Source organism: Rhizobium freirei PRF 81 (genome assembly GCF_000359745.1).
GTDB classification, from domain to species: Bacteria; Pseudomonadota; Alphaproteobacteria; order Rhizobiales; family Rhizobiaceae; genus Rhizobium; species Rhizobium freirei.
In genome coordinates this window covers 57,672-171,108 of sequence record NZ_AQHN01000083.1, presented here as the reverse complement: position 1 = coordinate 171,108, position 113,437 = coordinate 57,672, and the positions used below count along the sequence as shown (strand labels likewise).

Here is a 113,437-nt window from a genome sequence, read left to right as displayed (position 1 = left end):
ATGGCATCAATCTTTCGTGGTGGCCCAGGCCAGCATCCGCTCGAACAGCGTCTTGTAGCCACTCCATGCGATGAACTCGGGCGGCAGCCAGTGCGGGCCAACATCCGACGTCCAGACAAGTGTCTTGCCGGCACCATAGGTGCCCGTGACCAACAGGGGCTGAGAACCGTACTCGCCGGAAACCGTCGCAAGGACCTGGGCGCCCTGCTTGACGGCCACTTCGTTGAAGCCGAGGAGATAGGGCCAGTCGCTCCCCAGGCCCTTGAGGACAGGATGATCGGCACTTCCCGTGACGACTGGCGAAAATCCCTCGGGAACCTCGACACGATCATCGATCGCCAGACAGGTCACGGGCAGTATTTCTTCGACCGGGGTCTTGTGATAGCGCGCGCCACCGTTGATGCCTTGGAAGCTATAGTAACCGCCAAACATCAATAGCGCGCCGCCATTTGCAACGTAATCGCGCAGCAGCTTCAGCCGGTTCGGCGTCCTCCTGGAGTGGATCCAGGTATCCGGGTGCAGAAGCAAGGTATTGGCGCCGATATCGGACAGAACGATCGCCGAATATTCGGCAAGCGCCTCTGCCGTCAGCGGAAAATCGCGCTGTGCCTCATGGGCCGGCATGAAGGCGACGTCGAAGGCGCTGTCCTTCAAAGCCTTGAGAAGCTCGTCGGCGCCGGTGTGATAGGTCACCGTCGGAAACTGATCGAAACCTTTGATGTGAGTGGCGGTCGAAACCCATGATTCACCCGCGAGAAGAACCTTTTTCTTGCTCATGTCTGCTCCTAGAATGCGCCCGACCTTCAAGTGGGGGCGGAAAATACCGATTGGGGATTGGTGATCAGCATCTGGTCGATCGCCTGCTGATCGACGCCATGGCGTTTCAGCCGCGGCAGGAAATGCTTGAGAATGTAGCCGTAGCCGAAGCCGCCATAGCGGGTCAGCATGATCTTGAGAAAGACGTCCTGCGACAGAAGCAGGCGATCGGCAAAGCCCAAGTCGACGAGCGCCCGGATCGCCCTGGCGTTCTCTTCATCCGATGGCGATTGGGCATCCTGATCGGCGTAATAATAGTCCATGCCGATCATGTCATATTCCAGGAAAGCGCCACGGTCGGCGAGACTCTTCTGATAATCGAGATCATTGTGGCTCGGATTCATGTGGCAGAGCACGGTGTGACGCAGGTCCGCGCCTTCTTCCTCGATCATATCCAGCACGCGATGGGCAAGGCGCTCCCAGCCCGGCAGGTGGATGGACAAAGGCAGGCCCGTCAGCCGCGAGGCTCGCGCCGATGCCCGCAGGGATTTTTGCTCTTCCGCGGTAAAATCCTTGCTGACGCCGACCTCGCCGATGATGCCGGCCATGATGTCGGGTTGCGTTTCGCCGCCACCGACATCGTTGACGATGAAGGCCGTGACCTCGTCTAGATCCATGCCCTTCAGCCATTCGGGATGGGTATGTTCCAGATAAAAGCCAGTACCCATAATGATCTGCAGACCGGACATGCGGGCGATGCGGCGCAATTGTTCGGGATTGCGCCCAATGCCAAGGTTGGTGGTTTCCACCACGGTGTGGCCACCAAGCTTCTGGAAGCGGCCGAGTTCGGCAAGCGCCAGATCCCCATCATCCAGCGAGACGTTGTCGCGGTTCATATAGGGGTTCATCCGAAGTTCGCCGATGATCTCGATCCCCACCGGCTGTGCGGCGATCGCCTTTTCATCGGGATGGCAGGGGCATTTCCACGAACTCGCCCCGTCGAGAAAAATGTGCTCGTGCATGAGCGTCACGCCCATATCCGCGACCGGTATCGGGCCGAGAACGGTCATGGCGCAGCCGGTTTGAACGCTGATAGCGTGACGTGTTTTGGTCGTGTCCGCAAAGAGATGGTCCATCATGCTCAGCGGCTCCTCGTCGCGCCCTTGAAAAGGCGGAAGTTCAGCCAGATTGCCACCAGGATGATGACGCCAGTCACGATCGGCGTGAAGAAAGGCGACATGTGCGAGAGGATCAGACCATTGGCGATAACGGCAACGGTCAGTGCTCCAAGCACCGTGCCGACGACCGAGCCGCGCCCACCGAACAGGCTCGTACCACCCAGCACGACTGCAGCAATGACGTCGAGTTCGAAACCTTGCCCGGCATTTGAAGAGCCGGAGCCCAGGCGCGCGGCAAGGATGATGCCGGCAACCGAGGCTGCGACACCCGATATCACATAGACGAACAAGGTGACGCGCCGGGTATTGACGCCGGCTCGGCGCACCGCCTCGGCGTTGGCGCCGATGCCGGTGACATAGCGGCCGAAGGGTGTTTCATTAAAGGCGACATAGGCCGCGACGAGGGCCACGATCGCAATCATTGCAGGTGCAGGCACGCCGAAGAACCAGGCCTGGCCAATCGCCGTGAACGGGCTCTGCGGATCGACCGGGATCGAGTAGCCGCCGGTGATGAGGAGCGCAAGACCCCTGATGACCGACAGTCCGGCCAGCGTGACGATGAAGGCTGGGATCCGCTCGTAAGCGATGAAATATCCCTGGATCAGTCCGGTTGCGCCACCGAGAAGCATCATCAGAACGACAACAAGCGGCCATGGGATTCCGGCCTGAAGGCAGGCAGCCGAAAGCGTTGCGGCAAGGGCCAATACGGATCCGACCGAAAGATCGATGCCGCCTGTTGTGATGACGAAGGTCATAGCCGCTGCCACGATCAACAAGGGCGCGGATTGTCTGACGACGTTCAGGAGGTTGGGAGCCGTCAGGAAGACGTGGGTAAAGAGGGAGAAGAAAACGCAGACGACGATGAAAAACAAGGCGATCGAAACGATGCCGCCATTGGCTATCGCCTTGTCGTAGAGGCGCGCCTTACGCAGGCGAGACGACGGGCTGGTTTGGGCATGAGAAGAGGTTATGGTCATATGGAAGCGCCTCGCTCAATAGATTGGCCGGCCGAGCGCGCAGAAAACTTGCGACCGACGATCAGGTTGACGACCTCTTCGATATTCGTTTCAGCGATGCAGCGCTCGGCCACGTTCTGCCCCTCGTACATCACCTGAATGCGATCGCAGACGAGGAAGAGATCCTGCAGGCGATGCGTGATCAGAATGACACTGACGCCTCGTGCACTGACCGTGCGAATGAGCTCCAGCACCGCCTCGACTTCGGCAACCGCCAGGGCTGCCGTCGGCTCGTCCATGATGAGAACCGACGGGTTGAATGACGCCGCGCGTCCGATCGCAATGGACTGGCGCTGGCCGCCGGAAAGATTTTCGACCTTGAGATGCGTGTCCGGAATAACGATGCCGAGCCCTTCCAGCATATGGCGCGCCCGTTCATGCATGGTCTTCTTATCGAGGATCGGGATGCCGGCAAGCTTCCATTTCGGCTCGCGCCCGAGGAAGAGATTTCCCGCCACATCGACGGTGTCGCAAAGAGACAGGTCCTGATAGACCATCTCGACATGCGCGGCGCGTGCGTCGGCCGGCGAGGTAAAGGAAACCGGTTTGCCGTCAATCTCGATCGTTCCCAAATCCGGGATCACCGCACCCGAGAGGACTTTGCTCAAGGTCGACTTGCCGGCGCCGTTGTCGCCGACAAGGCCAAGGACCTCGCCCGGCTTCAAGGTCAACGATACATTGTCCAACGACTGCATCGTGCCATAGCGTTTGGAAATACCGGTCATCCTGACGCGGTAGGTATCAGCGTTTGTCATATCAATGCTGCCTTGCGGAAATGGCCTGAGCCATGATGCCACAACGTCATGGCCGAGGCGATCGGCCATGACGTGACGAGGTGCTGGAGTTACTTGAACATGCCCCGGAACTTGTCGACATTTTCCTTGGTGACGATGGTCACCGGCACATTGATGATCGGGTCGATCTTATCGCCCTTTTTCACCTTGACGAGCGCTTCGACGGCCGCCTTGCCCTCGCCGGCCGGATCCTGCTGAATAACGGCCGTGACCCAACCCTGATCGATGCCTTCGATCGCCTGCTTGGTCAGATCCCAGCCGAAGACCTTGACGCTACCCGTTTTGCCCTGGCTGGTGACCGCCGCAACGGCACCGAGGAGTGCCGGCTCGCCGGTCGCATAAAGCGTTGTCATGTCGGGATTGGCGGTGATGAGATTTTCCGCTGCACTGAGCGCGACATCCTGGACGTTCTGGCCGTCCACGGTATCGAGGAAGTCGACCTTCTGGCCGCCAGCCTTTACCGCCGTCTTGAAGCCGTCAAGGCGCTGGTTCTGGATAAAGGAATTAAGTGCGCCGACGACGCCGACTTTGGCGCTACCGCTCATCTTGCCCTTGACGTAATCGGAATAGAATTTACCGATCTCCCCGCCCGCCTTGGTATTGTCGACGCCCACGAAGGCGATGTTGTCACCGTTTGGAATCTGCGCATCGATGGCGATGACCGGGATGCCGGCCTTCTTGGCGGCGGTGATTGCCGGCTTGACGCCGTTCACGTCGATGGCAACCAATATGATGCCGTCAACCTTCTGGGTGATGTAGTTCTCGATGGCGTCGTTCTGCGCGCTCGGCACGTTGTTGGCATTGAAGATGACGAGATCGGCGCCAGCCTTCTTTGCCGCCTCCTTGGCGCCATCATTGATCTGATTGAAGAAGAGGGCCTGCTGGTTGATCGTTACCAGAGCGAGCGTATTCGCCGTCACAGCGCCAGCGCTGCAGGCAAGTGCGATGGTTGCGCCAAGCGCGCAACCGAACAGGTATTTCTTAAGACGCATGATCGTTCCCCATGTTTTTGGATTGCATGGGGAGTATTCAAGTAACTTGAATTCTTGTCAAGTGACTTGAATTATGATTTTGAAAGCGATCGTGAGTTCGCTCCGACAACAGCGGCGAGCGCTAGAAAGTCGCAGGCGTGTTGACCCAGAAGATACTCGCGCGCTCCGTTCCCACATTGCGATACCAATGGGGCAGTTCGGAGTTGAAGACAAAACTATCGCCGGAAGAAAGCCGGAACGTGCGCTCGCCGACCATGAGCTCGACGTCACCCGCAAGGACGTAACCGACCTCCTCGCCGACATGCTGGATCGGCCCGGCACTTTGACCGCCGGCCTCGATATGATGGATATTGCATTGGAGCAGATGACCTTGCGAATAGGGGATAATTCGTTCGAGAGAGATCCCCTCTCCCCTCCGCAACGGATCCAGTCCGATGAGTGGTCTCGTCCCCGAGCGGAAGACGATTCCCTCCTCACCATCGGCCTCCTCGAACATCCAACCTATATTGGTGCCGAGAACACCGACAAGCCGATGGAGCATCGGCAAAGAGGGTGAAGCCTTGCCGTTCTCGATCTTCGACAGCAGGCTTTCAGAGCAATCCGCAGCCAGGGCAAGAGCCTTGAGGGTCAACCCCCGCGTCTGCCGGGCGAGCTTCAAGCGACCTCCGAGCCGCGCTGGATTGGTCAGTATCTTTTCCTCGCCGTCGTCTGCCGATTTACGCGGGGGTTCTATCATGTTCATGGTTTTGGTATCGCCGTTATCAAAGCCAAAGCTTAACGCCAGCCCATTGCTCATGTCTAGGCATCGCATTTCGGCCCGTGCAAAAGGTCATCACGCCACCTGCGCCGTTGCGTATGGGGGAGAGCATCGCAAATGGTCATTCTCAAACCATGGTCGCGCGCAGGCGCTGTGAGCAACATTTGCATTATGCTGGCCATGGAACCGGATATCGCTCAGGTTTCGCACCGCACTCGGATGTCCGGTATTTCGTTCGAAAACCTCGGCACGTCGGGCAACCAGCAACATCGGGCGGATATCGACTGCTGGCCAGATCAAAGCGTCGGGCAGTTTGATGCGATGCAGCTGGCGCAGTGATAGCGCACGTTCAACTATTCAATCATCGACGGCAATGACGCCAAACCAAGACATCGGCTTGAAACGTGGCTTCCTGACGATCTCCACAAAAGCTTGCCATCAGCATCGACACGGCCCGCCTTCGCACCGCCAAGCGCAAATCGGCGCGAAATTTCGCGCTTGTCGTACCAGATGCAGCCGCGCCGGACGGGGTGAAACCGGTGGCCGCCGTTTCGAGCATAGAGCCTGGCGATGACAAACATCTTATGGCATTTGCGCGCCAGTCGCTGTTGTGAAGACCCGATAGACTGACCGCGTCGCGGTGATGAACAGCTGATTTCGGCGTGGGCCACCAAAGGTCAGATTGGCGACTGTCTGCGGAATCTTGATTTTGCCAATCAGGCTGCCATTAGGCGCGAAGCAATGAACGCCGTCACCGGCGCTTGTCCAGATATTGCCGTCGACGTCGGCGCGGAAACCGTCCGGGATGCCGGTGTCGATGCGGCAGAAAACGCGACCGTTTATGAGCTTTCTGCCATCAACGAGGTCAAACACACGAATGTGCTTTGGGGCATTGACGTCGTGGCTTGCAGCAGAGTCGGCCACATAGAGCTTTGTCTCATCAGGAGAAAAAGCCAGGCCGTTCGGCTGGGCGAAATCCTCGACCACAGCATCCAACTCTCCTGTTGAAGGATCAAGCCGATAGACATTTCGGCTCGCCTGTTCGGGCCCTGCCTTATAGCCCTCGTAGTTTGAGAGGATGCCGTAGGTCGGATCGGTGAACCATATGGTCCCATCAGAACGGACAACGACATCGTTCGGCGAATTGAGGCGCTTGCCTTTGTAGCTATCGGCAAGAACAGTAATCGAACCGTCGAGTTCGGTCCGTGTCACACGACGTCCGCCATGTTCGCAAGATATCAGGCGTCCCTGACGATCGCGGGTATTGCCGTTGGCAAAATTGGACGGTGCACGAAAGATCGACACGCCGCCGCCAGGGACCCAACGCAGCATACGTTCGTTCGGAATATCGCTCCAGATCAGACACCCGGTATCGGCAAACCAGACGGGGCCTTCTGCCCAGCGGCAATCCGAATAAAGCTCCTCGAGCCCAGCGCTTGGAACCACGAGGTTGCGGAAGCGGGTATCGTAGATTTCATAGAGCGGCGATGCGTCGTTCGGCATTTCGAATGTCCTAAAAACTGCGGGGGATCGGTGTCAGCGTCCGCCGGTTGGTCGACCGCCTGCAACCAGGATGACGGCGATGATGATAAGGCCGGTGAGAACAAGCCTGGAACCAGCGCCAAAGCCATAGGTATTCAGCATAGACACGACCAGGAACATGAGCAGGGAAGCGCCCCATATGCCCGGAACGTTCGAGTCTCCGCCGGCGACCGCCGTTCCGCCGATGATGACGACGGCGATCGACATCAGCAGATATTCGGCACCCATGTTGAGGGCAGCCCCACCGGAAAAGCTCGCCAACAGATAGCCACAGATCGAAGCCAGCACGGCGCAAAGCACGTAGGTCGCAAGCCGCGTTCCATCGACGGGAATGCCTGCCATGCGCGCCGCAAACATGCTCTGTCCGATTGCCGATATCCACCGGCCGTAGATCGTCCGCTCGAGCAGGACCCAGGCAAGCACAGAGAGCAGGAGCGCAACGATGGCAACGTTCGGTATGCCAAGAAAACCAGATGTCGTGAAATCGGCGAGTTGCTCCGGCGGCTTGATGCGCAAGCCGCGATTGCTCCAGATTGCCGTCGACTGGATGATAAAGCTCATCGACAGCGTCGCGATGATCGGTGGGATGCGCAAAAGCTTGATCAGGGCATAGTTGCCGATGCCGATGCCAAGACCGATCAGGATCGACACCAGCAGGCCTGGCACGACCATTCCGTCCTCGACATTCATCAGCTTCAGCGCCAGGGTGCCGGCAAGCGTCATTGTGGCCGGTACGGAAAGATCGATATTGCCGGGGCCGAGCGTGATGACGAACATTTGTCCGATCCCGACAATCACGGAGAATGCTGCAAAGGTCAGTGCTGCCTGCGACAGGCCAAGGAAGCTTGCGCCACCGGTAAAAAGAACCGTCACAAGCCAGACAATGATCGCGGCAAGAAAAGACCAGACCCAAGGTTTTCTGCCGAAGGCATGAAGAGTGATCAAGAGCGTTTCTCCCGCTTTTCGACGCGGTCGAGCAGGAGCCGCAGGGCGAGCACGATGATCAGGATGGCGCCTTGGGCACCGATCTGCCAGTCCGGCGAGATCCGTAAGAATGACAGGAACGAGCCTGCCAATGTCAGGGTCAACGCGCCGATGACGGCACCGATCGGCGAAACCCTGCCGCCAATGAACTCCCCGCCGCCGAGAATGACACCGGCGATCGAGAGCAGCGTGTAGCGCAACGCGATGTTGGCATCCGCCGAAGTGGTAAGCCCGACCAGGGCAATGCCGGATAGCACTGCGAAGAGACCGGCGAGCCCGTAGGCTGCCGCGCGCAAGGTGACAACGGACCAGCCGGCGCGCTGTAGCGACCGTTCATTGCCGCCGATGCCGCGGATCAGCACGCCGACGGAAGAGCGCATGACTATCAGGTGGGAAATCAGCGCGATCACCACGCTTGCGACAATCGCGATCGGAACAAGTGGTGGCTTGGACGTCATCAGAAAGCGAGCCCAATCCGGCGCGGTCCCTCCCGGTGCAGGCAGGAGCAAGACGGCAAAGCCGCCCCAGACAAAGCTCATGCCGAGGGTGACGACGATCGACGGCAAATCCCTGATGTAGATGATCACGCCCATGGCGATGTAGATGGCAATCGCGACGGCAAGGATGAGGATGCCGAAAAGCGGTGACGAATGCAGGTAGGTTGCCGCCACGCAGGCGGTGAAGCTGACGAATGTTCCCATCGACAGATCGAGATCATTGACCGACATGATCATCATCTGGGCAATCGTCGCCAGCGCAATCGGCACGGCGAGATTGAAAAGTAGATTGAGGCCGACATAGCTCATGGCCCGCGGCTGAAGATAGAAGACTGCGATCAGCAGAACGGCCAGCGACAGCGCCGGAATTAGCAGACGCAAGGTGGAGGGCGATGGTCGGATCATGCGCCCTCCCCTGCAAAGGAAGCTGCCAGCACGTTTTCCTCCGTGATGTCTTCTCCGACCAGTTCCGCGACTATTGCGCCGTCACGAAAGACATAGGCGCGGTCGCAAAGGCAAATCTCGTCCATTTCGGTGGAGTACCAGATGAAGGTCCGCCCGGTGGAGGCCTCGTCATTCAGGATTCGATAGACCTCCTGCTTGGTGCCGATGTCGACGCCGCGCATGGGATCATCCATCAGCACGATCGGCGAGGTGGTTGCGAGCGCACGCGCGAAGAGAACCTTTTGCTGATTGCCGCCGGAGAGTGACAGGATGCCGTTTTCCATCGTTGGCGTCCGGATTTCGATCCTTGCCTTCCAGTCGGCGCCGAGGCTGTCCTCCTCCTGCCTGTTAACCAGCGCCATCTTCGATAGATCGCCAAGCGATGCGATACTGAGGTTCTTCAGGATGCTCCATAAGGGGAAGGTCCCGTTCAGGCTGCGATCGCCGGCAACGAAGGCAATATTGTCCCGCCTGCCCGGCAGCAAGCTGCTCGATAACGATCGATGAAGATCAAGCAGCATCTCGGTCTGGCCATGACCGGCAAGACCGGCGAGGCCAACGACCTCTCCTTTGCGGACTTCAAAGCCAAGCCCTTTGCCGCCGCGCGGAGGCAGAGCAAGGATCGCAGATGTGGCAGCACGCTCCTCGTTACGGCGCTTGCGGTCCTGTTCTTTGACGACGCTGCCCATCGCCTGGACGAGGCTGTTGACGCTGAAGTCCTGCGCGGCGCGATCAGCGACGACGCGACCATCCTTCATGACGAGGATGCGATTGGCAGTCGAAAGGATCTCGCCGAGAATATGCGAGATCAGCATCACGGCGCCACCGGCTTGGACGAAGCTGCGCACATAGGTCATCAATTGCGCCGCAAGCCCCGCATCAAGCGAGGACGTCGGCTCATCGAGAATGACCAGTTTCGGCCCCTCACTGACGGTCGAGAAGGTAATCGCGATCTCGACCATCTGCCGCTCGGCAATAGAAAGCTCACCAACCGCGCGCATGACATCGATCTTGTGACCGGCAAAGATCTCGTCGAGCTTGGCCCGAACGATCGCCGCCGCCCGCCGCCGCCAGTTCCAGCCGGAAAGACCGTGGTGAACGACCCGCATGTTCTCGACAACGGTTAGATTGGGCGCGAGCGAGAGCTCCTGGAAAACACAGCGGATGCCATGCGCGCGCGCCGCATTGATACCATGGACCCTATCATTGCCGTCATAGGCAACTGTTCCCTCATGGGGGCTTAGGCCGCCATTGATGACGTTGACGATCGTCGATTTCCCGGCACCATTGTGTCCGACAAGACCGATACATTCGCCGGCATGAATGGTCAGGTCGGCACCGTCGAGCGCCTTGACGGCATCGAAACGCATCTTGATGCCTCGGGCCGAGACGACGGCTTGCCGCTCGGCATTCTCTCTCATCAAGCTATTGTCTTCGACTGCAATCATGGATCGTCCGGCCGGGCGTTGGGTCCAACCGGCGCCGCCTTTGATCGGCGGCGCTGGCCTTCATTTGCTGGCTGATATCGACTACTTCGCCGTAGCGATCACCTTCTTGGCGTCGTCGAGTGTGTATTCGACATTGGCGACGCCGCCCGCCTGCGTCGTGGAAAGGTTGGTTTCGAGATTAGCCTGATCGATGCGCAGGAAGGGGACAACCAGATCTTTCTTCACCTGCTGACCGTCGAGGATCTGCTGGGCCACCCAGAAGGCGAGAGTTGAGACGCCTGGCGCAATCGAGACCGACATGGTCTCGTAGCCGCTGGCATCCTTCTCCTTCTTCCACCAGGCAAGCTCGTCCTGTCGGTTACCCATGACGATCGTCGGCATCGTGCGCTTTGCGGCCGCGAATGCCTGAGCAGCGCCATAGCCGTCGCCGCCCTGGGTCACGACAGCGGCAATGTCGGGAAGGCTTGGGAGGATCCCGGCAACGGCGCGCTGCGCAACGTCCTGCGCCCAGTCGCCATGGACCGAGCCAACGATCTTGAACTGCGGATATTTAGCGGCAGCGTCATGAATACCCGCCGAAATCTCGTCATCGACAGAGACGCCGGCAAGTCCGCGAATTTCGAGGACATTGCCGCCCTTCGGCACCTTCTTTGCGAGATATTCGATCTGGCTGGCGCCCATGCCCTTGAAATCGACGGCGATACGCCACGCACAGGGTTCAGTGACGATACCGTCAAAGGAGACAACGACGATCTTGGCATCGCAGGCTTCTTTGATGGCACCGTTCAAGGCAGTCGGAGATGCCGCGTCGATGACGATCGCGTCATAGCCCTGCAGGATCATGTTCTGGATCTGCGCGGCCTGTTCGGTTGCCTGGTTTTCCGCCGTCGTAAACGGATCGGCGGCGGCAACGACACCCGTCTTGACTGCTTCGCCGGTGACCCTCTGCCAGCTGGTCAACATGGCCTGGCGCCACGAATTGCCGGCATAATTGTTCGACAATGCAATCTTCTTGGATGCTGTATCAGCAAAAGCGGAACCCGGCACGGCAACGCAAGCGAAGACGGCGGATGCCAGAAGCATCTTGGCAATATTCATATTTTCCTCCCAATGAGCCCGTACTTCCACTTCCAGGCCAAGATTTTCGAACGCGCTCCTCAACGACCGATCGAAAATAATATTTGCACTGAAGGTTCCCCTGTCAGTAGAAACAGGATGTCCGAGATTGTTGCGCTTGTACAGGCGCTTAACGTGCGGGACATTGCGGGATCCCGCAGAAAAAATGCGCAAGTCCGCAGGACGGACAGCTCGGATCGGCGCTTAATAGCGCCGGAAATTCGCATGCTGCGATCGACCGGAGGAGAAACCGTCGACGCTCTACCTGGGAGGGCGTGTTTTGCGCAATTTGGCGCCGCAATCGGTCTTCGACCACTACCTCAACATATCGAGGCTACTCGCCGGCCAACTCGACTTTCACTCCGTCATTCAGTCGGTCGCTGCCGAGATCAGCCATGTCATCCCACATGACCATCTTGATGTTTGCATCATCCTGGTGGACGAGCAATTCCACACCGCTTATGAGACCGGACTGGAGACGGATTGGGGCCGCCGCTTTCCTGCGCCTGTCAGCAACAGCCCTATTCGCACGCTCCTCTGGGGCGAGAGCGATTACCTTCTCACCGACGATGCTTGGAGCGATCCGCAATTCCATTTCCAGGGCGCCTTCTCGCATCCGATCTTTCATCAGTCGCTGCATAGTCGCTTACATGTGCCCCTCAAGGTTCAGGGCCACATCATCGGCGCCCTCTCATGTTCAAGCCACCGGACCGGTTTCTACACCATGGAAGATATCGAAAGCGCCCGCGTGATCGCCGATCTCCTGGCGCCGCATTTCTTCGCTATACGCGCCGCCGACCAAGCCAAGCGTTCGGCAATCGTGGAAGCGGAAGCGCGCGCCCGCGAAGAGGGCCTGCGCCTTGGCGCCTTGAAACTGACGGAAGCTTTGGAAGCTGAGCGTCAACGCATCGGCATGGACCTGCACGACCAGATCCTGGCCGATCTTACCCGGCTATCGCGGCGGCTGGAGCGCCTTGCTCGGCAGCCCGATGTCACAGGTGACGCACTTGAACCGTTGTTTCGTGGTTTGCAGCATAGCATGCACGACCTTCGCCAGATCATCGAGGAGGCCAAGCCCTCGGTCCTTCAACTGTTCGGCTTTGCGCAGGCGGTGGAGAACCATCTGGAACGATCAATTCAGGAGAGCGGTGCCACTTTGACCTGGACCCTTAAAGATGAGACGAGCGGCGCCATCGATAGCCTTGAACAATCAGTATCTATTGCTCTTTTCCGTATCGCCCAGGAAGCCATCAACAATGCAATCCGGCACGCCCAGGCGAGCTGCATAGACGTCCAACTGAAGGCTTGTGAAGGCACGCTTGCCATCGAGGTCATGGATGACGGGCTTGGGCTCAAAAATGCCCGGAGATCATCGGGCGGCGGCATTGAAAACATGAAGACCCGCGCGCGGCTGATCTCGGCACGCTTTGCAATCAAGACCGCGGCAGCGTCTGGTGGAACAATCGTTAGCGTCAGCTTGCCTTCCAAGGTGCAATCTGCGGGAGGTGCTGCGGCATGAAGGTTCTGATCATCGAGGACGATCCACTTCATCGCTCTTACCTCAACGAAGCGATCCGCGCTGCACTTCCCGAATGCGCCGGCGTACTGGAAGCCGAAAACGGCAATGCCGGCGAACGGCTGGCACGGGATTTGAAATCCGCTCATATCGTCATGGACCTGCAGATGAGCCAGCGTAACGGCATCGAAGCAGCCCGCACGATATGGAAGGAACGACCGGAGACGCGCATCCTTTTCTGGTCGAACTATTCGGATGAGGCCTATGTTCGCGGTGTCTCGCGCATCGTGCCGGGCGGTGCCGTTTACGGCTATGTTTTGAAATCGGCCTCCGACGACCGATTGAAACTGGCACTCCGCAGCGTCTTTATCGAAAGCCAATGCGTGATCGACCGCGAAGTGCGGGGCATGCAGCAAAAAAGTCTCGGCAACGTCAACGGCTTCACTGAGACCGAATATGAAATCCTGGTCGACATTGCACTCGGACTGACCGACCGCGCTATCGCGCAAAGGCGTAACCTCTCGGTCCGCAGCGTACAAAACCGTTTGCAGCAGCTCTATGTCAAACTCGGAGTCCATCAACCACTCGGCAACCAGGATGATGATGGCCGTTTCAATCTCAGAGCGCGGGCGGTTGCCGTGGCGTTTTTGAGAAAGCTGCTCAATCACAATGCGCTCGAGCGGGCGGAAGCCGATCTTACCGTGTGGCTCGCCCGCCAAGCGCACGACTGAGCGAAAGAACCTGACGAGCAATATCGATCACGCTTGACGTCTCCCATCGAATAATTGTCTATTGCCAGCAATAGACAATTATTCGAGCCAATGGAACTTCACATGTCCGCCGTTTCTCCTGTCATATTGCTCAATCCCATCGACGACGTCGCGGTTGCGCGTGTCATGATCCGCGCCGGCGGTCCAACCGGTATTAGCGGCTTGGTCGCGGCAGACCAGATCCCGCGCGGCCACAAGGTGGCGGTGCGTGACATTCAGGCAGGCCAGGAGATCCGCAAGTTCGGCCAGCCGATCGGCGTTGCGACGCAGTTCATTCCAGCCGGCGGCCATGTCCATCTGCAGAACCTCGCGGTGATCGAATCCGACCACCCTTATCAGTTCAGCGTCGATATCGAAGAGGCGGGCATGCTGCCGCAAGAGGACTGTCGGACCTTCATGGGTTTCGATCGGGGTGCAGGCGGGGTCGGCACCCGTAACTTCATCGGCATCATCACCACGGTCAACTGTTCGGCAACCGTCTCGAAATATATCGCCGAGCATTTCAACCGCACCGGGGGTCTGGACGGCTTCGATAATGTCGATGGTGTCGTGGCCCTCACCCATGGCGGCGGCTGCGCCATCAGCACCAATTCCGAAGGCTATCGTTATCTGGCGCGCACCCTGCAGGGCTATGCCCGCCACCCGAATTTCGGCGGCATCCTGATGATCGGCCTCGGCTGCGAAACCAATCAGATCGCTCCCATTCTGGAGCACTACAAGCTCGAGGAGGGAAACCGGTTGCGCACCATGACCATTCAGGATCTCGGCGGCACCCGCAAGACAATCGCAGCCGCATCCGAAATGATCCGCGACATGCTGCCGGAGGTCAACGCCGCCAAACGCACCGTCCAGCCACTTTCGGGCATCAAGCTCGCCTTGGAATGCGGTGGCTCCGACGGCTATTCGGGGATTTCGGCAAACCCGGCGCTCGGTTATGCCTCCGATCTGCTCGTGCGCAATGGTGGTACGTCGGTTCTGGCGGAGACCCCGGAGATCTATGGCGCCGAGCATCTGCTGACGCGCCGCGCCGTCACCCCCGCGGTTGCAGAAAAGCTCCTTTCCAGGATCGATTGGTGGCGCGACTATACCCGCCGCAACGGCGCGGAACTCAACAACAACCCATCCTATGGCAACAAGCTCGGCGGCTTGACGACGATCCTCGAGAAGTCGCTGGGCGCCGTCGCCAAAGGCGGGTCCATGCCGCTGAAGGCCGTCTACGAGTATTCGGAGATCGTCGACGAGTCCGGTTTCGTCTTCATGGACACGCCTGGCTACGATCCTGTTGCCGTCACCGGCCAGGTCGCCGGCGGCTGCAACGTGATCTGCTTCACGACGGGTCGCGGGTCGGTCTCCGGCTTCAAGCCGGCGCCCTGCGTCAAGGTCGCCACCAACACCGAGATGTACAATCACATGCGTGAGGACATGGACATCAACTGCGGTGATATCGTCAGCGGAGACGACACGATCGAGGCGGCCGGCGAACGGATCTTCGAAGAGATCATTGCGGTGGCCTCCGGCAAGAAGACCTTGAGCGAGACCTTCGACTATGGCGACAATGAATTTGTTCCCTGGCAGGTCGGCGCCATCACCTGACGCTAAATCAATTCCAGCAAAAGTGCAAAGCGGTTTTGCGTTCGGAATTGCGTAAAAACAAAGGCATAGAGCGTTTCCGTGACTCTGCTTAAGAACGGAAATGTTCGCAATTCGGGGTTCTTCCTGACTTTGTGTGGTTCACTCGCTGTTAGCGGCGGTGTCGCTAGGGGCGGGCATGCAAACGAAATCAAAAGGTCGCCCGGTCCAGGAGTTAGAGTTCTGGGTGTCGCGCTCACCAATGATAACAGTTAGGTTGCTTCCGCTCGCGGACCAATGATCGGCATCTGCCCCGATTGCGGACAGCGAAGCCGACTGCCGTACTGAACGTGCAACACTTGCACGGCGAAGGAGACCTTCTATTTTGAAGTCGCGCCTTCAACCGCTATCACACAGGTTTGGTCGCTGAACGCGACATCCGTGTCGTATCCCAAATGATTTCGGAGAAGGTCGTTATTTCGGCCAAGTTGCCGAGACCAGGCTTACCGGAAGTACCCAATTGCTCTTGAGCGGTATCGAACCTGCGACCCACCACCAATGTATTTTTGTTTGCGTAACGCCCATTTATGGCACTACCGCGAAGGCACTCCTCCCGGAAAATATCCACCCTGCCCTGCCCTTATACAGTTCATACCGGCAGCTTAATGCTGCCCATCGGACGCAGCAAGGATTTGTGCGGAATGCGCGAGCCGGTTTATCGTTCTTGCACCGTCATCCGGAGTAGCTTGATTGGAAGCCTCGCTACTTCATGACCTTGATATTGATTCTTGTGATCGTGGCGCCAGTGCGAAACGTGGCGTAGTCCTCTCCAGTGAAACCGGGACCAGGACGATAGTAGACGAAAGCCACTCCTGCCACCTTGCCGGCGCAGCCCCTGAGGGGCCTTCCTTGCTGGGATATATCGCCATAGTTTCACTCCTTCTGACTATTTGAAACTACAGCATTGACCAATTGAAATTCAAACTACGACGATTTGAAATTCACGTGGCGACCAATTGAAATAGGCGACGCATACCGCTGGACGACTCGATACCAATCACACCGCTCCGAAAACGCCCAATAACTCATCGACAGCTTGTCGCATGCCGCTGGTGAGTTGGCGCCCTCGTTGCCAGAAGACCACATAATGATAGATGGCACCGGGTTCGAACGGCCGGAACTCCAGCCCGAATTGCCGATATTCCTGGGCAATCAGGCTATTGATGATCGAAATTCCGACGCCGGCCGCGACGAATCCTACGTCATGACCGTTGGCGTCGTATTCAACAGCTAGGTCCGGCTCCACGCCCCGATATCGCAAGGCATTGATATTCATCTGATGGGCCGCAAACTGGGGTTCTATATCCACCAATGCCTCGCCGATGATGTCCTCCGGCGTGATCACTTCTTTGGTCGCCAACCGATGCCCCGCCCGGAAGAGGCAGACGTTCCTGGCCGTGGCGGCCGGCGCCCACTCGAAGGCACGCTCGTCAAGCGGCAGGCGCGAAACTCCCAGATCTGCCCGGCCATTGAGAACGTACTCTGCAATCTGCTGGTAGCTGCCGGACTTGATCTGAAACGATAGAGGATTGCTCTTACGGACGGCCTGGATAGCCCGGGGAATGGCGTTCAGACAGAAAACGCCCGGAGCAGCCAGGCTCAACGAGCTCGCCTCATCGTTACGCAAGGCAGCAATCGACTTCTCGATCCGGTCAACGCTCTGTAGGGCTCCGTCGACACTGCGCAACAGATCCCAGGCACGATCCGTCGGTACCAGCCGACTATTTTCCCGCGCAAACAATGAGAGACCCACTTCCACCTCAAGCTGCCTGATCTGCTGACTGACCGCCGGCTGGGTGATCTTGAGGATCTTTGCGGCGAGCCGCTCCGAGCCCGTGCGCAAAACCTCGCGAAAAATCTGTAGCTGTCGGAGCGTCACGCCCGTCGTGGTTCTGCCGACCATCCTTTCGGTCCCGTCGTTTGGCCGACCGAACGTCATCGCACCTGAAGGGTTATTCTTCAGCGACGGCGCACAGAGGCATATAAGTCGCACTTATCGTAATTAAGAGCACCTTATAGATTGACGAGGCACAGTCAAAATATAAATCTTGATTACAAGCGAATAATACTTGGAATTATAAGTACTTATAATGCTATTTCAGGTAGTATCCGCATCATTGATGAGAAACCAGATATAGGGCGACCTTATTTCGGCAGCACTCCGACGTAAGGCGGAGAGGACCTGCGTGCTCAATTTTGCACTTCAATTCTTTAATGGTCTCCAGATCACCGTTGTACTGGCGTTCGTCAGCGGCGTACTCGGATCTCTTCTCGGTCTGCTTGTCGCCGTGGTCAAACTATCGAAGCTGCGTGTCTCAGCCCTCGTTGGACAGGCATACACGACGATCGTGCGCGGCCTGCCTGAGCTGCTCGTCATTCTCGTCGTCTATTTCGGAGGAACGGCGGCCATCACTGCGCTGACCGGTCGCTATGTCGAAATCAATGCCTTTGCCGCCGGCGCGGCGGCGTTGATGATCGTCTTCGGCGCCTATTGCGCCGAGATTTTCCGCGGTGCGATCATGAGTGTTCCGCAAGGACAGGCGGAAGCCGCGCGCAGCCTCGGCCTGAAACCGTGGCAGATCTGGCTGTTCGTCATCCTGCCGCAGATGATGCGCGTCGCCCTGCCCGCTTACGGCAATCTCTGGATTTCCCTCGTGAAAGATACATCCCTGGTGTCGGTCATCGGACTGACCGACATCATGCGCGTGGCCTTTATCGGGGCGGGATCGATGAGGGCGCCGCTCACATTTTATCTGATGGCCTCGGCACTTTATCTCACCCTCACCAGCCTGTCGCTCGCGTCGTTTCGCGCCCTGGAGCGGCGCATCCAGATCCCCGGTCACTGAGGGAGCTTGAGCATGGACATCAATCTGATCGCCGAAAGTATTTCCGTGCTTGCGCGCGGTGTTTTCCTGACCCTTGCCCTGACACTCTTGTCGCTTGTGATCGCATTCACTCTGGCAGTGCCGCTCAGCCTTCTAAGGGCATCGCCGAACAGCGCCCTCTCGGGTTCGGTGCTGGCATATACCTATGTGTTCCGTGGCACACCGTTGATGGTACAACTCTTCCTGGTCTACTACGGTCTCAGCCAGTTGGCGGTCGTCCGGCAAAGCATCTTCTGGCCTCTGCTTCGCGATCCGTTCTGGTGCGCCCTCGCCGCCTTCTCGTTGAACAGCACCGCCTACACGACGGAAGTCTTCAGGGCCGGCATATTGGCGGTGCCACGCGGCATCGTCGAAGCCGCCCAGGCCCTCGGCCTGTCGAGACTGATGCAGATAAGGCTGATCATATTCCCGCTGGCATTCAGGACGGTCCTTCCCTCCTATGCGAACGAAGTAATCGGCTTGATCAAGGCGAGCTCGCTCGCAAGCACCGTCACACTCCTGGAAATCACGGGACTGGCCCGCCGGATGGTCTCGGAGACATTCGCTCCCTACGAGGTCTTCCTGGCGGCAGGTCTTCTCTATTTGCTTCTGAACTTCATCGTCTCGGCATTCTTCCGAATGCTGGAGAAGCATCTCGCCCGTCCACCCACCAGCAATTCGAGGAACATCATCGCCGGCCCAATGGCTTCGAGGCTTTTGCGCCTGAGAAAGGCGATGAGCAGGCGAGCCCACACGAAACAGGGCAATCAACCATCCACCGATGCACCATAAAAAAGGGAAACAGCAAATGCTCAAATCGATTCTCGTAGCATCGCTCATCGCTCTCATGAGCCAGACCGCCCTCCATGCCATGGATCGCAAAGTGCTTACGGTTGCGACCGAGGGCGCCTCTCCGCCCTGGGACATGATCGATACGGAAGGAAAGCTGGTCGGCTTCGACATCGACGTCGGCAACGAATTGTGCCGGCGCATTGCGGTCGAATGTAAGTTCGTCGCGCAAGATTGGGATGGGATGATCCCGGCGTTGACCGTCGGCAAGTTCGACGCGATCATGTCGGGTATGGCGATCACGGAAAAGCGCAAGAGGTCAATCGCGTTTTCGCAACCCTATGCCGGCGGCTTCAATCAGCTGGTCATGCGCAAGGACCTTCAGCTCCCCGCAGCCGATACCAAGGTCAAGATCAACCTGACAAGCATCGGCGCCCCACAACAGGCGATCCTCGAAAAACTCCAATCCGCCCTTTCCGGCAAGACACTCGGCGTGCTTAGATCGTCGAATTCGGAAGCGGTCCTCAACGAGCTCTTCGGCAAAGTGGCGACAATCCGAAGCTATGACACGCAGGACAATCTCCATCTGGATCTCGCCGCCGGCCGTATCGATGGCGGCCTTGCCGATTATTTCACATGGAAGACGTTTCTCGACGGTAAGGATGGCGAGACGGCTGCCTTTTATGGTCCGGAACTGTCGGGCGGGTTATGGGGTCCAGGCGTCGGGGTTGGCATCCGCAAAGAAAATACCGATCTCGTCGCAGCCTTCGACAAAGCCATCGATGACTGCATCAGAGACGGAACACTGAAGGCACTTAGCCTGAAATGGTTCGGGATCGATATTTCCCCATCCGTGACACCGTGAACCGGCGCAGCTGATTGAAACGAGAAGTCCTGCCAGCGGCCAACCGCTGGAACAGGACATCTGAGTTCCCGGTTGAAATCCTAATTGAACATCGCAGGTAAACCGATGCCCTCCCCTTTTACCGTGGCCATGACCGGCCAGTCGCTCATCCATCGTGACATCAGAACCTGCCGTGATCCCGGCTTTCTACAAATCGTGGAAATCTTGAAAAAGGCCGATGTCGCCTTCACCAACTTCGAAGGGACCATTCTGGGGCGCCATGGCGGATCACCCATGAAAGGGTCTTATTTCGGATATTCCGATCCCTTTGTCCTGGATGCCTTGAAACAAATAGGCTTCAACGCCCTGGCGCTCGCCAACAATCATGCTTTCGATCTTGGTCCACCGGGCATCCTGTCTACGATCGAGGAGGTTCGTGCTCGCGGTTTCCTCCACGCCGGTATCGGTCTTGACCGCGATCATGCCGCGGCGCCGGGCGCGGCCGCCTTCGGCCGCCGTCTTGTAGCCTTGGTGGGAATGGATGCCGGGCCTGGTCCTCGAAACATGTATGCGGAGAATGCACGCTACCGCCGGCCGGCCAAACCCGGTGTGAATCAATTGGATGTGACCAGGATTTTCGAGGCGGATGACGCCGTATTCAACATGCTGGAGACAATTCAGGCGACGTTTCAGAGTTCCACGCTGGAGCGGGCCAACTATGCCCAACCCGACGATCCTCCGATGCTCGACGATGACAGGGAAATCGATTTCTACGGCACCATATTCCGTCGGTCCAACGGCAATCGGCGTGTAATCACCATTGATCCCGATAGTGCTTCCAATCAGCTGACGGCAATTGCGAAGGCCAGATCGCGCGGCCAATTCGTCATCGCTTATCTGCACCATCATCACTGGGAGCCGAATTGGCGCGACGTGCCGGACTGGGTCAGGGCTTTCGCTCACGCTTGCATCGACGCCGGTGCCGATGCCTTCGTCAGCCACGGGACACCGGTTCTGCAGCCGATCGAGATCTACAAACGCGCGCCCATCTTCTTCGGCCTTGGAAATTTCTTCTTCCACACGGAAAAGGGCGAAACGGAATGGAGTTCGCCCGATGTCTGGAAGAGCGTGGTCGCCACCTGTATCTTCGGCCCGACAGGATCGTTGCAGATCGACCTTCTACCCATCGCACTCGGTGGAGAGGAACAGCTCGAAGAGCTGGACTTCCATGAGCGGCATGCACCGATGGTGGCGTGCGGCAAGACAGGAGAGCAGATCATCGACGATCTCGCCGAACGCTCGGCTGCATTTGGCACCCTCATCAAGCGCGATGGTCCGTTGGGCAGAATTTGCGTTGGCTGAGAGCAGGTATAGAGCACGGGCTTCGACTGCTTTAGAGATGCCGCACCTAAAGGGAAAAAACACGAAATATTTGTGCGCGGTTTCGGTATCTATCGAAGTCGATCGCCTATCGAAACGGGTTTTCGGCTGCCTAATGTCGCTCTGCGGCCCGCCGAAAAATACCGTCATCTCTCTATAGCGGATTTCACGCGCCCGATTGAGAATTCCTGCCCATGGATCGTGGTCGCCTCAGGTGCTGCTAGCGCACTCCAGCACGATGCCGTGCTGGAGAGGTGGACTCGGGCGCGTCGACAGCCCCTACGCTTTGCCGCTAGCTTTCTGGCGGAACCATTAGTCCCGCAGCTAGTAAACATCGGGACCGACTTTAGTCTGGGCTGGATAGATTGTAATCTTGGTGCTACATATTCGTCTAATCTGTAGTGCGAAGGTAGCAAATGCCTACTCCCCATACCCCACCGGCAGCCGTACGCCGCGCCTTGCGGAAGCTCGGCGCGGACATCCACGACGCCCGCCGCCGTCGCAAGCTGCCTATGGCGGTCGTGGCGGAGCGTGCTTTCACATCCCGCTCTACCCTGCAACGGGTCGAAGCCGGCGACACCAATGTCAGTATCGGCATCTATGCAAGTGTGCTTCAGGCTCTCGGTCTGCTCGAAGGTCTGAGCCAATTGGCCGACATCAGTAACGACAGCGTCGGACAGGCGCTGGCCAATGCCGATCTGCCCAAGCACGTTCATCTTAAACGACCAGCCGGATCGTCCCGCGATGGCTGACTTCGAGGTGCATATTGATCTGTACGGCCGCACGCGCCCAATCGGATTGGCTAGAAGCAATCGCGTCCGCGGCGCGGAAACAATTCTCTTCGAGTACGACAGTGCATGGCTTGAGGATCCGCATCGCTTCTCGCTCGAACCAGCACTTGCTTTGACGCGTGGCGCCTTCGCTCCTCCTGCCGGACTGACCACCTTCGGTTCGATCGGGGACTCCGCGCCAGATACCTGGGGCCGCCGCCTCATGCAGCGCGCCGAGCGTCGTCTTGCCGAACGCGAGAACCGCACCGTTCGTACGCTCGCAGAAAGTGACTACCTGCTCGGGGTGGCAGATGAAACGCGGCTCGGCGCGCTACGGTTCCGCTTGGTCGGCGATGAGACCTTCCAGGCGCCGATAAGGGCCGGCGTGCCAGCCTTGATTGAGCTTGGTCGTCTGCTTCAGATCACCGAGCGGATTCTCCGGGACGAGGAAACGGACGAAGACCTTCAACTCATCTTTGCGCCCGGCTCCTCCCTCGGCGGTGCGCGGCCGAAGGCGTCGGTCATCGACCAACATGGCCATCTCGCCATCGCGAAGTTTCCGAAGGAGACCGACGACTATAGCATGGAAACCTGGGAGGAGATTGCGCTGAGGCTGGCGGGCCAAGCCGGCATCGCCACCCCGCAACACGAACTTGTCGAAGTCGCCGGCAAGTCGTTGATGCTCTCGCGACGCTTCGATCGCGATGGCGCGATCCGCATCCCGTTCTTGTCCGCAATGGCGATGCTGGGCGCGAAGGATGGTGACGGTGGCAGCTACCCCGAGATTGTCGACGCCTTGGCGCAGTATGGCGCGCGCGGAAAGACGGACGCCCACGCGCTCTATAGGCGCGTTGTCTTCAACGTGCTGATCTCCAACATCGACGATCATCTGCGCAACCACGGCTTCCTCTGGCTCGGCAAGGCTGGATGGTCCCTCTCGCCTGCTTACGACCTCAATCCAGTGCCGACAGATCTCAAGGCACGTGTGCTGACGACGAACATCGACCTCGACGAGGGTACCTGCTCGCTCGATCTGCTCGAGCAGGCGTCGGAGTATTTCGCGCTGACACTGACTCAGGCCCGCGCGGTCATCAAAGAAGTTGCGACGGTGACCGCGACTTGGCGCGAAACCGCAAAAGCAGTTGGCGCCCGGTCAGCCGAAATAACCCGCATGGCCAGCGCTTTCGAGCACAACGACCTCACACGGGCGCTGGCGCTATGACGAGGACTTTCCTGCACAGCTTGGGCCAGTGATAAAGAGCCTCATCACCGCTGCCACCGTCGATCTAGACGTTTCAGACATTGAGGATGCTGGCATTCGGGAAGCGCTGTAGACTTCGGGCGCAACCAACGGTGCGTAGTCGACCTTCACCCAATCTCGGCAGCCGAACGATTGATCTCGATCGGCAGCGGCCAGCACTTGACCGAACCTGGGCTCAAGCCGGACGGATCAATGTCACTGCACAAGGTCGCGAGGTCACGGTTACCCCTGGATAGGCCCGAACCATTCCTTCTCAATCACCTTTCAGAAGCAGCTTCCTTGATGAGCCGCTTCAATCACTCTCGCCGTTGTCTTCATCTCCAGCGATCGCCTTGATCACCGCCAACGTCCGGGTTCTGAGCTTTGGCGGCAGCCGGAGGATTTCCTCGACAAATCGGCGTCCTTCCGCGGTGGCAAGATAAGCGATCCGCTCATCTGCCTCGGGAGCGATAGCCGCCCCCTCCCCTGAACCCGGCTGTGGCAACCCGTCGAAAAAGCAGCGCACCGGCACATTCAGTCCGCCAGCGATATCGTAGAGCATCGACGCGCTGATGCGGTTTTTGCCACTCTCATATTTCTGGACCTGCTGGTAGCTCAGGCCAACTTTCTGACCGAGTTCGGTCTGAGACAGGTTGGAATGAACCCGCCTGATGCGAAGCTGCTGCCCCACATGAACATCGACCGGGTGCGACGCTTGGTTGCTCTCCTCTTCGGCTCGAAAGCCGTTGCGCCGAGAGTTGCCCGCAAACTTTGCTACCCGATCGTGCATTGCTGTCAATCTCCGCGTCAGAGCGCCTCATACCTTGGAAGACCGATCACGGTGCCGATCTCGGCTACAACCATTCTTAGATAGTTCTCGCGCTCAGTTGAGATTAATAAGGGACTATCAGTCCGTCGATTGTCAAGCCTCTAATATGCATCTGTTGCACGATGGACGCGCGACGGACCATCGGCTGGAATCTTAGGCGACTTCGGGTGGATAGAGGCCTCTCGCAAGAGCGTTTGGCATTAGAAGCAGAAATCGACCGTTCATACGTTGGTCGAGTCGAGAGAGGCAGAGAAAACGTCACTGTTGCGACGTTGGAAGCCCTCGCAAGAGTCATGTCAGTAAATGTTTCTGAGCTTTTTGCGGAGGTTGATCCCAAAGGCGCGCGACCGCCGTCTCTTCGTTCCGGGCGAAAGCGAAAGGTCACCTGATCCCTTCGAGATTGCAGTCTTGCTAGGTATAGCGGCACGTTCTCGCCTACGGTTTTTACTCGATCATGCATCGCACCTGATTCCTTGATCTATGCGGGCAGCGACGCAGGCATCATCCAGCAGCAAAGCTGGCCGCGCCTAATGCCACAGAGCCGACCCAAAATATCTGAATTTAAGATAACTGAAAATCAGATATAATGAAAGAGCCCATCTCAATCGCTGGTGGGTGGAACACGTGGCGAAGACACTCGGCACGGAACGGCATAAAGCGCTGATTGCGCTCATAATTGAAAAGCGTGAAGCTGCCGGCCTGACGCAGCTCGAGCTTGCCAGAAAACTTGGAGAATATCAGTCCTTCGTCGCTCGGCTGGAGAGCGGTCAACGCAGAGTTGACGTCATAGAATTTTTGGAACTGTCGGAGATTCTAGATTTCGATCCCTACAAAGGCCTGCGGACCATATCGCGTATTGAATAGCGCCTTCTCGAGACTGCATTTGACCTCGTTGCACGCGCATCACGCGCTAGCCGCATAGGCTTATATTCGAAGGTATTGGCCTTTGGATGCTTATGATAGATGCGCAGAAAGCCGAAGCTAACGATTGATCATGAAGTGCACTACGAAAACGCCCACTCGGGATCATTCACGGCCACTGCCCCTTCATTATGACGAGCCTTGAGCGAGGCCCATAAGGAATCGCCAGCAAAACTTTCGAGAGTACCGCAGGCTCCCTCAAGTGACAGCCTACCGTATTTCCTCAGCGCCGCCCGGATATTGCCCGATCCCAGCATATCGAGTTCCGAGAAGGGCTCGGCATTCTCCAAAAGTACGCGATGTCCCCAGATACCCGGATTTCGGTCAGCAGCAATCGTCTCGGATAGCTCCCGATCTTCGTTCATATCGAGTCCGCGACAAAAGACATAGCGCATGAGAGGGTAGTACACGATGTGCCGGCTGCCGCCGAGGACACGTACGCCGGGCAATATCGCCGTTACAATAAGCATCAAAAGAAGGTTCGGGATGATCTTGCGCGCCTGCAGCGCCTCGATCACAGCATCCGCCACAAACTCGAGCGAAAAATCCTCCGATCCTCTTGCCTCAAGCCGGGAACCCGCCAGCCGCAAGGGAAAAAGGCGGCCGCGATCGCTGCCCCAAAACAAGTCTGTGGTATTCTTGAGCCAACCCTGCCAGTTACCGCCTGCAAGGGCTTCGATGGAGGAGAGCACGCTCTGCAAGAACCCAGTTTTCTCAAACAGATTTCGAGCCAGCCAGGATAATTTATCCTGAAGATGTTCGACCACGAGGTCGGCCACATCTTCATCGTCAATCTGCAGGAAATCGATATCCGGGTCGAAATATCGGCTCCACAATTCTGCATTGGCCTGCTTGATCGCGACCGCGGCGGACGCGAACTCACATTGCGGCAATATGGACCGCAGCCGCGCAACCAGATCTCCATCACGCCCGGCACGATCGACGTTTTTAAGAGCGAAGCGATAGGGACCATTTTGCGCGAGAATGCTGTAGGGGATCATCCGGCTCCGGCTCAGCCCGAACACGTTGATCGCCTCACCACCAAGTTTTAACCAACCGGGACCTTTTCGACCTCTTTCAACGAATTTGACCGTCGACACTGCATAAGAGACATATGCCGAACGACGATGCGCGCTCAGCCCCATCAGACTAAAGAGATGTGTGTAATAGGCATCTGGCTCGACCAGCAGATGCAGATGTGGGCCGGCTTGCATGACGGGGGCATTGGCGATTTCCGCCGCAATGGCATTGGCACGGTGGTCCGCAAACCCCGCAGTTCTGGCTGCCCTGCGAATGCATCGCCGAAAGTGAGACATCGCGTGACGCCGGGCTTCACAACTCCTTGCATGCGGTTCGACATCGAACACCGCCCGAGCATAGTCCGCCAGGTCCTGTTGCCGGAATTCGGCGATCCAAGGAAAAAGCGCACCAATCAAATCCAATACAGCATGTTTTGTGAGCTGGGAAAGCTCCGCATCCATTCGCTCTGTCATGACGGCATACTCCGACGTGATGAGGCTCTATGTTTCGCAAAGCTCAGTGCATAGCCGGCGACAATGCAGGCCATCATTCCACTTCCAAAAATAAGGAACGTAGCCGAGGGATCGAGCGCGTCACCGGAAATTGCGAGCCCTGCATAGACAAGAAGACTCAAACCCATACAGGCGGCGTGTATCCAACCTTTCGCTCGTCCCAGCTTTGCGCTCGATACGAGCCCTTGTATCTCGACATCGATCAGGACCCTCGACAAGTTATAGCCAGCACCGAGGAGCGCCATCAATGCGAAGGCAATGTCGAGATTCCGCGTTGGATAGAAAATTGCCATGGCCGCGCCCGACAAAAGAACGATGATCGGAATCGATCGGCCATCGGCAGCGCGGAACCGCCTGAGCGTCAAGATCAGCATGCTGATGATCGCACCGGCCGACCAGCAGAATTCCAGCATGCCGAAATCCAGGGAAGTCCCCCGGAGTTCCTGCTGCACAAACTTCGATATGACCGCGCTGATCAGCATGCCCATCGCGTAAATCAACACATAACTGACAACAAGACGCGGCGGCAGGCGGTTCGTCCCCTCGCCTTCGGACGTTTCCAAGGAAGCTTGCGCAGGTTTGCGACGATCGGCCGGCGCAATTCGATGGCCGCTAGTGGTTCGGAACATGCAGAGCATCGAAACGGCAAATGTGCCTGACGCAAAGAGGAAGCACGACGTCAGGGGTGAGACGACGAGAAGCCAGCCGGCTGCTATTGCTGCCATCATGTTGCCTGCCTGCATGGCGACATATGCTAGTGAATTGAAGGCCACTAGGCTGTCAGATCGCGTAATCGACGGCACGATTGCCGAGGAGGCCGTAAGATACAGCCGGTCGGCCATAGCGTAGAAAATCACTGAGCCATAAAGGGCGTAGTCGGGCTCGTGCAGGACAAGTGCAGCGGATGTCATCAGCAAGATTGCGATCCTGAGCCCATCGCTCGCCATGCAGAACCCCCGGCGATCAAAGCGATCGACGAGATATCCGGCCGGCGCACTCGCCAGAAATTCCGAGATGCTACCGAGGGCCAGGAACAGGGCAATGGAACCGGCATCGCTACCCGACGCCGCTAGCACCCAAATTGCACCGACATAGTAGGCGTTGCGCCCTGTTGCCGCAAAGAATGCGCTCAGCAAAAAGAAGCGCCGCGCGGGGCGCGATCCGCTGCGGTCTGGGCCGAGGTCCGGTGCAATGTTGGCATCTTGATTCATGTGGGTGCCGCCAAAAATGGAGACGCATCGCGTGCGCGGCGGTGAAGTTAGAGGATGACGCGAAACGCCACTTTCAAAATCCTGCTGTAATCTGTTCAGATCCTTTGGCGGGGTTAAGTCTTCCAGTCAGCCCTATATTGCTTGGGCGTGATGCCGATCACACGACGGAAAGCTGCCGCAAGGTGGCTGGGGCTGGAAAAGCCGCATGCATAGGCGATCTCGGTTATCGTGCGGCTCGAGTACCGGAGCATTTCGCTCGCCCGCTCCAATCGTCTACGAATGATGAAAGCGTGTGGCGGCAAACCCATCGAAAGCCGAAACGCCTTCGACAAATAATGCTCGCTCAAACCCGCCTCCTGGGCAAGTTCGGCCATGCTCAATGAACCGTCCAATGAAGCCTCAATCCTGTCGATCACACGCTTCAGAACCGCAGGCGACAGTCCGCCCTTGACATAGTGGCGCTTCTGACCCGAGCGACGGAACAGGCGCCCGAAAATCGTCCTCGCATGGTCCTCGACCATCATATGACTCAAGGGATCCCGCTGCCCAATCTCAGAGCGAATGCTTCTGGCGGCGTATTGGATCAACGGATCCTCAAAACCGAGCGCCGGCACTAGCCGGTCAAGATCCGTTCCGGGTACATGCTCGAAGTGATCCAGGATAAACTTCTTGCCAATGGTGATGAACAGGTAGGCGGCCGTCGGATCACCATCGTCCCAACCGCTCCAGCTGTGGTCAGCCGGAATAAACGACAGCGATCCTGTCTGCCTTTGCGTAAATGCGACCCTGCGGTCATCCACATAATCTTCGCCCACTTTTGCAACACCCAGCATGTTCAAAAGGACCGCATGGTCGTCCGCGGCAATGCTTGTTTCCTGTCGTCCAACACCGGTTCTGCTCACCAGGTCCGCACGCACGGATCGCCAGCAGCTGTATTCATGGGCAAATGCGGAATGGTCTGCGCGCCTGATCGTACCTGGGTCAAACGCTGCAGGACCAACCATCCAAAGCTCTCCAAATCAACAGACTCACGGACGCCCGCTCACCGGCGGCATCCTCCTCTACGAACTATGGCGGGATTTCCATTTGTCTGCTGCAACGTAAAATTTTATGACAGTTTTTTGAAAGAATAACAGAATTATGACGGTTGAAGGCGAACCGTCCTGCAACTGTGCCCCCGCACATGCTCGTTCTCCTCGATGGAGCAGCAGCTATCAGCTCTCGCAGCAAGAGCATCGATACGTGCCGAACAATGGAGCACGACATGCGGGATTTCTCCTTATTCTTCGAAGAGTGCGAACGCGCGCCGCGTTTAAACGAACTCGCCAGTTTCTTTGCCGCAACGGCTGCCGGCCGGTCGGGAAATCCGATCATTCAGCCGCAGGTGGACCGGAGACTGTTGGGTGATGACACGCTTCTCGACCGCTTCATCCGACTGCACGAACAGCGCCGCGGACCATTCGACCAACATTACCATGCAAGCATTCCCTACCGGTTGGAGGAGGAATGCCGTCTCGGGCACGCGATCCTCCGATATGCTCGGGATATGCCAGGACCGCTCAACCTATATTCGCTCGGCACAGCCGAAGGCACAATGGCGCGGACGATTTCCGAATTGGCTGAGGGCCGTGTCGAAAGCCTGTCATGCAGCCCCAACGTCGAAAATCATCGAAGCTTCATGGCCTACGGCGATCCACCACATGCCACGTTTTTTCACGGCCCGTTCCATCATCTGAGGAGAGATCTGCTGCGTTTACGGCAGGATCTGGCCAAGTTCGCTTCCGGCTTCGACATCATTCTCGAGGATACGACATTCCAGATGTATTCACCGAACCGACCCGATCAGATCGACTTCGTCTCGCAGCATCTGAAGGATGATGGACTCTTCCTCTTCGTCGAAAAGTTCAAAAACGCTGAAATCGATGAATATCAGCGCCGCGAATTGCAGAAAGATCACGGCTTCAAAGCACGCTTCTTCGACCCGGCTGACATCATGGAAAAAAAGGCGGCGGTGTTGACCGTCATGAACAGGAACGAAGTGACGCTTGCGGAGATGTCTGATGCCGTCAAGCGGCGTTTTCGCCACTGTTACGCAACCTGGAACAGCGGGAATTTCTGCACCCTCATCGCGAGCAACAGCCTACCGAACATCGACCGCTTTATGTCGGGCCTGATCAGGCCAGCTACGCCCGTCAGCGCCGTGGATGATGTAATGGATGGTCTTGTCTTCTAACGTGGTCACAAAGCTACCTCTTGAAGGCGGTCGCGACGATGTTGCTTTCCCGCCAGCCGATGTTGTTGTTCGGGCAGTAAATCTGCAGCGTGTAGACGTGATAGCCGGGGCCTGGGGCGTCATAGAGCGCGGGCACGCCGACAAGGCCCGCCGTGTAGGTGTATTGCGTGGTGGTAATGCCGGTACCGTTCGAGCTGCCGCCACCGCTCGTCTGCACGATCGTCTGAACGACACCGAGGTAGTAGGTCTGGCTGAAGATCGCCAAACCGTCTCGGAAGATGTTGCAGCCGATCGGCTGCGCATTCTGGCTGCCGCCATTCAGATTGTATTGGCCGAGCGTCATCGCGTTGATCATCACGCGGCTGTCACCGTCGACGGAGATGCCGACAGCAGCAAGATTGACCGTCGAGCCGGCACCGATCACCTGTTGGTCCGCAACGCGGCCGGCATTCATCGCTGTAACCGCGCCGGAAGCGATCTTGTCATAGGTAACGCCGCCCAGGATCAGCTTGTCGGTGGTGATTGCGCCCGTTGCGATCTGCGCGGCAGTTATTGCATTGGCAGCGATCTTGTTACCGGTGATCGCACCGTCAACGATCAGCTCGCCCGAGGTGGCACGGCGCATGACGGGCTTCGACCAGTAGCAAGAGCCACCAGTGCCGGCTGTCTTATCGACCTGCAATAACATGGCGAGCTTCGCGAAGCCGCTCGGAATCGTAAAGCGACCTTGTAGTCGCACCCAGCTGTTCTTGGCCGTAGTCGATACGACGGGATAATAGCTGATCGCACCAGCGCCGGTGTAAAGGGCAGCATAGATGTTCGCTGTGTTCGCGTCTGTATTATAGACCCAAACGTCGAACGCGTAGGTTTCGCCGGGTGTGACGGCGATGGACTTTGACCAGCAGCAGTCTCGGCCGAGCGATTGCACGACGTAGCCCGCCTGATCACCCGACGAGTTGTCGGGATAGAAATTCTGAAGGTTCTGTATGCCCCAACCGTCAAGGTTGCCGCCCTGCCAGCCGTTGTCGACCATGTTGGAAAAGTCAGTCAGGACGAGCGACTTGGCAGTGATCGCGCCGGCCGCGATTTGGTTGGCACCGATCGTGTTGGCAGCCAGCTTGTCACCAGTGATCGTGCCAGCGGCGATCGAGGCGGCAGTAACGGCGCCGGCAGCGATCGCTGTCGCCGTCACCGCGCCGGCAGCTATCTTGCCAACGGTAACGGCGTTGGCGGCGATCTTGTCGGCCGACACTGCGCCGGTGGCGATGTTGCCGCCATTTATGACGGTCACGCTGCCATCGCTCCAAGGCGACGCCTCGGTTTGATTGGCGTTTGCTTCGCCGAAATACATACGGGTCAGCCAAAGATAGCTGTCGCCCTGGCCCGCCACGGTGCCCTTCATTCGAAAGAAGACCATCGCCTTGGCGGCGTTTGCAGGCATCTGAACCTTGCCCCAAAAGCGGCTGTAGTTCGCCAAGCTCTTCTGAGGATCGAAGTTCTGATAGGCTGGGAAGATGCCCCAATTCGGATACGCGATCAGGTTCCCGGCAGCGTCGAAAACCCCGAGGTAAGGCTGCACGCCGTTGCAACGATGGCCGAAGTAGTAGACAGACAGCTCATACCAGCCATTCGCCTTGACCGCGAATTCACGGCGGTTGCCGTAGGCGTCGGTAGCCATCACACCGTATTCGATCCCTTGGTTGGCATTGGTCTGGCGAATCTCGATCGCGCCGGGGACCGGAGCATAGGTGTCGGTCCTGAGCCCAATGGTGAAGCTGGACGCATCGTTCGAATACTCAGCCGCCCATCCGGTCATCCCTGCCAAAAGGTCGGAATTCGACAGGAAATTGCCACCGGTGCCAACGGCGAGAGCCTGAGTGGAGACCGAGCCAGCCGCAAGCTTGTCGGTCGTGATCGCACCGGCCGCGATCTGAGCTGCCGAGACCGCGCCGGCCGCGATCGTGCCGGCAGTGACGGCATTGGCCGCGATCGTGCCGGCCGTCACGGCGTTGGCGGCTATCGTGCCGGCCGTCACCGCATTGGCAGCAATCTTTCCAGCCGTCACAGCGTTAGCGACAATACCGCCACTCGTGATCAGAACGATGCCGCCATCGCTCCACGGCGTTGCTTCCGTCGCCCCAGCCGGAATGCGGCAAAGCATCGGCTTGTTGATAAAGGCATAGCTATCCGCGCCGCCTGCCTGAGTATCGCGTTTGCGGATGAGGATCGAGGCGGCAACCGCGTTCGCTGGTGCGGCACCTGTCACCCGCAAACGCAGCCACAGGTCCGGATTGTTTGCATCTCCCGCGATAGCGTTATTGGTGTTGCTTCCGGTCGAACTATATCCGACTTCCGTGCCATCAGCGCCGATCCAAGCGATGTACAATTCTACTTGGCAACGGTGAGCGGACACATATGCGGTGGTTTCAAACCACTCCCCTGGCACGCAAGGAACCGCGTACTTCAAGGAACCGGCGAGCGATCCCCCATCGGCGCGCAGCCAGCGAATATCAGCATAGGTGTTCGAACCGGCTGGCCCGCTGTTCTGCCATAGCCGCAGGGTCGGATTGGTCTTTCCCGACCATGACCAGCCGAGCGGAGTAATGGCTAATGAGAGATTCGGAATGGTGCCCCATGGCACATTGGCCCAGCAGTCCGTTCCCATGGTGAAACTGGAATTCTGGAGCAAATTGACGCCTGAGCCGACTGCGAGCTTGTTGGTGCTGACGACGTTCGCTGCAAGTTTGTCCGTCGAAACTGCACCAGCAGCGATCTGGGTTGCCCCGATCGCGCCGGCTGCGATCTGACCGGCTGTGATGCTATTGGCCGCAATCTTGTCGGCGGTAACGACGCCTGCACCAAGCTTCGGGGTCGAGATCGCACCATCCGAAATCTGCGTCCCGACGATCTGACCTGCGATATCGTCAGCCGCCGTCGCGGAAGTCCAAGCGCCATTGTGGTAGCGATAAAGCTTGCCGTCCGTCGTTAGAAAAACCTGCCGGCCTTCTACGTTGCCTGTCGTCGGAAAGGCATCAACGACTTCGACTGGCTTTATGCCGGAGGCAAACTTCGTCGCATCCACGGCACCCTGGGCAAGCTTGCTGATCGTGATGGCCGCATCGGCAATCTGCGCGCTGTTCAAGGTGCCGTTGACATCGCCGGCATCGACTGCGGCTGTCCACGCACCCTTGGTATAGCGATAAAGCTTGCCAGCGCCTTTGTGATAGACAATACGTCCCTCGACATTGCCCGTTTGCGGGAAGGTGGTAACGATTTCCACCGGTCGAATGCCGGAAGCGAACTTCGTCGCATCTACCGCGCCCTGGGCCATCGCCCGCGCCGAAACCGCGCCATCGGCGAGCTTCTCGTCAATCACCGCGCCGCTCGCCAGTACATCGGCCGTGACGGCGGCGACCTGAAGCTTTGCGGTCGAGACGGCCTGATCGGCAAGTTTGAGGCTGGTAATCGCCGCGTCCATGATCTTAGCGGCCGCTACGGCAGCGTCAGCGATCTTGGAAGCGACAATGGCACCGTCGAGTATATCGGACGCCTGGATGAGGACGTTAACCTGCCAGGGCCAGATGGCGATTGGTGGTTTCCGCCCAGGCGATCTTCCACGCTTTCATCGTCTCCTTGTCGCCAGCCCACAGCTTGTAGACGATCTTGCCATTCGGGCGATCCGGCGTGACGACACGCAATGGTTCGCCGCCCTCGCGCATTGCTGCCACCTTTTTCGGCCCGAACCCCTCCTCTGTCAGCGGCCTCAGCGTCGTCATCAGATGGATGTGAGGATTTCCGTCCTTGTCATGGAACACCCAATCGGCAACCATGCCCTTGGATGTCAGATTGTCCCGAACAAACTCGCGGACAAGAGCGATGTTTTCCGCACGTGTCAGCTCTTCCGGCAGGGCAATGATCAGCTCCCGGGCGAGCTGCGCGTCGGACCGCTTCTCGAAAGCATCGACCGCATTCCACAGCGCCTCACTGGAACCGGCGACGGATTTTCCGTCGATCGCGCTCGTCAACCAGACCGGAATATCCCCCGGCAACGCCAGTTCCTCATGCACGAGCTCGGATGACCCGCCCCTGTAGCTGAACGAAGTGCCGGCCTGTTCGTCCATCATCCGGGCGCGATGGCGATAGGCGGCGGCCGAGACGATGCTGCGCCCCGCTCCCCTGCTGATCACCTGCGCTCTGACGAACATGATCGCCACTGCTGCTCTCCAAGCCTTCCAAGCACGTCGCGTCAGCGACGTATATTGCGCCCTCAAACCGATTGGACCGAAGGGCCGATGTCGCTTTTCCGGAAGACGGCCATCGGCCGGATTTCCGGCTACGATGTTTTGAGTCAATGCAAATAGCCTATTTAACTATCTTATTCTAGTTAGTATAATATCCGTGTTGAGGTTATTTTTGTGAAGGGAAAAAGCACATATGGCCGTAAAATCATCGATCTCCGATCTCGATACCCAGATTGAGAAACTCCGAGAACGCAGGCGTTTTCTGATAGTTAAATCCGCCGAGCGCTTTGCCAGGGCCGCGACAAAGTCGGGGCTGGCAGAGATGGAGATCGCAGACGAAGAGGTGGATCGGATCTTCGAAGAGATCGCCGCGCGATTTCGCAGCCAAGAGAAGAAAGGGGCTGGTAGCGCACCTGCTCCGGCGCGTCGATCGTCAGATAGTGGGGCTGGAACGCCGGAGGCGCTTTCAAATGACGGCTAAACGGAAACAGGAAGCCCGCGAAAAATTCCTGCTCGGCGGCATCGTCGTGAAAGCAGGTCTGTCACAGGCCGACCGGGCGTTCCTGCTCGGCGGACTGCTCGAGTTGGCGCGGGTCGCAGCAGGCTCGCCGGAGCATCGGCGGCTGCGCGATATCGGCAAGGAGGCGTTCAAGGCGCGTTCGCTGAATGATGAGGTCGCACATGCCGAGGAGATGCAGGAATGGCACTGAAGGGAAAATTGCATCCGAGCCTGCTGCTTGTTCTTGTGCCGATCGTGGTGACGGCGATCACCGTCTACATCGTCGGCTGGCGATGGTCGGAGCTGGCCACCAGCATGTCGGGCAAAACCGAATATCGGTTTCTGCGTGCCGCGCCCTTGCCGACGCTTTTGTTTGGGCCACTTGCCGGGTTGTTGGCGGTCTGGGCCATGCCACTGCATCGCCGGAGGCCAATCGCCATGGCAAGCCTGTTGTGCTTCATGGCTGTTGTCGGCTTCTATGGTCTCCGCGAATATGGACGGCTTGCTCCGTCCGTCGAGCGCAGCATCGTCACCTGGGACTATGCCCTCTCCTATCTCGATATGGTTGTCGTGATCGGGGCTTTATGTGGCTTCATGGCTGTCGCCGTATCAGCCCGTATCTCCACCGTCGTTCCTGAGCAGGTCAAGCGGGCGCGTCGAGCGACCCTCGGCGACGCGGACTGGCTTTCGATGTCGGCGGCGAGAAAACTCTTTCCAGCCGATGGCGAGATCGTTGTCGGCGAGCGTTATCGCGTCGACAAGGAAATCGTTCATGAACTACCCTTCGATCCGAACGATCCGTCGACCTGGGGACAGGGTGGCAAGGCGCCTTTGCTTACCTACAGGCAGGATTTCGATTCCACCCATATGCTCTTCTTCGCCGGATCGGGCGGATATAAGACCACCAGCAATGTCGTGCCGACGGCCTTGCGCTACACCGGACCGCTGATCTGCCTCGATCCGTCGACCGAGGTCGCGCCGATGGTGATCGAATATCGGACCCGCGTTCTGAAGCGCGAGGTCATGGTGCTCGATCCGACAAACCCGATCATGGGCTTCAATGTGCTCGACGGGATCGAGACCTCGAAACACAAGGAGGAAGACATCGTCGGCGTCGCGCATATGCTGCTGTCCGAGAGCGTGCGCTTCGAAAGCTCGACCGGCTCGTACTTCCAGAGCCAGGCGCACAATCTTCTGACAGGGCTGCTCGCCCATGTCATGCTGTCGCCGGAATATGCCGGAAGACGAAACCTGCGCAGCCTGCGCCAGATCGTATCCGAGCCCGAGCCGTCTGTACTGGCGATGCTGCGTGACATTCAGGAGAACTCGGCGTCGGCGTTTATCCGCGAAACATTGGGCGTATTCACCAACATGACCGAGCAGACGTTCTCCGGCGTCTATTCGACGGCGTCGAAGGATACGCAATGGCTTTCGCTTGACAGCTACGCGGCTTTGGTCTGCGGCAATGCCTTCAACTCCAGCGATATCGTAGCTGGCCGAAAGGACGTGTTTCTGAATATCCCGGCGTCGATCCTTCGCTCCTATCCGGGCATCGGCCGGGTCATCATCGGCGCATTGATCAACACCATGATCCAAGCCGACGGCGCATTCAGGCGCCGGGCGCTGTTCATGCTCGATGAGGTCGACCTGCTCGGTTACATGCGCGTTCTCGAAGAGGCGCGCGATCGCGGCCGCAAATACGGGATCTCGATGATGCTGATGTACCAGTCGTTCGGTCAGCTTGAGCGGCATTTTGGGAAGGATGGTGCAACCTCATGGATCGATGGCTGCGCCTTCGCCTCCTACGCGGCGATCAAGGCGCTCGACACGGCCCGCAACGTCTCGGCGCAATGCGGCGAGATGACCGTGGAGGTGAAGGGAAGCTCTCGCAATATCGGCTGGGATACGAAGAACAGCGCATCGCGCAAATCGGAGAGTGTCAATTTCCAGCGCCGGCCGTTGATCATGCCGCACGAGATCACCCAGTCGATGCGCAAAGACGAGCAGATCATCATCGTGCAGGGACATAGCCCGATCCGCTGCGGGCGGGCGATCTACTTTCGGCGAAGGGACATGAATGCGGCAGCGAAGACCAACCGCTTCGTCAAGCCCGACCCGTAAAAGATCAGGCCTGCTCGGCGGCGGCGTATTCAGCCTCAGTCGGCCATTTTGTAGCCTTCATCAATTCCAGCGCCGGGTCGATTGCCTTGCGCGCTTCGAGAAGGTTGCTATGGCGACCCGAGGGATCGGTGTAGATGTCGAAGCCGTTTACGATCCGGCCATTGAAGCCATACTGCAAAACGTCCAAAGCCTTACCGGCTTGATCCTGTATCGCGGTTGTTGCGGCTGCGGCTTTGTCGATTACAGACATTAATATGATCTCCTGGGACGTTGGTCCTGTTTATTCCTCAGTGGAGAATGCAACCGGCGAATACGCCAAAAGTGAGCGGTACGACGCACCTATCGACCGGATCGGCGATAGCGCTCGAACGGATCCTCAGCGCCGGGCGGCGTGATCTAGTCGACAAAAAGCGTGTAGCCGAGCGCAAGAGCGACGAAGCCAAATCCCATCAGACCAAATGCCCAGAACGGCATGCCGCGGGCGGCGTCCGGATGCGCGAAGACGACGATCGACATCGGTAGCATGACGATTGCCGCCAGATCCATCATCCCGGTGAATGGCCGAAACATGCAAAGCACATAAAAGGCCAGATGCTGCAAAAGGGCGTGCGGACAATGCCGCGCAGGATGACAAAGGGCAATCGCGCGAAAAACCGCAGAAGGCAGGCGAGAGGATTTGTATCGGACGGCCGGTTGGCGACGTTCCCGGATGGCAGCTCCGTACTCATCGGTACATCCTCGCTGACAAACCGGGGCTGATTGGTTCGCTTCCAATCCTGTTTAACTCTCTCGTTTACGTGAGTCTAATCGTCGCTGGCCTATAAAGCAAGGATTGCGACATCCATCCGGCAGCCCCGCTCCTGCGAAAGGGATCGTGACCAGAGGCGGAGCTCGCAAAGCGGGCTCCGTGAGCGACGCGAGTAGAGTCAGACGCCATAGGCGGCTCGCCCTGAAGGTGGGTCCGACCTGATTGCCAATCGATCACAAAAATGAATCGCTGCGGCAAAACGGATTCAAAACTGTCGTTGGACCTGCATTTCTCGATCGGCGATTCTGTCGCCATGCTCGCTCAACCCTACCACCTCTATATTGAACGCACAGACGCAACAAAGAATATGGCGAGATTCTACTCGCTGTCCATCGAACCAACGCTGTTCGGCACACCCTGCCTGACACGCCGTTGGGGACGGATCGGCTCCGGGAGACAGTCGATGGCTTACCATTTCGATCGGAAAGAAGAGGCCGTAGCTATGTTTCTTGACCTGTTGTGGACGAAACGAGCGCGAGGAGATGTTGTCTTTTGCCGCGATTGAGGCATGGCGAGGCTCCGTTTCAGTAGGAAATGTGTACACATTTCCCAGAAGTGCAAGCCTAACCTTAGTGAAAAGAGAGATGGCGGTTGACCAGCGCCGGCCTACTCCGTTCGATTGACACGGCGGCCCGATTTGCGCGAGGCCTCGCCGAAAGCTGTGGCAATTTTCATCACGAAGGCTTTGCTGAAGCGGTCGAATGGTTTTCCGTCCGGCTCTTTGTACCAAGACCTTTCGGCGACATCGTAATTGTATTCGTCAACGACGATCCAGCAACGCTTGAGGTCGCTGAGGCCAGCCCGTCGACACTCGATATCGGAAACTTCCAAGGCGATCCGATCGGCCTGCGGCGGCTGAGTCGTGATCGCTAGCAGTGCGAGATGGGTGGGGCCGTCATTCGCTCCTCGAACAGCGACGACAAAGGTGGGCCGGAGCTTCCGGCCCTCGGTCTCTCCGCGCTCGCGCTGCCATGTCCAGAGATAGGGGCAGTCGATCACCTGACCAGGCAGGAACTCACGGCTCATCGTCGTAGCCCTCGCCGCGCGCCAGTCGGTCGATCTCTGCCAGAAAAAGCTCGCGGTGCTCCTCCGGCATCTCGGAAACGTCATAGGCTTGGCGCGGGTCACCACCGGTGCGCATGCGCTTGTAGTGCTCATAGCTCATCAAGACAAAACGGGGTTTCCGGTGCTTGGTGAGCACGACGGGTTCGCGTGCAGCGGCGTCGGTGACGTCGCCCACCTGCTTGTTGAGATCACCTGTTGTGAATTGCCGCATAGCCTTGCTCCTTCATCGATCTCCATAATATCCAGATTTTCCAGATTTTCCAGATTTACAAGAAAACGGCGCTCACGCGCCATCTCCCTTGAGTTCCCAGACATTGATGCCCAACCGACGGGCCTTGTCGCGAAGGTTGTCGGTGATGCCGGAACCCGGGAAGACGATGACGCCTGATGGCATGACCGAAAGCATCTCATCGTTGCGCCGGAATGGGGCAGCCTTTGCGTGCTTGTTCCAGTCGGGCTTGAACGCAATCTGGGTGACCTTGCGGGCCTCCGCCCAGCAGGCCGCGATGCGTTCGGCGCCTTTCGGCGAGCCGCCGTGCAGTAGGATCATATCTGCGTGCTTGGCATGGGCCTTGTCGAGAGCGGCCCAGATCCGATCATGATCGTTATAGTCCATGCCGCCGCCAAAAGCGATCTTCGTGCCGGCCGGGATCAGCACTGTGTTTTCGGCGTGCCGGCGGGCAGAGAGGAAATCTCTGGAGTCAATCATCGCCGCGGTCATGTTGGCGTGGTTGACCTTCGAGCCGGTGCGCGGCCGCCAAGCCGATCCAGTCTCAGCCTCGAAGAGGTCGGCAGCATAGTCGCGCATGAATTCGAAGGCGTTGCGGCGTTCGAGAAGCGTGATGCCTTCAGCGATCAGGCGCTCGAGCTCGACGCTCTTGACCTCCGAGCCGTCCTGCTCGCGCTGGCCGGTACGCTGCGCATCCTCGTTGCGCTGAAGCTCGCGCTGGATGCGCTCGCCGGCGCGGTGGAAGAGATTGACCGTCGACCAGAGAAGGTCCTCGAGATCGGGCTCCAGCCGCGTGTCGCCGAGCATCTCGAACAGGGCGTCGAACATCGTGGTCAGCGCCGACTGGACCGTCGGCTCCTCGGGCAACGGTCTCGGATCCGGCTCGTCCTGGAACGGGCGGTAGCCAAAGACTTGTATCTCGTAGATGACGCGGTCGGTCGGGGAAGACGCGTGGTGGGGCTCGAAGGTGTCGTCGATGGGAAGCGTCAGGTTCATGATGGTCTCCGTCGGTTTGGGCCGCGCCTCTCGCGGCCTGACGGCGATCCCTGTCCAGGCGGCGGGCGGGCCGGAACCGCGAGCGCAGCGAAGCGGCCCAGCCTGAGCGCCGGGCGGTTGAGGGAGGGTTTCTTGTCCCGCGAGGAGCGCCGGCTGCCGCATCGGCCCGAAAAGCGGGGACCGGTTTTCGCAGCAAGCCGATGCGCGGAAAAGCCGGCGCGGGGAAGAAACCTGACCGACCCGCTGAAGGCCCGACCGCCGCATGGTAAGGGGTCGCCTCTCGGCAGGCGCGCGGGCGCGCGCCATCCGAACGGTGACCGGCAGGGGACCGGCGTTCCCACAAGGCCGCCCTCGCGCCTGTCCTCCCTTCCCGGCAGCATCACACGGACAGAACGGTCTGAGCGTCCTCAGGTGCGAGCTGGGCGCTGAGATTTGCGATCAGCCGGCCAGGACCAAGCCGGCGCAGATCCTCGTTGAAGTCGCCAAGCTCGGGGGTCAACACGAGCGGCAGGATGCCGAGCGACTGCGCGTGGCGGCTCAGCCCCTCGATGCCATGCCGGCCGGCCGCATCAGCGTCGGCGGCCACGTACAGGCGTAGGCATCCGTTTGGCGGGCGAAAGGCTGCGAGGTGATTGGCCGTCAGCGCCGAGACCATCGGCATACCGGGCATGACGTGCGCGAGCGACAGGATGCTTTCTAGACCTTCGCCCGCGACCATGACAGGCACCGGGCCACGGGTCGGAAAGCGAAAGCGCACTGCGTTGCCAACCAGCCCGCCGAGCGCACGGCGGGGATCATCGATCTTCGCCTTGCTGTCTCCATCGGGATCGAGCCAGGTGCGATGGACACCGGTGATCTCACCAAAGGGATCAGTGACTGCGGCGACCAGTGCGGGCAGGATGTGCGTCTCGTCGGTCTTGAGCTCCCGATAGTAACATGAGGGATGGAAGCGAAGCGCTGGGTGCAGTGCTGCGCGCAGAATGCCGCGCTGGCGCAAGTAGCTGTCGGCCAGCGTGGCGCCGAGCGGCTGCGCCATCTGGAAGAGACGCTTCGCGCGCTCGCCAGCCGGTCTATCGACCAGCGGGTCGACATGAGCATCGCTCCTACGGGACGCCGCCGGAACGGATTGGGCCGGGCTGACCCGTGGTTCGTTCAGGAAACGCCGGGCCTCATCCGCAACATCGCGGAAGTCGACCAGCCCGCAAGTCTCCCGCACAAGGTCGAGCAAATCGCCATACTCCGCTGTCGCCGCATCAGCCCACCGTCCGGCCCGCGGGCCGGAGAGATGCACATAGAGCGATTTACCCTTGCTGTTGGCGGTATCGCCAACGATCCAGTAGTTGCCGGCCCGGCGGCCGGCGGAGAGGTAATGACGGCAGACCGCCTCGGCATCGCGCGCGAGGCGGTCGGCAAGTTCTGAGGCCGATAACATCGCGGTCACCCCCGGCCGGCGACATCGACAATGCGATGGCGTTCGATCAGGCGCGACAGGACCGCCTGCCCGTCATCCGAGGCCGGGATGAGGAAGCGGCCCTTCCAGGCGATCATTTCGGAAAACAGACCGAAGGATCGAAGCCTGTCGCGCATGCCATCGGTAAAGCCGACGAGCTCAATGCGATAGTCATTCATCACCCTGACACGCCGGAGCGTCATGTCGCCGGCGAGCGCGACAACAGAGGAACCGCCAAGCAGCGATTGCCACACCTCGGGGCTTACGTCGGATCTGCATCGACGCCCTCTCCATCGTCGGCAGCTGACGGATACTGCCTGAGCCGCCGTTAGAAAACCCCGTGGATCATCAGGGTCCGGCGGGAAATAGGCCTCGTAAGGGTTCCCGCCGATCAAATGCCCAAAGGGTGTGAAGACACGGTCCGTACCGTCGTGCCCGACGGCACACAGGACATAGCGAGGTTCCTGCGTTCGGGAATCCAGGCACTCCATGAGCGCGAGGTTGCCGTCTGTGGCTGCACGCAGCAGCGTCTGAAAGTTGGTCTGTACGTAGCCAGGTATTGCCATACTATCCTCCTCAAGCGGGAAAAGCCCGGCTTACGCCGGGCGAGCAGGCGAACAATTCGAGTAGTCGGAAGAAACCGTCCAACCGGCAGGCGGAAGCCTCTCCTTCAGCCCGACTCGCCTAGTCTTCTGCGGCCGATCTCTCCCTCCGCCGCCCAGTGCCGGCGCGTCCTCTTCACAGCCTGGTCCTGGGCAGAATTGAGGCTCCCCGTGTGGGTTTCCGCAGCGCACTGGATTTTTACTGACTAATATACGGTAGTAAAACGCATCGTGGCCGTGTAGCTTTGACCAAGGAACTGGGAGAATTGTGATGCGAACATTCAAGATAGGCGATCGGGTGTTCGAGGAATCCTCACCTGATCTGCAGGCATTCCTCCCGCAGGCTTACGAGCAACGACTGCGGCCGATGTGCATGTGCAAGGAGTCGCCGACGCCGATGTATATCGCGCGGGTCGAAGACCAGTATCTCATCAAGCGGATGCCACTGTCGGGGCGCGGTCACGATGCCGCCTGCCCCTCTTATGAGCCTCCCTATGAGCTTTCCGGCCTTGGCCCGCTGATCGGCAGCGCGATCCAGATCGATGCGAGTGGCAAGGCCGAACTGAAGCTGGACTTTTCGCTGACCAAGCGCGGATCTCGCGCTGCGCCCAGCGCATCGGCCGAGACGACCGAGCATGGCATTCGTAGCGACCCCAGGAAACTGTCGCTGCGGGCGATGCTGCATTATCTGTGGGAAGCGGGCGAATTGACCGAATGGCGTTCGACCTGGTCAGGCAAGCGCGGCTGGGGCCGCGTGCGCGCAAGCATTCTCAATGCCGCGGCACAGATGACGGCGAGAGGCGCTGCTTTGGGCGAGATGCTCTTCGTGCCGGAAGTGTTTCATGGCGAGGACAAGGATGGGATCGCCGCACGGCGCGCTGCGGCGCTCAAGGACGTGCAGGCTACCGGCTCGGGTCCGCGCAAGCTGATGATTACTGTGGCCGAAGTGAAGGAGTTTTCCGCCGCACGTGAGGGCCAGAGGATCATCGTGCGGCATATGCCCTTTCCGCTGGTGATCGAGGAGGGCGCATGGCGGCGGCTCGCTGCCCGCTATGAGACAGAGCTCGAACTGTGGCGCGCGAACGAGGCATTCCATCTGATCGTTATCGCCACCTTCGGCGTCTCAGCCGCCGGCATTGCAACGGTCGAAGAGGTCGCGCTGATGGTGGTCAACGAGCACTGGCTGCCGTTCGAGGATATTCACGAGCTGCGGCTTCTGGAAAAATTGAGCCACCTCAAGCGAAAGAGCGTCAAAGGATTGCGTTTCAATCTGCCACGCGATGCGCCGATCGTGTCGGTGACATTGCCGGAACAGAAACCGGCTCCCATCGCCATGTTCATCGTGCCGGCAAGCGCCGGAGACGATTATGAGCAAGCGCTTGCGGACATGATCGAGACACGGCCCGAAATTACACCCTGGGTCTGGCGGGTGGCCGAAGGCGAAATCCCCCGCCTGCCTTGATTCGCAAATGCGCCGATTGGCGGCGTTGACAGAACGGAGTGAATAAGAGCACCTCTACCTTCTCAAAGCTTTGTCTGTGCAGTGGATTGCCATGAAACCTGAGAAGAATCCGTTCGTCGTGGAGATCAAGAACCGGCGTCGCCTGTCCCGGCGAGAACCGTCGATCTGGGAAAAGGTCGATCTGAAAGCAGCTGGCTATCAGGTCGCCGCCGAACAGGCGACTGGCGAGGATGATACCCCCGCGCCTGCCAGGCGCTGAAGCAGCGGCGGAAGAGAGTGGCGCCGAAATCAGTGCTTGATTACGTCTTACACCGGCTTGGGAACCACCCATCCAGGTAGAAATATCGCGTCGCCTGGAGGCCCGCGATATAGGCTTCCTGCTTCGCATGCGAGCCGAGCCGGCGGTCAGGCGGCGCTTTCAAGCAGTTTCTTCGCCTTGCCTTCGAGTTCGAGCCGGGTGTCCTGATGCGACTTTCCCCGCGCCAGCGCAGTGATGCCCTGCACAAAGTCAAAAATGCTCTCGGGCGGCCTGCCCTCCTCGGACAAGACGGTCTCGATGATCTTGCCGGTTTCGGCCTTCGAGAAGCCGCGCTTTCGCAAGAATTCCGAGCGATCGTCCTCGTTTCGGGCGACGATGCGCTCGCGAGCGGCACGAATGCCGGCGACAAACCGGGCGGGCGAGGAATTGGCGAAATTGGTCAACGCCGGTGCCGCTTCGTGGGCGAAACGTTGTGCGGCGAATTTCGAGTGGCGGATCGTAATTTCCTCGAAATTTTCGGTGCCCCAGAGGTTTCGATTGGCACAAACGGCCCGCAGGTAAAAGCTCGCAATTCCTAGAGTTTTCGACCCGACCTCTGAGTTCCAGGCGTAGAACCCACGGAAATACAAATCAGGTTCGCCGTTCGGCAGTCGTCCTGCCTCGATCGGATGCGTGTCGTCGCAAAGAAAGACGAAGATGTCGCGGTCGCTAGCGTAGAGGGTCGTCGTATCCTTCGTGATGTCGACTAAGGGATCGTGGGTCATGGTCGACCAGTCGAGCAGACCGGGAACTTTCCAGATCGTATCACCTGTGCCATCGCCTGCAATGTTCATAATGGCGGCGATCAAATCCTTATCCCAGATCCGGCCGTATTCCGGGCCGGTTACAGCCCGCAGTTCGACGCGGCCGTCGTCCATCTCTAGCGTTTTGACCATTTCGGCATTGTGATCGAGCAACCCGTGCTGGAGATTGATCGCGGCCAGCGGCGCGGGCAGTTGGCGCATATAGCTTGCCGGTGCGCCGACCAGGCTGCAGAGTTGACCGTAGCTCCAATGGGTCGGGGCCAACGGCTCGCGCCCGCCTGGCACGATCAGCGACAAGCGTTCGGCATTGCCGCGGGTCGCCTCGACGCGGATCTCAGCGGTCTCGACCGTGCGGACGTGAGCGCGCTCCGTTCTGGCGCTGACGGCGCGATGCAGATCGGACAGCGACAGATAGCGCTCGTCGTCGGGACGCGAAAACCATTCCGACGAAACGCGGCCGATGCGCTCGCCGCGGGATATATCGACCTCGAATCCTGACGATGCCGGTCGCGGGTTGGAAATCATGGTGCTCATGATGAAGTCTCCTGAAACGAAGGAGCCCGACTGACCGCTTTCGCGGCAACGGGCTAGTGAGGGGAAGTGTAGATAATTTGCTGTCAGACTGGCGCAGCGATGCAGGCGGTTCCGGATGGCCTTTTGCCTTCAACAGTCGCCCTGCCGCGAAACTGCCCTCCTCTCCCTCTTGCAGCCGCGCAATAATTGCTTCCAGTCGGACCATTAACGGTCTATATTCTGGTCAAAAGGAGTTCGGATCGATGAAATTCTCAGAGCAGGTCAAGCCCATCAGCTACCTCAAGGCTCATGCGCCGGAAGTCATTCGCCAGCTTGGCGATGACCGGAAGCCTGTCGTGATCACATTGCATGGCGAGGCAAAAGCCGTGCTTCAGGATGTCACGCAATATGAAGAGACACAGGAAACGCTGGCGCTTCTGAAGGTGCTTGCCCTGACCAACAAGCAGGTCGAGGACGGGAAGGTTCGCCCCGCGAGAGAAGCCTTCGCGCGTCTTCGCGCCCGCCTGTCAAAACCCGAAGCCTGATGCCCTATCAGGTTCTTTTTACAGAAGACGCGGAGCGGGACCTCGAAGATCTCTATCGGTTCCTCGCCACCCGGGATAACGTCCAGACAGCCGAACGTATTCTCGGAGAAATCGAGGAAGCCTGTCTAGGGCTCGAAGATTTGCCCACTCGAGGGAATGTTCCAAAGGAACTTGTAGGCCTGGGCATCGCTGACTATCGGGAACTGCACCACAAACCATGGCGGATGATCTATCGCATTATCGGAGAGGATGTGGTCGTCTATTGCATCGCCGACGGTCGCCGAGACATGCATTCCTTCCTCGAACGGCGGCTGTTGCGCTAAACAGCACGACTGCTGATATGCCCTGTCACCAGTCATGCCAAGGCAGATCATCGACCTGCTCTGCATCGCGATCGAGCAGGACATGGCTGAACCCTTTTTTGGCGCCCCCATGTCATGACGGCGAAGAGATCGTCGGGAATGTGCTGGTCCCCCTCGCCGGCGTTTTCGTCATGGACGTAGAAGAACCAGCCGTAGTCGGCATAACTCCCTCCGACGCAGGGCCATTCCGCGCGGGGTGTGCTGCCGAGCATCTTCCGGGTTGCAGCGCTCACATGACATGTCGAGATGGTCGCGAATGTGCGGCTTTCCAATGTCGTCATCGGGTTCGATCTTTTCGGATTGTGGGAGGGCTCGTCTGGACGGCAGGCCATCCGGATCGATCCGCTCAGGTTGCTGGATAGTTGCGCCAATCGAGGCGGACGCACATCGACACTTCAGTCGATCGCCTGAAAAATCTCGGAGGCTTCGGGATGCTCGGCCGAATAGGCGCAGAGGCGGCCATAGCCTTCCGCGAGATGCTTGGATTGATGCTGGAAGGAGAGGTGGGAGAAGGCAAAAAGCGTGGCGATGATCCCCGCGGCTTGCGCCGTCACCTCACCTTGAAAGCCAGTGATCTCGCTGGTGATCCGAAGACTTGATTTCGATCTCGGGGCCAGAAACAGAGGTTGTCCCGCAAACTCGTAGAAGTCCCAGAACCCGCCGCGATAGTCGAGCGGGCTCAGACGTTCCATCAGGCTGTAGACAGCGTTCTCGCCGATGATCAGAAGCGAGCGCCCGAAGAGACCGGGCAAGAATTCCAGGCGGCGCTCACCAGGGGCGATGGAGGCAACACGGGGGGTAAGTTCGGATAACGACATCGATCTTTCTCCAGAGAGGCAACAGGATTTTGGCCGGGCGCCCCTCTCTCCACGGACCGGCCCCGCCCCTCTCCCCAGCCCCACTCTCCTCTTTCAGGTTGGCCGAAGAAGCCCACCGCGGCGGTCGAGCTTGGTCGCATGGAAGCGTGGCGCAGGATTGGGAGGGTGGACCGCGTTGAGACGTGAAAGCGAACCAACAACTCTTAATCCGGATGGAAGCGACGGTGGACCGCGCGGATTGCCGCCATTGCCGCGAGAAACTCAGCGTTGCCCACTGCATCCGAAAGATCCATCGTCGCTACGATGGACTCACAAGCCAACTGGATTTCCTCATCGCTGACCCCATCTGGTGAAAGCCCCTTGAAGTTGCGATCGACATCAAGGACAGCAGCTATCGCGCTCCGCACGCGTTCCACCCGCACAAGCGCGAGGACATGACTCGCCTTTGGTGAGTCGGCCGGCTCGGTGGGGTCGGGTGTATAAGCGAGGATCGCCTCTCCCCGCGCAATCGCCCAGGCCGATTTGGCCAACCAGTCGGTTGTGGGGGGACAGTCGGCTTGAACATCGTGAAGCAGGATCTTCAACAGACCGAGCAGGATCTCAAAATGGTGGGAACGGCGCTGAATTGCTTCATCATACTGCGACGGAACAGTAATCGGCGATCCCATATAGGCAGAGTTCTCGCCATCTCAGATGCCGGTCACATGGATTTCGCCTGAAGAATCATAGTCTTTCTTGAGGGAGTCCCAGTTGTCGTCCCCCAGGGCCATCTTGCAGGCCGCGTCGGGCGTATCGGCGGTGTAAGTCCCATGCCGAAATATCGGCAGGGTATAGGTCGTTTCGATTGTGTAAGCGGGCATGACAGTGCTCCTGAAAACAGAATAGCCCGACGCAACGGTCGGGCTACCCTGAGCAAAGTTTAGGGATGGTTATTCGGCGGCCTTGAGATGTTCGCGGTCGTCATCGATCGGGTCATTGGCCCCGTCTCCAGCGCGCTCATCTTCCGTCAGGAAAGCGGGCAGATCGACATCAGCGGCTCCAGCGGTATCACGCTCGACGACGGCGTCCACAGCCGTCGCATTGCCCTCGGCTTCCGCCGGAATTTGGTCGATCGGAAGCCGCAGCACCTCGGGGAGCCACCCGCTGCCTTCCAGCAGCCGGGCAGCCTCGCGCGCCATATCCGGCTTCTTCAGATGATCGATCAATTGCGCATCCCGCTCGCCCTTTCCTTCGCGGACAGCCTGCAGGATATGAGCTTTCGTGACGCGGCCGAGATAGTTGTCGACCGTCGGCGTCCAGCCAGCCGTGCGCATGCCGAAGCCGAGTGACCGGGCAAGCTGCATGGCTTGACCATTTTCCTTGGCTCGCCGGTTCCATGCCTGAACGGTCGCGTTCACCGAGAGCGAGACGCAATGGGCAAAGAGCGCCATGCGGCTCGCCTCATCGAGCCCAATCAGATAGTCCCAGACGTCGTCGGCATTCCCGGGGAGGTCATAGCCCCAGGATTCCTGCCGGTGCTCGATCTCCTTTGCCCAGACCGTGTCGCCCAGCCCCTGCGTCTGGCTGAACGCGGTATGCTGCAGCGTGATCTCCAGGCACGAGCTACCCCCGTATCGGTAGAAGATCTTCAGGACGGCGACATGCAAGGCGGCGATGAAGGCCATCACGGGGTCGTTCGCCAGCGCGTTGCGCAGCGCGACGGTGCGGGCCGCCGTCAGATCTTCGATGAGGCGATCGGAGAGGGGGCGAATCTTTCCCGTCGTCCTCTTCCGGCTCTTCGACGCCGATCGGCTTGCCGTTGACCGCGACGCCGCCGTTCGCCGAAGCCGCAATGCTCTCATCATAGCCTTCCCAATCGCTATCGCCGTCATCGCCGTCACCACCTTCCGTCTCGGTAGCCGGTTCGTCCTCGGGCCGGACGAAACCGCGTTCGATCTTCACGTCGCCGTTAGAGGCGAGCGAGACGAAGGCGCCGCCGCGAGCGACATCTTCCGGATTGAAGACATAAGGCCGGTCCGTCAGGACTTCGAGCTCTTCGCCAAGTTCCTCGAGCCGGGCCTCGGTTTCTTCGGAATAGTCCCCCGCCGCAGCATATTCCGCTTCAAGCTGGTCGAACCCCGCCTTCAGCACGTCATGACGCGCAAGCTCTTCCTCCGTAAATTCGGCGCGCTCGCCGTAGAACCGGCGAAGACCCAAGGTGTGGCCGTACGGGAAGTCGAAAGCGGCCTCGACCCACTTCCAGCCCTCTTCGGCCTTCAGCGTTTCGGCGTCGGCAGTCAGCTTTTCGAGCACGAGCTGCTCGAGCAGCGCCGGATCCTGCAGCCATCCGCCATTGTCCTGCTCGAACAGGTCGCGCATCACGACGCCGCCAGCTGCTTCATAGACGTCGATGCCGACATAGACGGCGCGGCGGTCGGAGACCCGGACAGCCGTTTCGGTGAGTATCCGGCGGATGTAATAGGCATCCTGATTATGCGACCGCAAGATCGAGTCCCAGATCTGCTCCTGTCGGACATGATCGTTGCTGATCGTGAACGCCATGACCTGGCTGAGCTTCATTTCGTCATGGGCGTAGATCTCGAGGAGACGCGGCGAGACCGAGGCAAGCCGCATACGCTGTTTCACCGTTGCAACCGATATATGGAAGCGAGCGGCAATCTCCTCCTCGTCGAGCCCCTGTTCGCGCAGCGCCATGATGGCCCGGAACTCGTCCAACGGATGAAGATCGACACGCGTGACGTTCTCGGCAAGCGAATCCTCGACTTCGAGGGTATCGCCCTTACTGACGATGCAGGGAATGTCCGCAGTCTTCGACAGCTTCTTCTGGTTGACCAGCAGCTCCAGCGCGCGATAGCGGCGGCCGCCGGCCGGGATGCGGTAGATGCCGGTCTCATTGCCGTCACCATCGACTTCGGCGCGAACGTTGAGGCTGGTCATCAGCCCGCGATGGGCGATATCGTCGGCGAGTTCCTCGATCGAGACGCCGGCCTTCGTCTTGCGGACATTCTGCTGGCTGAGCACCAGCTTGTTGAAGGGGATGTCGCGCCCGGTATTGAGCGTGATTTTCTGAATGGCCTGTGCCATATTGTTTCTCCGCAGCGGACCGGCCGGGGCCACTCCCCGACAACCACAATCCGCCGCGAACACCCCTTCCCCCCTCTCCCTCCGGCCAGATCCACCTGCCCTCACCGTTTCCGGCCGGCATCCATGTCGTCGCCGGCCGCGGAGAGAGGCCCGTTCAGCCAAGCGGCCATCTGCTTTCGCATGATGCCGAACGGCCCGCAGATCTCGGTGACGGGCGCACTCTCCGTCACAAGAGCACGACGGTGACGGTGCTGAGCGCTGCTGCGCGGTTGGCGACATCATGGACAAACTGGTGGAAAGAGGCCGTCTTGCAGCGACGATGGGGAGAAACGCGCTGGGGTGAGGCAATGCCCGACAGTTCAGCATCGGCTAGGCGATATTTGGTGCTGCGCAACGCTAAGCCGTCTGGGCGTGATCGTCATGAAGGCGTCCTCGCACTGTCCCGTCGACGCGAGAGGCAAGCGCGCCACGAAAATAGATTTCGGCGATGCGAAATCGCCCGTCGACCCGTTTGCATTGGACAATCACATCGATCGCAATCGTAAGCATCTCGCGAATGTCGTGTCGTTCGAGATCGCCACCGCCTTCCGATTCCTTGACCAGCAAGGTGAGTTGCTCGAACGCCAGGCGCGCGGAGTCCGCGTGGACTGTGGTGATCGAGCCCGGATGCCCGGAGTTCACGTTGCGAATGTAATAGAAGGCCGTCCCGTCCCGCAGCTCCTGCAGCAGGATCCGGTCAGGGCGCATACGCAGGCAGGATTCGAGCAGGTCCTTGGCACCAATCCTGGCCGTTCCCTGACCGCCCTTCGAATAGAATAGCCGGACATGGTTCGGCTGGGGGATCACCAGCTCCGGTGTGTCCTCGATGGAGATGATCCGCTCGCTCTCGGGAATGTGGCGGATCAGCGCCTTGGACAAGGTGGTCTTGCCCGATCCGGTCGCACCCGAGATGATGATGTTTTTCCGCGCCAGCACCGCCTCTCTGAGGAACTGCTTGTAGGCGCCAATCCGATAGAACTCGGCCAACCGCTGATCTGACCGGCCACCACCCTCATCGGTCCGGACGACGTCGGCGAACAATCCCCCATGATCGAGATCGTCGAGGCTGAGAGAGACCGACGAAGGCTTGCGTATGGTGACGCTCACGGTTCCCTTTGTCGTCGCCGGCGGGATCACGATCTGGACGCGTTCATCGTCGGGTAAGGTCGCCGACAGGATCGGCCTGACTTCATCGATCGACTGGTTCGAGAAGCTCGCGACCGCGCGCGCGAGGCGCATCAGCCTGTCATAGGTTAACTCGGACATATCGTGGATATGCCACCCCTCCGTTCCCTCCGTGATGACCTTGCCGGGCGCATTGATGATGACCTCGTAAAGCGCCTTATCTCGAAGGAACCGCGATAGCGGCAGGAGAAGCTCACGCACGACACCGGAGTCTGCAGCTTCGATCATTTTGGCCCCTACTTCGTTACCAGCTTCGAGGCGGAACTGAAGTCCCCGAGCACGCCCCGGTCATAGATGCGGTTGCGAGGCTCGGTGACACGCAGCCGGTAGACGCTGGAAAAATCGAGATCGCGTGCCACGAAGATGGAAACGAGATCGCCCTGGTGCTTCTCGAGCATCGGTGGAATGTTGATCGACTGTTCGACAGCTATCGCCGCAGCCTGCTGGCCAGCGCTGGTGGTATTCTGGGCTCCGACATTGCTGTCCCGCAGCTGGCTGCTGGCATAAGAGCTGGCATCGCCGACGATCGACAGCAATATGGCGCTGCCAAAGCGCTCCCACCAATGCGTGTCAATATAGCCATCAACGCCGGCGCGACCAAGGGCATCGGTCGCGGGCGACGCCAGGGTGATGATCACACCCTTTGGGGTCTTTGCGCGGTTCCAGAGGACAAACAGTCGTTTTTGTCCGCGGCGAACTCCGCCACGATATTCGCCGACAACCTGCGTGCCCTTCTCCATGAGAACGACACGGCCGTTGTCCGACAGGACATCGCGATTGATGACGCAGCTGGTGAATCCGGGTTGGTCGGAAGAGAGCGCCGTCTCGAGCACGCAGGGGATGGACGTTCCCATGGCGACGATGAAATCTCGGTTGCCGAGCGTGCCGGCGCGCGAGCCCTGCAATTGCGTCGGGGTCAGCATGCGGTTGAAGCGCTGATCCTCGTTCTCTCCCTGCCCCGTAAAGCTGCTTGGCGTGTTTCCGAGCGGGACATAGTTCGAGTTGGAGTCGGTACTAGCATCATCCCGCTGTCGTCTGGCGGTCGGTGTCTTTTCCGCGCCATAGGCCATGACAGGAGCGCGACGCGCGGCGTCCAGCAGCTTGTCGTCCTTGGTGGGCGCCTTCTCGCTGACGCCAGGTGTCGGAAGCTGGACCTCCGCCGGCGCCGTTACCGGCTGGACTGGTTCCTTGGTCGGCTCGAAATCCGACGTCTGACGGATGACGACCCGCTCCGGCTTCACTCCATCCGCTGGTTTGTTGTTTCCGCGCATTGACCAGAGGGCGAAGGCGACAAAAGCAACAATTGCCACAGCGACGGCGCCGCGCTTGAGGATCGGATTGTTGTCGAGACGTCGACCGGTCGACGTCTCGGCGCGCTCGCCAGGGATCTGCGTGATTTCTTCATCGGCCATGACACCTCCTATTGCTTCGCGCGGGGCTCAGTCTTGACGACACGCTCGACCGACGGTGACGTCGTATTCGTCTCAGGATTGATGCCGACGCGATCATAGGCTTCGTTAAAGATGCAGAGGACATCGCCACCCCGGCGCAGAATGAACTTTCGGCTGACGGCGTGAACCAGCACGAGATTGCCATCGACGGACTTCGGGACCAGGCTTTCTGTGCCGTCGGAGTTCTCCATGTAGATCGCCGGCATTTCCTGGTTGCCGACAAAGGCGAAGGTCGTAACCTTGCCGTTGTCGTACACGGCTTGCGGCTCAAGCGCCTGCGCGCCCTGCGCCGAGTATCGCCAGTTGCGCAGCCCATAGGTCTCGTGCAGAGACAGGACGCGATCGGCTTCTCCAGCTTGCGCGGCCTGGGCGCGAGCAGCAGCGTCCTGCTTTCGCCGCTCCGTTTCATCGGCCGGATAGCGGTATTTTACATAGAAGTAGGTGTTCTGCCCGGCTTCGACGCTTCCGTCTCGGACGGTGAGTTCCATCTGGTAACTGCGGGTGGAGCCGTCGCGTCTGGTCGTCACGACCGAGATATTCGTCACCGGCTGGTTCTCGCGCGGCTTAAGGAACAGGATGTTGCCGGCCGGCGCCACCTCCCATGCGACGCTGTTGCCCAACGCCACATGAGCGATCTCCTCGTCAGCTGCAAACTCGATCTGCACGGATGATCTCAAGCTGCCGACGATCTTCGTAATGTTATAGGGCTGAAAGTCGACAAAGCGGATGCGGCTATCCTGTGAGGCACTGCGTGGCGTGTCGAGAGCAAGCGCCGGCGAAAAAGCTCCAGCAGCCAGGGCAATGGAAATGAGGAAATGCAGTCTCAATTGATGGCCTCCGGATCGGAGCGATACTCGCTGACGACGAAGCCCAGGGGATTGACTAGCCGGTCGGTGGAAGACATCGGAGCGTTGACATAGGAAAAGGTGAGCGTGGCCACCCAATGCGTGGTACGCACGTCGTCGCCGCGCGTGACGGTGCGCATGTATCGGACGGAAGCCACTGTGGCGTTGATCAGCGAGATCGAGACGATGTTAATCCGCGAGGTTGCGCTCCTGCCATAGATATTCTGCGGCGAATCCGGATTGCTGCCGCGGTAGACGGCCGCAAACCGGGTCTGCTCGGGCTGGGTGGACAGTAGCGCCACGGTCCGGAAACTGTCCTCGGCTTCGCTCGACACATAGCCTTCGCGGGCGCGCACATATTTTGCCGCGAAAAACTTCGTCACGGCCTCATCATAGGTGCCGGCAGTCGAGGTCAGCGCGGAGACCACATCGACAATACCGGTCGAGTTGTCGACCCGCACGACGAAGGGTTCGACGGTCTTCAGAGGGGTCAGGCCGGCGATGGCGAAGACCGAGACAACGGCGATGATACTGGCGCAAATGGCGACGAACCAGGCGATGCGAGCGGAGCGCTCGACCTGGATCAGCCGGTCCTGGTCGAACCGGCGGGCCTTCTCGAAATAGCTCTTCAGACTATCGGTGCTCACCATATCAGTTGCCCTCGCATGGACGATAGGAGGCGGCGAGGTCGAAATGCGCAAAGGGAGCAGGCGTTCTGGCAATTCGTTCCTCTGCAAAGGAAGCACCACGGCTCGGCGGATCCGCGGGAATAGCTCCCGTGGTCGACTGGTCCGCTTTTCTATCGCCCTCCCATTGCCACATAGAACGGTTCAGCGGTCGGCGGGAATAGCCGTCACATTTGGGCAGAGGATGGGAGATCGAGCTACAGCCAGCGAGGCTCGCGGTCAGCAAAAGCGACAAAAGCATACGGAGCATCTAAAATAACCTGTCCAATTCCATTGATATCGAGGCTGTCATTCCGCCCGGTTCGGTGTCAGCCGGCGGCCGACAGCTCGAGTTCCGCGACCGACCGCTCGGGCCGTGTGGGAGGCAGCCCAGGCGAGCGTGCTTTCATGCGCATCACGAGCAGCGCCATAACCGTAGGTCAGGGATGCGCCGCCTGCGGCAAGCGCGGAGGCGATGCCGGGCAATTGATAGAAGACGTAGAGAGCGGCGATGCAGATGGCGCAAAGCGCGATCGGGCGCATCAGGACGTCGCTGTATCCCTCTATTGCGGTAAAAGTCGTGTCGATACAGGTGATCAACAGCGAGCCAATCGCCACGACCAGCACCTGTAGGATGACGAAGTTTGCGAGTTGACCGATCCAGGATTCGGTAAACCGCCGCGTCGACTGGAACATGGCAAGTGCGATGAAGATCGGACCGATCGCGAGCACGATGGCGAGCGCGAGGCGCGCATAGAGCGAGACGATGTAGCCGATCGCGGCGACAAGGAAGCTCGCGCCAATTACCAGCAGGCCACCGACCCCGGTCACGATATCGATTGGCCACGAGGCGCGGGACCAAATCTCACGGGCGCATTTCTGGCCCTTGTCCAGGAGGCTATCAAAGGTGGATGCGCTCGGCGTCGTCCCGGAATTCAGCGCCTGCGAAATCTCCTTTGGCAGGATGTCGAAAAAGATGTTGGTGACGTAGGTCTGGTAGTCGCTGGCGTTCCTCACCAGCATGACGATGACCGCGAGCTTCATCGCCCGGAAGGCGAATTCGAGGATGGGTTCTTGGACCGAGCCGCGCAACACCAGATAGCCGTAGAGGATGACATAGAGTGTCAGCGCCGCCGTCAGCGGGCCGGCAACCCAATTGGCGATGTTCGAGGTGCCGGAGGAGATGAAGTTTTCGAGCGGCGCCTTGAACTGGCCGTCGACGAAGCTGAACACCTGATACATCGGTCAGCCTCCGAGCGACTTGCGCATGCGTTCGAGACGGAGCTTCCCGTCGGCGGCCTCGGCGTTACGGCAATTGGGGGTATCCCGCAGCTCGCCAGGATTATTGCGGCATTCGCCGATGATCTTCGTCAGCAAAACCTCATCGCTGACAAGCTCATCGACGGTGTAAACCTTCTCGCCAGGAGAGCAGGCCGATAGCACAAGCACCATAGCGCAGAAAACAGACCACTTCATTTGAGCGCCGCCCCCATCGTATCCATGCGCTGGCGCCAGTCTTCGGCCTTTCGCTGATCATCGACCTGAACCTGCGCCTGCTGGACCATCTGCAGGCCCTGCATGCGGAGAACGTCGGTTTGCAGGAAGGCGGTTTCGGCTTGCAGGCGAGCCTGCAGATCGGCGATATCCTTTGCATCGGCGGCGCTCGTTATCTGTTGGCGGAGCTGGTCGATGCCGTCGATGCGCTTGGTGGCGGCGTCATAGATCTGCTGGCCGAGACTCATCTGCCCGGCGTTCTGATTCTGGATGCGCGATAGCTCCTGCGCGTAGAAATCATTCGCGTCGGTCCGATAGGTGGAATTGTCCTGAAGGAATTTCGAGGCGGAGCTACCGAAGACACCTGTCCCCGAGCCTTTGAACAGGCCCTCGATAGCATTGAAGTCCTGCGGAAGCGCCTTGCGGATCGAAGGATCGTTGAGCAGACCAGCGACGTCGGCCATGGTGGTGATCTTGTTCAGCGAACCATAAAGCTGCTGTGCTTGCTGGAGTTGCTGGTTCAGCGTATCGAGCTGCGACTTGAGCTGCGTGATGCTCTCGATCTGCTTGGCGATCGACGCCTGGTCGCTGACCGGAATCCCTTGAGCATGCGCAAGGTCAACGGAAAGCAGCAAAGCCATCGACAGAATGGCGTTCCTTGTCGTGTTCATCCGCATCAGCCTGCCCTCCTCCGTTGCTGGAATACTGAAAGCCAATCGTCACACTCCTCGCCGAGTTCGGCGCGGATGGCGTCTGCGAGCTCGACATTCGCGGTGCGGCCCGACAGGATGGCGAGCTCATCGTCAAAACCGTTGAGGTTGAGTTCGGCGACGACACTGTTGTGTCCCTGCTTGACGATGAAGCGCCGGCTTTCGACGGACAGTTCGCGCGAGATCAGCTCGAATTCGCGCTCGGTCAGCTTGAAACCATCGACATAGTCGGCACGGTCGCCGCGCGGATTCGGCAGAAAGATCTGCGTCGGGGATTGCTCTATGATCGTGTGGGCGATCGGTGAGACGATCGCGTCGCGCGGGCTCTGGGTCGCAAACAGCATGAGTCCATTCTGTTTGCGGATCGTCTTCAGCTTGTTCTGGGCGAGATCACGAAAACCTTCGTCCTGCAGTGCCTTCCAGAACTCGTCTATGACGATGATGATGCGGCGTCCATCGATTAGCTGCTCGATGCGATAGAACAGGTAGGCCATGAGCGGCGTGCGGATCTCCTCGTTGTCGAGGAAATCGGTCATGTCGTAGCCAATGAACTTGGCGCCAATCCCGATATCGTCTGCCTCGTTGTCGAAGACCCAACCGAGCGGCCCTCCCCTCTCCCACCGTCGGAGCCGTGAGGCGATGCCTTCGGGATCGGTGTTGTTGAGGAAGGTCCGCAGGGCGCCGATGGAGCGACGCTCGACAGGAAGGTCCGCCAGACCGTCGACAGCCGAAGCGATGTCGCGCAGCTCTGTGACGGTCAATTCCCGCGTTGCCGCTCCCACCAGTTTGCCGATCCAGCGCGTAAGGAAGACCTTGTTCTCCGCGGTCAGGTCGAGCGCCTTCAGCGGCGCACAGCCGGTCATGACACCGTTCCTAAGCGGCAGATAAGTGCCTCCGGCGGCGCGAACGAACAGGTCGGCGCCTCTGTCCTTGTCGAAGAACACCATATGCGGATCATGTTTCTCGAGCTGTGAGAGCATGAAGTTCAGGAGCACGGTCTTGCCTGCACCGGATGGGCCGCAGACAAAGCTATTGCCGAGATCGCTGTGATGGAAATTGAAATAGAACGGCGAACCTGATGCGGTCTTAAGCATCGCGACTGCTGGCCCCCATTCGTTGCCGTCCTTCTGGCCGGTCGGATAGGAGTGATAGGCCGAAAGTGCCGCGAAGTTGCGGGAGGTGATCGCTCCCGAGCGCGCCCGATAGCGGAGGTTGCCGGGCAGTTGCGCCCACCAGGCGGCCTCGAGCCCGAGATCCTCGCGGGCGACGACCGCGCCTCCGCTGGTGAGATGCACGCGTGCCTTGGCCATATGGTCGGTCAGCTCCGTCACCGACGGTGCAAAGACCGTGAGGCCAATATGGTGTTCGCCGACGACGAAGCGGTTGGACTCCAGATCATCCATAGCCTCGCCGAGCTCGTCGATCTGGGATGCGGCCTTGTCGCCAGCGCTAACCATCTGGTTCTGCTTGCGACCCATGATCGTGCGCGCGTCCGCCTTCGACGTGAAGGCAAAGGACTGCGTCAGGATGAGCTCGAAGGGCGCGGTCAGGATACCATCGAGCATGCCGCTGCGCGTGGTCGCCGGATATTCCTTGAAGCCGAACATGCCGGCGTACCGGGTTTCCGCCTCATGGCGGATTTCGACCGTCTCGCGGCCGAAGATGACCCGGTCCGAATAGATCGCCGATGAGATTCGCCCCTCCGTCAGGGGCAGAGGCTCTCGGCGTCCACCGACAAGCTGGTGGAGAAACTCGCTCGGCTGGGAGAACAGGATGCTGTTCTGATCATAGAGGGAGAGGACACGGGGCGCGAAGCGCTTCAGTCCGGCGGTGACGTCGATGACCTTGTCGCGAAGGTGCTTGAGCGCCGTCTGGTCCAATTCGATGCTGGATCGGCGCGCCTTGCGCAGACGGGAGAGAAGATTGGCGGCTTTGTCGGCAGGGTCTCTGCTCGGATACCAGACGAGGGTGAGATAAAGGTCGTTGCGAAACAGGTCCTCGCGCACCATCCGCTCGCGATACTTGGCATTGAGGCCATCAGAAAAGCGATTGGCGAAATGTCCCTCTGGATAGCCGTTGTCGCGCCGTCGGATGACATGTGTCCAAAGCGCCAACCGCTCGTCGGCGATATTTCGGTAGAGCGTGTTCAAGCTTCGATGCAGGCCGTTGAGATCCAGGACGTCCGCGGTCTCGAAGGAGATGCCTTCTAGCACGAGCATGGTCATCAACGCGCGGGAATCGAGCACGACAGTCGTCTCGTCGACGTGGCGCACGTAGGGGATGAAGGTCTCCGGCCCGAGCTCGCGGGATCGTAATGTCGCTATGCTAGGCAAGGCTCAGGTCCCTTTCATCATAACGTCTGGTTAGCTTCAGGGGCGAGAGAGTGGCGCCGCCCCAGTAGGTGGTGTTGCGCGAGCGGCCGCGGGTCTCGATCCAGGCGAGCAGGATCCGGAACATGTTGTGGTCATGCATGACGAGCGCCCGGAAGACGAGATGGAAGATCACACCAATGAGCGCGTAGGCGATCGACCCGGCGATGATATAGAGAATGGTCGTCAGCATGATGTTGATGCCCATTGCTTCCACGGTCACACCGGCAATCATCGCCGGGCGTGTGCAGGCCAGGAACAAGGTGTCTTCTTCAATAGTAGGAGAGCCCGCCATCGGTGGTCAGCCGCCGACGATGGTGTTGACCAGTTCGGTGGCGCCAAAAATGCCGCCGATGCCGATGATCCAGAAGCCGGCGCGACGGAGATCCATGTAGCCGAACATCCAGGCGATGCAGATGATGATGACCGCGATCACCGCCAGCAGTTTGGCAATGTTGCCCGTGAGCATCGTGACGATGTTTTGCAGCACGGTCTCGATCCCGGCGGACTGGGCATAGGCCGGCTCGACTAGGCAGGCAATGATGGCGAACGCCATGAGCGTTGAGGCGGCAAGGGGTCGAAGGCTGCTTTGGGACATCATTTGCTTTGCTCCAATCGGTCGTTCTGGAAAACGAGAACCGATGATCGCCGTTTGGAACTGAACACGTCCCACGATGCGGATTCTTCGGCTTGAGAGACTTGTCTTGGGAGGGGTTGGGCCGGTTGATTGCGAGGCTGCTCGACCGGGGCGATCTCCTCATCCGGTCCGGCGATCATGAGCGATGCCAGTTTCGGAGCAAGCCGCTTGGCCTCCCTGCGTACCTGTTCATCGTACTTGACCATCGCCCCAACGGTCGGATCGTCGCGTCCGTAATAGGACTGCAGCATCACATTCTCCGCCTGTGACGGATCGGCGCCGTCTCTCAAAGCGAGACGGTAGTAGCCGTCGAGAACGGTCGCGGTCGCTTTAAGGTTCCGGCACTGATCGAAGGCGTCAGAAACGGAGAGGTTCAGTTTCCGAAGTTCCTCGACACCGATACCGCCAAGCCCGATCTGGATATCCTGGTGATCGGCGATCAACGACGTCGCTTGTTCGATCGCTTCAACCTTGCTCGCAGGCTGCGAGGGCAGCGGGTTGCCGCTATTGATGCGGATGGCGAAGGGAAGGAACTTGCTCTCCAGACTCACGACGCCGGCGAGCGTTTCCACCTGGACCATCGGCGCGCAGCTTTGCGCGATATCGACGAACGCGGTACCCATCGCTTAGTACCAGACGCGCTGCTGGCCGACACCGTCGATGGTTACATCGACATAGTGCGGCTGCGCCCGCATGTTCGGGCGCACTATCGGATAACCCATGCATTGAAGTCGGCCGCCTTCGCGCTGCCAGCGTGGCGACAGGACCGAGCTGGTATCGCCACCGTAGCTGCCGCGATCATAGGAGCAAGGCGAATTGCTCACACGCCGGAGCGAGGTCGAAACACAAGTTGCCTCCAGACCTCGCGCGCCGTAGCTCCCCGACAACTGATAGCCAGCATCGCAATAATAGGGCTCGTAACCGGAGCGCGAGCTATGAAACCCGACGCCGCTGCACGTTGGAAACGAGTGTCCCTTAGCAAGCTCGCTCCAGAGCTTCTGGATCGGAAGCCGGCATTCCGCATATTGGGTTGGCCCACCCGGATTGGAAAGGCACAGGATAACCTGACATCCCCAATCATCAGCCCGCGCATTGCTGATGGAAATCAGGTAGAGTGGTAAGATGCACGAGATCGAAAGCAGTATATTCAGCAGAAGGCTTTTCATGGACTTGACCCTCCGAGACGATGACGACGCATTGTCGAAGCAGTGTCCTGCTTCAGCGAAGCGCCTTTTAACTGACGTATATAGCACAGTTAAATAGCATGACAAGAGCGCTCAAGACACAGTGGCACAACCTTGCCTTCTCCGGGCTCATTCTCCATGAGATCCTCGATCACCCACTCGAAGACGAGACCCCGCAAGCACGGCTGAAAGAGATCGGCATGATGACGATCCTCTACACGATGACCCAGGCTCATCGGACGCTAACTCTTTCAAATATCATCGAAGTTACGGAATTGACGCGGAGTGGGGCAAAGGAGACGGTCAATCTTCTCGTAAAGCGGGGAATGCTGAATGAAACCATGGTGACAAATTCCATGGGCCGTGGAACTGCCCGTCAATTCGAGATCTCTACCGACCTCTTGAAGAAACTGAGCTCCTTCGCAGATTGACAAAAGATCCGGATTAAACTGGCTTATTTTCGACAGAAAATGGGATGTATCGCCGAATCAATACGCCGCGAGGTACAGGGCATCGGATGCCTGGTCCCAAGGGGAGCAATATTCCTGAAAGAACCACGACTCAGCGAGGTCTGAAGAAGACCCTTATGATTGGCGATCATCGGATCGCAGATACTTGCGCCGAGGCTCGCGCATCCTTTCGGCGTGGTGCATAGCTGCAATGCACAATAAATGGTTGCGGATGGCACAAAGAGCGAGTGGCCTCCAGTTCAGCCAGCTTTACCTTCAGTTCTTCGACGACCGACACCATACAATCCAACTCCATCGATGGAGCTCGAGGGATTAACTTTTGCCCTCAAAATCTTGTGGCATTTGCTAATTCCGGAAATAGTCTAGACGATAAAGCTGTATTCGTCCGACTTGTAGTTCTCGCGGATATAGGCGGCGCGCGCCTGCACATTCGGCTGCGAATTGCGGATATGGTCTCGCATGGCTTTTTGCAGCCCATTCTCGTCGCGCTTCTGCACCATCTTGAACACACCCATGTGCTCGGCAAAGAAGGGCTCATATTCCGGCTTTTTGATGCGACTGCCAACGACATGCTTGCTGAGCGTGAGGATGCAGCGGGTCCGCTTCAGGATGTTCAGGAATTCCTTGTTGGGGCAGGCCTGAAGACTGCGCTGATGAAGGTCGAGCTCCAGCTCGTACATCGTCGAGGCCGAGACATCGGGATAGTCGGCAAGTGCCTGCGACAAGCGGGAGAGCATCGCGTCGACATGCTCGGCGGAAAGTCCGCCGAGAGCGCCTGAAAGCGCCACCGGCTCGATCTGCTCACGCACCTCATAAAGGTCACGGATGCGCTGGCTGTCGAGCGGCACGATCGACCAGCGAAAATTGTCATCCTTCTCGGTGATGCCGAGCGTCTCGAGCTTCACAAGCACATCGCGCGCCACCCCACGCCCGACGCCGAAGTGGCGCGCCAACTCGTTTTCATTGATGCGATAACGGCCAAAGAAAGAGCGATGGACGACGATGCGCTCGACATCTTCATAAAGCGCCTGCCAGGCAAACATGGGCCTGTCGCCATCTTCATCAAACAATCTGCCGAGATAATCGCCAAGCTTGACCCGCTTCGGCTGCGCCCCGCCCGCGCCGACAACAAAGCCGCGCCCATCGAACCGCGCGATCAATCCATCATCGAACAGAAGCTGCAGTGCCTGGCGAACCGGCGCCCGGCTGCTGCCGACCAGATCGGCAAGAGCAGCCTCAGTTAACACCAATCCTTCGGGTAAGGTTCCCCCAAGGATCTCGGCCCTCAACCGCAGATGAAGTTCCTCATAGAGGCTGGTCTTGCGTGGGCTGCCGCCCTCTAGCTGTGATACACTCATCTCATCCCATGTTTCGCTTCCGCGGCCATGACCTCTGTGGACAGCATTGCACGAACAACAGGAGTGCAACAGTCCCGAAGCGGCTTCGATATTCGGCAGGACCTCTTCCAGAAAAGGTCGTGTCTGTCAAAAGAAGGAAATATGGCCGCGATGCGCCGTCGACGGGACAAACGCGTGATGCATCCCTTGATTCTGATCCATGACTTTACAGCGCCTCACCGAGCGGCAGGTTTTCAGCCCGCCGCAGCAGCCGTTTTGCGCTTTCACCCCAGGTGCGCACAAAAAGGCAGCGGTGCGGCCGCAAATTGATGCTTTCCACCGTCACCATCCGTGCCGTATCCGTTGAGCCAAGAGACGCTGAGAAGAGGACACGGCGATGGCAAAGCCATTCTATTGGAATGAACTCAACACCTACGATTTCGCCGAGCTCTCGCCCGATACTATGATCGCGATCCTGCCGATCGCCTCGACGGAACAGCACGGCCCGCATCTGCCGATCGCGACGGATGTTGCGATCGCACAAGGCATGCTGGCGGAGCTGAAGGTTCAGCGCCCCGACGATCTCGATATCCTTGTTCTGCCGACACAGGAGATCGGCAAGGCCAACGAACATGTCCATGGCCCGGGCACACTGTCGCTTGGTGCGGAGCTGCTGATCCCTGTCTGGACCACCATCGGCGCGAAGGTGGCCGAAGCCGGTATCCGCAAGATGGTGATCGTCAACTCGCATGGTGGGAACCTCGACATCATGGGCATCGTCGCGCGCGAGCTGCGCGTGCGCTACCAGATGGCGGTCGTTGCCACGCAATGGACGCGTTTCGGTACGCCTGATGGTATGATCGACGAGCACGAGCAGCGCTTCGGCATTCATGGCGGCGATGTCGAGACCTCGCTGATGCTGCATTTCCGGCCCGAGCTCGTGCGGATGGACAAGGCCGAGAATTTCGCCTCCAAGGCGGAATGGATGAAGGAACATTCCAACTATCTGCAGCCGCTACCGCCGCATTCGCTCGCCTGGATCGCCCATGACCTCAATCCGAACGGTGTGGTCGGCAATGCCGCCAACGGCACGGCGGAAAAAGGTGCGCTCATCTGCCGCCACGAGGTTGCCGGCTTCATCGAGATGCTGCGCGATCTGCGGGATTATCCGCTCGCCAACCTCTATTCGAAATAGGCGTCCGGGCGGCGACGTTCCGAAGGCAGAAGGATGTGCCCCTTCGCCTGCAGCTCTTCCACCATTCCGGCCAGTTCGGCGAGCAGATATTCGACGAAAAGGCTGGTGGCGGCATCGAGCGGCGCCCGTGTGCGAGCAACCAGCTTCATCGGCTGAGACCGTGAATGCGGCTCGGCGATCGGCCGGAAGACCAGTTCGCCGCGCCGACAATCGGTAATGACGTCAAGCGGATTGAGCAGCGTCAGCCCCGCCCCGCATTTGACCAGCTGCTTCAGCATTTCCGAGGCATTGCTCTCCAGCACCGGCTCGACCTGCACGGCCAGACGGGCAAGCGTCAGGTTTATGACGTCCCTGAGGCTCGTGCCCGGCTGCGCCAAGAGCAGGCGTTCCTCGACGACGTCAGCGAGGTTGATCGGCCCCGGTCCGATCAGCCGATGGCCGGGCGGCAGCACGACACCGATCGGTATGTCGAAATTGCCGAGCGAGCGCAGGCCCGGCGTCGCCGGAATGTTGAAGCCAAGACCGATATCCACTTCGCCTGACACCACCGGCGCCATCGTCGTCGAGCCGGAATCGTTGCGGAGCTGAATGAAGACGCGCGGATGTTCGGAGAGAAACCGGGCGATGATTTCCGGCAATGGCCCTGAGGCCAGCCCGACCGTCGCGACGATGCGGACCTTGCCGGCCTGCTGCATCTTGAGGCTGCGGATGCGGCCCTCCAGCCGTTCGTAATTCTTCAAGACCTCGCGAATGTGCTCGATGCAGAGCTCACCTGCAGCCGTCAGCCGCAGACCGCGCGGCAAACGCTCGAAGAGCGGCGCTCCCATCTCCTCTTCCAGCGCCAGGATCTGGCGGTTGATGGCCGACGAAGCAACATTGAGCCGCGCTGCCGCCTTGCGGATCGAGCCGCAGCGAGCAATCTCGTTGATGTAAAGAAGTCGTCTCGAGTGCAACATCGACGTTCCTATTGCATAAATTTTATCCAGGTCGCACAATTTAGGCACAGACCCGGGAACAGATGCCGAAAAGGCATCAATGCGCACGAATTTTGATGCTTTTCAAAGCGCAACGCAATCGCTCAAATGCAGGAAATGGGCCTCAACAATGACGTCCCAAGGCAGATAAGGGGAACAGTCAGCCATGTACAATGCATTGAAGACAAAAGCATTTTTCGCCGGGATCGGCCTGGCCGCCGCGATCGTCGCGGCTGAGCCCGCAAATGCGCTCGATAAAGTCACCTATGGCACAAACTGGCTTGCGGAAGCCGAGCACGGCGGCTTCTATCAGGCCATCGCTGACGGCACCTATAAAAAATACGGTCTTGACGTCACCATCGTGCAGGGTGGTCCCAATGCCGCCAATCAGGCGCTGCTCATCTCCGGCAAGCTTGATTTCTACATGGGCGGACCGCAGCAGGAGATCGACGCGGTCAAGCAGGGCATTCCGATCGTGGACGTCGCAGCGATCTTCCAGAAGGACCCGCAGGTTCTGATCGCCCATCCGGATGCCGGCATCGAGGCGTTCGGGGATCTCGCCAAGCTGCCGACGCTCTTCCTGAGCAAGGACGGCTACGTCACCTACTTCGAATGGATGAAGGCGAACTTCGCCGGTTTCAAGGACGAGCAGTTCAAGCCCTATAATTTCAGCGCGGCTCCGTTTCTGGCCGACAAGCAGTCGGCACAACAGGGCTATCTGACCTCGGAACCCTATGAAATCGAAAAGCAGGCCGGCTGGAAGCCGAAGGTCTTCCTGATCGCCGACGCCGGTTATTCGCCCTATTCGACGATGATCACCGCGCAGAAGGCACTGGCCGACAAGAACCCCGATCTCGTGCAGCGCTTCGTCAATGCCTCGATCGAGGGCTGGTACAACTATCTCTACGGCGACAACAAGGCGGCCAACGATCTGATCAAGAAGGACAATCCTGATATGACGGATGGCCAGATCGCCTACTCCATCGCCAAGATGAAGGAATACGGTATCGTGGAGTCCGGCGATGCGCTCGACAAGGGCATCGGCTGCATCACCGACGCGCACTACAAGAAGTTCTTCGACGAGATGGTGCAGATCAAGGTCTTCGATGCCGGCATCGACTATAAGAAGGCCTTCGATACGCAGTTTGTCTGCAAAGGGTTTGGAATGGCCCTGAAGAAGTAAGCCTTAACACCTCCCCCTCGAGGGGGAGGTCGCCGCAAAGCGGCGGGTGGGGGTGATGTTCTCGGATTTGCAAAAGATCACCCCACCCCGGAGCTTCGCTCCGACCCTCCCCCTCAAGGGGAGGGTGAATCAGCAAAGAGCCGAACAATGACCCTATCGGAAACCATCACGACAAACCGAACGGAAGCACGCAGGCGGCCGCTTGTCGTCATGGAGCAGGTCTCCAAAGTCTTTTCCAATGGCACGCTGGCGCTTTCCGGCATGTCGATCCATGTGGAGAGCGGCGAGTTCATCAGCCTGCTCGGCCCGTCCGGCTGCGGTAAGTCGACGGCCTTGCGCATTATTGCCGGCCTCGGCGGCACTTCCGGCGGCAGGATCGACTGGCCGAGTTCGCGCATCAACGCCAAGGGGCTGCCAGAAGGCGATATCAGCTTCGTCTTCCAGGAACCGACGCTGCTTCCCTGGAAGACGGTTTTCGGCAATGTCCATCTACCCTTGAAGCTGCGGGGCGTGTCAAAGGCTGCCGCTCATGAGCAGATCATGGAGACACTGGCGACGGTCGGCCTTCATGATTTTGCCGATGCCTATCCGCGAGAATTGTCCGGCGGCATGAAGATGCGGGTCTCCATCGCTCGCGCGCTGGTGACGAAGCCGAAGTTGCTCCTGATGGATGAGCCCTTTGCCGCGCTCGACGAAATCACCCGCCAGAAGCTGAACGACGACGTCCTGCGCCTCTGGCAGACGACGGGCATCACCGTGATCTTCGTCACGCATTCCGTCTACGAGTCCGCCTATCTCTCCAACCGCATCGTCGTCATGAAGGCGCGGCCAGGTCGCGTTCATACCGACTTTCCATTGGAAACCAGCGGCGAGCGCGACCCGCTCTACCGCTCGTCGGAAGAATACCGGCAGGTTTGCGAGAAAGTGTCCCGTTCCCTGATCGAGGCCATCGGCTGGCCGGAGGCCCATTGATGAGCGACAGCACCAGCCTGCCAGTCGACCTTTCCGCCAAGGCCTCCGAGGCACCGTTAGCGCCGGCAAGAAATACCGAGCGCGTCCTTGGCATCACCGTGCCGGTCCTGACCGTCCTCCTGCTGCTCGTCCTCTGGCAGTTTCTCGTCGTTGTCGCCGAAATTCCGCAGTATATCCTGCCGAGCCCGATTGCCGTCGCCAAGGCGCTCGTTTCCGACTGGGGCATCCTCTTGCCGGCTCTGTGGGTGACGACGCAGATCACCTTCATATCGCTGATCCTGGCGCTGATCGGCGGCGTCGGTTTTGCCATCTTCCTCGTGCAGTCCCGCTGGATCGAGCTTGCCTTCTATCCGCTGGCCGTCATCCTGCAGGTGACGCCGATCGTCGCCATCGCGCCGCTGATCCTGATCTACGCGCCAACGCGCGAGGCCGCGCTTCTGATCTGCGGCTTCCTCGTCGCCTTCTTTCCGATCCTGTCGAACATGGTGCAGGGATTGAAGAGCGTCGACCACAACCTGCTCAATCTCTTCGATCTCTATGGCGCCTCGCGTTGGCAGGCATTGCTGCATCTGAAGCTGCCGGCTGCCCAGCCCTATTTCATGACGGGACTTCGGATCGGCGGCGGCCTGTCGCTGATCGCATCGGTCGTCGCCGAATTTGCCGCTGGCTCCGGCGGCCCCAATTCCGGCCTGGCTTTCCGCCTGCTCGAAGCGCAGTACCGCCAGAACATGCCGCGCCTCTTTGCGGCGCTCCTGCTCCTGTCCGCGCTCGGCGTCGCAATCTTCGCCTTCACCTCCTTCATCTCATGGCTGAGCCTGCATCGCTGGCATGAAAGCAGCCTCAAGCGGGAGAACTGATGTCCCACGCCTTCATGTCGCCGCCGAATGCCGCCCGCTTCGTGCTCAGCCATGCCACCGTCCCCGCCGTAACCTTGTCCGGCTTTCGCGCTCCCGCCAGCGAGGGTCTTGTCAAAGCCGATATCCTCGTGGCCGACGGCCTTGTCAGCGACATCGTCGCCCCCGGCACTGCGCCCGTCGAATATGCCAAAGTCGACATGAGGGACGGCATGATCTGGCCGACCTTCGCCGACATGCACACCCATCTCGACAAGGGCCACATATGGGAGCGGCGCCCCAACCCGGATGGCAGCTTCATGGGCGCGCTCGATGCCGTGCGCTCCGACCGCGAGGCCAACTGGTCGGCCGATGACGTGCGCAAGCGCATGGAATTCTCTCTGCGGTCTGCCTATGCCCATGGCACCGGCCTGATCCGCACCCATCTCGATTCGCTCGCCCCGCAACACCGCATTTCCTTCGAAGTATTCACCTCGGTTCGCGAGGCCTGGAAAGACAGGATCGCGCTGCAGGCCGTCGCCCTGTTTCCGTTCGACAGCATGGTGGACGAGGCCTTCTTTACCGACCTGCTCCGCGTCGTTCGCAACGCCGGCGGCCTGATGGGCGGCGTCACGCAGCTGAACCCGGACATCGGCGCGCAGCTCGACAAGCTCATCCGCGCCGCTGCCGACAATGGCCTCGACATCGACCTGCATGTCGACGAAACCGAGGACCGGGAAGTGCTGACGCTGAAGGCGATCGCCGAAGCCGTGCTTCGCAATGGCTATGAGGGCAAGGTGACCGCCGGCCATTGCTGCTCACTCGCCCGACAGGACGAGGACGTCGCCCGTGCCACCATCGACCTCGTCGCCAGGGCCGGGATCTCCATCGTCTCGCTGCCGATGTGCAACATGTATCTGCAGGACCGCCATTCCGGCCGCACGCCGCGCTGGCGCGGCGTCACCCTCCTGCATGAGCTTGCCGCCGCCGGCGTGCCGACCGCCGTTGCCTCCGACAATACCCGCGACCCATTCTATGCCTATGGCGATCTCGATCCGGTCGAGGTGTTCCGCGAGGCCGTGCGCATCCTGCATCTCGACCATCCGCTGGATACGGCGGCACGGGTCGTCACCACCTCGCCCGCAGCCATTCTCGGCCGTCCGGATATCGGGCGTATCGCCGTCGGCAGCCCGGCCGATCTCGTGCTCTTCAGCGCAAGGCGCTGGAGCGAATTCCTCTCCCGTCCGCAGTCAGACCGCGTCGTCCTTCGCAAGGGCAAGGTGATCGACCGCAGCCTGCCGGACTATCGTGAACTCGACAGCGTCATTGGAGCGTAAAATGCCGGATTATCAGCGCATCAAGAAAGAACTCGAAGGCATTGCCGTCGAAGACAATCCGGCGCTCGTGCGCCAGAAAAGCCGGGACTTCTATTGGTACTCGCCGATCCTGAAAGCCCAGTTCGAAAATGTGACGGCCGATCTCGTGGTTACCCCCAAAACCGAGGAGGAGGTAATCCGCACGCTGAAAGTCGCCTATGCGCATGACGTGCCTGTCACGCCGCGCGGCGCCGGCACCGGCAATTACGGCCAGGCCATGCCGCTCTCCGGCGGCATCGTGCTCAACCTCGCCGCGATGAACGGGATCAAGGAAATCCATCCCGGCCGCGTCATCTGCGAACCCGGCATCGTCATTGCCGAACTCGACCGCCAGGCCAAGGCTCATTCGGGCCAGGAACTGCGCTTCCATCCTTCGACGGCGCAGACCGCCACGATCGGCGGCTTCATTGCCGGCGGCTCGGGCGGCGTCGGTTCGATTACCTGGGGTGGCCTGCGCGATCTAGGCAACATACTGCGTCTGCGCGTCGTGACGATGGAAGCCGAGCCGCGCGTTCTCGATCTCACCGGCTGGGACCTCACCAAGGTCAGCCATGCCTATGGCACCAACGGCATTATTACCGAGATCGAAATGCCGCTCGCACCGGCCTATGATTGGGTCGATGTGCTGGTCGGTTACGACGATTTCATGGATGCCGTGCGGTTTTCCGACGCGCTTGCCAAATGCAACGGCATTCTGGTCAAGGAAATCGCGCCGATCGCCGCTCCCATTCCGCAAGACTATTTCACCCGCCACAAGCCCTTTATCCGTCAGGGGCAATCGATCGTGGCGTTGATGATCGCGCCGCATTCGATGGATCCTTTCCTTGCCTTCACCATGCAGCAGAAGGGCGAAATCACCTTCCGCTCCGATAAAATGGAGAGCATGAAGGGCATCCCGCACGCCTATGAGCTCGCCTGGAACCATACGACGCTGCGCGCCATCAAGGTCGATCCGTCGATCACCTATCTGCAGGTCCAGTATCCGGGGCCGGATCATGTCGCCAAGGTCCGGAAAATGGTGGAGATCTTCGGCGACGAGGTGCCCGGCCATCTCGAATTCATCAAGTTTGACGGTCAGATTCAGTGCTCGGGCCTGCCGCTGGTGCGCTACACGTCCGAAGCGCGGCTTGAGGAGATCATCAGGATCCATCAGGATCACGGCTGCCCGATCTTCAATCCGCATCGCTATACGCTGGAGGAAGGCGGCATGAAGCAGACGGATGCCGTGCAGCTCGCCTTCAAGAGGGAGACAGATCCGAAGGGTCTGCTCAATCCCGGCAAGATGATCGCCTGGGACGATCCGAATTTCGATTTCAAATCCGGCAAGAATTACCTCTTTCCGGGCCTTGCGGCACTGATGGAGGCGTCATGAAGGTTCTCGTCCTTCATTCCCATCCGGTCGAAGAAAGCTATGGAGCCGCGCTGCACCGGCAAGCCATCGAGAGCCTGAAGAGCGCCGGCCACGAGGTCGACGATTGCAACCTTTACGCCGAAGGCTTCGATCCCGTGCTTTCGCGCCACGACCGCGTGATCTACCACGACTTTCCGGAAAACACCGAGGCCGTAAAACCCTATGTCGAGCGGCTGCAGCGCACGGAAGCCCTGGTCATCGTGACACCGATCTGGAATTTCGGCTTTCCGGCCATTCTCAAGGGCTATTTCGACCGGGTCTGGCTCCCAGGCGTTTCGTTCGAACTCGTCGACGGCAAGGTGCGCTCCAAGCTGCAGCACATCCGCAAGCTCGGCGCGGTCTTGACCTATGGCGCCGACCCATTCCGCGCCTTTATCGCCGGCAATCCGCCGAAAAAGATCGTCAAGCGCGTCCTGCGGGCGCAGATCAAGCCTTTCGCCCCGGTCGTCTTCCTCGCGCACTACGACATGAACCGGTCGACCGACGAGACAAGAGGTCGCTTTCTTGCAAAGGTGAAGGCAGAGATGGCTCGGTTCTAGAGCCGCTCCAGCAAAACTGCGAAGCGGCTTTGCGTTAAGAATTTCAAGAAAACAAAGAGATAGAGCAATTCCTTGATTCCATTTCAAACGGAAATGCTCTGGACTGCTCCGGCAGTGCCTATGCCGGCTCACACTATCGGCGCCGAGCATCAGGACCGAGCAGGACTATGAACCTTGCGTTCCCGAATAAGAACGAGGCGACCAGTAGCAACTGCTCAGACGCCGCGCTTGTTGCCCCAGATAAGGACATGCAATTGCGGCAGCACTCGCGCCTCAAACCATCTGTCATCGCTGACCTTATCGACCAACCAGCGCATGCGTTCGACGATACCGTCGATGTCGACAAGAGCGTCGTCGGCGTCGGCTGGCGGCGGCGTGTGGTTGCCGGGCTGCAGATAGAGAGGCAGACTAGGATAGCGCGACGCGGCTTCCTGCGCGTAGGCATAGTCGAGATCGTCGAACACGACGATCTTCAGCGCGATCTGCGGCTTGCCGCCTGCCATGCACAAACAGTCTTCAAAAACCGCCCAATCCGTCATCATGCCGCTTGAGGGCGGCTTCGGGCTCAGCACCAGCACATCAAGTTCGGCGAACCATTCCTTGGCCACGCTCCCCTGCGTTTCCAGCGCGAACCGGTAGCCTTCCGCATGACCGCGCGCGATCAGCGGACCGAGAGGCTGGATCGCGGGATTGCCACCCGAGAGCGAAATCGTCAGCGGCTTGCCGCCCGAGAGCCGTGTCACCTCTTGCCAGATCTGGTCGACCGACATCGGCTGCCATTGATCGCGATAGTCGCTGTCGACTGCATGCAGCGTATCGCACCAGGAGCAGCGATAATCGCAGCCGCCGGTGCGCACGAAAATCGTCGGAAGGCCGATCAGTATCCCCTCGCCCTGGATCGTCGGCCCAAAGATCTCGCTGATGCGGATGCGCGCTTCGCTCATGGCCGGTATTCCGCCCATGTCTTCGGCGTCTCGCTGACACGCACCGCCGACGTCTCCGGCAAGTGCGCCTTGCACCAGTCATAGAAATGCTTGGCAAGATATTCCGACGTGACGCGATCGTGGCCGAGAACATCATTGAGATGACGATGGTCGAACTCGTCATCGATGTAGCGCTTCAGCGGCTGAAGCTCATGATAGTCCCGCACAAAACCATTCTCATCGAGTTCGGCCGCCGAAAGCTCCACCACGACGATGTAATTGTGCCCATGCAGGCGCGCGCATTGATGATCGTCGGGAAGATGCGAGAGCTGATGGGATGCGGAGAAATGAAACTCCTTGGTGATGCGGAACATCACTTCACCTCCGCGGCGGAAAAGCCCGATGTCGCCGATCTCCAGAAATCGGGATCCTCGTATTCGGTGGGATCTTCGATGCCGGCGAGATGGAAGGCTTCGCGGCGCTCGACGCAGGTGCCGCAACGGCCGCAATGACGCTCACCGCCCTTGTAGCAGGACCAGGTTTCGGCAAAGGGTGTGCGATGCTTCGCGCCGTCGGCAACGATATCGGCCTTCGAGATCGTCACATACGGCGCATAGAGCGAAACGCTGGCATAGCCTTCGAGCGCATGGTTCTGCATCTGCTGGAAGGCGGCGATGAAGCCGGGCCGGCAATCCGGGTAGATAAAATGATCGCCGCCATGAACGGCGACGGCAACAGCATCCGCCTTCTGGGCAGCCGCAAGCCCGAAGGCGATCGCCAGCATGATCGCGTTGCGGTTGGGGACGACCGTCGCCTTCATGGTTTCTTCGGCATAGTGTCCGTCCGGCACATCGACATTGTCAGTAAGCGCCGACCCGGTCAGATGCTTGCCGATCGCGGTGATGTCGATGATCTGATGCGGCACGCTGAGACGCTTGGCGCAGGCGGCAGCAAATTCCAGCTCTTTGCGATGCCTTTGGCCATAGTCGAAGGAGACGAGCCCGATAAGCCGATGCTCGGCTGCGACCTTATGGGCGAGCGAAACGGAGTCCAATCCGCCGGAGCAGATGACGATAGTCTTCATAATACAGGATCCCTTGTTTTGACCGGGTGGGCTGCGACCGGATTTCATGGCTCTCAGAAGCCAAGGCAGGCTCCCTAGCAGCAGAAATCGGAGGAAACAAGGCATGCATCCACTTTATTTCATGGCAACACGCCGGCAGAGCGAGATGGAAGGGCTGCATGTTGAAGGATCGACCGTCGAGGAGCCGGTCACGGATGATTGGGATTTACACCCGCATTAGACTCCGATGCGCATTCGGCCGGAGTCCGTCTGAGCCCAAGCATTTCCGTTTAAAATGGAGTCGAAGAAATGCTTCTATCTCTTTGTTTTCACGCAATTTTGATAAAATAGCTTCGCGCTTTCTGCCGGAATTGCCTCAAGTGACGCCTGCAGCGTCGATATCCCTTTCCCCGGTCAGGCCGTCCATGTGCCGATCCACCTTACCAAGAAATCCCGATCTATGATTACACCGCAAGCTCGCTAAGCCGGCGGCGCCCGCAAACCAAACCTTGCCGCAACACGATCAAGCAGAATGATCGTTCCTCCTAGCGCCAGGAATAACACGCCCAGGAAGGCCATATTGATCAGAACGGCCTGCAGGCCAATGTCGCGCACGTCCAAAAAGGGATAGGGGTAAAAGCGCGATAAATAACCGTGCACGAGCGAATATATCGAGTAGAGCGCGGGAAACAACAGCCACCAGATCGCATCGCGCCAGGCAAGCCTGTTGCGCTCGACAAGGAACAGCCAATCCACTACGGCCAATAAAGGGACGCAGTAGTGGAGTATCTGATCGCCCCGCAGCTGCCAGCCGCTCGGATGCCAGACATCCTTTAGCAGCCACGCATAGATGCAGCCCGCGACCCCTACATATATGAGCAGGGCCGTCTTCGTTGAGGAACGGCCGGCCCATCGCCCAAATGCCGACGACGGTGCGATTTCCGCCGACAACAGCGCAACGGCAAACAGAATGTTCGCCTGGATTGTAAAGTAGCTGAGAAAATTCGTCGTCAACTTCAGTCGCGAGACATGCGCTGCCGGAGAAATGGCAACATATGATATGACAACACCTGACAGCGCCAGCAACGCGATCGCCCAGCGGTAAAGGCGGACTGAAGCTCTCATGGACATCGTGGACTCGCAAAACTCTGAGGCGACCGAACGGTCCGCGAAAGGCAAATGGCCTACGTGGATCGTGCCGGTCAAATCGGCAGAGCCTGTCTGTAGCGCATCAACTCCAAAATCGGAATCTATTTTCAGCTTGATGACTGGAGATCACCGAGCGCCGAAGCGCAAAGCCACTCAAAATGAGCCTCTGCGTTCCCGGCAAAAGATGCGATGTATGCTTCATACCAAAACCGCCCATACGATTTTCTCAAGGATCAAAATGCGCCGCTTTCTGCTTTCCTCTTTCCTGACGATCCTCACCGCATCAGCAGCATCCGCCCAACAAGCGGATCACTATACAGCGACGAGCAATACAGCCATGAGCATCACCGGTGATGTCTGGCTGGACGATTTCAGCATCAAATTCGAAAATGGCGAGGTGCTCGAATTCTCCGATCTCGTCGCCGATCATTTCAACGTCGATGGTCAAACGGTGCCGGCATCGGTCTATCGCGTCAAAGAACCCGCCGATCCGGAACTGCAGAATGGCAACCAGCTCTGCGGTTCGGGCGACGTCACCTTCGTCGCATCGTGGGCGGGTGGATCGGAAACGACGGCAATTGCCGTCTTCACCAGCAGGCGCGCGCCCAGAAGCAGCGCTGAAATGTGCGCGCTTTATACCTATGAGGACCCCAAATAAGGTTCGGTCAGACAACGCTAAGGCTGCGGCGAGGTTTACCTGGCTGTCGGGACGGATTGAGCAGGCGTCAGTCTGATTGGGCCTTGCCGATATCAATCTTGTCGCCACTACGTGGCCACGAGATCGGGGAAGCTTGAGTGCGGCTACCCTCTTCAGGCGGCAACCTCCCTGGCAGATCGGGCGCCGCAGCCACGCCTTGGCATTCGAAGTCTTCCTACGCAAAGCAGCCCGGCTACGGCATGGGCTAGGCCGTGAATCCATAAATCTGCCGGGCGGGCGGCTTGCCAGAGTCCACTATGCACCGATAGCAACCAAATTCTGCAGCGCAGCTGAATGACGCGAAGGGCCAGGAGCTGAAGTCGAGGCCTCACGTTTGGAATGCTCACGCGTCAGATTGCGAATATCTTTCCGACGGCCAAGGGTGCCACGATGCTGTCACCATAGGCGTTCGCGAGGGCATTCACCGCCCGCCAGCCCGTGCAATGGCCCGGCGCGATCAAGGTAAGACCGAACGTTCCGATGTCGCGCACGGATTCGGCAATGATCTTCTCGTTGCCGCCCGCCAAGTGGAAGCCGCCAGCAACAGCATAGAGCGGGATCGCCGGGAAACTGGACTGCGCATGTTTGAGAACGTTGATGATACCTGCGTGCGAGCAGGCCGTGAGCACGACAATGCCTTTGCCGCCCACGTGAACGGCCAGAAAGCGCTCGTCCATGATGAGCGGATCATCTTCCCAAGATTGGCCGTCCTCGCTCCGCCGCTTGTGGCCGGGGAACCCCTTCTCGTAGCTCGTCATGCGGGGAATCTCGCCGCTGACTAGAAACATATCGTCGAGCAGGACTTGCGCCTCAGTCGTGACGACCGGAACGGCTCCCTTCGCAACGAGATCGTCCGGCGAGGGGATCTCGCGGATGGGAAGTAATCCGCCGCCCGTGAGCGGCAAGGCGCGCTGGCGGAACATGCCGGGGTGCAAATAGCAGGGAATCGCGCGGCCGCCGTTTGCTTTGGTGATGAGGTCAAACGCAATCGGCAGCCCGCCGGCGTGGTCCCAGTGCCCGTGCGAGAGCACCACAGCATCGATGCTGGCGAAGTCGATGCCCAGCCGGGTCCCATTATATTCGACCGCGAACTCCACCGGACCGGCATCGAACAGAACGACGCGGCACGCCGCGCCGCGAAACGCTTTGACGACGACCGCCAAGCCGTGATTCGCACAACATTGGCAGCGGCCGGACAATTGCCGCATGCCCGCCCGCATAAGTGCCGTCCACTCAAGCGTGACATTCGGCGGGGCCGTGGACAAGCTATCGGTCAGATTGTCGATCAGGATCTGAAATTCCAACCGATCCACGGGCTGCAAAGTGGGCATGGGCGGTTTCCCTCATTCGGCCGCACGAGACTCTCTTCCGAGCCATGCGTCCTCAGGCCGAGGATAAAGTCTACCACATTAGCGAGCGGAAACGACGCTCACATGGGCTCAAGAACAAGCCGCCAATGTCGGAGTCGGGTCATTCGCGACCGGGTCGCGCCAGTAGCAAGTCCGGCCACGTCCGCTATACCGCCGAAAGCGGAAGTAAATTCAGAGCATTAGTGGCACTGCCGTAGGGCGTGGCCGGTTGATGGCGCGGCCCGAGACGTGATTCAAGCTCCGAAACCGGAGTCACGAATCATGCGCTACGAACTCAGCGATCACGAATGGACCGCCATCAAACCGATGCTGCCGAACAAGCCGCGCGGCGTTCGGCGCGTAAATGACCGTCGCGTGCTCAATGGCATCTTTTGGGTACTGCGTTCTGGTGCGCCATGGCGCGACCTGCCGAAGATCTACGGTCCCCGCACCACTTGTTATAATCGCTTCGTTCAGTGGCGGCGGGCTGACGTCTGGGACCGGATCATGGATGCACTGGCCGCCGGTCGTGACGCGGCGATGCAAATGATCGATACCTCGGTCGTCCGCGTGCACCAGAACGGAGCTTGCGTCGCCGACAACAATCATCAAGATATGGGTCGCTCACGAGGGGGCCTGACGACCAAGATTCACGCGGTGGTGGACGCCAATGGCTTGCCGGTCCATCTCGCGCTCACGCCCGGTGAGGTGCACGACAATCGATTGTGTTCGGTTCTCCTCAGCGCCTTGCTTCCACAAACGATGTTACTCGCGGATCGCGGATACGACGCGGATTGGATCAGGGAGCTTGCCCGCAGCGAGGGGCATGGGCGAACATTCCGCCGAAACGAAATCGCAAAGACCCGGTCTGCTTCAGTCCGTATCTGTATCGCGCGCGCATGTTGATCGAACGGTTCTTCAACAAGATCAAGCAATGTCGGCGCGTTGCAACCCGATATGACAAGCTCGCAGCCAACTATCTGGCGTTCGTCAAACTCGCATCAATCCGAATTTGGTTGCGCGCTAATGAGTCCGCGCCGTAGCTGGACCGTTTTGCTTCCAAGCTCTCATTTACGCAACTTCTTACGGTGCAGGTTCTCGAGGGCCGGGCAATGCCGACCCTCGAGGGTTGCGTCACTCACGCTGCAAATTGATTCATTGTGTTGTGTTGTCCGCCGGCCTTTAGAGCGGCCTCGCCGGAGAAGTAATCCTTATGGTCGTCGCCGATGTCGGAGCCGGCCATGTTCTGGTGCTTGACGCAGGCGATGCCCTGCCGGATTTCCTGACGCTGAACGCCGGCGACATAGCCGAGCATGCCTTGGTCACCAAAATATTCCTTCGCGAGATTGTCGGTCGAAAGAGCGGCCGTGTGATAGGTCGGAAGGGTGATCAGGTGATGGAAGATGCCGGCGCGGGCGGCTGCATCACGCTGGAACGTTCTGATCTTCTCGTCGGCCTCGGCCGCCAGCTCGGTTTCATCATATTCCACGCTCATCAACCTCGCCCGATCATAGGCGGCAACATCCCTGCCCGCCTGCTTCCATGCGTCAAAGACCTGCTGGCGGAAGTTCAGCGTCCAGTTGAACGACGGCGAATTGTTGTAGACCAGCTTCGCATTCGGAATGACCTTGCGCACCCGATCGACCATTCCGGCGATCTGCTCGATATGAGGCTTCTCCGTTTCGATCCACAACAGATCGGCGCCGTTCTGCAGCGCGTTGATGCAATCGAGCACGCAGCGGTCCTCACCCGTGCCCGGGCGGAACTGGAAGAGGTTGGAGCGCAACCGCTTCGGCCGGACAAGCTTGCCGCCGCGGTTGATGACGACATCGCCGTTGAGGCTGGCCGCATCTTCAATGTCCTCGCAATCGAGGAAAGAATTGTACTGGTCACCGATATCCCCCTCTTTGGCGCTGAAGGCGATTTGCTTCGTCAGGCCGGCGCCGAGCGAATCCGTGCGGGCAACGATGACGCCGTCATCGACGCCAAGCTCGAGGAAGGCGTAGCGGCAGGCGCGGATCTTCGCGACGAAATCCTCGTGCGGAACCGTGACCTTGCCGTCCTGATGGCCGCATTGCTTTTCGTCGGACACCTGGTTTTCGATCTGCAGGGCGCAGGCACCGGCCTCGATCATCTTCTTGGCGAGAAGATAGGTCGCCTCGGCGTTGCCGAAGCCGGCATCGATATCGGCGATGATCGGGACGACATGCGTCTGAAAATTGGCGACCTGATGCCTGAGATTGGCTTCGCGCACGCCTTCGCCCGCGGCGCGTGCCTTATCCATCTCGCGGAAGAGCATGCCCAGCTCGCGCGCATCGGCCTGGCGCAGGAACGTGTAGAGCTCCTCGATCAGCGCCGGAACGGAGGTCTTCTCATGCATCGACTGGTCCGGCAGCGGGCCGAACTCCGATCGCAATGCTGCGACCATCCAGCCAGAGAGATAGAGATAGCGACGTTCGGTGGAACCGAAGTGCTTCTTGATGGAAATGATCTTCTGCTGACCGATAAAACCGTGCCAACAGCCGAGCGATTGCGTGTATTTCGCCGGATCGCGATCATAGGCTTCCATATCCTTGCGCATGATGGCGGCCGTGTAGCGAGCGATGTCGAGGCCTGTGCGGAACCGGTTCTGCAGGCGCATGCGGGCGACCGCTTCGGCCGTAACTCCAGTCCATTGCGGGTTCGACCCGATCAGCTTCCCGGCGCTTTCGATCAAGCTTTCGTACGACATGGTTCCTCCAAATTCGTCATGTTGCGATGCAAAAACATATGACGGGATTTTCCCTCGTGGGAGGGCAAATGAAGTCAACATGTCAAACTTTACAAAGGAACCTTGTAATGTTGTAATGTCGATGCACTGGGAGGAGATCGCGTGGAAAAGCAAGGCGTCTATCTTGGACCGCGGCTGCGCCGCCTGCGGCGCGATCTGGGCCTCACCCAGGCCGACATGGCCGCGGATCTCGAAATATCGCCATCCTATATCGCGCTGATGGAGCGCAACCAAAGGCCCGTTACCGCCGAAACGCTCCTGCGCCTCGCAAGAGCCTATAAGATCGATTTCAACGAATTCGCCAATGACGCAGGGCCTGATCTGGCGAGCCGGTTGCAGACGGTGGTGCGCGATCCGATCCTGGCGGATATCGATTTCGGCTCGCTGGAAATCACCGATGTCGCCCATAGCTTTCCCGGCTTTGCCGAAGCCATGCTGCGGCTCCACGCGGCCTATAAGGAAGAGCAATTCGCGATCGCCGATTACAGACAAGGAGCGCTGGAAGACGGGATCGCCGGCGATCCCGTGGCTGCCGTGCGCAATTTCCTTTCAGCGCGGCGCAACTGCTTCCCGCTGCTTGACGCCGTCTCCGAAAAACTCTCGGCCAAAATCACCGAGGCGGGCGGACTTGTCGCCTATCTGAAAGCACAGCACGGCCTGCGCGTCCGCCGCATGCCATCCGATATCATGACCGGCTCGCTGCGACGGCTCGACTGGCATCGAAAGGACCTGCTGCTGGATGAAACGCTTGATGTGGCCAGCCAGAATTTCCAATTGGCGCAACAGCTTGCCTATCTGGAGTTCGAGCAGGACATTCAGATGGCGGTCGATGAAGCCAAATTCGAGAATGACAACAGCCGCCGGCTGGCGCACAGGTCGCTGGCCGCCTACTGCGCCGCCGCCATTATCATGCCTTATGCGGCCTTTGCCCGCGCCGTCGAGAGCCGGCGCTACGACATAGACATCCTGTCGCGGCAGTTCGGCACCAGCTTCGAGCAGACGGCACATCGCATGACGACGCTGCAGAAGCCGGGACAGGAGCGCATTCCCTTCTTCTTCATCCGCGTGGATGCCGCCGGCAATGTTTCGAAACGGCTGAACAGCGGCACCTTTCCCTTTGCCCGCCATGGCGGGGGCTGTCCGCTGTGGAGCGTTCATCAGGTTTTCACCACGCCGCGCCGGATCGTGACCCAGTGGCTCGAATTGCCTGACGGCCAGCGCTTCTTTTCGATCGCGCGCACGGTAACTTCCGGAGGCGGAGGTTTTAATCTGGCGACCGTCGAAAGAGCGGTCGCGCTTGTCTGCGAGGCGCAATATGCCGAGCGGCTCGTCTATAGCCGCAACCATCAGCAGGCAAATTCTCCAACTCCAATCGGAATTGCCTGCCGTCTGTGTCACAGGATGGCATGCACCTCGCGCTCGGAGCCTCCCATTGGCCGGCAAATTCTTGCCGACACTTTTCGCCGGCCCGAAGCCCCTTTCGGTTTTTCCGATTCATAGGGCGATGGAACCGCACCGCTTCGCCGAATCTGAGGATCGGCATACCCCTCCATGGCCGGCGTCATATTGCCAGGCGACAACATCACAGTCTTCCCGTCCATACGATATTCCAACAGGCGAGATCATCGTAAAAACTTCCGGCGCATCTTGTTAAAGCGATGCCACTCCCTCGCTGAGAAAGCGCTGGAGACGCGGCACGATGAAATCAAGGAAGACGCGCACGCGCTGGGGCATTCGCGCGCCGCCGAGAAAGACGGCGTGTATCTCTTCCTGATCGGGCTCGATGACGTCGGAGAGAACCTCGATCAGACGACCGGCGGCTAGGTCGGCCCGCACATGATAGTCGCCCATGCGCGCCAGCCCCACGCCGGCGAGAGCCATGCGTCTGACCGTCTCGCCATTATTGGCAAGCAGCGAGCCCTTCACCTCGCGGTCGACGATTCGCCCGCTTTCCTTCAGCGGCCAGACCGGAGCGAGACGACGAAAGTTGAAACCCAGGCAATTATGCCGGGAGAGATCCTCGATCTTGCGCGGCGTCCCATATCGGTCGAGATAGGCGGGCGACGCCACGATCTTTCGGCGAGCCGTGCCGATGTGGCGGGCGACCATGCCGGAATCGGGGAGCCGTCCCACCCGGAAGGCGATGTCGGTCCGGTCCAGATAAAGGTCGACGATCTCGTCCGATAGCGAGAGATCGATGACGATGTTGGGATAGGCGCCCCAGAACTCGGGCAACAGCGGCTCTAGGCCCAAAACTCCGAGTGCCACCGAGACATTGACCCGGATCGTGCCATCGGTCGCTGCAGCACCCTGGGACAATTCCCGTTCGACCAGATCGAGATCCTGGAGCAGCGCCTGGCTGCGCTCATAATAAATTTGCCCTTCGGCGGTCAGCGACAAGCGCCTTGTGGAGCGTTCGACAAGGCGCACGCCAAGCCGCGCCTCCACGCGCGAGATCAGCTTGCTGACGGTCGACGGCGTCATGCGCAGCAGGCGCGCCGCTTCGGAGAAACTCCTTGTCTCCACCACGCGCAGGAACACCTGCATCTCTCCGGTCCGGTTGTCCATGGGCGCCTCATCTATGATTTGATTTCACAGATGATGTGGAAATTGGACGGATTATCAAGTGCGAACCGGCGCTTTACTTGATGGCGCATGACAAACACATCCCAACTCGATCTCATCCGCATCCCCGGATGCATCACACTCGTTATCCAGCTGCCACACGACAACGATTGCTCGCCGGCGAGCGTAGCCCTCGACCAGTTCAATGCGGCCGAAGCCGCCTGATGCTTTCAAAGGAGAGTTTAATGCAAACAGTCACCGCTCATGGCGCGACGATCCCCGCGCTCGGCTTCGGCGTGTTCCGTATGTCGGACGAGGAGGTCGAACGCGTTATCCCGGCGGCACTCGAAGCCGGCTTCCGCCATTTCGACACCGCACAGATCTATCAGAACGAAGCAGCGCTCGGCCGGGCATTGAGCCGCGCCGGCGCCCGCCGTGAAGATCTGTTCCTGACCACCAAGGTCTGGGTCGACAACTATAGCCCCGGCAAATTTTCTGCTTCGGTCGACGAAAGCCTCGACAAGCTGAAAGTCGACCACGTCGACCTTCTTCTCCTGCACTGGCCGGCCGATAAGGTTCCGGTCGCCGCACAGATCGAGATGCTGGATGCCGTACGGGTCGCCGGCAAGACCAAGTTCGTTGGCGTCTCCAACCAGAACATCGCGCAGATGCGGGAATCCATCGAGCGTTCCAAGGCGCCGATCGTGACCAACCAGGTCGAGCTGCATCCCTATCTGCCGCAGAAGGCGCTGGTCGCAGCTGCCAGGAGTACCGGCCTTGCCATCACCGCCTATTACGGCATGGCCGATGGCGCCGTGCCGAAGGATGCCGTGCTGCAGCGCATCGGCGCCAAATACGGCAAGAGTGCTGCGCAGGTCGGCTTACGCTGGCTGGTGCAGCAGGGCTTCGTCGCTCTTTCCAAGACGGCAAACCCGGCACGCGTGGCCGAAAACATCGCGATCTTCGACTTCACGCTTGATGAAACCGATATGGCCGCTATCGCCGGGCTTGCACGCCCCGACGGACGCATCGTCAGCCCTCCCGGCCTTGCTCCGGCCTGGGACGCTTGAGGAACCATCACCATGAACGCCAATGTCACAACTGCCGCAGCGACGGCCGAAACATCCTTGTCTGCCCGTTGGGCGCTTCTCGCCCTTGCGATCGGCGCCTTCGGCATCGGCACCACCGAATTCTCGCCGATGGGGCTTTTGCCCGTCATTGCCCAAGGGGTCGACGTATCGATCCCGACGGCCGGCCTTCTCATCAGCGCCTACGCCATCGGCGTCATGGTCGGCGCGCCGATCATGACGCTCGCCTTCAGCCGCTTCGGCAAGCGCACGGCGCTGATGCTGTTGATGAGCATCTTCACTATCGGCAACCTGATGTCGGCCATGGCGCCGGGCTACTTCACGCTCATCGCCGCCCGGCTGGTCACGAGCCTTAACCACGGGGCCTTCTTCGGCCTCGGCGCCGTGGTGGCAGCGAGTGTCGTACCGAAGGAGAAACAGGCAAGCGCTGTCGCCGCCATGTTCATGGGCCTGACGATCGCCAATATCGGCGGCGTGCCGGCTGCGACCTGGATCGGCCAGCAGATCGGCTGGCGCATGGCTTTTGCCGGAACGGCATTGATCGGTATCGCCGCAATCGCCGCACTATGGGCCGCTCTTCCGAAGGGTGAGCGCGGTGCTATGCCGGATGTACGTCGCGAACTCGGTGTGCTCACTCGACCCGCCGTGCTGCTTTCCATGGCAACGACCGTGATGGGCGCGGGCGCCATGTTCACACTCTATACCTATGTCGCCCCTACCCTTGAGACGATCACCGGCGCGTCCGACAGGTTCGTGACCTTCGGGCTTGCCCTCATCGGCGTGGGCTTTACGATCGGCAACTGGCTCGGAGGACGATTGGCCGACTGGTCGCTCGACGGTGCGACGAAGATCTTTCTCGGCGCCCTTGCGGCAATCATGCTTTGCCTGCCGCTGGCTTTCCCAAGCCATACAGGGGCAGCCATCGGTCTTCTGGTCTGGGGTGCGGCCGCCTTCGCCATCGTTCCGCCCGTGCAGATGCGCGTGATGGAGGCGGCATCGGAAGCACCGGGCCTAGCCTCCTCGATCAACGTCGGAGCCTTCAATCTCGGCAACGCGCTCGGCGCTGCCGTCGGTGCAGGCGTCATCAGCATGGGGCTCGGCTATGCCGCCGTTGCGATCGCCGGTGGTCTTCTGGCGGCCACGGGGCTCGCTCTGGTGCTGGTCGGCGGTCGCGAGAAATCCGGGCAACTCAAGGTGCATAACGCCTGAAGCTGAACCACGAAACATCCGGCCGCGGTCATCAAACATGCCGTCACGCCGGATTGTGCCGCAATCGCGGCCTCGATGGCAGCACCGGAGGGCCCTGCACCCGGTGTTGCCGTCATGACGAAAGCCGAAACGCGTCCGAGCATGGCATTGGGCGTCACGGCCTGACGTAGCGTCATGGTCGAACCGGAATGGAGAGCAGAAGAAACGGTGGCTGCTGCGCGGCCTGGAGCCATCCGGTTTCGGAAAGCCCGGCGGAAAGCGATAGAACGGCCGCAAGCAGGCTGGACCAGCCGATACAGCGAAATGCGTCTGGAAAAGATGGAGCAGAGCTACTCACGCAAATCCTCATTGAAATGGTTGCCGAGGATAAGCTCGATCTTTTCGTCTGCTGAAAGCCGCCCGTTTCCTGCCTTGAAATTCACGCCCAGCGACAGCGCGAGCTCGGTCTTCCGGCCCTCCTGGATCCGTTGAGGGCGAACGTTCCATCTGCCAATCGGCCGCAGCGAATCAAAAAGCCTGCTCTCTCCATCTGCACGGACTTTAGTTCACGCCCGCTCTTCGACCGGCGAAATACCACAATCGGCCCACTACTAATCCCGCCGGCACAACCATTTCCGCTCGGGAATGGAACAGAACGATGCCGCCGACCATCCTTTTAATCAGCATATGCCTCGGCAATCATTGCTAAATAAACGTCTCGTAATATATTCGCTTATAACAGTTGCCACGTTCTGGTAAGTTACGGTCTGCGCCTGCACGCTTGATGAGTCTGCGATCGTTGATGCGCAAGCTCCGATGCGAACGGGCCAGTTCAAACTGGATGGCAGTCAGACTTTGTGTGGCGGACACGGGAGGACGAGGCCATATGCCGGAGAACCGAGTGGATCGGTCGCAGCAAGTTCCACAAGATTTCGAATCTGACAACGGTTTGGAGGCGGTGATCTCACTTTGGGACCTCGACCTCAAACTGCTCGATTCCTCCAAGAAATTTAGGGAGCATATCGGCCTTGCCTCTCGGAAACGGGTGACACTGTGGGAGGCCTATCCGGTGCTTGCCAAGCCGGCTCTCGCCGCACTCATCCGGCAGGTAATCGATACCAGTGAGCCGAGGACGATCCAGGTCGACGTTCCGAAGCAGGGAAAGTGCAATTTCCTTGTCTCCTACATTCGGACGGGGCTCCTGATTATCGAGACCAACAGGGCCAATGCGGATGGGAGCCTGTCATCCGACGACAATGAAAAAGCGCGACTCATCCACCAGGCGACGCATGATGCCCTGACAGGATTGCCCAATCGCCGCCAGTTCAGCGCGGAACTCGCAGAGTTGCTTCCGTCGAACTGCAAAATTGGCCCTGTGCTCATGCAGCTCGATCTTGATGACTTCAAGCCCGTCAACGACACCCTTGGACATGGCGCAGGCGATATTGTGCTGAAACTCGCCGCCGAAAGGATCAAGGAAACGCTCGGCCGAGAGGGGACGGTCTACCGGCTGGCCGGGGATGAATTCGCGATCATCCAGGCCGGACCGCAGCAAGCATTCGAAGCGGAAAGACTGGCGGAGGCGCTGGTTGCGGAATTCAAGAAGCCGTTCACCGTCAACGGCATCTCCCTCTTCGTCGGCGTCAGCGTCGGAATTGCAATCGCGCCACGCGACGGCAACGAGAGCGAGCAGCTGATGAAGGCTGCCGACGTTGCGCTTTATGCGGCAAAGAAAGAGGGACGCCGACGGGCGCGCACGTTCGATCCGGGCATGTTGATCGTCGTCGAGCAAAGGGAGTTGCTGCGGCGCAGCCTGCGCGTGGCGCTTCAACGGGACGAATTCTTCATCGAATATCAGCCGTTGGTAGAACCTCCATCCACCGTGGTAGGCTTCGAGGCCCTGTTGCGCTGGCGGCACCCCACTTTGGGGATCATCCCGCCTGCAGCTTTCATTCCCATGGCGGAAGCCGATAGTCTCATGCGCGAAATCGGCCAGTGGATGCTGGAGGAGGCCTGCCGTGAAGCTCTTGCATGGCCGGCGCACTATAGCCTTGCGGTCAATCTTTCGCCGGCCGAATTCCTGATGCCTGGCCTTACCGATCGCATATCGCAAACACTCGACATCGTCGGATTTCCCGCCGAGCGGCTGGAACTCGAGATTACCGAAGGCGTTTTGCTGGAGCGGACCATCAACAATCTGGATACGCTGAACACCCTCAACGTGCTCGGCATACAGATTTCGCTCGACGACTTCGGAACCGAATATTCCTCGCTCAGCTACCTGAAGAATTTCCCCTTCGATACGATAAAGATCGATCGATACTTCATCAGGGATCTCATGCAGGACAGCAAAAGCCAAACCATCGTACGCTCCGTGATCGGCCTTGCTCACGGTCTGGGCATGCGGGTGACCGCAGAGGGTGTCGAAACGCCGCAACAAGCCACCTGGCTCCACAAGGAAGGCTGCGACCGACTGCAGGGCTATTGCATCAGTCCTCCGCTCAGCGCCGACAGGCTCGATGCCTTCATCAGGCAAGCCACCCGCATGCAATCTACCAGCGCCTTCGATGAGCTTCGCGCCGAACCGTAAATGTCTGAAACGCATTTCACCCAGGAGTTTCTCACGTGAATACCAAGGAACTGCCAGTGAATGCTGCTTTCGAACCATTGCTGGAGATGGAGATGGAAATGGCGACCCTGGTGGCGGACTGGTTGCGTTGCGACCAATGCGCCGCCTATGTGGCTCGCATGGTCAGCCACGACCGGCACGACCCCATCCGTCATGCCAATCTGCTTTCGGCCGCCTTGAACGAGCTCTTCGAGCTGTCCTTCCACACCAGGGAATCCACCGGTGCCCTTACCTGCCGTTTCCATCGAAACGGTTCAACCGAACGGATCGAATTGACCCTACCCTGCTCGGCCGAGCAGCGCCGCTTTTACCAAGCAATCGTCGAGCGCATCGCAAGCGGACAGGCGCTTGCAAACTATCTTGATGTCATCACCAATGACGCCGCGCGCGCCGAGCATGCGATCCTTCTCGGCCTCGCGGTCAATTACGACGCCGACATCAAGCTGTCTGAACAGGATGCCGGGATGTTGACCTTTGTGGTGGATCTAGCACTCGAAAGGCTCCTCAATTGAGCAACCATTCGTCTGACCGCTTCACGGCACAATTCGACGCCAACAATCAGGAATTCTCCCTATCGGGCGTCCTTAGACCACATTCGGTTGCCGAGCTCGCGGACGATCTCGCCTTGCTGCGCAACGGCATCGAAACGGTAAACGGCGTCTGCTATATCAATCTGAAGCGCGTCACCCACATGAACAACACGGCATTCCGTGCCTTGACGCATGTGCTGCTCGACGCGACCCGATCGAGGCCCGATCTCAAGCTGACGGTCATCGCCTCCAGCGTCGTTGCCTGGGCGTCGCGATTGTTTCGCCATTTGAGCGACCTTTCGCCCAACATCGTCGTCGACATCTACGATTCGGCCTTTTATCCGGGCCAGACATTCGTCGAAAACCAAAGCTTCATACCGATCCTCAGAACGCAGACAAAAATGACCTGGCGGCACGAGCGCGAGATATTGCCGCGACATGGCCTTCGCGAGGGAATGCAGGTCGCCGACATCTGCTGCGGCATCGGCGATTTTGCGATGCTGTTGAGAAAGCACTTCAAGCCGGCGCGGATCGTCGCGCTCGATCACTCGATACCCAGCCTGGAATACGCCCGCAAGGTCGCGGCGGACTTCGATGTCCGGGATATCGAATACACTTATGGCGACGCATCCCAAATGCTGTTCGAGAGCGATCAGTTCGATTTCGTCACCTGCAGGCATTCGTTGCAGATCTTCGATCGCCCCGATGTCCTGCTGCGAGAGCTGTATCGCATATGCAAGCCGGGCGGCAGGGTCTACATCACCAATGAGAAGAATTCCCACTGCCTTGGAGAACCAAGAGCCGACAGCATCCAGTGGACTTACACCGAAGTCGCAAAACTGTTTGCCCATTTCGATATGGATGTCGAGATGGGCCCGAAAGGCCGACGCATGCTGCTGGATGCCGGCTTCACGGACGTGAGAATGGAAAGCTTCATGGTCACCAATCGCGACGGCGATCCCCAGGATTTCGCCGATATCATCACCGCATGGCAAAATGTCTACGCCGATGAAATGGCGGTCAGAAGAGGCGATTCACCTGCCTTCATAGAAAGGTTCAAGCAGGGCTTTGCCGATCATATCTTCGCAGCGCTCCACCCAAGAGGCTATGCCGGCTGGCCGATCTGGGCCACATCGGGGCAGAAACCGCTATGACGGAAACGACAAGCGCCAAGCGAAGACTCGGATTGCGCTCATTTCGCGCCAAGTTCCTGCTCGTTGTCGGAGGAGCCGTTCTTTTCGATCTCATGGTCAGCGGCGGTCTTGCTCTTTGGAACGTGCAGCGCCTTTCGCGCAATGCGACGACGGAGGTCGGGCAAGGCCTGGAGAAGGCGAGCCAGGATTACATCAGCTCCTACGTGAACTCGACAGCCACCCAGGTCGGCCTTCTGATCAATCAGGTCCACTCTGATGTGAAAGCACTTGCAGGCGTATTGCAAGCGCAGATCGACGACCCCACAAGGAGTGGGGCTATTGGTTCTGCGATGGACAAGGCCTCCCCCGGCACCGTCACGGTAACCTATGACCCGGTTGGCCAATGGGCGCAAAACGCTCCCGGAACGCCATCCGTCATCAGCGTCTGGGGCTATCTGCTCGACAAGGACCATCGCCCCCTGCCCCAGGTCCAGGCCGACATCGAATGGAGCGCCGTGCTGAACCTGGTTGCGCCATCCTTGCTGCACAATGGCGCATCGAAGTTGCAGATGTACTATATCGGCCCGAGGGAGCGCCCGATCTTCCGCACGGCGCCCTATACGACGCAGGCACAGACCTTCGACAAGCTCTACCCCGGCCACAACAGCGCTGACTTTTGGACCTTCTTCTTCCCGGGCCTCTATGAGTCCTGGCAGCAATGGGCCTCCAACCCATCATCGCGCCCTGTTGCCGATTACATTACCCAGACCGCCCCCTATACCGATGCCATTACCGGAAAGCTGATCGTCAGCTTCTTCCATCCGCTATGGACGCCGGATCGGCATGGCGTCGCGGGCGCAGCCGGTGCCGATATCACTCTCACCCAGCTGGCCGAAATCGTCGAGAACGTGAAAGTCGCCCAAAGCGGCTTCGGCTTCCTGACCATGTCGAACGGAAATGTCGTCGCGATCAATCCCATCGGCGAGAAAACCCTAGGTCTGCGTGCCTCGAGCGACGCAGCCGCCAAGGGGGTCACCGGCCTTGACCGATCGTTGCGCAATAGCTTGCAGAAGGCCGTCACAACGCTGCCGCTCGATGCCGACGGCGTCATCCAGCACATTTCCCTTAGCGAACAGGGAGAGGCTGTCCCCTATCTCGTGGTCATCAAGCAGTTGCACCCCACCAACCTCTGGGTGGAAGGGCCTATACAGCGCGAGGTCATGTCGCTTGGAATAGTCGTGCCCGAGCGCGAGATCTACGCTTCGCTTATTGCCGCCAAGGAGGAGATATCACGAGCGACCAATCGCATCCTGCTCTATCAGATCATGGCGGTTCTGGTGTCGCTGCTGATCGTCACCGCGGCAGTCTTTGCCGCTTCCAAGCGCGTCACCGGCGGCATCAGCGCGCTGGCAAGCGCCGCCAAGCGCATACAAGCCAAGGATTATTCCGTCAGGGTCGATATTTCGACCAAGGACGAGGTCGGGGAAGCGGGCATTGCCTTCAACCGCATGGCCGAGGATATCAGCTTCCACACCGAAAATCTCGAGAAGCTCGTTTCTGACCGGACGAAGGAGATCGAGGCGGCCAAGGAAGAAATCTCAGCCCTCAACGGCCAGCTAAAGAGCGAAAACCTGCGGCTGGGCGCCGAACTCAATGTCGCCCGTCAGATCCAGCTCATGGTCCTGCCGCGCGCCAAGGAGCTTGCGGCGAACAAGAACCTGGAGATTGCCGCCTATATGCGGCCGGCCGACGAAGTCGGAGGCGACTATTACGATGTTCTGCAGAGTGGAAACAATTTAAAGATCGGCATCGGCGACGTGACCGGGCACGGACTTGAAAGTGGCGTGCTGATGCTGATGGTGCAGTCGATCGCTCGCGCCTTGCAGGAAGCGGGCGAAATGAACCCCGCAAAATTCCTGACCGATCTCAACCGTGCGATCTTCAAGAACATCGAACGCACGAGGACGGACAAGCACCTCACTTTGTCGTTCATCGACTATGACGGCAAGCGGCTGACGATATCCGGCCAGCACGAAGACATGATCATCGTTCGCAAAGACGGCACGGTGGAGCGGATAGAGACCGGGGATCTCGGTCTTCCCGTCGGTCTCGAGCCCGATATAGCTGCCTTTATCGACACGCGGGAAATCATCTTCGAAAAAGGCGACATGATCGTCCTGCATACCGACGGCGTGACCGAGGCGGAAAATTCAAAGGGCGAGTTATTCGGCTTCGAAAGGCTTTTGGAAGACGCCCGCCGCCTGCATGGCGGCACTGCCGATGAAGTCGTCAAGGGCATACTCGACCACCTGATGACCTACATCGGCACGCAGAAGATCCATGACGATATTACTCTTGTAGTGATGCGACATAGGTGAGAGATGACAACTGCAACATTTGGCATGGAGCATCTAGCTTCGTTCAACGCTGCCAACGCCCTGCGGATTTGCCTGTTCGACGGGCCGCTTCATCTGGCATGGCGGCATTCCGCCATGACATCGGACTTTATAGCGGAGACGATGGCGCTCGATTTCCGGTCTTCCGAGCGCCGGTACAAGACGGCACGGCACGATATCGGCTATCTGACAAACGAACTCATCGAAAACTCCATCAAGTTTCGCACCTCCGGCGAGATCGTTATCGAAGCGCTGACGGAGGAGCATAGTTTCAAGATGCGGATTGCCAATCTGATCGACCACGATGCGACGGCCCGCTTCCAGCAGCTATTGCTGAAGGTGACGGACGGCGATCCCGCCGACCTCCTCATAGAACAGATCGAGGCGAACGTTCTTGCGGGAGGCAATGCATCCGGGTTAGGACTGTTGACTTTAATGAGCGACTATCAGGTTCAATTGGCCTGGCGTTTCGAAGAGGATAATCCACACAAGCGCACCAAGCTGCAAACCTATGCCACCATGGCAATTTCATAGTCGTCAACGCACGGGGCCTATTTCATGGAAATTAAAGAAGAAGCATTCCGCGTCTGGTCCGAAGGCAGCACCTTGTATTTTGACGGGACGATGCGGCTGGCAGGCCCTGACGCCTATGCGCCGGTCTATGATCTGGCCAGGGCGATCCTTCATGGAGGCAGTGGGAAGGCGACTTTCGATCTGACCGGTCTGCAGTTTCTGAACTCTTCGGGTATCAACCTGCTCGCCAAGCTGACCATAGAGGCGCGCAAGAATCCGGACATCCACCTTACCGTGTGCGGCTCATCGCAAATTCCCTGGCAGATGAAATCTCTGCCGAACCTGAAGAAGCTTCATCCGCGCCTGGATTTGCGTCTAACCTGACAATAGCTGTTCATTATCGGACTGGGAGAAAGTTCTGCGTTGGACGATGCGCAGAACTGCCGGACACCCGTTTGACCAGGCGCTTCAATAAAATCGAGATCGAAGCGGCAAGATTAGCGATCCGCACGCAAAATCTGTGGATAAGTCCGCCAGCACTCAGCGCGGCATGTCCGTTTGCGTGAACTCGGTCGTCATCGGCCGTCTCTCAAGCCTCGTGCGTTTTTCCACCAGGCGGGGATATATTATATTCAAAACCAGAATATGTAAAATTAGACTAAAGCCTTAAAGAATATGTTCCCGATTGAACGCAAAGATTTCAGTATAAACAAAGATTTACATTGGATTTCTTCGCCGTCATGCGAATCAAAATTCGAGATACAAAAATGGACAGAATGTAAAGAGTCCGAATTCCCTGATAACGACAGCATAGTTAAATATTAGTAAACTGAAATCCAAGTTGCAGAAATAATTCCAATTTGTGAACGCCTCATACAAGGACAGAAGTTCTGTTTTCCTTGCATGCTCGGCTGCGTGTTTAGATTTCCGGGAGGGTTTGATGGGCATCGTGTTCAAATCTGCAAGCATAACTCCGAAGAATACACAGAAGCGTGCGATTCTTGTTGCCGGAGGCGCAGGATTTCTTGGATCACATCTTTGCGATCGACTTTTGCAAGACGGTCACGAAGTCATTTGCGTCGATGATTTCTCGACTGGGCGGATGGATAATTTGAGGCATCTGCTCCGCTACGACACGTTCAGTTTTATCCGCCACGACATCATTGCGTCGCTCGATCTGCCGGTCAGCGAGATCTACAATCTGGCCTGCCCGGCTTCACCGCCGCATTATCAGGCAGATCCGATCCATACGATGAAGACCTGCGTTTTCGGGTCGCTCAATCTGCTGGAGCTCGCCACGCTTCATCAAGCGCGCATTTTCCAGGCTTCGACCTCGGAGATCTATGGGGATCCCCAGGTGCACCCGCAGCCGGAGAATTACTGGGGCAATGTCAATTCCTTCGGCCCCCGCTCCTGCTACGATGAAGGCAAGCGCTCTGCCGAGACGCTGTTCCGCGATTTTCACGTTCAACACGGCGTCGATATCAGGATTGCGCGCATCTTCAACACCTATGGACCGCGCATGCGTCCCGACGATGGCCGCGTCATTTCCAATTTCATCGTTCAGGCGCTCAAGGGCGAAGACATCACGGTCTATGGCGACGGATCTCAGACGCGCTCGTTCTGCTATGTCACCGATCTGATTGAAGGCTTCATTCGATTGATGGGCAACCAGACGTCCATCCATACGCCTGTCAATCTCGGAAATCCGGGCGAATTCACCGTGCGCGATCTTGCCGAGCAGATCATCGCCATGACCGGGTCCTCGTCGAAGATCGTCGAGAGACCCTTGCCGATCGACGACCCGCGCCAACGCCGGCCCGATATTTCGAGCGCAAAGCGGGAGTTGGGATGGGAGCCATCGGTCCCCCTGGCAGAGGGCCTGAAATCCACTATCGCCTATTTTGAACGTCAGCTGGTTCGTCCCAACAGCGAGCTTCTCGAGGTTGTGTGATGACCAGACAAAAGATACTCGTCGTGGGTGGCGCCGGTTTCATCGGCAGCCACACTGCGAAACTCCTCCATAGACAGGGGTTCGAACCGGTCGTCTATGACAATCTGTCGACAGGGCACCGGACATCGGTGCGCTGGGGGCCCTTCATAGAAGGGGATATTCTCGACACGCGGCGCCTTGCCGACGTGATCGAAACCCACCAGCCCGCCGCAATAATACATTTTGCCGCCTCGGCCTATGTCGGAGAATCCGTCGAGAAGCCCGCAAAATATTACGCCAACAATGTCGGAGGCACTCTATCCGTGTTGGAAGCATCCCGCAGCGCCGGAGCCGACAAGCTGATCTTTTCATCGAGCTGCGCGATCTATGGAGTTCCGACCCGCCTGCCGATCCGCGAATGCGAGATGCCGCAGCCGATCAATCCCTATGGCAGGACGAAGCTGATTGCAGAACATATGCTTGCCGACTATTCGGCCGCCTATGGGCTGCATTATGTGGCTTTGCGCTATTTCAACGCCTCGGGCGCCGATCCGGAACAAGAACTCGGCGAATGGCACGATCCCGAGACGCATCTCATTCCCCGCGCATTGCTGGCAACCAGTGGCTCGATCGAGACTTTGGACGTCTATGGCAGCGATTACGACACGCCGGACGGCACATGCGTCCGCGACTATATCCACGTAACGGATCTTGCCAGGGCGCATGTGCTGGCGGTCGAATATCTGCTGGCGGGAGGCGAAAATCTTGCCGTCAATCTGGGGACCGGGCGCGGCACGTCGATCAAGGAGATCGTAAGCGCGATCGAACGCGTCTGCGGTCGTCAGGTCCCCGTCGCCATGCGCGTGCGTCGCCCGGGCGATCCCCCTACACTCTATGCGGCGTCTGACCTTGCTGCCGAAAAACTCGGTTTCCATGCCGTTCATTCGGATATCGAAACGATCATCCGGACCGCAGCTCCCTTCTTCGGACTGGAGGTGCGGGGATGACGTCGATCCGGACACGAGCTCAGGTGATGAGGGACGAGGCGTTGATGGCGCCGATCCTTGAGGGACGCAAGCGCGCGGAATATGCGGTTTGCGCCACGCTGTGGCTTGCGGCACTCGTCTATTTCTGGAGCTGGTGGTTTACGCCCGCCCACCATGTCGACCTTGTCGGCTCGGTCTTGTTGACCCTGGTGCTCGCTTGGGTGACGATCATCCCGGCCTATTTCATCGTCGTCTTCTTTCGTGCTCAAAAGCCGAATGGCCGGTTGCGGCTACCCGCCGGCAGCCGCGTCGCCATGGTTGTCACGAAAGCGCCATCGGAGCCTTTTGCGGTCGTTGCCCGCACATTGCGGGCCATGCTGGAGCAAGATGTTCCGCATGATACCTGGCTCGCAGATGAGGATCCGTCACCTTCGACGCTGGACTGGTGCCGCAAACATGGCGTTAAGGTTTCCACCCGCAAGGGACGCGAAGACTATCACCGCCAGACCTGGCCGCGGCGCACCCGCTGCAAGGAAGGCAATCTTGCCTTCTTCTACGATCACTACGGCTACGAAGGCTATGACTTCGTCGTGCAGCTCGATGCCGATCACGTGCCCGAGCAAGGATATCTTTTCCAGATGCTACGCCCCTTCGCAGATCCGGCGGTCGGCTATGTATCCGCGCCGAGCATCTGCGACCAGAATGCCGCCACAAGCTGGTCTGCGCGCGGCCGCCTTTATGCGGAGGCCAGCATGCACGGATCGCTTCAGGCAGGTTTCAACAGCGGGCTCTCGCCGCTTTGCATCGGCTCGCACTATGCCGTTCGCACCACGGCACTGCGCAGCATTGGCGGGCTAGGTCCCGAGCTGGCGGAAGACCACTCGACCACGCTCATGATGAACGCGCATGGTTGGCGTGGCGTTCATGCACTCGACGCGATTGCGCACGGCGACGGTCCGCGCACCTTTTCCGATCTCATCACCCAGGAGTTTCAATGGTCGCGCAGCCTGATGATGGTCTTGCTGCAATACACGCCGCAGCTGATCGGACGGCTGCCGTTGCGCCTCAGGGCTCAGTTCCTGTTTTCTCAACTGTGGTATTCCCTCTTTTCGCTCTTCATGGCGCTGATGTTCGTTCTGCCCATGATCGCGCTTACCCGGGGCAGGACCTTCGTTGATGTTTCCTACCCTGAGTTCCTCGTTCACTTTCTGCCGCAATCAGTCCTGTTGATACTGTTTGCCTATCGCTGGCGCAGCACCCGCACGTTCAGACCGTTCGATGCCAAAATCCTGAGCTGGGAGATGACATTGTTCCTGTTTGCCCGCTGGCCCTGGGCGCTTGTGGGAGGTTTCGCAGCCATTCGCGATTGGGCAACGGGATCTTTCGTGGATTTCCGCGTCACGCCAAAGGGCACCTCCGACGTGGATCCGATACCGCTCCGGGTCCTTGCACCCTATGCCATGCTTTCGCTGGTCTCCATGGTGCCGGTGCTGTCCGTAAACGACGCAAGTGAGGCTGGCGGCTTCTACATCTTTGCAACGATGAACGCCGCCATCTACACGCTGTTGCTGCTGGTCATCATCATCCAGCATGCTCGCGAAAACTCGGTCAGCGCCAATAAACGCTTCTATCGTCCGGCGCTCGCCAGCGGCCTGCTCGCTCTGATGGTCCTGCCTTTCGCCGGCATGGTCGAGCGCGGCCCTGAGGGAATTCAGTCGTTGACCTGGAACAGAGACGGCTACGTGCTGTTCGAAGAGCGCTTTTCGGTGGCCGGAGCCGGTAACGGCGGCCGCGGACTACACAGGCTGGTGCTCAATCTGAACTGGTTCGCGAAGGATACGGATAACAGAGGTTCATGACGGGAAGGACGCTATTGGCGGAAACGCGCATGAAAATAGCAGGTTCGGAACCGAACGGCGACAAGCTCATCCCAACCACACTACGGGAGAAATGACATGAAGCCATTGAAGAAGACGATCTCCACCACCCTCGCGACATCGCTGGCATTTGCGGTTGTTCTTGGATTTGCGACGGGGAGCAATGCGGCTACCGCCGGGACGGCCAAAAAGGTGCCCGACGGAGCAAGACCCATGACGGCGGTCGAACTTTACACGCTCTATCGCGACAAGACCTGGCGTTGGGCCGACGGCGCAGGGCGAATGCAGGATACAGACCGGCGGTTTTCCGCCTGGGTCGACGGAAGCAGCGGGCAGTCCTGGGCCGAGGGGCGCTGGGCTGTGACCGATACGGGTCGCCTATGTCTCGACGCAACCTGGCACGCCGCAAACGGCCAGTTTCCGGCCCAGACCTGCTTCGAGCATCGCATCCTGGGTGGAACGATCTATCAGAAACGAGAGATTGGCGGGACATGGTTCGTATTTCGTCATCCCGTCACCAAAGACACCGATGAGGCGGCGAAGTTGATCGCCGATGATCTGGTCTCACAGCGGCTGGAGGCCATGAAGGCCTCGGTTTTGACTGTGCATAAGGCCGAATGAGGAAAGGAGGCAATCCGATGAAAACCCTATCAAAGCTAACGACGGCGTTGCTTGCGACTGGCGTCCTTTGCGGAGGAGTGTACGCCGCCAGCAATGGCACCACCACGCAGACCACGACCCGGCCTCTCTTCAACGACAAGAGGCCGATTATCACACCACAATCGCTGCCGGGTGGCGCCTACGACCCGAACGGCGATTTTTCCAATGACCCCAATCCCAAGATCGAGCACCTCTTTCTGCCCTGGGAAGATGTCGATCTATCAACGCTGAGCACGGCGAATGACTACGCCAACAAGCGCGGGCGTTCGTTGCTGATCACGATCGAGCCCTGGTCATGGGCGCGCAACTGGCGCGTCACCCCAACTGATCTCTTCAATGGAATCATGGAGGGGCGCTACGATTCCAACATGACGGCGATCTGCTCGGCCGTGGCCAAACTTGATAAGCCCGTCACCATTCGCTGGGCTCACGAAATGGACGAGAAAAACGGGCAGTTTACGTGGGCCTACTGGACACCCCAGGACTATGTGAAGGCCTATAAGCATGCCGTCACCGTGTGCCGCAAGAGCCTTCCTACGGCAAAATATATGTGGTCTCCGATGGGGAAGGACGGGCTTGAAGCCTACTATCCCGGGGATTCGTTTGTCGACGTCGTCGGGTTGTCGGTCTTTGGCTACCAGCCATTCGATCAGCGCACGCTGGGGCATGATTCAAACTTCGTGGACGCAACCAAGCCCGGTTACGACCGCGTCAAGCGCTTCAAGAAGCCCATCGTGATCGCGGAACTCGGCTACCAGGGAAACGAAGCCTATGTTCACGCATGGGCCGAAGAAGCCAACAAGCCGCATTCCGAATTCCCTGACCTGACAGCGGTCGTCTACTTTAACGACCGCGAGGTCTATCCTTGGCCGTATGGCCTGGGCCGACCGGACTGGCGCGTCGCCAGCCCCCTGTTGAACTGACAATTGCGACGGAAGGTTGAGGAGAAACAAATGTCTTCGTTGCGCGTCGTCGTCATCAGTGCCTTGCTCACGGTGTCCGCGCTGGTCGGCACCGTGAACGCGGCAACGCAGCATCAAATCGACAAAATGACCGTGCGCGCAGCCCATCAGGCAGATCCGATGAGCGCCACGGACTTGAGAAAAATCTACGAAGGACGTTCCTGGATATGGAAGGATGGTGCGGGCTTTTTTGCGCGCCATCACAACCGCTTTACCGCTTGGTCGCGCACGCATGGCCAAAAATCTTACGCGAAAGGCACCTGGTACACCACCGATCGCGGCAGACTCTGCATGAGCGCCATCTGGTATAGCAAGAAGAGCGCTTCACCTAATGTTTCCTGCTTCCTGCATCGCAGGAACGCTGGGATCATCTATCAGAAACGAGCATCAGGCGGAAAGTGGTATGTATTCCGTCATAATCCAACGAAACATGATGACGAGATTCTGAAACTGCGACTGGGCGATCATGTCCGCACACATCTGCCCGGTTGAAGTCAAATACTTATATAGGGGCACTTACGAGGATGGCGGAGCGGCCACGTTCCACTTGTTCAGTCGAACCGTCATCCGAGCAATGCCCCTATTCTTTGCTGTCAGCAATGCTTGGGTTCATTGCGAACATATCAAAACCCGCTGCGATTGTGGCAATGCGAGGTTCTTCCAAACCCGCTCGGCGTGCAAATGTAGGGTGAGCCTTTGAAGTAATCTTCGGAAGAGACAGTAGTCGTTCTGGAAAGAGATCTTCCGCTATAGAACACAACATTGTTCTTCTCATACTTCTTCATATACAGCTGAACAGTCTTACTCTTCACATGTGAACTTTCGGCGGCACTTGCATTCAAAGGTACAGAGACCAAAGATGCAATCGAAAGCATTGACGATATAAGAATTCCAATTTTACGATTATAAAGACTTAGATTGCGAAAATCTTGGTTCAAACCCATAAGTTTACTCTCCTTTTCGGTTTCGTTTCGTCGATTCTGCCGCAAAATATTTAAACGACCTCTTTAGATATCTTGAAAATATTAAAGAAATCGTCTAATTTTTTCCGTTCAGGCTTTAGGTTGGGATCCACGAGGATGCTTCCCACTGCAATATTAGTTTGGCGCGATATTAGACGGCTGCACAGTGCCTTCGATCAGGCATCCACAGCCTTCTTTCGGTTCGCCCACCAATGCGTACCGCAAGCCGGAATTCTTTTCACGACATATGATGCCGCAGCTTCCTATACGTCCATCCGCCGGCATCCGAGCGGTCGGATGGACTCAAATTCGGGCTGTTTTGCGACACTTCGACAGCAAGGATGCCATTTGAGGCCAGCTTTCTCCGCGCGAGATGCATTTTTAACCCTCAATGCTCGGCAGCGTGGAATCCGGATCTCTTATTCGCCCGCAGCGAGCGCGCGGCGAACTGCACCCGGCAATCTGCCTTGCTTTGTTGAGGGGCCAACGGAATGATGCGGAACAAAACCGAGGTTTCCTCCGAGCAATCAACCTTTGTGGAAAGACGCCGGTGGCCCCGCATTTTGCAGGCTCCGCTCTGTGACGCTCACATAAACATGCCAAAGCTCGCCTCCTTGCCGTTCTCCACCTCGGATGCAAGCCCTGGCTACCAATTTTCCGCATGGCAAGAGCGTATGGGACCGCTGATCGATGCCTATCTTCCAGAAAACCATCGAGCTGGTGATTGCTTTGCCGCAGATCAGACCGTCTGGAACCTGGAAGGAGCGCTTTTTATCCAGCAGGAGACGCCAGCCTTTCGCTATGAGCGCTCGCCGCACAAGGTACGTTTCAGCGCCATAGATCATTGGCAGATCACGTTCTTGCGCACCGGAAAGACCTGGACCAGCGTCAATGGGACCGTTGTCGAGAACGAACCGGGGATGATGGAGATCCGCACGCTTGGTTGCCCATTTTATGGCCGTACCTTAAGCGCACAGTCAGTCACCCTCATTCTACCCGCCGATCTCTTTGCCGATCACGGCGGACTGCCCGGCTCAAGCAACAACGTTGTTCTCGGGGGCGCGCGTGTCGAGCTGCTGGCCAACTACACCACTTTTCTCGAAGAGAACCTCGGCCGGATGACGAGAGACGATCTGCACGGTGTGCGCAACCAGCTTCAGGAGATGATTTTCAATAGCGTCGCGCCGTTCGTGCATCGCCACATAAGCGACGATCATAGCTCCGAGATCGGACTGATGACCAAGGCTCGCCGTTTTATCCAGAATAATCTTGGATCGGCAGATCTAACTCCCGAAGCATTGAGCCGCGAACTGGCGATCTCACGCACCAGACTCTATGAACTGTTCCAAGCATCGGGCGGCGTTTTGAACTATGTCCGCAGAAAGCGGCTGCTGGCTGCGCGTTCCGCACTTGCCGATCTGGATAACGGTCAAAGGATAGCCGATATCGCAAAGGAGCTTGGCTTTGAATCGGCGGCCAATTTCAGCCGGGCCTTCACCCATGAATTCGGCTACAGCCCAAGTGAGGTCCGCAGGCACACGGGGGAACACAAGGCCGAACATCTGCCACGGATGACAGAAACAGCGACGTTTGGCGACTGGCTCAACACGCTTGGCGTCTGACGATCTTGGAACCTTTGGAAACGGGGTGCGCCGCCACAGACGCCGCATCCCATCGAACCCCGAGAAACCCCGTTCAGCCCTGCTCAGCTGCAGCGGCGAAAGCGTCAAGCGTCCGGGTCGTGTAGACCAGAGCAGCGCCGGCGTTGACGCTCACGGCGATGCCGAGCGCTTCGGCGATCTCACTCGTAGTGGCGCCGGCCTTCTTGGCCGCGGCCGTGTGGACCGTGATACAGCCGTCGCAGCGCAGAGTGACGGCGACGGCAAGAGCGATCAACTCACGCATCTTCGCGTCGAAATGGCCGTCCTTGGCGTTGGCATTGCTTAGCTGGACGTAGCCCTTCACCGTATCCGGCGAAAGCTTTGCCACATCGCCAACCCCGGCGAGAATCTGATTTCGATAGGCGTTCCAATCCATCATATGCATTTTAGGTCTCCTTTGTTGGTGAGGAGACAGTGCGCCTCGCCCGCTCCAATGTTGATATCCGCCAGGCGCAACGATATGACCGAACGGATCAAAAGGCCCGGGGCATCCATGAGCGGACATCATGACGTACTGAGCTTGCTTGCGCCCATGCTCAGGGTGCGGCCCGAGTTGCAGGACTTCTGCCGCTTTGGCGGCGACTGGAACTCGCCACATGCGCCCGAAGCAAAGGGCTGGGCGGCATTCCATATCGTGACCAAGGGTGCCTGCTCAGTGGAGCGCAAGGGGCAACCGACGGTCCGTCTGGAGGCGGGCGACGTGCTGCTGCTCCCCCATGGTGATGCGCATGTTGCTCGTGGCGGTGACGGACGAGGCCCTATGCAGACCATCGGGACCACCCAAAAGAACGCCATCCGCATCAAGGAGACGCAAGGCGCGGAGTTCGAGACTGAACTGATCTGCGGCCGGCTGTACCTGGAAAGCGCCGCCGACAATCTGCTGCTGCGCCTGCTGCCGCATGCCATCGTCCTTCGGCTCAGCGGGCAACACGCCTGCAGCATGCTGGTCGAGACCATCCGCGAGGAACTGGACGCCGACCGCACGGGCGCAGCGGCTATAGCGCGCGACCTGGCCAGCGCGCTGTTCGTCATGCTACTGCGGGCACATCTGGAGGCGGAGCCTCCCGCAGACGGGCTGCTGGCCCTGCTCGGCCATCGCGAAACGGCAAAAGCTGCGCTTGCCATGCTCGGCGAGCCTGCTCGGGAGTGGAGCCTGGATGAACTGGCCTCCATCGTCGCGGTTTCGCGGGCGACACTGGTCCGCGCCTTTCGGCGCATATGCGGCATGCCGCCTTTGGCATTTCTGACGGAAGTACGGCTTTCGATCGCGCGGAACCGCATTGCCCACACGGCCGACGCGCTGGGTGAGATCGCTGCCGATGTCGGCTACCAATCCGAGGCGGCACTGAGCCGTGCGCTCCAACGCCACTTCGCCATCAGACCCGGCGCCTTGCGCCGATCCGCACGTCTGGCGGCAGAACCGACATTGGCCTGAGCATCAGGTAAACCGTTCTGGCCGGAAGGTTGCCAGAAGCGGATGACGCTTGCCGGTGGCGATCTCGTCAGCAAGCAGTTCTCCCGCGATCAGGCCGAGCGTTGCGCCGCTGTGGCTGAAGGCAACGAAATAACCAGGGATCGCCTGCAACTCGCCGAAAACGGGCTCGCCATCGCCCGGAATGGGTTTGGGGCCGACACCGTAGTCACCGATTTCGAGCTGCGGATTCCCTTCCAGCACCTTTGAAGCTTCCAGCAGCAAACCTTCGAGCGTCGAAGGCTTGATCTCGTAGCTGCCATCGGCATTCACGATCACCTCTTCTTCCGACCAGGCAGAATCCAGTGCAAAGGCGCCGTCGGGCGTCGGCCGAATGGCAACCCGCGGCGTGTTCAGCACCGCCTTCAACGGATGCTTGATCGGCTTCGTCCGAACGAGAAGCGCAATCGGCGTATCGTCGCCGATATGCTGCCCAGCTTCTGCAACGATCGCCGGCACTTCGCCGCCGGCAGCCAGCAGCACGGCATCGGCCGACCAATGGCCGCCTTTCGCGGTCGTGACGCCGCGGGCGCGGCCATCCTGCACCTCGACCATCGCCCGGCCGGCATCGGTGACGATTTCGCCACCTAGTGCCCGGAACTCTTTGGCAAGAACGCCGATCAATGACGGCAGATCGACCCAGCCTTCGCCCGGATTGAAGATCGCCCCCTGCCGTGTCACCGAGCGGGCATCGACGCCCGGCGTCGCCTTGGCAATCTGATCGGGCATCAGTAGCTGGGCATGATAGCCAAGCTCACGCTCATAATCGAAAACCGCAGCAATGTCGTTGCCGGCATCATCGGCATCCCAGGTCAAGCCGCCATCGAAACGCAGCGAGGCAGCGTCCGGATATTTGGCCGAGAGCGTGCGATAGCGGTCGATCCCCGCCAGGCGCAGCCGATGATAGGCATCGGACCGGCGCCGCGCCGAATTCAGCCAGGCAAGCGAGCGGCCCGACGCACCGTTTGCCAACGGTCCGTCGTTGACCAGGGTTGTTCGAATGCCGAGCCGTGCCAGATGAACGGCCGCGGAGACCCCGAAGATACCGCCGCCGACGACAACGACTCTCGAGGGAGGAGTGGGAGCGCGCATATTGGAAAACCTTGTCAATAGTGAATGTTGCGTTCGAGAGGGCGCCGGAGCTCCCGCGGAAGACGGGCGTGCAAATTATTTCTGTGAGAGGCATCCGACACACTTTCGATTGGCCAACCGTGTGGGTACAACCCCATCGCAGATTGATTGCGCAACTCTCATCACCATAGCTGTGAGTTGTACGAGCTTTGACAAAGGAGATCTCTCTCGTGGATTCGACTGCCGAAACTTCAGCCATCGTCCCCATCTTCGATGGTCATAACGACACGCTGCTCCATCTCGCCTTCAGCAAAGAAAAATCAGATGTGGCGATGTTCGGCAAGAGCGACGGTTCCGGGCATATCGATCTGCCCAAAGCTCGTAAGGGCGGTTTTGCCGGCGGCTTTTTCGCCATGTTCCCGCCGCCCGTGACCGAGATGAACATTGATAAGGAGATGCAGGGCGCAAGCTACGATCTGCCCTTACCGCCGCTCTTACCGCTGGAGAAGGCACAGGCTTCCACCATCGCCATGCTGTCGGCCATGCTGCGGCTGGAGCGCGCCTTTCCCGTTGATTTGGCCATCTGCCGGAGTGCTACCGAAATCCGCGCCGCCATGGCGACAGACAGGATCGCAGCGCTCCTGCATATCGAAGGAGCCGAGGCGATCGATGCCGATTTCGCCAATCTCGACGTGCTTCATGCCGCGGGCCTGCGCTCGATCGGGCTGGTATGGAGCCGCTCGAACATCTTCGCCCATGGCGTGCCCTTCCGCTTCCCCGGCTCGCCAGATACCGGTCCCGGCCTGACGGATGCCGGTCGCGCATTGGTGAACGAGTGCAACAGCCGCGGCATCATGATCGACCTTTCGCATCTCAACGAGCAAGGCTTCTGGGACGTTGCCGGGCTGACCACCGCGCCGCTCGTCGCGACGCATTCCAATGTCCATGCTTTGTGCCAATCCACGCGCAACCTCACCGACAAGCAGCTGGACGCCATCAGGGAAAGCCGCGGCGTGGTGGGATTGAACTTCGCCACCTGTTTCCTGAGGCCGGATGGCGCCATGCGCGCAGACACCGATCTGGATGTCATGGTGCGTCATCTCGATTATCTGGTCGAGCGCCTTGGCGAAGACGGGGTTGCTTTCGGATCGGATTTCGACGGAGCAGTCATCCCCTCGGACATCGGCAGCGCCGCAGGCTTGCCGCGCCTGATCGAGAGAATGCGCAGCGCCGGCTATTCCGAGCCGCTGCTGCGCAAGATCGGCCACGAAAATTGGCTGTCCCTGCTGGAAAGAACGCAGGGTCAAGCCTGAAACAGGCGTTTCGATCGGAAGGACGCAGGAGCTTGCAGGCGTTCCTATCTGGGAGAAGGGCATGCCTTCTCCTTTCGAACACAGCCTGACGGATTTTCGCGAAATTGAGCGGTAAACGCCGCCGCTCGCCGAATTGTCATTCACGGCCACTTCGCGCCAAATCCGGGCGGCGGCGAAATTAAGCTAGAACCGCATTGGGTGGGACGGCACCGCTGCGCTTTTCACGCATCGCTGAGAGGACGGCAACTAGGCAGGCCAGAGCAAGCGCTACGGCACCAAGCACCGGCAAACTGCGATAGCCATAACCACCCTCAAGCAGAGCGGCACCGACGACCGCTGCGATCGCAATACCAATATTGAATCCCGATGGAATGAGCGAGGATGCCAGGCTCGGAGCGTCGGCGGTCCACATCAGAATGCGAGCCTGGATCGGGGTGCCAATGGCGAAATTAAGGGCACCCCAAACAAAAATCGTCACGGTCATCAGTAAAGGATATGGGCAAACCAGATAAAGAATGGCGAGTGTTGCGGACTGAACGGCAAGCAGCACGATGAGCGAGGGCATCAGTTTCCAGTCTGACAGCCTCCCGCCTATGAATACGCCCAGCGTGGCTCCGACGCCATTGAGCAAGAGCACCCACGGAATGACCAAGGCGTTAAGACCCGTCACCTCCTGCAAAAGAGGCGTTATGTAGGTGAACGGCACCATTTGCCCGATCATCAGAGCGAGCATCATGATAAGGGAAGTCCAAACCTGCTGGCGGCCAAGAACGCGGACTTCGCGGCCAATGTTGCCGGATTGCTGACGTTCGGCCTTCGTTGGCGGGATCAAGGCCGATATCGCAACCAATGCGAGGACGCCGACAAAGGTCATCGCCCAAAAAGTCATGCGCCACCCCCAAAGCCCGCCGATTGCCGCCCCGACAGGCACGCCGATAATGTTTGAGACGGTCAGTCCCGCGAGGATCACGGACACTGCACGTCCCCGAAACGCCTGCGGGACGAGGCCGACGGCGACCACCATCGCAATGCCGAAATAGGCGCCATGCGCAATCGCGGTTACAACTCGGAAAAGGAGCATGGCAGCGAAGTCGGGCGCGAGTGCGCAGGCAATTTGCCCCAGGCAAAAGACGATCGTAAGGGAAATGAGAATGGCACGGCGCGAAACCCGTCGTGTCGCCATGGTCAGAAGCGGCCCACCGACCGCAATTCCCAGCGCATAGCCGGAAACCAGATAGCCGGCGAAAGGGATCGAAACCCCCAACCCCTGAGCCACATCCGGGAGAATGCCTGCGATGACAAACTCGGTCGTGCCGAACGCGAACGCAGCCAGAAACAGAGCGAACAGGGGCAAGGGCAACTTCATCTCCAATATAAAGACATAAGGATTTCTTTATATCACAACCAAGGAGACATCAAGTGCGCATTGGCCGAAGCACTTTCCACGCCGTTGGAATTGCCGTTTCACGCCTGTTCGGTCAGGGAACGCGCGGCGAGCCTTGGAATTCATCATAACGGCTCAGCCCATCGGGATTGAGGGAATCCGGGCAGCGAAATGCGCAGATTGACTCGATGATTTGCTATTTGGGCGAATAGTTCCCGGCCCGTCACGTTCTTCGCAAAATATTCAGCGTTTTCCGCTACGGCAATCACAATGAATGGCCATGCGGTGATACTTGATGATCAATGAATTGGATATGCCAACGGTGCTCTTCCTGCAGAAGACATCTTATATCGCAGGCGCCTTGACCTTAGGCTACTTGCGGCTCACCTCGACTGAAAACCGCGGCGTTGGACTTCTCGCAGCAAGCTTTGTCGTTCTAGCCGTGGCTTCCACCTTGGCCGGATATGCAGAAACCCATCCGGCGCTTTACGGACCGCTGAGCCTGATAAACGTTGTCCTTGCAGTGCTAGGCTATTCCCTGCTCGGCTTGGCATTCATCCTGATCAGCAACCCCGATAGAAAAATCAGGATCGCGCTTGCGCTGGTGCCCGCGGCGTTGACGCTTGCGGCAGGCATTGTCACCGCATTCCATCTAAACAACACCTATCGGGCGTCCGCCTTCAATTTTCTCGCTTGCCTGACAATGGCCGCCACCGCGTTCGTTGTCTTCATGGATGCGCGCCGCGAACCGCTCCCGATCCGCAAGCTGGTCGCGGCAATACTTGCCGCCTACAGTCTCCTGTCGCTGACCATGGCGTTGGAGTTCTGCTTGAACTCCTTCGCTCTGCTCGACGTGGCAAGCGGCTTCTTCCTGATGATCCTATCCAAGTTCGTACTCGCGATCGCCATCGTCATTTTCATCAGCGAGCGACAGCATATCAAGATCAGGCATCTGGCCGAACGCGACGCTCTCACCGGCCTCTACAATCGCCGCTTCTTTAACGAGAATGTCTCCAAGCAGCTGAAAAATGGCGATGCCATTCTCTACCTCGACATCGATCACTTCAAACAGCTGAACGATCGTTGGGGCCATTCCGCCGGCGACGAGGTCCTCGCAAAGATGGCACAAGCGGTGCAGTCGATTTTGCCACCGACCGTTCTGTTCGGGCGTCAGGGAGGAGAGGAATTCATTATTTTCCTTCCGTCTGGAGCCGGAGATCCATTGCTCCTGGCGGAGCGGGTGCGCAAGGCAGTGTCAGAAATACGCTACCTTCGCCTCGGCCCCGATGTCAGTGTGACAGCGAGCATTGGTATCGCACGAGCGAGCAATGACCGTTCATCCCTTTTAGAGCTATGCAGGGAAGCCGACCGAGGCCTTTATCTGGCAAAAGCGGCTGGTCGAAACCGAGTTTGCGACACCGATACCGACTATATTCCCGAAAATTATCTGCGAATGGGATAAGCAGCGTTATCCGGCTGTTCGGCGTTAATCGAGCGACGCGAATCTTGACTTCAGATTGCCCTTGAAAAGGGCCAGGTTTGATTGTAGCTGCTTGCATATGGGCAAATTCTATCGAATCGCACTGAGCAAATTGCTCCTTCTTGTGCGGCTGGCGATCATCGTATCGCTGGCGGGGTATAGCTTGTCCAACGCGAATGCCGCAATGCACGGTTCGGCATTTTCCGAGGTCCGCGCCGAGAGGCAGATGGTTCACGGCGATCATCAAGCCCAGCAGCAGCAAGCCGCCGATAATCATCATGATGATGCATCCGGATTGGCGAAAGATAAGATCGCCAAGCAGGAATGCTGCAAGGATTTCTGCATCGGCTTCGGTATTATCTGCCATGGCTATGACGTCGGCGGATTTGCCGTGTCGTCCATTCGCCAGTTTATCGACGATCAACTCGCGCTTGGCGAGAAGCCCAATTTCGATCGCCCCCCGAATATCTGAATAGGATCTGCCCGCATCTGACGGGTTCGCATGGCTTTTGCCGGGATTTTTCCCGCAATTGCCATTGGCAATCTCCTATTCGGATTTCTAAAGATGAAACCTTCCATAGTCGTGGTGGGGCTGCCCCTGTTCGTCGGCGGCTGCGCATCCAGTTTTCCTCCTGACGTCGTCCCGTCATCGGATGTCGCACAGGCGCGTTCCGTCGCTCCCTTCCAGTACAATTCCCCTGTCTCGGGCTATATCCCGCGCAAGCCCGTCGATCCCAAGCCCTGGCGCCAGCAGAACGACCAGCAGTCTCCAGCCAAAGGAGATGCGTCATGAGCTCAATTCGAACGCTTGCAGCGGTTGCCGCATTTCCAATCATTCTCGGCGGCTGCGTCAGCGGTGCAGACTATGCCGGGAGGGAGGCCGGCTTTTCCGCGGTGTCGACGACGACCAGATCCGCAATCGCGAAGGACGCCGTCTGGGTTCAAAACCAGCAGCAGGCAAAGGCGCTGTCCGCGCAAACCAAGGCTCTCCTTTCTCGAGAGAAGAGCCTGGATGTCGATACTGCCGTCCAGATCGCACTCCTCAACAACAAGGGCCTTCAGGCCGCCTATGCCGATCTCGGCGATAGCGCAGCGGATGCGTGGCAGGCGACCATGCTGCTCAACCCGACAGCTTCCGTTGGCTTGAAGGGTATCGGCACGCCCGAGCTTGAAGCATTCAGGACAATCGAGGGAGCGCTCACGGCCAACATCCTCGCGCTCATGACCAAGAAACGCGATATCGCGCTCGCCGACACGCGCTTCCGGCAGGCACAGCTCAATGCGGCGGTCGCGACGCTGCGCCTGGCCGCCGATACGCGCCGCGCCTGGATCACCGCCGTGGCGGCCGACGAGAATGTCACCCAGCTTCAGCGTGCGCAGACCGCCGCCGACGCGGCCTCGGAACTGGCCGAGAAGCTGGGGGAAACCGGAGCAATGGCAAAAGGCGGCCAGGCTCGCGAGCACGCATTCGCGGCCGAACTTGCCGGAGACGCGGCCAAGGCGCGGCTGGCGGCCAGGCTCGCCAAGGAAGAGCTGACAAGGCTGCTCGGACTTTGGGGCTCGGATATGGAGTACCGGATACCGAACCGCTTGCCGCCTTTGCCGAAGGCGATTGCAAAGCGCGACACCATCGAGACGGATGCCCTTCGCAACCGGATCGACCTGAAGGTTGCCAGACTGGAACTCGAGGCTTCCGCGCAATCCTATGGCCTGACGGAGGCCACCCGCTACGTCACGGATCTGGAGCTCACCACCGGGCTCGAAGCGGAGCGCAGCCGCGAGGATGGGGCCAAGAAGGTCGATTTCACAGGATCGGCCGATATCGGCTTTGCCATTCCCATTTTCGACAGTGGCAAGGCCCGTATGCGAAAGGCGGAGCTCGCCTATATGCGCTCGGCCAACAGGCTTGCAGAAAAGGCCGTCAACATCCGCTCTGAGGCGAGAGCGGCCTATCAGGCCTATCGCTCGAGCCTCGATATCGCCCGTCATTATCGCAACAATGTCGTACCGCTCCGCGCCAAGGTCGAGGAGCAATCGCTGCTGACCTACAACGGCATGATCACGAATACCTTCGAACTGCTCACCGACACGCGTGAGAAGATCAACGCCACCCTGCAGTCGGTCAACGCCAAACGCGACTTCTGGCTGGCGGAAGCCAATCTCGCTCCTGCCATTTATGGCGGCGGCTCATCCTCCGGTTCCTCGGAAACCGCAGCCGCCGGCTCCGGCGAGTAGAAAGGATCCCTCATGTTCAACAGAAGACAGTTCTTCGGAGCGGGAGCGGTGATGCTCGCCGCCGGCGCATGGAGCAAAACATCGGCCATGGGCTTGCCCCATGCCCCCTCCATGGCGTCGGCAGATATGCAGCCGCCCGTTCATCCCACATCGGGACCGGACTACCAGCCGGTCGTCACACTCAACGGCTGGACCCTGCCCCACCGCATGAACAACGGCGTCAAGGAGTTTCATCTGGTCGCCGAACCGGTCGAGCGCGAGATGGCGAACGGCATGACGGCCTATCTCTGGGGCTATAACGGCCAGTCGCCCGGCCCGACGATCGAAGCGGTCGAAGGCGATCGGGTGCGCATCTTCGTCACCAACAAGCTGCCGGAGCATACGACCGTCCACTGGCACGGCATGATCCTCCCCTCGGGCATGGATGGCGTCGGCGGCCTGACGCAGCCGCACATCCCGGTCGGCAAGACCTTCGTCTACGAGTTCGATCTCGTGAAGTCGGGCACCTTCATGTACCACCCGCATTCGGACGAGATGGTGCAGATGGCGATGGGCATGATGGGCTTCTTCGTCGTCCATCCCAAGGACCCGAAGTTCATGCGGGTCGACCGCGACTTCGTCTTCCTCCTCAACGCCTACGACATCGATCCCGGCTCCTATGTGCCGCGCGTCATGGAAATGACCGACTTCAACATGTGGTGCTGGAACAGCCGCGTCTTTCCCGACATCACACCGCTCGTCGTCTCGAAGAACGATCGCGTGCGCGTGCGCGTCGGCAACCTGACGATGACCAACCATCCGATTCATATGCACGGCTACGACTTCGAGGTGACCTGCACCGACGGAGGCTGGGTCAGGCCCGAGGCGCGCTGGCCGGAGGTCAGCATCGACATCCCCGTCGGCGCCATGCGGGCCTATGAATTCGATGCCAGATATGAAGGCGACTGGGCGATCCACTGCCACAAGTCGCACCATACGATGAATGCCATGGGGCATGACATCCCGACCTTCATCGGCGCCGACAAGTCCAAGCTCGCCGCCAAGATCCGGAAGCTTCAGCCTGATTACATGCCCATGGGCACCAAGGGCATGGCCGATATGGGCGAAATGGAAATGCCCATACCCGAGAATACCGTCCCCATGATGACCGGCTGGGGTCCGCACGGCCCCATCGAGATGGGCGGCATGTTCTCGGTCGTGAAGGTCCGCGAGGGTATCTCCGCGGACGATTACTCCGATCCGGGCTGGTACAAGAACCCGCCCGGAACGCAGGCCTGGGAATGGACCGGCGACCTACCGGACCAGACAAGGGCGAAGGATGCCAACACCCAGATCACTCCCAAGCCGACCAACGAATGACCACCATCCATCCAGCAACTGCAAAGGATTTCAGAATGAAGAAACTCGCAATCGCAATCGTGCTCGCAGCGCTCGCAGGCCCCGCTTTCGCATCGGGAAGCCATGCCGGAGGCCATGACGAAAAGCTCGCAGTCGGCGAGCCGGGCGACAAAACCAAGGCGACGCAGACGATCCGCGTCACCATGAAGGAAACCGAAGACGGCAAGATGCTCTTCCAGCCGGCCGTCATCAAGGTCCGCAAAGGGCAGACGGTGAAGATCGCCCTCAAGAACGGCGGCCAAAGCGACCACGAATTCGTGCTCGATCGCGAAGACAAGATCCTCGAGCACAAGGCTGTCATGGCGAAGTTTCCGGAAATGGAACATGCCGACGCCAACTCGATCCGGCTCGCGGCCGGTCAATCCGGCGAGATCGTCTGGAAGTTCACCAACGGCGGCGAGTTCAAATTCGCCTGCCTCATCCCCGGTCATTACGAAGCTGGAATGCAAGGCGACGTGTCCGTGGCGACCAACTGAAGCCTTTACAACCTGGAGAAACAGACATGAAAAATCTCGTTAGAATTGCCCTTATTGCCTCCCTGGCTATCGCCGCCGCCACAGGCGTCCATGCGCAGGAGTTCACCAAGGGTGTGATCAACAAGATCGATGCCAAGACGAGCAAGGTCACGATCAAGCATGAGGAGCTGAAGAACCTCGGAATGCCGGCCATGACGATGGTGTTCACCGTCGAAGATCCCGCCATCCGCACCAAGCTGAAGGAGGGCGCAAGCATCGAATTCGTTGCCGAGCGCGTAAATGGCAAGCTGACCGTCACGCAGGTGAAATAGTTCCTGGAGGCCGGGCTCCTCTGGCCCGGCCTCCATCGTTCCCTTTGACCCCGGTCCCCGGTCGGTTCCCGCCTAGTTCGCGTATGGTGGAGGAGATGCTGCCCGAACGCGGCCTTCCAGGCTCTTCTGAACCCGTCGACGAAGAGGTCGAAAAACTTGGCTTGCCATGGCAAAAAAGCGGCCGCGAAGCAAGCGGGCATACTGCCAGGCTGCGCTTGAGACCGTTTGCGCCAGACACCGACGATCCTTGTCGCTGATGGCCATCGTCGTCGCTCCGACAAATTGTCTCGCAATTCTCAAGCCCACGACAATAGGACACCCCCCGATGGCGAGCTCGATATCGCATCGACATCTCGACATCAATTTATGCGAACAGCGCATAAATTCCATACCCAATTGTCGTTTGCGGATAAATCTGAACGCGGCGTAAGCTCCCTCCAAATTAAAAGATCGAACTCAAATTCGATTCCAGGGAACAACTTCGTGAATAACTCAGCTCTCCATGACCTCGATAAGCTCCAAATTGTGCGGCCACGAAAAATTGGCAACAAAATCATGGCTGCCATATGCATCGCCTTGCTTTTGTTACTAGTGAGGGCCTTCTGGCTGGGCGACATCGCCTGGCAATATGTTTCGGAGAATCTCTTCTCCAGATCCATTTTGTCGGGTGTTTCCAACACGATCATCATGACGTTCTGCGCCATGGTCGTCGGCATCGTTCTTGGCGTTATCGCAGCCATCATGCGCATGTCGGACAATCCGGTTCTGCGCAGTATTTCCGTCGGATATGTCTGGCTCTTCCGCGGCACACCGGCCCTTCTGCAGCTGCTCTTGTGGTTCAACCTCGCCCTGATTTTCCCGAGGATAGGTATTCCGGGGCTGCTCTCGGTGCGCACAGTCGATGTGATGACACCATTCGTTGCCGCACTTCTCGGTTTGGGAATCCAGCAGGGTGCCTATACCGCCGAAGTGGTGCGCGCCGGTCTCCTGTCGATCGACAAGGGCCAGATGGAAGCCGCCCAGTCCATCGGCATGACGAAGCTGCGGGCAACGCTGAAGATCGTCCTGCCCCAGGCGATGCGCGTCATCGTTCCGCCTATCGGCAACGAGACCATCGGCATGGTCAAGCTGACGTCGCTGGCAAGCGTCATCCAATATTCCGAGGTGCTAAGGAGCGTCGAGGACGTCTACTATGTCAACTCGCGCGTCATCGAACTGCTGATCGTTGCCGCCATCTGGTACATGGTCGCCGTCACGATCCTGAGCATAGCGCAGATCTACATCGAACGGCATTTCTCCAAGGGCTGGGGACGGCGTGATGCCGGCGCACAGCATGCGGCCAATCAGGCTCTGGTTGGGGAGGCTGGCTGATGGACGCGATCATCAAGGCGCACGGGCTGCAGAAATACTTCGGCACCTTTCATGTCCTGAAGGACATTAATTTCGAGATCAGGAAGGGCGAGGTCGTCTGCATCATCGGGCCTTCTGGTTCGGGCAAAAGCACCTTTCTGCGCTGCATCAACCAGCTCGAACAGATCGATGCAGGCTATGTCACGGTCGAGGATGAAATCGCCGGCTATCGCCGCGACGGTAACCGGCTGTTCCCGCTGCCGGACCGCGAGATCGCCCGCCAGCGGCAGGCCGTCGGCATGGTCTTCCAGAAGTTCCATCTCTTCCCGCATCGCACCGTCCTGCAAAACATCATCGAAGGCCCGGTCGGCGTGCAGAGAAGGCCGCGGCAGGAGTGCATCGCCGAAGCGCGCATTCTTCTTCAGCGCGTTGGCCTGGCCGACAAGGCCGGCGCATATCCGGGCGAGCTCTCCGGCGGCCAGCAGCAGCGCATCGCGATCGCCCGCGCGCTCGCGATGAAGCCGAAAGCCATGTTGTTCGATGAACCCACTTCGGCCCTTGATCCCGAACTCGTCGGCGAGGTCCTTGGCGTGATGAAGGAGCTTGCCGCTTCCGGCACAACGATGATCGTCGTCACGCATGAGATCGGCTTCTGCCGAGAGGTCGCCGACCGTGTGGTCTTCATGGATGGCGGCATGATCGTCGAAACCGGCACGGCCAGCGAAATATTGGAAAACCCCAGGAATCCCAGAGTGAAGAACTTCATCTCTGCGGTGCTTTAACAACAAAACCTGAAGAAAGATCATCAGAGGAGAATTTCATGAAGCTCATTCATCTCGCTGTTTCGACGGCGCTGCTGTCGCTTGCCGCAACTGCCGCTTTCGCGGGTTCAAGTCTGAACCTGCTCAAGGACGGCGAGCTGCGGATTCTGACGAACCCGATCTACCCGCCGATGGAATTCGTCAATCCGGACAAAGGCACGATCGACGGTTTCGATGTCGATCTGGCAAATGCGATCGCCAAGAAGCTCAACCTCACCACCGTCCTGGTCACCTCTGCTTTCCAGGAACTGCAGAGCGGTCTCCAGACCGGCCGTGCCGACATGATCATCTCCGGCATGAGCGACAATGTGAAGC

116 protein-coding genes and 4 pseudogenes (2 of these 120 only partly in view) are annotated in these 113,437 nt (G+C 59.0%); 60 read left to right on the top strand and 60 right to left on the bottom strand.

Annotated elements, in window-relative coordinates:
- From RHSP_RS23050 to RHSP_RS23020, 7 genes are all read right to left on the bottom strand, one after another.
- Positions 1–2, bottom strand: partial view of a ribokinase gene (locus tag RHSP_RS23050; RefSeq protein ID WP_004123948.1) — a 2-nt sliver only. The gene continues 913 nt to the left of window position 1, outside the view; only 2 of the gene's 915 nt are visible here; only part of the start codon is in view: it crosses the left edge, with 2 bases visible at positions 1–2; the stop codon falls past the left edge of the window.
- 4 nt (positions 3–6) lie between these two features.
- Positions 7–777 (bottom strand): glutamine amidotransferase, encoded by a 771-nt coding sequence (locus RHSP_RS23045; RefSeq protein WP_004123946.1) that lies wholly within the window; start codon positions 775–777, stop codon positions 7–9.
- A gap of 26 nt (positions 778–803) precedes the next feature.
- Positions 804–1,892, bottom strand: a complete 1,089-nt coding sequence (locus RHSP_RS23040; RefSeq protein WP_037154021.1) for a phosphotriesterase family protein — start codon at positions 1,890–1,892, stop codon at positions 804–806.
- A 5-nt stretch (positions 1,893–1,897) separates the two neighbouring features.
- Positions 1,898–2,911 (bottom strand): ABC transporter permease, encoded by a 1,014-nt coding sequence (locus tag RHSP_RS23035; protein WP_004123943.1) that lies wholly within the window; start codon positions 2,909–2,911, stop codon positions 1,898–1,900.
- Positions 2,908–3,705 (bottom strand): ATP-binding cassette domain-containing protein, encoded by a 798-nt coding sequence (locus RHSP_RS23030; protein ID WP_004123941.1) that lies wholly within the window; start codon positions 3,703–3,705, stop codon positions 2,908–2,910. Before RHSP_RS23030 ends, RHSP_RS23035 begins: the two co-directional genes overlap by 4 nt.
- Positions 3,706–3,794: 89 nt before the next feature.
- Entirely contained in the window at positions 3,795–4,736 is a 942-nt protein-coding gene (locus RHSP_RS23025; protein WP_037153924.1) for an ABC transporter substrate-binding protein, read from the bottom strand.
- 121 nt (positions 4,737–4,857) lie between these two features.
- Positions 4,858–5,472 (bottom strand): cupin domain-containing protein, encoded by a 615-nt coding sequence (locus RHSP_RS23020; RefSeq protein ID WP_420820106.1) that lies wholly within the window; start codon positions 5,470–5,472, stop codon positions 4,858–4,860.
- A gap of 138 nt (positions 5,473–5,610) precedes the next feature.
- Between RHSP_RS23020 and RHSP_RS23015 the strand changes: the two genes are divergently transcribed.
- Entirely contained in the window at positions 5,611–5,832 is a 222-nt protein-coding gene (locus RHSP_RS23015) for a hypothetical protein (protein WP_004123937.1), read from the top strand.
- 243 nt (positions 5,833–6,075) lie between these two features.
- Here the strand turns inward: RHSP_RS23015 and RHSP_RS23010 are convergent, their stop codons facing one another.
- From RHSP_RS23010 to RHSP_RS22990, 5 genes are all read right to left on the bottom strand, one after another.
- Entirely contained in the window at positions 6,076–6,996 is a 921-nt protein-coding gene (locus RHSP_RS23010; protein ID WP_004123932.1) for an SMP-30/gluconolactonase/LRE family protein, read from the bottom strand.
- Positions 6,997–7,029: 33 nt separating this feature from the next.
- Positions 7,030–7,980: an ABC transporter permease gene (locus tag RHSP_RS23005; protein ID WP_004123929.1), complete on the bottom strand. Its 951-nt coding sequence runs from the start codon at positions 7,978–7,980 to the stop codon at positions 7,030–7,032.
- The gene (locus RHSP_RS23000) at positions 7,977–8,921 is read right to left on the bottom strand and encodes an ABC transporter permease (RefSeq protein ID WP_004123926.1); all 945 of its coding nucleotides are present in this window, start codon (positions 8,919–8,921) and stop codon (positions 7,977–7,979) included. Before RHSP_RS23000 ends, RHSP_RS23005 begins: the two co-directional genes overlap by 4 nt.
- Positions 8,918–10,381 carry an ATP-binding cassette domain-containing protein gene (locus RHSP_RS22995; protein ID WP_037154016.1) on the bottom strand — a complete coding sequence of 488 codons (1,464 nt, stop codon included), beginning with the start codon at positions 10,379–10,381 and terminating at the stop codon, positions 8,918–8,920. The genes RHSP_RS23000 and RHSP_RS22995 overlap by 4 nt, the downstream gene beginning before the upstream one ends.
- Positions 10,382–10,489: 108 nt before the next feature.
- Positions 10,490–11,506: an ABC transporter substrate-binding protein gene (locus RHSP_RS22990; protein WP_004123920.1), complete on the bottom strand. Its 1,017-nt coding sequence runs from the start codon at positions 11,504–11,506 to the stop codon at positions 10,490–10,492.
- Positions 11,507–11,804: 298 nt separating this feature from the next.
- Here RHSP_RS22990 and RHSP_RS22985 point away from each other — a divergent pair, with 298 nt between their 5' ends.
- The 3 genes from RHSP_RS22985 to RHSP_RS22975 all read left to right on the top strand — a co-directional run bounded on the left by RHSP_RS22985 (position 11,805) and on the right by RHSP_RS22975 (position 15,403).
- Positions 11,805–13,043: a GAF domain-containing sensor histidine kinase gene (locus RHSP_RS22985; protein WP_037153919.1), complete on the top strand. Its 1,239-nt coding sequence runs from the start codon at positions 11,805–11,807 to the stop codon at positions 13,041–13,043.
- A complete protein-coding gene (locus RHSP_RS22980; protein ID WP_037153916.1) occupies positions 13,040–13,771 on the top strand; it encodes a response regulator transcription factor in 732 nt (243 codons plus the stop codon). The genes RHSP_RS22985 and RHSP_RS22980 overlap by 4 nt, the downstream gene beginning before the upstream one ends.
- A gap of 102 nt (positions 13,772–13,873) precedes the next feature.
- On the top strand, positions 13,874–15,403 hold the full coding sequence (locus RHSP_RS22975) for a UxaA family hydrolase (protein ID WP_004123907.1): 1,530 nt from the start codon (positions 13,874–13,876) through the stop codon (positions 15,401–15,403).
- Between the two features lie 1,033 nt (positions 15,404–16,436).
- Here RHSP_RS22975 and RHSP_RS22970 read toward each other — a convergent pair.
- Positions 16,437–17,342, bottom strand: coding sequence for a LysR family transcriptional regulator (locus tag RHSP_RS22970; RefSeq protein ID WP_004123904.1), 906 nt, complete (start codon positions 17,340–17,342; stop codon positions 16,437–16,439).
- Between the two features lie 283 nt (positions 17,343–17,625).
- Between RHSP_RS22970 and RHSP_RS22965 the strand changes: the two genes are divergently transcribed.
- From RHSP_RS22965 to RHSP_RS22940, 6 genes are all read left to right on the top strand, one after another.
- Positions 17,626–18,285 carry an ABC transporter permease subunit gene (locus RHSP_RS22965; RefSeq protein ID WP_037153914.1) on the top strand — a complete coding sequence of 220 codons (660 nt, stop codon included), beginning with the start codon at positions 17,626–17,628 and terminating at the stop codon, positions 18,283–18,285.
- A gap of 12 nt (positions 18,286–18,297) precedes the next feature.
- A complete protein-coding gene (locus RHSP_RS22960; RefSeq protein WP_037153911.1) occupies positions 18,298–19,095 on the top strand; it encodes an ABC transporter permease in 798 nt (265 codons plus the stop codon).
- Between the two features lie 16 nt (positions 19,096–19,111).
- Positions 19,112–19,957, top strand: a complete 846-nt coding sequence (locus tag RHSP_RS22955; RefSeq protein WP_004123897.1) for a transporter substrate-binding domain-containing protein — start codon at positions 19,112–19,114, stop codon at positions 19,955–19,957.
- 105 nt (positions 19,958–20,062) lie between these two features.
- Positions 20,063–21,298, top strand: coding sequence for a CapA family protein (locus RHSP_RS22950; protein WP_004123887.1), 1,236 nt, complete (start codon positions 20,063–20,065; stop codon positions 21,296–21,298).
- Positions 21,299–21,732: 434 nt separating this feature from the next.
- A complete protein-coding gene (locus tag RHSP_RS22945) occupies positions 21,733–22,068 on the top strand; it encodes a helix-turn-helix domain-containing protein (RefSeq protein ID WP_004123881.1) in 336 nt (111 codons plus the stop codon).
- On the top strand, positions 22,061–23,308 hold the full coding sequence (locus RHSP_RS22940) for a type II toxin-antitoxin system HipA family toxin (RefSeq protein WP_004123876.1): 1,248 nt from the start codon (positions 22,061–22,063) through the stop codon (positions 23,306–23,308). The genes RHSP_RS22945 and RHSP_RS22940 overlap by 8 nt, the downstream gene beginning before the upstream one ends.
- A gap of 331 nt (positions 23,309–23,639) precedes the next feature.
- Here RHSP_RS22940 and RHSP_RS22935 read toward each other — a convergent pair whose 3' ends face one another.
- Entirely contained in the window at positions 23,640–24,116 is a 477-nt protein-coding gene (locus RHSP_RS22935; RefSeq protein WP_004123874.1) for a helix-turn-helix domain-containing protein, read from the bottom strand.
- Positions 24,117–24,277: 161 nt separating this feature from the next.
- Here RHSP_RS22935 and RHSP_RS33960 point away from each other — a divergent pair, with 161 nt between their 5' ends.
- Together RHSP_RS33960 and RHSP_RS22930 are read left to right on the top strand one after the other, a co-directional pair.
- Complete coding sequence (locus RHSP_RS33960) at positions 24,278–24,544, top strand: helix-turn-helix domain-containing protein (RefSeq protein WP_081615348.1); 267 nt, start codon at positions 24,278–24,280, stop codon at positions 24,542–24,544.
- A 235-nt stretch (positions 24,545–24,779) separates the two neighbouring features.
- The gene (locus RHSP_RS22930; protein WP_004123872.1) at positions 24,780–25,019 is read left to right on the top strand and encodes a helix-turn-helix domain-containing protein; all 240 of its coding nucleotides are present in this window, start codon (positions 24,780–24,782) and stop codon (positions 25,017–25,019) included.
- A 140-nt stretch (positions 25,020–25,159) separates the two neighbouring features.
- On the opposite strand, the gene RHSP_RS22925 is transcribed toward RHSP_RS22930, so the two are convergent.
- The 3 genes from RHSP_RS22925 to RHSP_RS22915 form a co-directional block, all read right to left on the bottom strand.
- Positions 25,160–26,569: a hypothetical protein gene (locus RHSP_RS22925; protein ID WP_004123870.1), complete on the bottom strand. Its 1,410-nt coding sequence runs from the start codon at positions 26,567–26,569 to the stop codon at positions 25,160–25,162.
- Complete coding sequence (locus RHSP_RS22920) at positions 26,566–27,819, bottom strand: MFS transporter (protein WP_004123869.1); 1,254 nt, start codon at positions 27,817–27,819, stop codon at positions 26,566–26,568. Before RHSP_RS22920 ends, RHSP_RS22925 begins: the two co-directional genes overlap by 4 nt.
- A 113-nt stretch (positions 27,820–27,932) precedes the next feature.
- Complete coding sequence (locus tag RHSP_RS22915) at positions 27,933–28,823, bottom strand: helix-turn-helix transcriptional regulator (RefSeq protein ID WP_004123867.1); 891 nt, start codon at positions 28,821–28,823, stop codon at positions 27,933–27,935.
- A gap of 260 nt (positions 28,824–29,083) precedes the next feature.
- Here RHSP_RS22915 and RHSP_RS22910 point away from each other — a divergent pair, with 260 nt between their 5' ends.
- Positions 29,084–30,052 (top strand): class I SAM-dependent methyltransferase, encoded by a 969-nt coding sequence (locus RHSP_RS22910; protein ID WP_051074123.1) that lies wholly within the window; start codon positions 29,084–29,086, stop codon positions 30,050–30,052.
- Positions 30,053–30,065: 13 nt separating this feature from the next.
- Here the strand turns inward: RHSP_RS22910 and RHSP_RS22905 are convergent, their stop codons facing one another.
- Positions 30,066–33,530, bottom strand: a complete 3,465-nt coding sequence (locus tag RHSP_RS22905; protein ID WP_004123863.1) for a carbohydrate binding domain-containing protein — start codon at positions 33,528–33,530, stop codon at positions 30,066–30,068.
- Between the two features lie 88 nt (positions 33,531–33,618).
- Positions 33,619–34,266 (bottom strand): annotated as a pseudogene (locus RHSP_RS22900) (MobA/MobL family protein); the annotation flags it as partial.
- Positions 34,267–34,486: 220 nt separating this feature from the next.
- Here RHSP_RS22900 and RHSP_RS22895 point away from each other — a divergent pair.
- From RHSP_RS22895 to traG, 3 genes are read left to right on the top strand one after another with little or no spacing between them, the layout of a single operon-like run.
- Complete coding sequence (locus tag RHSP_RS22895) at positions 34,487–34,774, top strand: TraC family protein (protein ID WP_004123856.1); 288 nt, start codon at positions 34,487–34,489, stop codon at positions 34,772–34,774.
- Complete coding sequence (locus RHSP_RS22890) at positions 34,764–35,003, top strand: conjugal transfer protein TraD (protein ID WP_004123854.1); 240 nt, start codon at positions 34,764–34,766, stop codon at positions 35,001–35,003. Before RHSP_RS22895 ends, RHSP_RS22890 begins: the two co-directional genes overlap by 11 nt.
- Positions 34,994–36,913, top strand: a complete 1,920-nt coding sequence (traG, locus tag RHSP_RS22885; RefSeq protein WP_004123851.1) for a Ti-type conjugative transfer system protein TraG — start codon at positions 34,994–34,996, stop codon at positions 36,911–36,913. Before RHSP_RS22890 ends, traG begins: the two co-directional genes overlap by 10 nt.
- A 4-nt stretch (positions 36,914–36,917) precedes the next feature.
- Here the strand turns inward: traG and RHSP_RS22880 are convergent, their stop codons facing one another.
- Positions 36,918–37,163, bottom strand: a complete 246-nt coding sequence (locus RHSP_RS22880; RefSeq protein WP_004123847.1) for a hypothetical protein — start codon at positions 37,161–37,163, stop codon at positions 36,918–36,920.
- Positions 37,164–37,309: 146 nt separating this feature from the next.
- Entirely contained in the window at positions 37,310–37,483 is a 174-nt protein-coding gene (locus RHSP_RS35195) for a hypothetical protein (RefSeq protein ID WP_167332669.1), read from the bottom strand.
- A gap of 491 nt (positions 37,484–37,974) precedes the next feature.
- On the opposite strand from RHSP_RS35195, the gene RHSP_RS22870 reads away from it, so the two are divergent.
- Positions 37,975–38,226, top strand: a complete 252-nt coding sequence (locus tag RHSP_RS22870; RefSeq protein WP_037154007.1) for a WGR domain-containing protein — start codon at positions 37,975–37,977, stop codon at positions 38,224–38,226.
- Positions 38,227–38,327: 101 nt separating this feature from the next.
- Here RHSP_RS22870 and RHSP_RS22865 read toward each other — a convergent pair whose 3' ends face one another.
- The 5 genes and pseudogenes from RHSP_RS22865 to RHSP_RS35980 form a co-directional block, all read right to left on the bottom strand.
- Positions 38,328–38,747 carry an inorganic diphosphatase gene (locus tag RHSP_RS22865; RefSeq protein ID WP_004123840.1) on the bottom strand — a complete coding sequence of 140 codons (420 nt, stop codon included), beginning with the start codon at positions 38,745–38,747 and terminating at the stop codon, positions 38,328–38,330.
- Positions 38,737–38,997 (bottom strand): type II toxin-antitoxin system prevent-host-death family antitoxin, encoded by a 261-nt coding sequence (locus RHSP_RS22860; protein WP_004123837.1) that lies wholly within the window; start codon positions 38,995–38,997, stop codon positions 38,737–38,739. Before RHSP_RS22860 ends, RHSP_RS22865 begins: the two co-directional genes overlap by 11 nt.
- A 72-nt stretch (positions 38,998–39,069) precedes the next feature.
- The gene (locus RHSP_RS22855) at positions 39,070–40,011 is read right to left on the bottom strand and encodes a DUF2493 domain-containing protein (protein ID WP_037153904.1); all 942 of its coding nucleotides are present in this window, start codon (positions 40,009–40,011) and stop codon (positions 39,070–39,072) included.
- A gap of 379 nt (positions 40,012–40,390) precedes the next feature.
- The gene (locus RHSP_RS22845; protein WP_004123831.1) at positions 40,391–41,443 is read right to left on the bottom strand and encodes a DUF7146 domain-containing protein; all 1,053 of its coding nucleotides are present in this window, start codon (positions 41,441–41,443) and stop codon (positions 40,391–40,393) included.
- Positions 41,444–41,784: 341 nt separating this feature from the next.
- A pseudogene (locus tag RHSP_RS35980) lies at positions 41,785–42,027 on the bottom strand (DUF6117 family protein); the annotation flags it as partial.
- A gap of 307 nt (positions 42,028–42,334) precedes the next feature.
- Between RHSP_RS35980 and RHSP_RS22835 the strand changes: the two are divergent.
- Complete coding sequence (locus RHSP_RS22835) at positions 42,335–43,525, top strand: DUF1173 domain-containing protein (RefSeq protein ID WP_004123827.1); 1,191 nt, start codon at positions 42,335–42,337, stop codon at positions 43,523–43,525.
- A gap of 91 nt (positions 43,526–43,616) precedes the next feature.
- Positions 43,617–43,784, top strand: a complete 168-nt coding sequence (locus RHSP_RS34830) for a hypothetical protein (RefSeq protein ID WP_157385411.1) — start codon at positions 43,617–43,619, stop codon at positions 43,782–43,784.
- 146 nt (positions 43,785–43,930) lie between these two features.
- On the opposite strand, the gene RHSP_RS22830 is transcribed toward RHSP_RS34830, so the two are convergent.
- A complete protein-coding gene (locus RHSP_RS22830; protein ID WP_004123825.1) occupies positions 43,931–45,121 on the bottom strand; it encodes a hypothetical protein in 1,191 nt (396 codons plus the stop codon).
- A gap of 242 nt (positions 45,122–45,363) precedes the next feature.
- Here RHSP_RS22830 and RHSP_RS22825 point away from each other — a divergent pair, with 242 nt between their 5' ends.
- Both RHSP_RS22825 and RHSP_RS22820 read left to right on the top strand, forming a co-directional pair.
- A complete protein-coding gene (locus RHSP_RS22825; RefSeq protein ID WP_004123823.1) occupies positions 45,364–45,645 on the top strand; it encodes a type II toxin-antitoxin system Phd/YefM family antitoxin in 282 nt (93 codons plus the stop codon).
- Positions 45,645–45,968: a type II toxin-antitoxin system RelE/ParE family toxin gene (locus tag RHSP_RS22820; RefSeq protein ID WP_004123821.1), complete on the top strand. Its 324-nt coding sequence runs from the start codon at positions 45,645–45,647 to the stop codon at positions 45,966–45,968. The genes RHSP_RS22825 and RHSP_RS22820 overlap by 1 nt, the downstream gene beginning before the upstream one ends.
- 25 nt (positions 45,969–45,993) lie before the next feature.
- Here the strand turns inward: RHSP_RS22820 and RHSP_RS36175 are convergent, their stop codons facing one another.
- From RHSP_RS36175 to RHSP_RS22745, 20 genes and pseudogenes are all read right to left on the bottom strand, one after another.
- Positions 45,994–46,047 (bottom strand): hypothetical protein, encoded by a 54-nt coding sequence (locus RHSP_RS36175; protein ID WP_476705485.1) that lies wholly within the window; start codon positions 46,045–46,047, stop codon positions 45,994–45,996.
- Positions 46,048–46,132: 85 nt separating this feature from the next.
- Positions 46,133–46,219 (bottom strand): annotated as a pseudogene (locus RHSP_RS36170) (hypothetical protein); the annotation flags it as partial.
- A 183-nt stretch (positions 46,220–46,402) separates the two neighbouring features.
- Positions 46,403–46,825 carry an antirestriction protein gene (locus tag RHSP_RS22815; protein ID WP_004123818.1) on the bottom strand — a complete coding sequence of 141 codons (423 nt, stop codon included), beginning with the start codon at positions 46,823–46,825 and terminating at the stop codon, positions 46,403–46,405.
- A gap of 203 nt (positions 46,826–47,028) precedes the next feature.
- The gene (locus RHSP_RS22810; RefSeq protein WP_004123810.1) at positions 47,029–47,493 is read right to left on the bottom strand and encodes a hypothetical protein; all 465 of its coding nucleotides are present in this window, start codon (positions 47,491–47,493) and stop codon (positions 47,029–47,031) included.
- A 21-nt stretch (positions 47,494–47,514) separates the two neighbouring features.
- A complete protein-coding gene (locus tag RHSP_RS35975) occupies positions 47,515–47,685 on the bottom strand; it encodes a hypothetical protein (RefSeq protein WP_338059928.1) in 171 nt (56 codons plus the stop codon).
- A gap of 69 nt (positions 47,686–47,754) precedes the next feature.
- Positions 47,755–49,909 (bottom strand): annotated as a pseudogene (locus RHSP_RS22805) (ParB/RepB/Spo0J family partition protein).
- Between the two features lie 226 nt (positions 49,910–50,135).
- Positions 50,136–50,303, bottom strand: a complete 168-nt coding sequence (locus RHSP_RS34825) for a hypothetical protein (RefSeq protein ID WP_157385410.1) — start codon at positions 50,301–50,303, stop codon at positions 50,136–50,138.
- A gap of 2 nt (positions 50,304–50,305) precedes the next feature.
- A complete protein-coding gene (gene virB11, locus RHSP_RS22800) occupies positions 50,306–51,361 on the bottom strand; it encodes a P-type DNA transfer ATPase VirB11 (RefSeq protein WP_004123804.1) in 1,056 nt (351 codons plus the stop codon).
- A gap of 8 nt (positions 51,362–51,369) precedes the next feature.
- Positions 51,370–52,545, bottom strand: a complete 1,176-nt coding sequence (gene virB10, locus RHSP_RS22795; RefSeq protein WP_004123803.1) for a type IV secretion system protein VirB10 — start codon at positions 52,543–52,545, stop codon at positions 51,370–51,372.
- Positions 52,546–52,553: 8 nt separating this feature from the next.
- A complete protein-coding gene (gene virB9 / locus RHSP_RS22790; RefSeq protein WP_004123799.1) occupies positions 52,554–53,411 on the bottom strand; it encodes a P-type conjugative transfer protein VirB9 in 858 nt (285 codons plus the stop codon).
- The gene (locus tag RHSP_RS22785; RefSeq protein ID WP_004123798.1) at positions 53,408–54,079 is read right to left on the bottom strand and encodes a VirB8 family type IV secretion system protein; all 672 of its coding nucleotides are present in this window, start codon (positions 54,077–54,079) and stop codon (positions 53,408–53,410) included. Before RHSP_RS22785 ends, virB9 begins: the two co-directional genes overlap by 4 nt.
- A gap of 1 nt (position 54,080) precedes the next feature.
- Positions 54,081–54,365: a hypothetical protein gene (locus RHSP_RS35685; protein ID WP_081615347.1), complete on the bottom strand. Its 285-nt coding sequence runs from the start codon at positions 54,363–54,365 to the stop codon at positions 54,081–54,083.
- Positions 54,366–54,403: 38 nt separating this feature from the next.
- Complete coding sequence (locus tag RHSP_RS22780) at positions 54,404–55,336, bottom strand: TrbL/VirB6 family protein (RefSeq protein WP_004123796.1); 933 nt, start codon at positions 55,334–55,336, stop codon at positions 54,404–54,406.
- 3 nt (positions 55,337–55,339) lie between these two features.
- A complete protein-coding gene (locus RHSP_RS22775) occupies positions 55,340–55,570 on the bottom strand; it encodes an EexN family lipoprotein (RefSeq protein ID WP_037153899.1) in 231 nt (76 codons plus the stop codon).
- The gene (virB5, locus tag RHSP_RS22770; RefSeq protein WP_004123795.1) at positions 55,567–56,265 is read right to left on the bottom strand and encodes a P-type DNA transfer protein VirB5; all 699 of its coding nucleotides are present in this window, start codon (positions 56,263–56,265) and stop codon (positions 55,567–55,569) included. Before virB5 ends, RHSP_RS22775 begins: the two co-directional genes overlap by 4 nt.
- Positions 56,265–58,631 carry a VirB4 family type IV secretion/conjugal transfer ATPase gene (locus RHSP_RS22765; protein ID WP_037153892.1) on the bottom strand — a complete coding sequence of 789 codons (2,367 nt, stop codon included), beginning with the start codon at positions 58,629–58,631 and terminating at the stop codon, positions 56,265–56,267. Before RHSP_RS22765 ends, virB5 begins: the two co-directional genes overlap by 1 nt.
- Entirely contained in the window at positions 58,624–58,962 is a 339-nt protein-coding gene (locus RHSP_RS22760; protein WP_004123788.1) for a VirB3 family type IV secretion system protein, read from the bottom strand. Before RHSP_RS22760 ends, RHSP_RS22765 begins: the two co-directional genes overlap by 8 nt.
- A 6-nt stretch (positions 58,963–58,968) precedes the next feature.
- Positions 58,969–59,268, bottom strand: coding sequence for a TrbC/VirB2 family protein (locus RHSP_RS22755; RefSeq protein WP_037153890.1), 300 nt, complete (start codon positions 59,266–59,268; stop codon positions 58,969–58,971).
- Positions 59,265–59,927 (bottom strand): lytic transglycosylase domain-containing protein, encoded by a 663-nt coding sequence (locus RHSP_RS22750; RefSeq protein WP_004123783.1) that lies wholly within the window; start codon positions 59,925–59,927, stop codon positions 59,265–59,267. The genes RHSP_RS22755 and RHSP_RS22750 overlap by 4 nt, the downstream gene beginning before the upstream one ends.
- 3 nt (positions 59,928–59,930) lie before the next feature.
- The gene (locus tag RHSP_RS22745) at positions 59,931–60,470 is read right to left on the bottom strand and encodes a hypothetical protein (protein ID WP_004123782.1); all 540 of its coding nucleotides are present in this window, start codon (positions 60,468–60,470) and stop codon (positions 59,931–59,933) included.
- Positions 60,471–60,568: 98 nt separating this feature from the next.
- On the opposite strand from RHSP_RS22745, the gene RHSP_RS22740 reads away from it, so the two are divergent.
- The gene (locus RHSP_RS22740) at positions 60,569–60,919 is read left to right on the top strand and encodes a hypothetical protein (RefSeq protein WP_037153887.1); all 351 of its coding nucleotides are present in this window, start codon (positions 60,569–60,571) and stop codon (positions 60,917–60,919) included.
- Positions 60,920–61,320: 401 nt separating this feature from the next.
- Here the strand turns inward: RHSP_RS22740 and RHSP_RS22735 are convergent, their stop codons facing one another.
- The gene (locus tag RHSP_RS22735) at positions 61,321–62,316 is read right to left on the bottom strand and encodes a GntR family transcriptional regulator (RefSeq protein WP_157385409.1); all 996 of its coding nucleotides are present in this window, start codon (positions 62,314–62,316) and stop codon (positions 61,321–61,323) included.
- A 205-nt stretch (positions 62,317–62,521) separates the two neighbouring features.
- Positions 62,522–62,644 (bottom strand): hypothetical protein, encoded by a 123-nt coding sequence (locus RHSP_RS35875; RefSeq protein WP_276307842.1) that lies wholly within the window; start codon positions 62,642–62,644, stop codon positions 62,522–62,524.
- A gap of 48 nt (positions 62,645–62,692) precedes the next feature.
- On the opposite strand from RHSP_RS35875, the gene RHSP_RS22730 reads away from it, so the two are divergent.
- On the top strand, positions 62,693–63,490 hold the full coding sequence (locus RHSP_RS22730) for a creatininase family protein (protein WP_004123776.1): 798 nt from the start codon (positions 62,693–62,695) through the stop codon (positions 63,488–63,490).
- On the opposite strand, the gene RHSP_RS22725 is transcribed toward RHSP_RS22730, so the two are convergent.
- Positions 63,478–64,446, bottom strand: coding sequence for a LysR family transcriptional regulator (locus RHSP_RS22725; RefSeq protein ID WP_037153883.1), 969 nt, complete (start codon positions 64,444–64,446; stop codon positions 63,478–63,480). The genes RHSP_RS22730 and RHSP_RS22725 overlap by 13 nt on opposite strands.
- 184 nt (positions 64,447–64,630) lie before the next feature.
- On the opposite strand from RHSP_RS22725, the gene RHSP_RS22720 reads away from it, so the two are divergent.
- The 6 genes from RHSP_RS22720 to RHSP_RS22695 all read left to right on the top strand — a co-directional run bounded on the left by RHSP_RS22720 (position 64,631) and on the right by RHSP_RS22695 (position 70,778).
- A complete protein-coding gene (locus tag RHSP_RS22720; RefSeq protein ID WP_004123773.1) occupies positions 64,631–65,647 on the top strand; it encodes an ABC transporter substrate-binding protein in 1,017 nt (338 codons plus the stop codon).
- 147 nt (positions 65,648–65,794) lie between these two features.
- On the top strand, positions 65,795–66,619 hold the full coding sequence (locus RHSP_RS22715; RefSeq protein WP_037153881.1) for an ABC transporter ATP-binding protein: 825 nt from the start codon (positions 65,795–65,797) through the stop codon (positions 66,617–66,619).
- Positions 66,619–67,476 carry an ABC transporter permease gene (locus RHSP_RS22710; RefSeq protein ID WP_004123768.1) on the top strand — a complete coding sequence of 286 codons (858 nt, stop codon included), beginning with the start codon at positions 66,619–66,621 and terminating at the stop codon, positions 67,474–67,476. Before RHSP_RS22715 ends, RHSP_RS22710 begins: the two co-directional genes overlap by 1 nt.
- On the top strand, positions 67,476–68,789 hold the full coding sequence (locus tag RHSP_RS22705) for a cytosine deaminase (protein WP_004123766.1): 1,314 nt from the start codon (positions 67,476–67,478) through the stop codon (positions 68,787–68,789). Before RHSP_RS22710 ends, RHSP_RS22705 begins: the two co-directional genes overlap by 1 nt.
- A gap of 1 nt (position 68,790) precedes the next feature.
- Complete coding sequence (locus RHSP_RS22700; protein WP_004123764.1) at positions 68,791–70,200, top strand: FAD-binding oxidoreductase; 1,410 nt, start codon at positions 68,791–68,793, stop codon at positions 70,198–70,200.
- Positions 70,197–70,778: an NAD(P)H-dependent oxidoreductase gene (locus RHSP_RS22695; RefSeq protein WP_004123761.1), complete on the top strand. Its 582-nt coding sequence runs from the start codon at positions 70,197–70,199 to the stop codon at positions 70,776–70,778. Before RHSP_RS22700 ends, RHSP_RS22695 begins: the two co-directional genes overlap by 4 nt.
- Before the next feature lie 215 nt (positions 70,779–70,993).
- Here RHSP_RS22695 and queE read toward each other — a convergent pair whose 3' ends face one another.
- The 4 genes from queE to RHSP_RS22675 all read right to left on the bottom strand — a co-directional run bounded on the left by queE (position 70,994) and on the right by RHSP_RS22675 (position 73,850).
- Entirely contained in the window at positions 70,994–71,722 is a 729-nt protein-coding gene (gene queE / locus RHSP_RS22690) for a 7-carboxy-7-deazaguanine synthase QueE (RefSeq protein WP_004123759.1), read from the bottom strand.
- The gene (gene queD / locus RHSP_RS22685) at positions 71,719–72,075 is read right to left on the bottom strand and encodes a 6-carboxytetrahydropterin synthase QueD (protein ID WP_004123758.1); all 357 of its coding nucleotides are present in this window, start codon (positions 72,073–72,075) and stop codon (positions 71,719–71,721) included. Before queD ends, queE begins: the two co-directional genes overlap by 4 nt.
- Positions 72,075–72,785 (bottom strand): 7-cyano-7-deazaguanine synthase QueC, encoded by a 711-nt coding sequence (gene queC, locus RHSP_RS22680; protein WP_004123756.1) that lies wholly within the window; start codon positions 72,783–72,785, stop codon positions 72,075–72,077. Before queC ends, queD begins: the two co-directional genes overlap by 1 nt.
- A 459-nt stretch (positions 72,786–73,244) precedes the next feature.
- Positions 73,245–73,850, bottom strand: coding sequence for a Pr6Pr family membrane protein (locus RHSP_RS22675; protein ID WP_240535494.1), 606 nt, complete (start codon positions 73,848–73,850; stop codon positions 73,245–73,247).
- Positions 73,851–73,887: 37 nt separating this feature from the next.
- On the opposite strand from RHSP_RS22675, the gene RHSP_RS35680 reads away from it, so the two are divergent.
- Positions 73,888–74,571 (top strand): hypothetical protein, encoded by a 684-nt coding sequence (locus tag RHSP_RS35680; protein WP_240535493.1) that lies wholly within the window; start codon positions 73,888–73,890, stop codon positions 74,569–74,571.
- Positions 74,572–74,960: 389 nt separating this feature from the next.
- Here RHSP_RS35680 and RHSP_RS22665 read toward each other — a convergent pair whose 3' ends face one another.
- The gene (locus RHSP_RS22665) at positions 74,961–75,923 is read right to left on the bottom strand and encodes an MBL fold metallo-hydrolase (protein WP_240535492.1); all 963 of its coding nucleotides are present in this window, start codon (positions 75,921–75,923) and stop codon (positions 74,961–74,963) included.
- 318 nt (positions 75,924–76,241) lie between these two features.
- Here RHSP_RS22665 and RHSP_RS33935 point away from each other — a divergent pair.
- A protein-coding gene (locus tag RHSP_RS33935; protein WP_167332670.1) for an IS5 family transposase occupies positions 76,242–77,002 on the top strand; the annotation gives its coding sequence in 2 pieces (ribosomal slippage) (positions 76,242–76,773 and positions 76,773–77,002; 762 coding nt in all).
- Between the two features lie 95 nt (positions 77,003–77,097).
- Here the strand turns inward: RHSP_RS33935 and RHSP_RS22655 are convergent.
- On the bottom strand, positions 77,098–78,690 hold the full coding sequence (locus tag RHSP_RS22655; RefSeq protein WP_037153877.1) for an isocitrate lyase: 1,593 nt from the start codon (positions 78,688–78,690) through the stop codon (positions 77,098–77,100).
- A 141-nt stretch (positions 78,691–78,831) separates the two neighbouring features.
- On the opposite strand from RHSP_RS22655, the gene RHSP_RS22650 reads away from it, so the two are divergent.
- The gene (locus RHSP_RS22650; RefSeq protein WP_004123733.1) at positions 78,832–80,229 is read left to right on the top strand and encodes a helix-turn-helix domain-containing protein; all 1,398 of its coding nucleotides are present in this window, start codon (positions 78,832–78,834) and stop codon (positions 80,227–80,229) included.
- Positions 80,230–80,379: 150 nt separating this feature from the next.
- On the opposite strand, the gene RHSP_RS22645 is transcribed toward RHSP_RS22650, so the two are convergent.
- A complete protein-coding gene (locus RHSP_RS22645) occupies positions 80,380–81,297 on the bottom strand; it encodes a LysR family transcriptional regulator (protein ID WP_004123730.1) in 918 nt (305 codons plus the stop codon).
- An 87-nt stretch (positions 81,298–81,384) separates the two neighbouring features.
- On the opposite strand from RHSP_RS22645, the gene RHSP_RS35870 reads away from it, so the two are divergent.
- The 16 genes from RHSP_RS35870 (at position 81,385) to RHSP_RS22570 (ending at position 99,773) form a co-directional block, all read left to right on the top strand.
- Positions 81,385–81,519 carry a hypothetical protein gene (locus RHSP_RS35870; RefSeq protein WP_276307841.1) on the top strand — a complete coding sequence of 45 codons (135 nt, stop codon included), beginning with the start codon at positions 81,385–81,387 and terminating at the stop codon, positions 81,517–81,519.
- 20 nt (positions 81,520–81,539) lie between these two features.
- The gene (locus tag RHSP_RS22640) at positions 81,540–82,364 is read left to right on the top strand and encodes an aldo/keto reductase (protein WP_004123722.1); all 825 of its coding nucleotides are present in this window, start codon (positions 81,540–81,542) and stop codon (positions 82,362–82,364) included.
- Positions 82,365–82,376: 12 nt separating this feature from the next.
- A complete protein-coding gene (locus RHSP_RS22635) occupies positions 82,377–83,591 on the top strand; it encodes an MFS transporter (RefSeq protein WP_004123721.1) in 1,215 nt (404 codons plus the stop codon).
- An 865-nt stretch (positions 83,592–84,456) separates the two neighbouring features.
- Positions 84,457–86,160 carry a putative bifunctional diguanylate cyclase/phosphodiesterase gene (locus RHSP_RS22630; protein WP_004123720.1) on the top strand — a complete coding sequence of 568 codons (1,704 nt, stop codon included), beginning with the start codon at positions 84,457–84,459 and terminating at the stop codon, positions 86,158–86,160.
- A gap of 35 nt (positions 86,161–86,195) precedes the next feature.
- The gene (locus RHSP_RS22625; RefSeq protein ID WP_004123711.1) at positions 86,196–86,711 is read left to right on the top strand and encodes a hypothetical protein; all 516 of its coding nucleotides are present in this window, start codon (positions 86,196–86,198) and stop codon (positions 86,709–86,711) included.
- Entirely contained in the window at positions 86,708–87,883 is a 1,176-nt protein-coding gene (locus RHSP_RS22620) for a class I SAM-dependent methyltransferase (RefSeq protein ID WP_004123710.1), read from the top strand. Before RHSP_RS22625 ends, RHSP_RS22620 begins: the two co-directional genes overlap by 4 nt.
- Positions 87,880–90,240, top strand: coding sequence for a SpoIIE family protein phosphatase (locus RHSP_RS22615; protein ID WP_037153872.1), 2,361 nt, complete (start codon positions 87,880–87,882; stop codon positions 90,238–90,240). The genes RHSP_RS22620 and RHSP_RS22615 overlap by 4 nt, the downstream gene beginning before the upstream one ends.
- Before the next feature lie 3 nt (positions 90,241–90,243).
- Entirely contained in the window at positions 90,244–90,792 is a 549-nt protein-coding gene (locus RHSP_RS22610) for a slr1658 superfamily regulator (RefSeq protein WP_037153869.1), read from the top strand.
- Positions 90,793–90,816: 24 nt separating this feature from the next.
- Entirely contained in the window at positions 90,817–91,155 is a 339-nt protein-coding gene (locus RHSP_RS22605; protein WP_004123685.1) for a slr1659 superfamily regulator, read from the top strand.
- Between the two features lie 556 nt (positions 91,156–91,711).
- Entirely contained in the window at positions 91,712–92,725 is a 1,014-nt protein-coding gene (locus RHSP_RS22600; RefSeq protein ID WP_037153866.1) for a UDP-glucuronic acid decarboxylase family protein, read from the top strand.
- Positions 92,725–93,711, top strand: coding sequence for a UDP-glucose 4-epimerase GalE (gene galE, locus RHSP_RS22595; protein ID WP_004123680.1), 987 nt, complete (start codon positions 92,725–92,727; stop codon positions 93,709–93,711). Before RHSP_RS22600 ends, galE begins: the two co-directional genes overlap by 1 nt.
- Before the next feature lie 44 nt (positions 93,712–93,755).
- Positions 93,756–95,549, top strand: coding sequence for a glycosyltransferase family 2 protein (locus tag RHSP_RS22590; RefSeq protein ID WP_420820105.1), 1,794 nt, complete (start codon positions 93,756–93,758; stop codon positions 95,547–95,549).
- A 96-nt stretch (positions 95,550–95,645) separates the two neighbouring features.
- Complete coding sequence (locus RHSP_RS22585; protein ID WP_004123675.1) at positions 95,646–96,188, top strand: DUF995 domain-containing protein; 543 nt, start codon at positions 95,646–95,648, stop codon at positions 96,186–96,188.
- 17 nt (positions 96,189–96,205) lie between these two features.
- A complete protein-coding gene (locus RHSP_RS22580; RefSeq protein ID WP_004123674.1) occupies positions 96,206–97,150 on the top strand; it encodes a glycoside hydrolase family 26 protein in 945 nt (314 codons plus the stop codon).
- 30 nt (positions 97,151–97,180) lie between these two features.
- On the top strand, positions 97,181–97,681 hold the full coding sequence (locus tag RHSP_RS22575; RefSeq protein ID WP_004123672.1) for a DUF995 domain-containing protein: 501 nt from the start codon (positions 97,181–97,183) through the stop codon (positions 97,679–97,681).
- A gap of 961 nt (positions 97,682–98,642) precedes the next feature.
- Positions 98,643–99,773, top strand: coding sequence for a helix-turn-helix domain-containing protein (locus RHSP_RS22570; protein ID WP_004123668.1), 1,131 nt, complete (start codon positions 98,643–98,645; stop codon positions 99,771–99,773).
- Between the two features lie 73 nt (positions 99,774–99,846).
- Here RHSP_RS22570 and RHSP_RS22565 read toward each other — a convergent pair whose 3' ends face one another.
- Positions 99,847–100,197 (bottom strand): carboxymuconolactone decarboxylase family protein, encoded by a 351-nt coding sequence (locus RHSP_RS22565; protein WP_004123667.1) that lies wholly within the window; start codon positions 100,195–100,197, stop codon positions 99,847–99,849.
- Positions 100,198–100,272: 75 nt separating this feature from the next.
- Here RHSP_RS22565 and RHSP_RS22560 point away from each other — a divergent pair, with 75 nt between their 5' ends.
- Positions 100,273–101,247: a cupin domain-containing protein gene (locus RHSP_RS22560; RefSeq protein WP_004123666.1), complete on the top strand. Its 975-nt coding sequence runs from the start codon at positions 100,273–100,275 to the stop codon at positions 101,245–101,247.
- 3 nt (positions 101,248–101,250) lie between these two features.
- Here the strand turns inward: RHSP_RS22560 and RHSP_RS22555 are convergent, their stop codons facing one another.
- A complete protein-coding gene (locus RHSP_RS22555) occupies positions 101,251–102,375 on the bottom strand; it encodes an NAD(P)/FAD-dependent oxidoreductase (RefSeq protein ID WP_004123665.1) in 1,125 nt (374 codons plus the stop codon).
- A gap of 209 nt (positions 102,376–102,584) precedes the next feature.
- Between RHSP_RS22555 and RHSP_RS22550 the strand changes: the two genes are divergently transcribed.
- Positions 102,585–103,667 (top strand): dipeptidase, encoded by a 1,083-nt coding sequence (locus RHSP_RS22550; RefSeq protein ID WP_004123662.1) that lies wholly within the window; start codon positions 102,585–102,587, stop codon positions 103,665–103,667.
- Between the two features lie 178 nt (positions 103,668–103,845).
- Here RHSP_RS22550 and RHSP_RS22545 read toward each other — a convergent pair whose 3' ends face one another.
- The gene (locus RHSP_RS22545; protein WP_004123658.1) at positions 103,846–105,033 is read right to left on the bottom strand and encodes an MFS transporter; all 1,188 of its coding nucleotides are present in this window, start codon (positions 105,031–105,033) and stop codon (positions 103,846–103,848) included.
- A gap of 313 nt (positions 105,034–105,346) precedes the next feature.
- On the opposite strand from RHSP_RS22545, the gene RHSP_RS22540 reads away from it, so the two are divergent.
- The 10 genes from RHSP_RS22540 to RHSP_RS22495 all read left to right on the top strand — a co-directional run.
- Positions 105,347–106,513, top strand: a complete 1,167-nt coding sequence (locus RHSP_RS22540; protein WP_004123655.1) for a GGDEF domain-containing protein — start codon at positions 105,347–105,349, stop codon at positions 106,511–106,513.
- A gap of 97 nt (positions 106,514–106,610) precedes the next feature.
- Positions 106,611–107,003 carry a hypothetical protein gene (locus RHSP_RS22535; RefSeq protein WP_004123652.1) on the top strand — a complete coding sequence of 131 codons (393 nt, stop codon included), beginning with the start codon at positions 106,611–106,613 and terminating at the stop codon, positions 107,001–107,003.
- A gap of 93 nt (positions 107,004–107,096) precedes the next feature.
- Positions 107,097–107,324, top strand: coding sequence for a hypothetical protein (locus tag RHSP_RS22530; RefSeq protein WP_037153987.1), 228 nt, complete (start codon positions 107,097–107,099; stop codon positions 107,322–107,324).
- Positions 107,321–108,766 carry a TolC family protein gene (locus RHSP_RS22525; RefSeq protein WP_004123647.1) on the top strand — a complete coding sequence of 482 codons (1,446 nt, stop codon included), beginning with the start codon at positions 107,321–107,323 and terminating at the stop codon, positions 108,764–108,766. Before RHSP_RS22530 ends, RHSP_RS22525 begins: the two co-directional genes overlap by 4 nt.
- A gap of 12 nt (positions 108,767–108,778) precedes the next feature.
- The gene (locus tag RHSP_RS22520; RefSeq protein ID WP_004123644.1) at positions 108,779–110,125 is read left to right on the top strand and encodes a multicopper oxidase family protein; all 1,347 of its coding nucleotides are present in this window, start codon (positions 108,779–108,781) and stop codon (positions 110,123–110,125) included.
- A 35-nt stretch (positions 110,126–110,160) separates the two neighbouring features.
- Complete coding sequence (locus RHSP_RS22515) at positions 110,161–110,640, top strand: cupredoxin domain-containing protein (RefSeq protein WP_004123624.1); 480 nt, start codon at positions 110,161–110,163, stop codon at positions 110,638–110,640.
- Between the two features lie 26 nt (positions 110,641–110,666).
- A complete protein-coding gene (locus RHSP_RS22510; RefSeq protein WP_004123622.1) occupies positions 110,667–110,951 on the top strand; it encodes a copper-binding protein in 285 nt (94 codons plus the stop codon).
- Positions 110,952–111,434: 483 nt separating this feature from the next.
- The gene (locus RHSP_RS22505) at positions 111,435–112,322 is read left to right on the top strand and encodes an amino acid ABC transporter permease (RefSeq protein WP_420820104.1); all 888 of its coding nucleotides are present in this window, start codon (positions 111,435–111,437) and stop codon (positions 112,320–112,322) included.
- Positions 112,322–113,083, top strand: a complete 762-nt coding sequence (locus tag RHSP_RS22500) for an amino acid ABC transporter ATP-binding protein (RefSeq protein ID WP_004123619.1) — start codon at positions 112,322–112,324, stop codon at positions 113,081–113,083. The genes RHSP_RS22505 and RHSP_RS22500 overlap by 1 nt, the downstream gene beginning before the upstream one ends.
- Before the next feature lie 38 nt (positions 113,084–113,121).
- Positions 113,122–113,437, top strand: partial view of an ABC transporter substrate-binding protein gene (locus tag RHSP_RS22495; protein WP_004123617.1) — the beginning only. Its footprint extends 515 nt past the window's final position; the window shows 316 of its 831 coding nt (coding positions 1–316); its start codon is at positions 113,122–113,124; its stop codon lies beyond the right edge, outside the window.

Coding starts and splice junctions, on each gene's coding strand:
- RHSP_RS23045 (WP_004123946.1), bottom strand. CDS start 777: ATGAGCAAGAAAAAGGTTCTTCTCGCGGGTGAATCATGGGTTTCGACC.
- RHSP_RS23040 (WP_037154021.1), bottom strand. CDS start 1,892: ATGGACCATCTCTTTGCGGACACGACCAAAACACGTCACGCTATCAGC.
- RHSP_RS23035 (WP_004123943.1), bottom strand. CDS start 2,911: ATGACCATAACCTCTTCTCATGCCCAAACCAGCCCGTCGTCTCGCCTG.
- RHSP_RS23030 (WP_004123941.1), bottom strand. CDS start 3,705: ATGACAAACGCTGATACCTACCGCGTCAGGATGACCGGTATTTCCAAA.
- RHSP_RS23025 (WP_037153924.1), bottom strand. CDS start 4,736: ATGCGTCTTAAGAAATACCTGTTCGGTTGCGCGCTTGGCGCAACCATC.
- RHSP_RS23020 (WP_420820106.1), bottom strand. CDS start 5,472: ATGATAGAACCCCCGCGTAAATCGGCAGACGACGGCGAGGAAAAGATA.
- RHSP_RS23015 (WP_004123937.1), top strand. CDS start 5,611: ATGGTCATTCTCAAACCATGGTCGCGCGCAGGCGCTGTGAGCAACATT.
- RHSP_RS23010 (WP_004123932.1), bottom strand. CDS start 6,996: ATGCCGAACGACGCATCGCCGCTCTATGAAATCTACGATACCCGCTTC.
- RHSP_RS23000 (WP_004123926.1), bottom strand. CDS start 8,921: ATGATCCGACCATCGCCCTCCACCTTGCGTCTGCTAATTCCGGCGCTG.
- RHSP_RS22995 (WP_037154016.1), bottom strand. CDS start 10,381: ATGAGAGAGAATGCCGAGCGGCAAGCCGTCGTCTCGGCCCGAGGCATC.
- RHSP_RS22990 (WP_004123920.1), bottom strand. CDS start 11,506: ATGAATATTGCCAAGATGCTTCTGGCATCCGCCGTCTTCGCTTGCGTT.
- RHSP_RS22980 (WP_037153916.1), top strand. CDS start 13,040: ATGAAGGTTCTGATCATCGAGGACGATCCACTTCATCGCTCTTACCTC.
- RHSP_RS22975 (WP_004123907.1), top strand. CDS start 13,874: ATGTCCGCCGTTTCTCCTGTCATATTGCTCAATCCCATCGACGACGTC.
- RHSP_RS22970 (WP_004123904.1), bottom strand. CDS start 17,342: ATGGTCGGCAGAACCACGACGGGCGTGACGCTCCGACAGCTACAGATT.
- RHSP_RS22960 (WP_037153911.1), top strand. CDS start 18,298: ATGGACATCAATCTGATCGCCGAAAGTATTTCCGTGCTTGCGCGCGGT.
- RHSP_RS22955 (WP_004123897.1), top strand. CDS start 19,112: ATGCTCAAATCGATTCTCGTAGCATCGCTCATCGCTCTCATGAGCCAG.
- RHSP_RS22950 (WP_004123887.1), top strand. CDS start 20,063: ATGCCCTCCCCTTTTACCGTGGCCATGACCGGCCAGTCGCTCATCCAT.
- RHSP_RS22945 (WP_004123881.1), top strand. CDS start 21,733: ATGCCTACTCCCCATACCCCACCGGCAGCCGTACGCCGCGCCTTGCGG.
- RHSP_RS22940 (WP_004123876.1), top strand. CDS start 22,061: ATGGCTGACTTCGAGGTGCATATTGATCTGTACGGCCGCACGCGCCCA.
- RHSP_RS22935 (WP_004123874.1), bottom strand. CDS start 24,116: ATGCACGATCGGGTAGCAAAGTTTGCGGGCAACTCTCGGCGCAACGGC.
- RHSP_RS33960 (WP_081615348.1), top strand. CDS start 24,278: ATGGACGCGCGACGGACCATCGGCTGGAATCTTAGGCGACTTCGGGTG.
- RHSP_RS22925 (WP_004123870.1), bottom strand. CDS start 26,569: ATGACAGAGCGAATGGATGCGGAGCTTTCCCAGCTCACAAAACATGCT.
- RHSP_RS22920 (WP_004123869.1), bottom strand. CDS start 27,819: ATGAATCAAGATGCCAACATTGCACCGGACCTCGGCCCAGACCGCAGC.
- RHSP_RS22915 (WP_004123867.1), bottom strand. CDS start 28,823: ATGGTTGGTCCTGCAGCGTTTGACCCAGGTACGATCAGGCGCGCAGAC.
- RHSP_RS22910 (WP_051074123.1), top strand. CDS start 29,084: ATGCGGGATTTCTCCTTATTCTTCGAAGAGTGCGAACGCGCGCCGCGT.
- RHSP_RS22905 (WP_004123863.1), bottom strand. CDS start 33,530: ATGGACGCGGCGATTACCAGCCTCAAACTTGCCGATCAGGCCGTCTCG.
- RHSP_RS22895 (WP_004123856.1), top strand. CDS start 34,487: ATGGCCGTAAAATCATCGATCTCCGATCTCGATACCCAGATTGAGAAA.
- RHSP_RS22890 (WP_004123854.1), top strand. CDS start 34,764: ATGACGGCTAAACGGAAACAGGAAGCCCGCGAAAAATTCCTGCTCGGC.
- traG (WP_004123851.1), top strand. CDS start 34,994: ATGGCACTGAAGGGAAAATTGCATCCGAGCCTGCTGCTTGTTCTTGTG.
- RHSP_RS22880 (WP_004123847.1), bottom strand. CDS start 37,163: ATGTCTGTAATCGACAAAGCCGCAGCCGCAACAACCGCGATACAGGAT.
- RHSP_RS35195 (WP_167332669.1), bottom strand. CDS start 37,483: ATGTTTCGGCCATTCACCGGGATGATGGATCTGGCGGCAATCGTCATG.
- RHSP_RS22870 (WP_037154007.1), top strand. CDS start 37,975: ATGCTCGCTCAACCCTACCACCTCTATATTGAACGCACAGACGCAACA.
- RHSP_RS22865 (WP_004123840.1), bottom strand. CDS start 38,747: ATGAGCCGTGAGTTCCTGCCTGGTCAGGTGATCGACTGCCCCTATCTC.
- RHSP_RS22860 (WP_004123837.1), bottom strand. CDS start 38,997: ATGCGGCAATTCACAACAGGTGATCTCAACAAGCAGGTGGGCGACGTC.
- RHSP_RS22855 (WP_037153904.1), bottom strand. CDS start 40,011: ATGAACCTGACGCTTCCCATCGACGACACCTTCGAGCCCCACCACGCG.
- RHSP_RS22845 (WP_004123831.1), bottom strand. CDS start 41,443: ATGTTATCGGCCTCAGAACTTGCCGACCGCCTCGCGCGCGATGCCGAG.
- RHSP_RS22835 (WP_004123827.1), top strand. CDS start 42,335: ATGCGAACATTCAAGATAGGCGATCGGGTGTTCGAGGAATCCTCACCT.
- RHSP_RS34830 (WP_157385411.1), top strand. CDS start 43,617: ATGAAACCTGAGAAGAATCCGTTCGTCGTGGAGATCAAGAACCGGCGT.
- RHSP_RS22830 (WP_004123825.1), bottom strand. CDS start 45,121: ATGAGCACCATGATTTCCAACCCGCGACCGGCATCGTCAGGATTCGAG.
- RHSP_RS22825 (WP_004123823.1), top strand. CDS start 45,364: ATGAAATTCTCAGAGCAGGTCAAGCCCATCAGCTACCTCAAGGCTCAT.
- RHSP_RS22820 (WP_004123821.1), top strand. CDS start 45,645: ATGCCCTATCAGGTTCTTTTTACAGAAGACGCGGAGCGGGACCTCGAA.
- RHSP_RS22815 (WP_004123818.1), bottom strand. CDS start 46,825: ATGTCGTTATCCGAACTTACCCCCCGTGTTGCCTCCATCGCCCCTGGT.
- RHSP_RS22810 (WP_004123810.1), bottom strand. CDS start 47,493: ATGGGATCGCCGATTACTGTTCCGTCGCAGTATGATGAAGCAATTCAG.
- RHSP_RS35975 (WP_338059928.1), bottom strand. CDS start 47,685: ATGCCCGCTTACACAATCGAAACGACCTATACCCTGCCGATATTTCGG.
- virB11 (WP_004123804.1), bottom strand. CDS start 51,361: ATGATCGAAGCTGCAGACTCCGGTGTCGTGCGTGAGCTTCTCCTGCCG.
- virB10 (WP_004123803.1), bottom strand. CDS start 52,545: ATGGCCGATGAAGAAATCACGCAGATCCCTGGCGAGCGCGCCGAGACG.
- RHSP_RS22785 (WP_004123798.1), bottom strand. CDS start 54,079: ATGGTGAGCACCGATAGTCTGAAGAGCTATTTCGAGAAGGCCCGCCGG.
- RHSP_RS35685 (WP_081615347.1), bottom strand. CDS start 54,365: ATGCTCCGTATGCTTTTGTCGCTTTTGCTGACCGCGAGCCTCGCTGGC.
- RHSP_RS22780 (WP_004123796.1), bottom strand. CDS start 55,336: ATGTATCAGGTGTTCAGCTTCGTCGACGGCCAGTTCAAGGCGCCGCTC.
- RHSP_RS22775 (WP_037153899.1), bottom strand. CDS start 55,570: ATGAAGTGGTCTGTTTTCTGCGCTATGGTGCTTGTGCTATCGGCCTGC.
- virB5 (WP_004123795.1), bottom strand. CDS start 56,265: ATGCGGATGAACACGACAAGGAACGCCATTCTGTCGATGGCTTTGCTG.
- RHSP_RS22760 (WP_004123788.1), bottom strand. CDS start 58,962: ATGGCGGGCTCTCCTACTATTGAAGAAGACACCTTGTTCCTGGCCTGC.
- RHSP_RS22755 (WP_037153890.1), bottom strand. CDS start 59,268: ATGATGTCCCAAAGCAGCCTTCGACCCCTTGCCGCCTCAACGCTCATG.
- RHSP_RS22750 (WP_004123783.1), bottom strand. CDS start 59,927: ATGGGTACCGCGTTCGTCGATATCGCGCAAAGCTGCGCGCCGATGGTC.
- RHSP_RS22745 (WP_004123782.1), bottom strand. CDS start 60,470: ATGAAAAGCCTTCTGCTGAATATACTGCTTTCGATCTCGTGCATCTTA.
- RHSP_RS22740 (WP_037153887.1), top strand. CDS start 60,569: ATGACAAGAGCGCTCAAGACACAGTGGCACAACCTTGCCTTCTCCGGG.
- RHSP_RS22735 (WP_157385409.1), bottom strand. CDS start 62,316: ATGAGTGTATCACAGCTAGAGGGCGGCAGCCCACGCAAGACCAGCCTC.
- RHSP_RS35875 (WP_276307842.1), bottom strand. CDS start 62,644: ATGGTGACGGTGGAAAGCATCAATTTGCGGCCGCACCGCTGCCTTTTT.
- RHSP_RS22730 (WP_004123776.1), top strand. CDS start 62,693: ATGGCAAAGCCATTCTATTGGAATGAACTCAACACCTACGATTTCGCC.
- RHSP_RS22725 (WP_037153883.1), bottom strand. CDS start 64,446: ATGTTGCACTCGAGACGACTTCTTTACATCAACGAGATTGCTCGCTGC.
- RHSP_RS22720 (WP_004123773.1), top strand. CDS start 64,631: ATGTACAATGCATTGAAGACAAAAGCATTTTTCGCCGGGATCGGCCTG.
- RHSP_RS22715 (WP_037153881.1), top strand. CDS start 65,795: ATGACCCTATCGGAAACCATCACGACAAACCGAACGGAAGCACGCAGG.
- RHSP_RS22710 (WP_004123768.1), top strand. CDS start 66,619: ATGAGCGACAGCACCAGCCTGCCAGTCGACCTTTCCGCCAAGGCCTCC.
- RHSP_RS22705 (WP_004123766.1), top strand. CDS start 67,476: ATGTCCCACGCCTTCATGTCGCCGCCGAATGCCGCCCGCTTCGTGCTC.
- RHSP_RS22700 (WP_004123764.1), top strand. CDS start 68,791: ATGCCGGATTATCAGCGCATCAAGAAAGAACTCGAAGGCATTGCCGTC.
- RHSP_RS22695 (WP_004123761.1), top strand. CDS start 70,197: ATGAAGGTTCTCGTCCTTCATTCCCATCCGGTCGAAGAAAGCTATGGA.
- queE (WP_004123759.1), bottom strand. CDS start 71,722: ATGAGCGAAGCGCGCATCCGCATCAGCGAGATCTTTGGGCCGACGATC.
- queD (WP_004123758.1), bottom strand. CDS start 72,075: ATGTTCCGCATCACCAAGGAGTTTCATTTCTCCGCATCCCATCAGCTC.
- queC (WP_004123756.1), bottom strand. CDS start 72,785: ATGAAGACTATCGTCATCTGCTCCGGCGGATTGGACTCCGTTTCGCTC.
- RHSP_RS35680 (WP_240535493.1), top strand. CDS start 73,888: ATGGACATCGTGGACTCGCAAAACTCTGAGGCGACCGAACGGTCCGCG.
- RHSP_RS22655 (WP_037153877.1), bottom strand. CDS start 78,690: ATGTCGTACGAAAGCTTGATCGAAAGCGCCGGGAAGCTGATCGGGTCG.
- RHSP_RS22645 (WP_004123730.1), bottom strand. CDS start 81,297: ATGGACAACCGGACCGGAGAGATGCAGGTGTTCCTGCGCGTGGTGGAG.
- RHSP_RS35870 (WP_276307841.1), top strand. CDS start 81,385: ATGACAAACACATCCCAACTCGATCTCATCCGCATCCCCGGATGCATC.
- RHSP_RS22640 (WP_004123722.1), top strand. CDS start 81,540: ATGCAAACAGTCACCGCTCATGGCGCGACGATCCCCGCGCTCGGCTTC.
- RHSP_RS22635 (WP_004123721.1), top strand. CDS start 82,377: ATGAACGCCAATGTCACAACTGCCGCAGCGACGGCCGAAACATCCTTG.
- RHSP_RS22630 (WP_004123720.1), top strand. CDS start 84,457: ATGCCGGAGAACCGAGTGGATCGGTCGCAGCAAGTTCCACAAGATTTC.
- RHSP_RS22615 (WP_037153872.1), top strand. CDS start 87,880: ATGACGGAAACGACAAGCGCCAAGCGAAGACTCGGATTGCGCTCATTT.
- RHSP_RS22610 (WP_037153869.1), top strand. CDS start 90,244: ATGACAACTGCAACATTTGGCATGGAGCATCTAGCTTCGTTCAACGCT.
- RHSP_RS22605 (WP_004123685.1), top strand. CDS start 90,817: ATGGAAATTAAAGAAGAAGCATTCCGCGTCTGGTCCGAAGGCAGCACC.
- RHSP_RS22600 (WP_037153866.1), top strand. CDS start 91,712: ATGGGCATCGTGTTCAAATCTGCAAGCATAACTCCGAAGAATACACAG.
- galE (WP_004123680.1), top strand. CDS start 92,725: ATGACCAGACAAAAGATACTCGTCGTGGGTGGCGCCGGTTTCATCGGC.
- RHSP_RS22590 (WP_420820105.1), top strand. CDS start 93,756: ATGGCGCCGATCCTTGAGGGACGCAAGCGCGCGGAATATGCGGTTTGC.
- RHSP_RS22585 (WP_004123675.1), top strand. CDS start 95,646: ATGAAGCCATTGAAGAAGACGATCTCCACCACCCTCGCGACATCGCTG.
- RHSP_RS22580 (WP_004123674.1), top strand. CDS start 96,206: ATGAAAACCCTATCAAAGCTAACGACGGCGTTGCTTGCGACTGGCGTC.
- RHSP_RS22575 (WP_004123672.1), top strand. CDS start 97,181: ATGTCTTCGTTGCGCGTCGTCGTCATCAGTGCCTTGCTCACGGTGTCC.
- RHSP_RS22570 (WP_004123668.1), top strand. CDS start 98,643: ATGATGCGGAACAAAACCGAGGTTTCCTCCGAGCAATCAACCTTTGTG.
- RHSP_RS22565 (WP_004123667.1), bottom strand. CDS start 100,197: ATGCATATGATGGATTGGAACGCCTATCGAAATCAGATTCTCGCCGGG.
- RHSP_RS22560 (WP_004123666.1), top strand. CDS start 100,273: ATGACCGAACGGATCAAAAGGCCCGGGGCATCCATGAGCGGACATCAT.
- RHSP_RS22555 (WP_004123665.1), bottom strand. CDS start 102,375: ATGCGCGCTCCCACTCCTCCCTCGAGAGTCGTTGTCGTCGGCGGCGGT.
- RHSP_RS22545 (WP_004123658.1), bottom strand. CDS start 105,033: ATGAAGTTGCCCTTGCCCCTGTTCGCTCTGTTTCTGGCTGCGTTCGCG.
- RHSP_RS22540 (WP_004123655.1), top strand. CDS start 105,347: ATGATCAATGAATTGGATATGCCAACGGTGCTCTTCCTGCAGAAGACA.
- RHSP_RS22535 (WP_004123652.1), top strand. CDS start 106,611: ATGGGCAAATTCTATCGAATCGCACTGAGCAAATTGCTCCTTCTTGTG.
- RHSP_RS22530 (WP_037153987.1), top strand. CDS start 107,097: ATGAAACCTTCCATAGTCGTGGTGGGGCTGCCCCTGTTCGTCGGCGGC.
- RHSP_RS22525 (WP_004123647.1), top strand. CDS start 107,321: ATGAGCTCAATTCGAACGCTTGCAGCGGTTGCCGCATTTCCAATCATT.
- RHSP_RS22520 (WP_004123644.1), top strand. CDS start 108,779: ATGTTCAACAGAAGACAGTTCTTCGGAGCGGGAGCGGTGATGCTCGCC.
- RHSP_RS22515 (WP_004123624.1), top strand. CDS start 110,161: ATGAAGAAACTCGCAATCGCAATCGTGCTCGCAGCGCTCGCAGGCCCC.
- RHSP_RS22510 (WP_004123622.1), top strand. CDS start 110,667: ATGAAAAATCTCGTTAGAATTGCCCTTATTGCCTCCCTGGCTATCGCC.
- RHSP_RS22500 (WP_004123619.1), top strand. CDS start 112,322: ATGGACGCGATCATCAAGGCGCACGGGCTGCAGAAATACTTCGGCACC.